At 60.2% G+C, this 115343-nt stretch carries 102 protein-coding genes, 1 tRNA gene and 3 pseudogenes (1 of these 106 running past the window's edge); 55 read left to right on the top strand and 51 right to left on the bottom strand.

What is annotated here, in order from left to right; all coding sequences use genetic code 11:
* Nucleotides 1–234 carry the 5' portion of a monovalent cation:proton antiporter family protein gene (locus BLQ92_RS13275; protein WP_090684959.1) on the bottom strand. Its footprint begins 1770 nt before the window's first position, so only the first 234 of its 2004 coding nucleotides appear in the window; the start codon lies at nt 232–234; its stop codon lies off the left edge, out of view.
* 150 nt (nt 235–384) lie between these two features.
* Here BLQ92_RS13275 and kdsD point away from each other — a divergent pair, with 150 nt between their 5' ends.
* From kdsD to BLQ92_RS13220, 11 genes are all read left to right on the top strand, one after another.
* Complete coding sequence (kdsD, locus tag BLQ92_RS13270) at nt 385–1368, top strand: arabinose 5-phosphate isomerase KdsD (protein ID WP_090684958.1); 984 nt, start codon at nt 385–387, stop codon at nt 1366–1368.
* Complete coding sequence (locus BLQ92_RS13265) at nt 1368–1931, top strand: KdsC family phosphatase (RefSeq protein ID WP_090684957.1); 564 nt, start codon at nt 1368–1370, stop codon at nt 1929–1931. The genes kdsD and BLQ92_RS13265 overlap by 1 nt, the downstream gene beginning before the upstream one ends.
* Nucleotides 1928–2536: an LPS export ABC transporter periplasmic protein LptC gene (gene lptC / locus BLQ92_RS13260; RefSeq protein ID WP_090684956.1), complete on the top strand. Its 609-nt coding sequence runs from the start codon at nt 1928–1930 to the stop codon at nt 2534–2536. Before BLQ92_RS13265 ends, lptC begins: the two co-directional genes overlap by 4 nt.
* A gap of 19 nt (nt 2537–2555) precedes the next feature.
* Complete coding sequence (gene lptA, locus BLQ92_RS13255; protein ID WP_090684955.1) at nt 2556–3227, top strand: lipopolysaccharide transport periplasmic protein LptA; 672 nt, start codon at nt 2556–2558, stop codon at nt 3225–3227.
* A gap of 5 nt (nt 3228–3232) precedes the next feature.
* Nucleotides 3233–4015: an LPS export ABC transporter ATP-binding protein gene (lptB, locus tag BLQ92_RS13250; protein ID WP_090685266.1), complete on the top strand. Its 783-nt coding sequence runs from the start codon at nt 3233–3235 to the stop codon at nt 4013–4015.
* Between the two features lie 183 nt (nt 4016–4198).
* On the top strand, nt 4199–5719 hold the full coding sequence (locus BLQ92_RS13245) for an RNA polymerase factor sigma-54 (RefSeq protein WP_090684954.1): 1521 nt from the start codon (nt 4199–4201) through the stop codon (nt 5717–5719).
* 171 nt (nt 5720–5890) lie between these two features.
* Complete coding sequence (gene hpf / locus BLQ92_RS13240; protein ID WP_090684953.1) at nt 5891–6250, top strand: ribosome hibernation-promoting factor, HPF/YfiA family; 360 nt, start codon at nt 5891–5893, stop codon at nt 6248–6250.
* Nucleotides 6251–6466: 216 nt separating this feature from the next.
* Entirely contained in the window at nt 6467–6982 is a 516-nt protein-coding gene (locus BLQ92_RS13235; RefSeq protein WP_090684952.1) for a PTS sugar transporter subunit IIA, read from the top strand.
* A 143-nt stretch (nt 6983–7125) separates the two neighbouring features.
* Nucleotides 7126–8094, top strand: a complete 969-nt coding sequence (gene hprK, locus BLQ92_RS13230) for an HPr(Ser) kinase/phosphatase (RefSeq protein ID WP_074263299.1) — start codon at nt 7126–7128, stop codon at nt 8092–8094.
* An 82-nt stretch (nt 8095–8176) separates the two neighbouring features.
* On the top strand, nt 8177–9070 hold the full coding sequence (gene rapZ / locus BLQ92_RS13225) for an RNase adapter RapZ (protein WP_090684951.1): 894 nt from the start codon (nt 8177–8179) through the stop codon (nt 9068–9070).
* Nucleotides 9071–9109: 39 nt separating this feature from the next.
* Nucleotides 9110–9742, top strand: coding sequence for an LON peptidase substrate-binding domain-containing protein (locus BLQ92_RS13220; protein WP_090684950.1), 633 nt, complete (start codon nt 9110–9112; stop codon nt 9740–9742).
* 48 nt (nt 9743–9790) lie between these two features.
* On the opposite strand, the gene mutY is transcribed toward BLQ92_RS13220, so the two are convergent.
* Nucleotides 9791–10921, bottom strand: a complete 1131-nt coding sequence (gene mutY, locus BLQ92_RS13215) for an A/G-specific adenine glycosylase (RefSeq protein ID WP_090684949.1) — start codon at nt 10919–10921, stop codon at nt 9791–9793.
* Nucleotides 10922–10927: 6 nt separating this feature from the next.
* A complete protein-coding gene (mutM, locus tag BLQ92_RS13210; protein WP_090684948.1) occupies nt 10928–11758 on the bottom strand; it encodes a bifunctional DNA-formamidopyrimidine glycosylase/DNA-(apurinic or apyrimidinic site) lyase in 831 nt (276 codons plus the stop codon).
* An 87-nt stretch (nt 11759–11845) separates the two neighbouring features.
* Between mutM and BLQ92_RS13205 the strand changes: the two genes are divergently transcribed.
* The 8 genes from BLQ92_RS13205 to hisC all read left to right on the top strand — a co-directional run bounded on the left by BLQ92_RS13205 (nt 11846) and on the right by hisC (nt 19119).
* A complete protein-coding gene (locus tag BLQ92_RS13205; protein WP_090684947.1) occupies nt 11846–13687 on the top strand; it encodes a tetratricopeptide repeat protein in 1842 nt (613 codons plus the stop codon).
* A complete protein-coding gene (gene lolB, locus BLQ92_RS13200) occupies nt 13687–14349 on the top strand; it encodes a lipoprotein insertase outer membrane protein LolB (RefSeq protein WP_425194887.1) in 663 nt (220 codons plus the stop codon). Before BLQ92_RS13205 ends, lolB begins: the two co-directional genes overlap by 1 nt.
* Nucleotides 14350–14422: 73 nt before the next feature.
* Nucleotides 14423–15304 (top strand): 4-(cytidine 5'-diphospho)-2-C-methyl-D-erythritol kinase, encoded by an 882-nt coding sequence (gene ispE, locus BLQ92_RS13195; protein ID WP_090684946.1) that lies wholly within the window; start codon nt 14423–14425, stop codon nt 15302–15304.
* Between the two features lie 52 nt (nt 15305–15356).
* Nucleotides 15357–15433 (top strand) — tRNA-Gln (locus tag BLQ92_RS13190).
* Between the two features lie 45 nt (nt 15434–15478).
* Nucleotides 15479–16435, top strand: a complete 957-nt coding sequence (locus BLQ92_RS13185) for a ribose-phosphate pyrophosphokinase (protein ID WP_090684945.1) — start codon at nt 15479–15481, stop codon at nt 16433–16435.
* Nucleotides 16436–16590: 155 nt separating this feature from the next.
* Nucleotides 16591–17208, top strand: coding sequence for a 50S ribosomal protein L25/general stress protein Ctc (locus tag BLQ92_RS13180; protein WP_090684944.1), 618 nt, complete (start codon nt 16591–16593; stop codon nt 17206–17208).
* A gap of 142 nt (nt 17209–17350) precedes the next feature.
* Entirely contained in the window at nt 17351–17953 is a 603-nt protein-coding gene (gene pth, locus BLQ92_RS13175; RefSeq protein ID WP_090684943.1) for an aminoacyl-tRNA hydrolase, read from the top strand.
* An 86-nt stretch (nt 17954–18039) separates the two neighbouring features.
* Nucleotides 18040–19119, top strand: a complete 1080-nt coding sequence (hisC, locus tag BLQ92_RS13170; RefSeq protein WP_090684942.1) for a histidinol-phosphate transaminase — start codon at nt 18040–18042, stop codon at nt 19117–19119.
* 60 nt (nt 19120–19179) lie between these two features.
* Here hisC and BLQ92_RS13165 read toward each other — a convergent pair whose 3' ends face one another.
* The 3 genes from BLQ92_RS13165 to rsmD all read right to left on the bottom strand — a co-directional run bounded on the left by BLQ92_RS13165 (nt 19180) and on the right by rsmD (nt 20741).
* A complete protein-coding gene (locus tag BLQ92_RS13165) occupies nt 19180–19434 on the bottom strand; it encodes a YfhL family 4Fe-4S dicluster ferredoxin (RefSeq protein WP_090684941.1) in 255 nt (84 codons plus the stop codon).
* A 65-nt stretch (nt 19435–19499) separates the two neighbouring features.
* Complete coding sequence (gene coaD, locus BLQ92_RS13160; RefSeq protein WP_090684940.1) at nt 19500–20012, bottom strand: pantetheine-phosphate adenylyltransferase; 513 nt, start codon at nt 20010–20012, stop codon at nt 19500–19502.
* Between the two features lie 114 nt (nt 20013–20126).
* Nucleotides 20127–20741, bottom strand: a complete 615-nt coding sequence (rsmD, locus tag BLQ92_RS13155) for a 16S rRNA (guanine(966)-N(2))-methyltransferase RsmD (RefSeq protein WP_090684939.1) — start codon at nt 20739–20741, stop codon at nt 20127–20129.
* Nucleotides 20742–21099: 358 nt separating this feature from the next.
* Between rsmD and ftsY the strand changes: the two genes are divergently transcribed.
* A complete protein-coding gene (ftsY, locus tag BLQ92_RS13150) occupies nt 21100–22302 on the top strand; it encodes a signal recognition particle-docking protein FtsY (RefSeq protein ID WP_090684938.1) in 1203 nt (400 codons plus the stop codon).
* Between the two features lie 107 nt (nt 22303–22409).
* Here ftsY and maiA read toward each other — a convergent pair whose 3' ends face one another.
* Nucleotides 22410–23054 (bottom strand): maleylacetoacetate isomerase, encoded by a 645-nt coding sequence (maiA, locus tag BLQ92_RS13145; RefSeq protein WP_090684937.1) that lies wholly within the window; start codon nt 23052–23054, stop codon nt 22410–22412.
* Between the two features lie 27 nt (nt 23055–23081).
* The gene (locus BLQ92_RS13140; RefSeq protein WP_090684936.1) at nt 23082–23780 is read right to left on the bottom strand and encodes a fumarylacetoacetate hydrolase family protein; all 699 of its coding nucleotides are present in this window, start codon (nt 23778–23780) and stop codon (nt 23082–23084) included.
* Nucleotides 23781–24125: 345 nt separating this feature from the next.
* Here BLQ92_RS13140 and ybiB point away from each other — a divergent pair, with 345 nt between their 5' ends.
* Together ybiB and leuA are read left to right on the top strand one after the other, a co-directional pair.
* Nucleotides 24126–25100 carry a DNA-binding protein YbiB gene (gene ybiB, locus BLQ92_RS13135; protein ID WP_090684935.1) on the top strand — a complete coding sequence of 325 codons (975 nt, stop codon included), beginning with the start codon at nt 24126–24128 and terminating at the stop codon, nt 25098–25100.
* Nucleotides 25101–25610: 510 nt separating this feature from the next.
* The gene (leuA, locus tag BLQ92_RS13130; protein ID WP_090684934.1) at nt 25611–27287 is read left to right on the top strand and encodes a 2-isopropylmalate synthase; all 1677 of its coding nucleotides are present in this window, start codon (nt 25611–25613) and stop codon (nt 27285–27287) included.
* 141 nt (nt 27288–27428) lie between these two features.
* On the opposite strand, the gene BLQ92_RS13125 is transcribed toward leuA, so the two are convergent.
* Both BLQ92_RS13125 and BLQ92_RS13120 read right to left on the bottom strand, forming a co-directional pair.
* On the bottom strand, nt 27429–27812 hold the full coding sequence (locus tag BLQ92_RS13125) for a nuclear transport factor 2 family protein (RefSeq protein ID WP_090684933.1): 384 nt from the start codon (nt 27810–27812) through the stop codon (nt 27429–27431).
* Nucleotides 27813–27856: 44 nt separating this feature from the next.
* Nucleotides 27857–27925, bottom strand: a pseudogene (locus BLQ92_RS13120) (acyloxyacyl hydrolase); the annotation flags it as partial.
* Between the two features lie 329 nt (nt 27926–28254).
* On the opposite strand from BLQ92_RS13120, the gene rpoH reads away from it, so the two are divergent.
* The 5 genes from rpoH to cydX all read left to right on the top strand — a co-directional run bounded on the left by rpoH (nt 28255) and on the right by cydX (nt 32686).
* Complete coding sequence (rpoH, locus tag BLQ92_RS13115) at nt 28255–29190, top strand: RNA polymerase sigma factor RpoH (RefSeq protein WP_090684932.1); 936 nt, start codon at nt 28255–28257, stop codon at nt 29188–29190.
* Between the two features lie 290 nt (nt 29191–29480).
* Entirely contained in the window at nt 29481–29741 is a 261-nt protein-coding gene (gene cydP, locus BLQ92_RS40660) for a cytochrome oxidase putative small subunit CydP (RefSeq protein ID WP_090684931.1), read from the top strand.
* Nucleotides 29731–31329 (top strand): cytochrome ubiquinol oxidase subunit I, encoded by a 1599-nt coding sequence (locus BLQ92_RS13105; RefSeq protein ID WP_090684930.1) that lies wholly within the window; start codon nt 29731–29733, stop codon nt 31327–31329. Before cydP ends, BLQ92_RS13105 begins: the two co-directional genes overlap by 11 nt.
* Nucleotides 31330–31372: 43 nt before the next feature.
* Nucleotides 31373–32509 carry a cytochrome d ubiquinol oxidase subunit II gene (cydB, locus tag BLQ92_RS13100; RefSeq protein ID WP_090684929.1) on the top strand — a complete coding sequence of 379 codons (1137 nt, stop codon included), beginning with the start codon at nt 31373–31375 and terminating at the stop codon, nt 32507–32509.
* A 57-nt stretch (nt 32510–32566) separates the two neighbouring features.
* Nucleotides 32567–32686, top strand: coding sequence for a cytochrome bd-I oxidase subunit CydX (gene cydX / locus BLQ92_RS13095; protein ID WP_090684928.1), 120 nt, complete (start codon nt 32567–32569; stop codon nt 32684–32686).
* Between the two features lie 141 nt (nt 32687–32827).
* Here the strand turns inward: cydX and nagE are convergent, their stop codons facing one another.
* The 5 genes from nagE to BLQ92_RS13070 all read right to left on the bottom strand — a co-directional run bounded on the left by nagE (nt 32828) and on the right by BLQ92_RS13070 (nt 40227).
* Complete coding sequence (nagE, locus tag BLQ92_RS13090; RefSeq protein ID WP_090684927.1) at nt 32828–34597, bottom strand: N-acetylglucosamine-specific PTS transporter subunit IIBC; 1770 nt, start codon at nt 34595–34597, stop codon at nt 32828–32830.
* 84 nt (nt 34598–34681) lie between these two features.
* The gene (ptsP, locus tag BLQ92_RS13085) at nt 34682–37267 is read right to left on the bottom strand and encodes a phosphoenolpyruvate--protein phosphotransferase (protein ID WP_090684926.1); all 2586 of its coding nucleotides are present in this window, start codon (nt 37265–37267) and stop codon (nt 34682–34684) included.
* A 12-nt stretch (nt 37268–37279) separates the two neighbouring features.
* Nucleotides 37280–38287, bottom strand: coding sequence for an SIS domain-containing protein (locus BLQ92_RS13080; protein WP_090684925.1), 1008 nt, complete (start codon nt 38285–38287; stop codon nt 37280–37282).
* Nucleotides 38280–39383, bottom strand: coding sequence for an N-acetylglucosamine-6-phosphate deacetylase (nagA, locus tag BLQ92_RS13075; RefSeq protein WP_090684924.1), 1104 nt, complete (start codon nt 39381–39383; stop codon nt 38280–38282). The genes BLQ92_RS13080 and nagA overlap by 8 nt, the downstream gene beginning before the upstream one ends.
* 109 nt (nt 39384–39492) lie before the next feature.
* Nucleotides 39493–40227, bottom strand: a complete 735-nt coding sequence (locus BLQ92_RS13070; protein ID WP_090684923.1) for a GntR family transcriptional regulator — start codon at nt 40225–40227, stop codon at nt 39493–39495.
* A gap of 378 nt (nt 40228–40605) precedes the next feature.
* Here BLQ92_RS13070 and BLQ92_RS13065 point away from each other — a divergent pair, with 378 nt between their 5' ends.
* Complete coding sequence (locus BLQ92_RS13065; RefSeq protein ID WP_090684922.1) at nt 40606–41532, top strand: bifunctional helix-turn-helix transcriptional regulator/GNAT family N-acetyltransferase; 927 nt, start codon at nt 40606–40608, stop codon at nt 41530–41532.
* A gap of 134 nt (nt 41533–41666) precedes the next feature.
* Here BLQ92_RS13065 and BLQ92_RS13060 read toward each other — a convergent pair whose 3' ends face one another.
* A complete protein-coding gene (locus BLQ92_RS13060; RefSeq protein ID WP_090684921.1) occupies nt 41667–42479 on the bottom strand; it encodes a MetQ/NlpA family ABC transporter substrate-binding protein in 813 nt (270 codons plus the stop codon).
* Between the two features lie 170 nt (nt 42480–42649).
* Nucleotides 42650–44275, bottom strand: coding sequence for a methyl-accepting chemotaxis protein (locus BLQ92_RS13055; protein ID WP_244106037.1), 1626 nt, complete (start codon nt 44273–44275; stop codon nt 42650–42652).
* A gap of 250 nt (nt 44276–44525) precedes the next feature.
* Between BLQ92_RS13055 and BLQ92_RS13050 the strand changes: the two genes are divergently transcribed.
* Nucleotides 44526–44816 (top strand): YciI family protein, encoded by a 291-nt coding sequence (locus BLQ92_RS13050; protein WP_090684920.1) that lies wholly within the window; start codon nt 44526–44528, stop codon nt 44814–44816.
* A gap of 111 nt (nt 44817–44927) precedes the next feature.
* On the opposite strand, the gene BLQ92_RS13045 is transcribed toward BLQ92_RS13050, so the two are convergent.
* The 5 genes from BLQ92_RS13045 to BLQ92_RS13025 all read right to left on the bottom strand — a co-directional run bounded on the left by BLQ92_RS13045 (nt 44928) and on the right by BLQ92_RS13025 (nt 49074).
* Complete coding sequence (locus tag BLQ92_RS13045; RefSeq protein WP_090684919.1) at nt 44928–45545, bottom strand: SCO family protein; 618 nt, start codon at nt 45543–45545, stop codon at nt 44928–44930.
* 4 nt (nt 45546–45549) lie between these two features.
* On the bottom strand, nt 45550–46455 hold the full coding sequence (gene cyoE, locus BLQ92_RS13040; protein ID WP_090684918.1) for a heme o synthase: 906 nt from the start codon (nt 46453–46455) through the stop codon (nt 45550–45552).
* 6 nt (nt 46456–46461) lie between these two features.
* On the bottom strand, nt 46462–47571 hold the full coding sequence (locus tag BLQ92_RS13035; protein WP_090684917.1) for a COX15/CtaA family protein: 1110 nt from the start codon (nt 47569–47571) through the stop codon (nt 46462–46464).
* Between the two features lie 89 nt (nt 47572–47660).
* On the bottom strand, nt 47661–48323 hold the full coding sequence (locus BLQ92_RS13030; RefSeq protein ID WP_090684916.1) for an SCO family protein: 663 nt from the start codon (nt 48321–48323) through the stop codon (nt 47661–47663).
* Between the two features lie 34 nt (nt 48324–48357).
* On the bottom strand, nt 48358–49074 hold the full coding sequence (locus tag BLQ92_RS13025) for an SURF1 family protein (RefSeq protein ID WP_090684915.1): 717 nt from the start codon (nt 49072–49074) through the stop codon (nt 48358–48360).
* Nucleotides 49075–49161: 87 nt separating this feature from the next.
* On the opposite strand from BLQ92_RS13025, the gene BLQ92_RS13020 reads away from it, so the two are divergent.
* Nucleotides 49162–49371 (top strand): twin transmembrane helix small protein, encoded by a 210-nt coding sequence (locus BLQ92_RS13020; RefSeq protein WP_090684914.1) that lies wholly within the window; start codon nt 49162–49164, stop codon nt 49369–49371.
* A 230-nt stretch (nt 49372–49601) separates the two neighbouring features.
* On the opposite strand, the gene BLQ92_RS13015 is transcribed toward BLQ92_RS13020, so the two are convergent.
* The 8 genes from BLQ92_RS13015 to BLQ92_RS12980 form a co-directional block, all read right to left on the bottom strand.
* The gene (locus BLQ92_RS13015; RefSeq protein ID WP_090684913.1) at nt 49602–50459 is read right to left on the bottom strand and encodes a cytochrome c oxidase subunit 3; all 858 of its coding nucleotides are present in this window, start codon (nt 50457–50459) and stop codon (nt 49602–49604) included.
* Nucleotides 50460–50623: 164 nt separating this feature from the next.
* Complete coding sequence (locus tag BLQ92_RS13010) at nt 50624–50848, bottom strand: DUF2970 domain-containing protein (RefSeq protein ID WP_090684912.1); 225 nt, start codon at nt 50846–50848, stop codon at nt 50624–50626.
* A 36-nt stretch (nt 50849–50884) separates the two neighbouring features.
* The gene (locus BLQ92_RS13005) at nt 50885–51496 is read right to left on the bottom strand and encodes a cytochrome c oxidase assembly protein (RefSeq protein ID WP_090684911.1); all 612 of its coding nucleotides are present in this window, start codon (nt 51494–51496) and stop codon (nt 50885–50887) included.
* A 72-nt stretch (nt 51497–51568) separates the two neighbouring features.
* Nucleotides 51569–51703, bottom strand: coding sequence for a cytochrome oxidase small assembly protein (locus tag BLQ92_RS40420; protein ID WP_090684910.1), 135 nt, complete (start codon nt 51701–51703; stop codon nt 51569–51571).
* A gap of 160 nt (nt 51704–51863) precedes the next feature.
* A complete protein-coding gene (gene ctaD, locus BLQ92_RS12995) occupies nt 51864–53480 on the bottom strand; it encodes a cytochrome c oxidase subunit I (RefSeq protein ID WP_090684909.1) in 1617 nt (538 codons plus the stop codon).
* 44 nt (nt 53481–53524) lie between these two features.
* Nucleotides 53525–55141, bottom strand: a complete 1617-nt coding sequence (coxB, locus tag BLQ92_RS12990) for a cytochrome c oxidase subunit II (RefSeq protein WP_090684908.1) — start codon at nt 55139–55141, stop codon at nt 53525–53527.
* 65 nt (nt 55142–55206) lie between these two features.
* The gene (locus tag BLQ92_RS12985; RefSeq protein ID WP_090684907.1) at nt 55207–55680 is read right to left on the bottom strand and encodes a DUF2244 domain-containing protein; all 474 of its coding nucleotides are present in this window, start codon (nt 55678–55680) and stop codon (nt 55207–55209) included.
* A 280-nt stretch (nt 55681–55960) separates the two neighbouring features.
* Entirely contained in the window at nt 55961–56944 is a 984-nt protein-coding gene (locus tag BLQ92_RS12980) for a methyltransferase domain-containing protein (RefSeq protein ID WP_090684906.1), read from the bottom strand.
* An 85-nt stretch (nt 56945–57029) separates the two neighbouring features.
* On the opposite strand from BLQ92_RS12980, the gene BLQ92_RS12975 reads away from it, so the two are divergent.
* On the top strand, nt 57030–57812 hold the full coding sequence (locus BLQ92_RS12975; protein WP_090684905.1) for a ComF family protein: 783 nt from the start codon (nt 57030–57032) through the stop codon (nt 57810–57812).
* 18 nt (nt 57813–57830) lie between these two features.
* Complete coding sequence (gene trmL / locus BLQ92_RS12970; RefSeq protein WP_090684904.1) at nt 57831–58301, top strand: tRNA (uridine(34)/cytosine(34)/5-carboxymethylaminomethyluridine(34)-2'-O)-methyltransferase TrmL; 471 nt, start codon at nt 57831–57833, stop codon at nt 58299–58301.
* Between the two features lie 24 nt (nt 58302–58325).
* Here trmL and BLQ92_RS12965 read toward each other — a convergent pair whose 3' ends face one another.
* The 5 genes from BLQ92_RS12965 to BLQ92_RS12945 form a co-directional block, all read right to left on the bottom strand.
* Nucleotides 58326–58853 (bottom strand): O-acetyl-ADP-ribose deacetylase, encoded by a 528-nt coding sequence (locus BLQ92_RS12965; RefSeq protein ID WP_090684903.1) that lies wholly within the window; start codon nt 58851–58853, stop codon nt 58326–58328.
* A gap of 83 nt (nt 58854–58936) precedes the next feature.
* Nucleotides 58937–59935: an NAD(P)H-dependent glycerol-3-phosphate dehydrogenase gene (locus tag BLQ92_RS12960; protein WP_090684902.1), complete on the bottom strand. Its 999-nt coding sequence runs from the start codon at nt 59933–59935 to the stop codon at nt 58937–58939.
* A gap of 21 nt (nt 59936–59956) precedes the next feature.
* Nucleotides 59957–60427, bottom strand: a complete 471-nt coding sequence (gene secB, locus BLQ92_RS12955) for a protein-export chaperone SecB (protein WP_074300905.1) — start codon at nt 60425–60427, stop codon at nt 59957–59959.
* A 156-nt stretch (nt 60428–60583) separates the two neighbouring features.
* Entirely contained in the window at nt 60584–60844 is a 261-nt protein-coding gene (gene grxC / locus BLQ92_RS12950; RefSeq protein ID WP_090684901.1) for a glutaredoxin 3, read from the bottom strand.
* The gene (locus BLQ92_RS12945) at nt 60841–61266 is read right to left on the bottom strand and encodes a rhodanese-like domain-containing protein (protein ID WP_090684900.1); all 426 of its coding nucleotides are present in this window, start codon (nt 61264–61266) and stop codon (nt 60841–60843) included. Before BLQ92_RS12945 ends, grxC begins: the two co-directional genes overlap by 4 nt.
* Nucleotides 61267–61404: 138 nt before the next feature.
* Here BLQ92_RS12945 and gpmA point away from each other — a divergent pair, with 138 nt between their 5' ends.
* The 3 genes from gpmA to BLQ92_RS12930 all read left to right on the top strand — a co-directional run bounded on the left by gpmA (nt 61405) and on the right by BLQ92_RS12930 (nt 65033).
* Entirely contained in the window at nt 61405–62151 is a 747-nt protein-coding gene (gpmA, locus tag BLQ92_RS12940; protein WP_090684899.1) for a 2,3-diphosphoglycerate-dependent phosphoglycerate mutase, read from the top strand.
* A 377-nt stretch (nt 62152–62528) separates the two neighbouring features.
* Nucleotides 62529–64112, top strand: a complete 1584-nt coding sequence (locus BLQ92_RS12935) for a S41 family peptidase (RefSeq protein ID WP_090684898.1) — start codon at nt 62529–62531, stop codon at nt 64110–64112.
* A gap of 162 nt (nt 64113–64274) precedes the next feature.
* Nucleotides 64275–65033: a HesA/MoeB/ThiF family protein gene (locus BLQ92_RS12930; RefSeq protein ID WP_090684897.1), complete on the top strand. Its 759-nt coding sequence runs from the start codon at nt 64275–64277 to the stop codon at nt 65031–65033.
* A 65-nt stretch (nt 65034–65098) separates the two neighbouring features.
* Here BLQ92_RS12930 and ptsP (BLQ92_RS12925) read toward each other — a convergent pair whose 3' ends face one another.
* The 7 genes from ptsP (BLQ92_RS12925) to BLQ92_RS12895 all read right to left on the bottom strand — a co-directional run bounded on the left by ptsP (BLQ92_RS12925) (nt 65099) and on the right by BLQ92_RS12895 (nt 72785).
* On the bottom strand, nt 65099–66850 hold the full coding sequence (gene ptsP / locus BLQ92_RS12925; protein ID WP_090684896.1) for a phosphoenolpyruvate--protein phosphotransferase: 1752 nt from the start codon (nt 66848–66850) through the stop codon (nt 65099–65101).
* A 268-nt stretch (nt 66851–67118) separates the two neighbouring features.
* Entirely contained in the window at nt 67119–67388 is a 270-nt protein-coding gene (locus tag BLQ92_RS12920) for an HPr family phosphocarrier protein (RefSeq protein ID WP_074263248.1), read from the bottom strand.
* Between the two features lie 52 nt (nt 67389–67440).
* Nucleotides 67441–67932 (bottom strand): PTS sugar transporter subunit IIA, encoded by a 492-nt coding sequence (locus BLQ92_RS12915; RefSeq protein WP_090684895.1) that lies wholly within the window; start codon nt 67930–67932, stop codon nt 67441–67443.
* Between the two features lie 337 nt (nt 67933–68269).
* A complete protein-coding gene (gshB, locus tag BLQ92_RS12910; protein ID WP_090684894.1) occupies nt 68270–69226 on the bottom strand; it encodes a glutathione synthase in 957 nt (318 codons plus the stop codon).
* Between the two features lie 131 nt (nt 69227–69357).
* Nucleotides 69358–70647, bottom strand: a complete 1290-nt coding sequence (gene gshA / locus BLQ92_RS12905) for a glutamate--cysteine ligase (protein WP_090684893.1) — start codon at nt 70645–70647, stop codon at nt 69358–69360.
* 279 nt (nt 70648–70926) lie between these two features.
* Nucleotides 70927–72408, bottom strand: a complete 1482-nt coding sequence (locus BLQ92_RS12900; protein ID WP_090684892.1) for an ammonium transporter — start codon at nt 72406–72408, stop codon at nt 70927–70929.
* A gap of 38 nt (nt 72409–72446) precedes the next feature.
* Complete coding sequence (locus BLQ92_RS12895) at nt 72447–72785, bottom strand: P-II family nitrogen regulator (protein ID WP_074285567.1); 339 nt, start codon at nt 72783–72785, stop codon at nt 72447–72449.
* A gap of 418 nt (nt 72786–73203) precedes the next feature.
* Here BLQ92_RS12895 and BLQ92_RS12890 point away from each other — a divergent pair, with 418 nt between their 5' ends.
* The 7 genes and pseudogenes from BLQ92_RS12890 (at nt 73204) to BLQ92_RS12870 (ending at nt 81922) form a co-directional block, all read left to right on the top strand.
* Entirely contained in the window at nt 73204–73458 is a 255-nt protein-coding gene (locus BLQ92_RS12890; RefSeq protein ID WP_074300916.1) for an accessory factor UbiK family protein, read from the top strand.
* Nucleotides 73459–73560: 102 nt separating this feature from the next.
* Nucleotides 73561–74517: pseudogene (locus BLQ92_RS12885) on the top strand (YifB family Mg chelatase-like AAA ATPase); the annotation flags it as partial.
* A 383-nt stretch (nt 74518–74900) separates the two neighbouring features.
* Complete coding sequence (locus BLQ92_RS39360) at nt 74901–77210, top strand: hypothetical protein (protein WP_143016575.1); 2310 nt, start codon at nt 74901–74903, stop codon at nt 77208–77210.
* Nucleotides 77211–77313: 103 nt separating this feature from the next.
* Entirely contained in the window at nt 77314–79314 is a 2001-nt protein-coding gene (locus tag BLQ92_RS12880; RefSeq protein ID WP_090684890.1) for a site-specific integrase, read from the top strand.
* The gene (locus BLQ92_RS39355) at nt 79304–79864 is read left to right on the top strand and encodes a hypothetical protein (protein ID WP_143016574.1); all 561 of its coding nucleotides are present in this window, start codon (nt 79304–79306) and stop codon (nt 79862–79864) included. Before BLQ92_RS12880 ends, BLQ92_RS39355 begins: the two co-directional genes overlap by 11 nt.
* The gene (locus tag BLQ92_RS12875) at nt 79815–81266 is read left to right on the top strand and encodes a tyrosine-type recombinase/integrase (protein WP_090684889.1); all 1452 of its coding nucleotides are present in this window, start codon (nt 79815–79817) and stop codon (nt 81264–81266) included. The genes BLQ92_RS39355 and BLQ92_RS12875 overlap by 50 nt, the downstream gene beginning before the upstream one ends.
* Before the next feature lie 143 nt (nt 81267–81409).
* Nucleotides 81410–81922, top strand: a complete 513-nt coding sequence (locus tag BLQ92_RS12870) for a hypothetical protein (RefSeq protein ID WP_176860738.1) — start codon at nt 81410–81412, stop codon at nt 81920–81922.
* 184 nt (nt 81923–82106) lie between these two features.
* On the opposite strand, the gene BLQ92_RS12865 is transcribed toward BLQ92_RS12870, so the two are convergent.
* The 5 genes from BLQ92_RS12865 to avs1a all read right to left on the bottom strand — a co-directional run bounded on the left by BLQ92_RS12865 (nt 82107) and on the right by avs1a (nt 98713).
* Nucleotides 82107–85934, bottom strand: a complete 3828-nt coding sequence (locus BLQ92_RS12865) for an RNA-directed DNA polymerase (protein WP_090684888.1) — start codon at nt 85932–85934, stop codon at nt 82107–82109.
* 107 nt (nt 85935–86041) lie between these two features.
* On the bottom strand, nt 86042–91084 hold the full coding sequence (locus tag BLQ92_RS12860; protein ID WP_090684887.1) for an nSTAND1 domain-containing NTPase: 5043 nt from the start codon (nt 91082–91084) through the stop codon (nt 86042–86044).
* Between the two features lie 313 nt (nt 91085–91397).
* Nucleotides 91398–91649 (bottom strand): AVAST type 1 anti-phage system protein Avs1c, encoded by a 252-nt coding sequence (gene avs1c, locus BLQ92_RS12855; RefSeq protein WP_342342402.1) that lies wholly within the window; start codon nt 91647–91649, stop codon nt 91398–91400.
* A gap of 25 nt (nt 91650–91674) precedes the next feature.
* Nucleotides 91675–97506 (bottom strand): AVAST type 1 anti-phage system protease Avs1b, encoded by a 5832-nt coding sequence (gene avs1b, locus BLQ92_RS12850; protein ID WP_090684885.1) that lies wholly within the window; start codon nt 97504–97506, stop codon nt 91675–91677.
* Nucleotides 97499–98713: an AVAST type 1 anti-phage system MBL fold metallo-hydrolase Avs1a gene (avs1a, locus tag BLQ92_RS12845; protein WP_176860737.1), complete on the bottom strand. Its 1215-nt coding sequence runs from the start codon at nt 98711–98713 to the stop codon at nt 97499–97501. The genes avs1b and avs1a overlap by 8 nt, the downstream gene beginning before the upstream one ends.
* Nucleotides 98714–99185: 472 nt before the next feature.
* Here avs1a and arsN2 point away from each other — a divergent pair, with 472 nt between their 5' ends.
* Nucleotides 99186–99620: an arsenic resistance N-acetyltransferase ArsN2 gene (gene arsN2, locus BLQ92_RS12835; RefSeq protein ID WP_090684882.1), complete on the top strand. Its 435-nt coding sequence runs from the start codon at nt 99186–99188 to the stop codon at nt 99618–99620.
* A gap of 294 nt (nt 99621–99914) precedes the next feature.
* On the opposite strand, the gene BLQ92_RS12830 is transcribed toward arsN2, so the two are convergent.
* The 4 genes from BLQ92_RS12830 to BLQ92_RS12810 all read right to left on the bottom strand — a co-directional run bounded on the left by BLQ92_RS12830 (nt 99915) and on the right by BLQ92_RS12810 (nt 102725).
* Nucleotides 99915–100760: a hypothetical protein gene (locus BLQ92_RS12830; RefSeq protein ID WP_090684881.1), complete on the bottom strand. Its 846-nt coding sequence runs from the start codon at nt 100758–100760 to the stop codon at nt 99915–99917.
* Nucleotides 100761–100762: 2 nt separating this feature from the next.
* Nucleotides 100763–100963, bottom strand: a complete 201-nt coding sequence (locus BLQ92_RS12825; protein ID WP_090684880.1) for a BPSL0761 family protein — start codon at nt 100961–100963, stop codon at nt 100763–100765.
* 610 nt (nt 100964–101573) lie between these two features.
* Nucleotides 101574–101939 (bottom strand): SANTA domain-containing protein, encoded by a 366-nt coding sequence (locus BLQ92_RS12815; protein WP_090684878.1) that lies wholly within the window; start codon nt 101937–101939, stop codon nt 101574–101576.
* A gap of 186 nt (nt 101940–102125) precedes the next feature.
* The gene (locus BLQ92_RS12810) at nt 102126–102725 is read right to left on the bottom strand and encodes a hypothetical protein (RefSeq protein ID WP_090684877.1); all 600 of its coding nucleotides are present in this window, start codon (nt 102723–102725) and stop codon (nt 102126–102128) included.
* A gap of 204 nt (nt 102726–102929) precedes the next feature.
* On the opposite strand from BLQ92_RS12810, the gene BLQ92_RS12805 reads away from it, so the two are divergent.
* The 12 genes and pseudogenes from BLQ92_RS12805 (at nt 102930) to tnpC (ending at nt 115308) form a co-directional block, all read left to right on the top strand.
* A complete protein-coding gene (locus BLQ92_RS12805; protein ID WP_090684876.1) occupies nt 102930–103208 on the top strand; it encodes a helix-turn-helix domain-containing protein in 279 nt (92 codons plus the stop codon).
* 79 nt (nt 103209–103287) lie between these two features.
* On the top strand, nt 103288–103794 hold the full coding sequence (locus BLQ92_RS12800) for a hypothetical protein (RefSeq protein WP_143016573.1): 507 nt from the start codon (nt 103288–103290) through the stop codon (nt 103792–103794).
* Nucleotides 103795–104517: 723 nt separating this feature from the next.
* Nucleotides 104518–104640 (top strand): annotated as a pseudogene (locus BLQ92_RS12795) (ATP-binding protein); the annotation flags it as partial.
* A 149-nt stretch (nt 104641–104789) separates the two neighbouring features.
* Nucleotides 104790–106616, top strand: a complete 1827-nt coding sequence (locus BLQ92_RS12790) for a hypothetical protein (RefSeq protein ID WP_143016572.1) — start codon at nt 104790–104792, stop codon at nt 106614–106616.
* Nucleotides 106603–108849 carry a hypothetical protein gene (locus BLQ92_RS12785; RefSeq protein WP_090684873.1) on the top strand — a complete coding sequence of 749 codons (2247 nt, stop codon included), beginning with the start codon at nt 106603–106605 and terminating at the stop codon, nt 108847–108849. The genes BLQ92_RS12790 and BLQ92_RS12785 overlap by 14 nt, the downstream gene beginning before the upstream one ends.
* Nucleotides 108850–108865: 16 nt before the next feature.
* Nucleotides 108866–109495: a hypothetical protein gene (locus tag BLQ92_RS12780; protein ID WP_090684872.1), complete on the top strand. Its 630-nt coding sequence runs from the start codon at nt 108866–108868 to the stop codon at nt 109493–109495.
* Nucleotides 109496–109846, top strand: coding sequence for a hypothetical protein (locus BLQ92_RS12775; protein ID WP_090684871.1), 351 nt, complete (start codon nt 109496–109498; stop codon nt 109844–109846).
* Nucleotides 109837–111924, top strand: coding sequence for a helix-hairpin-helix domain-containing protein (locus BLQ92_RS12770; RefSeq protein ID WP_090684870.1), 2088 nt, complete (start codon nt 109837–109839; stop codon nt 111922–111924). Before BLQ92_RS12775 ends, BLQ92_RS12770 begins: the two co-directional genes overlap by 10 nt.
* Nucleotides 111908–112870: a site-specific integrase gene (locus tag BLQ92_RS39350; protein WP_143016571.1), complete on the top strand. Its 963-nt coding sequence runs from the start codon at nt 111908–111910 to the stop codon at nt 112868–112870. Before BLQ92_RS12770 ends, BLQ92_RS39350 begins: the two co-directional genes overlap by 17 nt.
* 72 nt (nt 112871–112942) lie before the next feature.
* Nucleotides 112943–113329, top strand: a complete 387-nt coding sequence (gene tnpA / locus BLQ92_RS12765) for an IS66-like element accessory protein TnpA (protein ID WP_244106250.1) — start codon at nt 112943–112945, stop codon at nt 113327–113329.
* The gene (tnpB, locus tag BLQ92_RS12760) at nt 113326–113664 is read left to right on the top strand and encodes an IS66 family insertion sequence element accessory protein TnpB (RefSeq protein ID WP_175772483.1); all 339 of its coding nucleotides are present in this window, start codon (nt 113326–113328) and stop codon (nt 113662–113664) included. Before tnpA ends, tnpB begins: the two co-directional genes overlap by 4 nt.
* A 63-nt stretch (nt 113665–113727) precedes the next feature.
* A complete protein-coding gene (tnpC, locus tag BLQ92_RS12755) occupies nt 113728–115308 on the top strand; it encodes an IS66 family transposase (protein ID WP_090680246.1) in 1581 nt (526 codons plus the stop codon).
* Nucleotides 115309–115343: the final 35 nt, after the last annotated feature.

Raw genomic sequence — 115343 nt, 5'->3', positions numbered from 1 at the left:
CAGCTTCGACAGCGAAAACTCCAGCCCGATGGAAAACATCAGGAACACCACGCCGAACTCGGCCAGGTTCTGCGCGCCCTTCGAATCCGGAACGATACCGAACGCATGCGGCCCGACGATGATGCCCACCGTCAGGTAGCCGAGCATGGGCGGCAGGTTCAGGAAACGGAAAACGACGACGCCCGCCACCGATGCCAGCAGCAGGAACAGCGTCATTTCGAGCGGGGAAATCATACGAAAAAGCGCATCGGAAAGCGTCCTGGTTCGTCGACATAACCATCGCACGCGAACCGCCATGCGACAAGGTTGAGGGGCCGGTGAGGGCAGCGGCTGGGCACGGCAGGCCCGGCGCGGCGAACAAACGCCTTTTGCTATACTCCGCGAATGATAGCGAAAATCAATGGCGACCGGGCACTCGCGCTCGCTCGCAACGTGCTCGACATCGAAGCGGACGCCGTGAGCGCGCTTCGCGATCAACTCGACGATGGCTTCGTCGAGGCGATCGACTTCATCCTTAGCTGCCGTGGGCGCGTCGTCGTCTCGGGCATCGGCAAATCCGGCCACGTGGCCCGCAAGCTGGCGGCAACCTTCGCCAGTACCGGCACGCCCGCCTTCTTCGTGCACCCAGCCGAAGCCAGTCATGGCGACCTCGGCATGGTCACGGCGGACGACGTGTTCGTAGCCATGTCCAATTCCGGCGAATCCGAAGAGCTGATTGCGATTCTGCCGCTCATCAAGCGGCTGGGCGCCAAGCTGATCGCGATCACCGGCAAGCCGGCCTCGAGCCTGGCGCAACTGGCCGACGTGCATCTGAACGCCGGGGTTGCCAAAGAGGCCTGCCCGATGAATCTCGCCCCCACCGCCAGCACCACCGCCGCGCTTGCGCTCGGCGACGCGCTCGCGGTAGCGGTGCTGGACGCACGCGGCTTCGGCCCGGACGACTTCGCCCGCTCGCACCCGGGCGGCGCACTCGGCCGGCGTCTGCTCACCTACGTGCGCGACGTAATGCGCACCGGCGACCAGGTGCCGAAGGTGATGCCCGAGTCCACTGTGCGCGATGCGCTGTTCCAGTTGACCGCCAAGCGCATGGGCATGACGGCGATCGTCGACGAAAACCAGCGCGTCAAAGGCATCTTCACCGACGGCGACCTGCGCCGCGTGCTCGAACGCAGCGGCGACTTCCGAGAGTTGCCCATCGCCTCGGTGATGACACCGGGCCCGCGTACCATCGGCCCGGATCAACTCGCGGTCGAAGCAGTGGAACTGATGGAGCGCCACCGGATCAATCAGATGCTGGTCGTCGACGACGCGGGCAAGCTCATCGGCGCGCTCAACATGCACGACCTGTTCTCCAAGAAGGTGATCTGATGGCCGCCGCGCCCCTTACCGCCACTGAACGCGCGCGCCGCGTCAAGCTGATGATTTTCGACGTCGACGGCGTGCTAACCGACGGCGGCCTGCTGTTTACCGCCGAGGGCGACACGATGAAGTCGTTCAACTCGATGGACGGCCACGGCGCGAAGCTATTGCGCGAAGCCGGCATCGAGACGGCGATCATCACCGGGCGCAAGTCGGGCATCGTCGCTGTGCGGGCCAAGGAACTGAAGATCACGCACCTGTATCAGGGCATCGAAAACAAGCCCGAGGCGTTTGCCGACCTGCTCAAGCAGACCGGCCTCACCGCTGAGGAATGCGGCTATATGGGCGACGACTGGGTCGATCTCGGCGTGATGCTGAAGGTCGGCTTTGCGGCGGCGCCGGCCAATTCGCATCCGGAAGTGATCGCGCGCGCCCACTGGGTCAGCGAAGCGCGCGGCGGCCACGGCGCGGTGCGTGAAGTGTGCGATACCTTGCTGCGCGCGCAGAACAAGTACGACTCCCTGCTCGCGGCCGCGTGCCGTGGCGGTCAGCAGCAGGGCCTTGTCGGATGAACCAGTTCCGCTTTACTTCGCTGATCCCGCTGGTCGCCATGGCGGCGCTCGCCGGCATCACGTGGTGGCTGCTGCAGGCCACCGCGCCGCCGCCGCACGAAGGCGAGATCAAGCCGAAGGAACACACCCCGGATTATTTCGCCGACAATTTCTCGGTGTCCGAACTGGATCAGTCCGGCGCCACGCAGTACCGGCTGACCGCCAATAGCCTGATCCATTACGAAGACAATGAACTGAGCGATCTGGTCAAACCAGCGATCCGCGCCTTCCAGCCGGGCAAGCCGATTGTCACGGCGACCGGCGACACCGGCACCGTCAATGGCGACGCCTCGATCGTCGATCTGTACGACCACGCCCGCATCCTGCGCGCCGCCGGCGACGGCGACCCGGCGATGCAGGCTGATTCCCAGCATTTTCGGGTGCTGGTCAACGACGATGTGATCGAGACCGAAAAGCCGGTTAAACTTCAGCGCGGCCTGTCAGTCATGACGGCCAGCGGCATGAACTACAACAACGTCACCCGGGTAATGCAGCTGTTCGGCAACGTCCGTGGCGCGATCGCCGCGTCCGACGCCTCCGGCGGCTCCCTGAAGCAACCCGGGTAATCCAATCCAGCGTGACTGCATGAACGAATCGTTCCCCCGTTTTAAAACCGGCCGCTCGCGCGCCTTGTCCGCGTGCCGCGCTGGACTTGTTGCGCTGCTGGTCGCGTTGCCGCTCGTCGGCATTGCGCCGCTGGCGCACGCCGAACGCGCCGACAAGGACAAGCCGCTCAATATTGAAGCGGACAACATGACCTATGATGACCTGAAGCAGGTCAACATCTTCACCGGCCACGTGGTGGCCACCAAAGGCACGATCGTCATCAAGGCCGACCGCGTCGAAGTGACGCAGGATCCGCAGGGTTACCAGTACGCCACCGGCACCTCGAGCGGCGGCAGCCTGTCGTATTTCCGCCAGAAACGCGAAGGCCTCGACGAATATGTCGAAGGCACCGCCATCCGCATCGACTACGACGGCAAGCAGGACCTCACCACGCTCACCACCAACGCCACGGTGAACCGCCTGCAAGGCCTCTCGACCGTAATGGATACGGTCCACGGCAGCGTCATCACCTATGACGGCCAGAACGACTTCTATACCGCCAAGGCGGGTAAGGACGTCGCCGGCCCCGGCAACCCGACTGGCCGCGTGCGCGCCATGCTGTCGCCGCGTAACGGCGGCGCGGCGCCCCTGTCCGGCGCTTCCGCTACGCTCGTTCCGTCCACCACGATCCAGGGAGCCCCGGCCCAGTGAACTCAGTGAATTCGCCCTCCCTCCCCCATCGCAAGCCGGCTGGGACCAGCAGTTCGCTGGTAGTTCGCAATCTGAAGAAGCGCTATGGTTCGCGCACGGTCGTCAAGGACGTGTCGCTCGACGTCAAGAGCGGTGAAGTGGTTGGCCTGCTCGGCCCGAACGGCGCCGGCAAGACCACCTCGTTCTACATGATCGTGGGCCTCGTGCCGCTCGATGCAGGCGAGATCGACCTGGACGGCAAGTCGATCAGCCTGTTGCCGATCCACAAGCGCGCCTCGCTCGGCCTGTCGTATCTGCCGCAGGAAGCTTCGGTGTTCCGCAAGCTCAGCGTCGAAGAAAACATTCGCGCCGTGCTGGAGCTGCAGCTCGACGAAAGCGGCAAGCGCCTCAGCAAAGACACCATCACCACCCGCACGGAAGCGCTGCTCGACGAACTGCAGATCGCCCACCTGCGTGGCAATCCGGCGCTGTCGCTGTCGGGCGGCGAACGCCGGCGCGTGGAAATCGCCCGTGCGCTCGCCACCAACCCGAGCTTCATCCTGCTCGACGAGCCATTCGCCGGCGTCGATCCGATCGCCGTTCTGGAAATCCAGAAGATTGTTAAATTCCTGAAGCAGCGCAATATCGGCGTGCTGATTACGGACCACAACGTGCGCGAAACGCTCGGCATCTGCGATCATGCGTACATCATCAGCGACGGTAGCGTACTGGCCGCCGGCGCACCTGGCGATATCATCGAAAACGAAAACGTGCGGCGCGTCTACCTGGGCGAGCACTTCCGCATGTAACCGCGCGAGGGGCTAGCACGGCGGCATCCCCTGCCGCCCGCCCCTTGCTGCACCGCCTTCCTGTATTTTTGACGTGGCAGGCCACCCTCTCCCCTGCAGAGCCAATCCCGGCGCACGCGTTATTGCGAATGTCGCGAGGTATCGCGGTCGTGGCAAACTCTTTACAATGAATCTCAACTTGCCATGAAAGCCAGCCTCCAACTCCGCCTGTCGCAGCATCTTGCGCTGACCCCGCAACTACAGCAGTCCATCCGGCTGCTGCAGCTGTCTACGCTCGAACTGCAGCAGGAGGTCGCAATGGCGATCTCGCAGAACCCGCTGCTCGAAAACGAGGACGACTGGATCGCCAGCCCGTTGCGGGTCGCGGCGGACGGCTCGCTGATCGCCCAGGCGCCAAGCAACGCGGCGCCGGACCAGATGGGCAGCAACAACAGTTCATCCTCCTCGTCCACCAGCACCAGCGAGCGCGCCGAAAACGGCGAGCCGCAAGGCGTGGACGAGTACAACGGCCTCGCGGCCGACGGCAACGGCGACTCCACCCAGTGGAATCTGGACGACTACGGCCGCTCCGGCACCGCCTCCGACGACGACGACCTGCCGCCGCTGCAGATCCACGAATCGAGCACCTCGCTGCGCGACCACCTGATGGCGCAATTGCGCGTCACCCAGGCGAGCCAGCGCGACCGGGCGCTGATCACCTTCCTGATCGAATCGCTCGACGACGACGGCTATCTGACCGCGACGCTCGAGGAAGTGCAGGCCGACCTGCCTGAAGAACTCGAAGTCGATCTCGACGAACTGAACGCGGCGCTTGCACTGCTGCACAGCTTCGATCCGGCCGGCGTCGGCGCACGCTCCGCTTCCGAGTGCCTGAAGCTGCAATTGCTGCGCCTCGAAACCTCGGCGACGCGAACGCTCGCGCTCGAGATTGTGGCCCACCATCTGGAGCTGCTCGCCGCACGCGACTTCACACGCCTGCGCAAGCACCTGAAGGCAAGCGATGACGACCTGCGCGATGCACATGTACTGATCCGTTCGCTCGAACCGTTCCCAGGCGCGGCCTACGGCAAGGCCGAGGCCGACTACGTGGTGCCGGACATTATGGTGCGCAAGACGGGCCAGGGCTGGCAGGCCGAGCTAAACCCCGAGGTTGTACCGAAACTTCGTATCAATCACCTGTACGCGAACATTTTGCGTAACAACCGGGGCGATCCGGGCAGCGGTTCGTTGCGTCAGCAACTCCAGGAAGCCCGCTGGCTGATCAAAAACATTCAGCAGCGCTTCGAAACCATCCTGCGCGTGGCGCAAGCCATTGTGGAGCGTCAAAAGAGCTTTTTTGTACATGGCGAAATTGCCATGCGGCCCTTGGTTTTGCGGGAAATTGCTGATACGCTGGGCCTACACGAATCAACTGTCTCGCGTGTGACAACCGGTAAATACATGCTGACCCCATTCGGGACGCTTGAATTTAAGTACTTCTTCGGATCACACGTTTCGACTGACACGGGCGGCGCGGCCTCTTCCACGGCCATTCGCGCGCTCATCAAGCAACTGATAGGAGCGGAAAACACCAAATCTCCCCTTTCAGACAGCCGCATAGCCGAACTGCTGGCGGAGCAAGGATTCGTGGTCGCACGGCGCACCGTCGCGAAGTACCGCGAAGCCCTGAAGATTCCGGCAGTCAACCTGCGCAAGTCTCTTTAGCCCGCCGCGTAGTGTGGCGGGCATTTTCCGGCCGCTCCGCCCGTTGGCGGACAGGCCGGCCGATGCGACCTGCCAGTAGTCAGTCAACGGGGAATGACACAGGCGAGCCGTCAGATCGACCGGTACTGCCCCATCGTGCGGACCAAGCGGCCACTAGCTTGGAGAAGCACTATGAATCTGCAGATCAGTGGACACCATCTCGAAGTTACGCCAGCGTTGCGAGAATACGTGATCACCAAACTGGATAGGGTGCTAAGACATTTCGATCAGGTGATCGATGGCAGTGTGGTCCTCTCGGTCGACAACCACAAGGAAAAGGAAAAGAGGCAGAAGGTTGAAATCAACCTGCATCTGAAGGGCAAGGACATCTTTGTCGAGAGCTGTGACGGCGACCTGTACGCCGCGATCGATCTGATGATCGACAAGCTCGACCGGCAAGTCATCCGTCACAAAGATCGCCTACAGGGTCATCAGCATGAAGCGATCAAGTATCAACCGCTGGCGCCGCAAGTGGAAGTGCCGCCGCAATAAGCAGGATTAGAAGGGTTTTTCCTGACCTAGCTAAACCGCCCGGCAACGGGCGGTTTTTCGTTGGGTTTTTCGTAGAATCTAGGGATGGCGCGCCGCACCATCCATGGTCGCGCTGTTCTATAATGGGCCGGTTACCATCGGGGTCAATCGGGGTTATTCAGCGGGAGTCCTGCGTTTTTGGCCTCCCAAGCACATCGCCGTGAGCATCAGTCGAGAATGGAACGCCACTCAAACGCCACAGCGAGGAGTATCCAGGCCACGTTTCCGCCTGCCAACATGAATCGTTTAGCCAAATTTCTTCCCCTCGAAAACGTCGTCGTCGGACTATCGGTCACCAGCAAGAAACGCGTCTTCGAGCAAGCGGGCCTGATTTTCGAAAACCAGAACGGCATCGCCCGCAGCACGGTCACTGACAATCTGTTTGCGCGCGAGCGCCTCGGGTCGACGGGTCTTGGCGAAGGCGTCGCGATTCCGCATGGCCGGATCAAAGGCTTGAAGCAGCCGCTCGCCGCTTTCGTGCGGCTGGCCGATCCCATCCCCTTCGAGTCGCCCGACGGTCAGCCGGTCTCGCTGCTGATCTTCCTGCTGGTGCCCGAGCAGGCTACCCAGCAGCACCTCGAAATCCTCTCGGAAATCGCCCAGTTGCTGTCCGATCGCGAAACCCGCGAACGGCTGCATACGGAAGAAGACCGCGAAGCATTGCATCGACTGCTCACTCAGTGGCAACCTTGATGCATCGGCGCTCATCCGCACGTCGGTCCCCCGCCTGCGAGCGCGTGGGGCTCCGTGTCGAATCCGGCTCGCGCCGGCCAATCCGGCTGCGCTGACGCAGCCGGCGCACGCGGGGCAGCGGCCCACACTGGAGTCACGGACTCATGGATACGTCCAGCATCAACGCCCAAAGCATTTTCGACGACAACGCCGCCATGCTGAAACTCAGCTGGCTGACGGGGCATGAAGGCTGGGAGCGCGGCTTCTCGGCAGAAACAGTCGCCAATGCCACTTCGAGCGCCGACCTCGTCGGCCACTTGAACCTGATCCACCCGAACCGGATCCAGGTGCTCGGCGACGCCGAAGTCGACTATTACCAGCGCCAATCCGAAGAAGACCGCTCGCGCCACATGGCCGAGCTGATCGCCCTCGAGCCGCCGTTCCTGGTGGTGGCAGGCGGGGTGGCGGCGCCCCCGGAACTGGTGCTGCGCTGTACCCGTTCGTCCACGCCGCTCTTCACCACGCCGATGTCGGCCGCCGCCGTGATCGACAGCCTGCGTCTGTACATGTCACGCATTCTGGCGCCGCGCGCTACGCTGCACGGCGTGTTTCTCGACATTCTCGGCATGGGCGTGCTGCTCACCGGCGATTCCGGTCTCGGCAAAAGCGAACTCGGGCTTGAGCTGATCAGCCGCGGTCACGGCCTCGTAGCCGACGACGCGGTGGACTTCGTGCGCCTCGGGCCGGATTTTGTCGAAGGCCGCTGCCCGCCGCTGCTGCAAAACCTGCTGGAAGTGCGCGGCCTGGGCCTGCTCGACATCAAGACCATCTTCGGTGAAACCGCCGTACGGCGCAAAATGAAACTCAAGCTGATCGTTCAGCTCGTGCGCCGCCCGGACGGCGAATTCCAGCGCCTGCCGCTGGAAAGCCAGACCGTCGACGTGCTGGGCCTGCCTATCAGCAAGGTCACCATCCAGGTGGCGGCCGGCCGCAACCTGGCCGTGCTGGTGGAAGCCGCCGTGCGTAACACGATCCTGCAACTGCGCGGCATCGACACATTGCGCGACTTCATGGATCGCCAGCGCCTCGCCATGCAAGATCCCGACAGCCAGTTTCCCGGCAAGCTGATCTGAAACCGCACGACGTACCCGGCTGCAGCGGGGTACGCGCGCGGGGACCAGATGCTATGATGAAACGTACCGATTCGACGACTCCATGCGCATTATTCTGATCACCGGTATTTCCGGCTCCGGCAAATCCGTTGCACTGAACGCGCTTGAAGACGCTGGCTACTATTGCGTTGACAATCTGCCGCCGCGCTTTCTGCCGCAACTCGCCACCTATCTCGCGGAAGACGGGCAAGACCGCCTCGCGGTGGCAATCGACGCGCGTTCGAGCGCCTCGCTCGACGACATGCCGTCGATGATCCGCGACCTGTCGCGCGAGCACGATGTGCGCGTACTGTTTCTGAACGCCAGCACGCAGGCGCTGATTCAACGCTTCTCCGAAACGCGGCGCCGCCATCCACTGTCCGGCTCGGCCTCGCACAATGCCGACGTTGGCCTGCTCACTTCGCTGGAAGAAGCGATCGAGCGCGAGCGTGAACTGGTGGCGAATCTGGCCGAGTTCGGCCATCAGATCGATACCAGCAACCTGCGCGCCAACGTGTTGCGCGCATGGGTCAAACGTTTTATCGAGCAGGAGCACAGTGGTCTCGTGCTGATGTTCGAGTCGTTCGGTTTCAAGCGAGGCGTGCCGCTCGACGCCGATTTCGTGTTCGACGTGCGCACGCTGCCGAACCCGTACTACGATCACGAACTGCGTCCACTCACCGGCCTCGACAAGCCGGTGATCGATTTCCTCGGCGCCCTGCCCGTGGTGCACGACATGATGGGCGACATCGAAATGTTCCTCGTGAAGTGGCTGCCCCACTTTCGCGACGACAACCGCAGCTACCTGACCGTGGCGATCGGCTGCACAGGTGGCCAGCATCGTTCCGTATTCATTGCCGAGACGCTCGCCGCGCGTCTTGCCAAGCAGGCCAATGTGATCGTGCGGCACCGCGATGCGCCGGTTGACGTCGGCGAATCATCGAAGCTAGTGGCTTAACCGGCCGCAGTGCGCGGCCTTAACCCGAAGCGTTGCGCCATGTCATCTACTTCTGTGCTTGCCGATGTGCCGCTGTTTCCGCTGCACACGGTCCTGTTCCCCGACGGGCTGCTCCCCCTGAAGATCTTCGAAGCGCGCTATCTGGATATGGCACGCGACTGCCTGCGCGAAAAGACGCCCTTTGGCGTCTGCCTGCTGAAAAGCGGCGGGGAAGTCGCGCTGCCGGACGAGCCGTCCGTGCCTGAAAGCGTCGGCTGCCTCGCTGAAATCGAGGAGTGCGACGTCGAAACCTTCGGCATGCTGCTGATCCGCGCGCGCGGCACGCGGCGCTTCAAGTTGCTGTCGCATCGCGTAGAGCCGAGCGGCCTGCTGGTCGGCATGGCCGAGCCGATACCCGACGATCTGCCGCTCGAAGGCAATGAGCATCTGGCCAAATTCGGCGCCTGCGCGGAAGTGCTAGAGCGGATCATCGCGACGATTCGCGAGCGCGATCCGGATAGTCTGCCGTTCGCGCAGCCGTTCAAGCTCGAAGATCCGACCTGGGTCTCCAACCGGCTTTCGGAAGTGCTGCCGGTTGCGCTAAAGGCGCGGCAAAAATTGATGGAATTGCCGGATGCCGGCGCACGTATCGACGTGGTTCATCACTACATGCAGCAGCATCAGTTGCTGTGAGGGCGTTGGCGTGGCCGCAATCACGCCAACGCTGAACCCGCCAGCTCGCTACAGCAAAGATCCGTGCAGACCGTCCAACAGCTTGCGCACCGGCGCCGGCACGCCGTAAGCGTCGATATCGCGCAGCGCGACCCACACGGTTTCAGCATCACCCAGCGCCAGCCCGGCCCGGCCAGCACCGGCGCGATCCAGTTCCGCAAGGCGCGGCTCGATATCCAGCCGGAAATGCGTGAACGTGTGTGTGAGCGGCGCCAGCGGCGAAACCGCACCGTCGCCGCCAAATTCGCGGGCACGTTCGGCTAAAGCAGCTTCATCAGCCGCTTCCGGCAGACTCCACAGCCCACCCCATATACCGGAAGGCGGCCGTTTTTCGAGCATCACCGCATCGCCATCGCACAGCACGAGCATCCACGTGCGACGCGTCGGCACCGCCTTCTTGGGCCGCGCGGCGGGCAATTGGCGCTGCCGGCCGGTCACGTTCGCCACACAGTCGGGCGCGAACGGGCAGCGCTCGCAGTCCGGCTTGCCGCGCATGCACAGCGTCGCGCCGAGATCCATCAAGCCCTGTGTATAAGCGCTCACGTCGGCATTGCTGGCATTAGACGGCAGCAGCGATTCCGCCAGCGTCCACATGGCGTTTTCGACACGCTTTTCGCCGGGGAAACCTTCGACACCGAAGACGCGGGCCAGCACGCGCTTCACGTTGCCGTCGAGAATCGTGGCGCGCGCGCCGAACGCAAACGACGCGATCGCCGCCGCCGTCGAGCGGCCGATGCCCGGCAGGTCGGCCAGCGCCTCAACCGAAGCTGGGAACGCCCCGCCATGCAGTTCCACCACCGCCTGCGCGCAACGGTGCAGATTACGCGCACGCGAGTAGTAACCGAGACCGGCCCACAAGGCCATCACATCGTCGATCGGCGCCGCGGCGAGCGCGGCAACATCCGGAAAACGCGCCAGAAAACGTGCGTAATAAGGAATCACCGTCGACACCTGGGTCTGCTGCAACATGATTTCCGACAGCCAGATGCGATACGGGTCGCGCGTGTTTTGCCACGGCAGATCGTGGCGGCCATGCTGGCGCTGCCAGGCAATCAGGCGCGCGGAGAAATCGGCCAAGGCCGGTTTGACGGACAAAACGGGCACGGTGGCCGTCGAAGAAGGCGTTAAACGAGAGGGCATTAAAAATTAGCGCTGGCAGGTCGGACAGAAGTAAGTCGAGCGCTGCCCCTGCACGATCTGTTTGATCGGCGTTCCACACACCCGGCATGGCAGCCCCGCGCGATCATAGACGAAATAGTCGAGCTGGAAGTAACCGCTTTCGCCATTGCTGCCGACAAAATCGCGCAGCGTGCTGCCACCTTTTTCGATTGCGGCGGCCAGCGTCACGCGCACCGCATCGGCCAGCAGGTCATAGCGGACCAGCGAAACGCGGCCGGCTGGCGTCGTGGGCCGGATGCCGGCGCGAAACAGGCTTTCGGACGCGTAAATATTGCCCACGCCCACCACGATCTCGCCCGCGAGCAGCGCCTGTTTGACCGAGACCTTGCGGCCGCGCGTCTGCCGGTGCATCAAGGCGCCCGAAAAAGCTGAGGAAAACGGCTCGACGCCCAGACCGGCAAGCAGCGGATGCGCGAGCACGTCGCCGTCTTCCCGTGCATGCCAAAGTACAGCCCCAAAGCGCCGCGGATCTCGATAGCGGAGAATGAATTCGTCGAAAATCCAGTCGACATGGTCGTGCTTCGCGGCTTCCGGCAGATGCGGCAAATTGCGCAGCACCCGCAGCGTACCGGTCATGCCGAGGTGCACAATGAACCAGCCCGCGTCGATTTCGAACAGCAGGTACTTGCCGCGCCGCTCGACCTTGCGCACCACATGGCCCCGCAAGGTTCTCGCAAGGTCGGCCGGAATCGGCCAGCGCAGCGCGGGGGTACGGACGTCGACGCGCTCGACCCGGCGTCCGGAGACGTACGGTTCAATTCCTCGTCGCGTAACCTCAACTTCTGGCAACTCTGGCATGTCTAACTGGTCTGCAACTTGCGTGAGTGGTTGTGCGCTTATTGTAGCGAGCGCGTTACAATCGACCGAAACATTGAACGGATTTCCATGAACTTGTCCTTCGTGAAGCTGTTTTCGAAGCGCCCGGCGCGCACTTCCCGCGTGCCGCACGGCGTGTCCGCTCGTCGCTTGCTCGGCGCGGCGGCGCTTGCCGTGTGGGCGCTCGCCGCCATGCCGGCGCATGCGCAAGACCCTTCTCCGGATTCGGACGACAACTCCGTCTCCATGCCGGACGCGCTCGGGGCGCAAACGGCAGACGACCAGAAGGACCTGCCCAGCGTCCCGCTGACGAGCCAGATCGTGTTCCAGGTGCTCGCGGCGGAAGTCGCCCTGCAGCGCGATCAACCGGCGCCGGCGTATCAGACCTACCTCGCGCTGGCGCGCGACACCCACGATCCGCGGATGGCGCAACGCGCTACCGAAATCGCGCTGGCCGCGCAGAGTCCTTCGGACGCACTAGCGGCTGCGCAACTGTGGCAGCAGTATGCACCTGCGTCGGAACGCGCGGCGCAACTCGATGCATCGCTGCTCGTGCTGTCAGGCAAGCCTGACGATGCAGAACCGCTGCTCGCGCGCGAACTCGCGAAGGTGCCGGAAGAGAATCGCGGCAGCGCAATCCTCGCGCTGCAACTGCTGATCTCGCGCGGCCCGAATCGCATCGGCGGCCTGCATGTGCTGCAGGACCTGCTGAAGAACGACCAGAATCGCCCCGAAGCGCAACTGGCTATCGCCCGTCAGCAGCTCGTGGCGAACGACGCGCCGGGCGCACGCAAGTCGCTCGAGCAGGCGCTCACGCTGAAGCCCGATTACCTGCCAGCTGCGTTGACGCTGTCGCAGATGGGCCCGGAAGAGCGCAAGGAAGGCATCGCCTCGCTCGAAGGTTACGTCCAGAAGAATCCGAAGTCGCATGATGCGCGACTCGCTCTGGCGCAGATGTATCTCGCCAGCGACCGTCTCGACGACGCGCAAAAGCAGTTCGAGGAGATGCACAAGGACAACGCGAACGACCTGACGCCGATGATGGCGCTCGCGCTGATCAGCATCCAGAAGAAGGATTTCCCGAGCGCGCAAAACTATCTGCAGCAGTACGCGCAGAAGGCAGAGAAGACACCGGGCGCCGATGCGGGCCAGGCCTATATCTACCTCGCGCAACTTTCGCTCGAACAGAAGAACGACGCGGCAGCGAGCGACTGGCTCAACAAGATTTCGCCGTCGAGCCAGCAATACATTCCGGCGCAGATCACGCGCGCCCAGTTGCTCGAAAAGCAGAACAAGCCTGACGACGCCCGCAAGCTGCTCGCCGGCCTGCAGGCGCCGGACCCGCGCGATCAGGCCTTGATCGCCCGTACCGACGCCGCCATCCTGTTCGACTCGAAGCGCTATGCGCAAGCCGAAGACCGGCTCGCGCAAGCCACCGCCGACTTCCCTGACGACCCCGATCTGACCTACGACTACGCGATGGCGGCCGAGAAGAACGGCCACTACGACACGATGGAAGCGCAGTTGCGCAAGCTGATCGAAACGCAGCCGGACAATCCGCAAGCCTATAACGCGCTCGGCTATTCGCTGGCGGACCGCGGCGTGCGTCTGCAGGAAGCTGACCGGCTGATCCAGAAGGCCTCGTCGCTCGCGCCGGACGACGCGTTCATCATGGACAGCGTGGGCTGGGTCAAGTATCGCCTTGGCGATACGTCGGACGCGGTCAAACTGCTGCGCAAGGCCTACGATCTGCAGCCGAATGCGGAAATCGGCGCTCATCTGGGCGAAGTGCTGTGGAAGACCGGTGCGCAGGATCAGGCGCGCGACGCCTGGCGTGAAGCGCGCAAGCTGGAACCTGATAACGATACGCTCCTCAAAACGCTTAAACGTTTTCAGGTGAACGATCTCTGATGCTGATTTCGAACCGCTCGATCCGTCCTCTCCGTTTGTGCGCTTATCCCCAGGCGCCGCGCCGCGCGGCGCTTGGGCTCGCAGCGGCGGCTGCCGTCTCGTTGGCCGGGTTGACTGGCTGCGCCTCGGTCAAGCCGCAACAGCCGTCGCTGTCGAACGCCACCACCTCCGTCACCGCACAGACAAGCCGTGCCTATCACGGCCGCTTCGCGGTTCAGTACGTCGACCAGAACGGCCAGCAACGCAACGCCTACGGCAACTTCGACTGGCAGGAAGCTGGCGATACGGTCACGCTGCAGTTGCGCAACCCGCTCGGCCAGACGCTCGCGATCGTCACGTCGTCGCCGGCTTCGGCCTCGCTCGAATTGCCGAACCGCCAACCGCTCACCGCCGACAACGTGTCCACGCTGATGCAGAACGCGCTCGGCTTTGCGCTGCCGGTCGAAGGCCTGCGCTACTGGCTGCAGCCGTCGGCCGCACCCAGCTCGCGGGCGAAGACCGAAAAGGATCCGCAAGATCCGTCGCATCTAAAGGAAATTGTCCAGGATGGCTGGACGATCAACTATGTCGCGTATGCTGACGCACCGGCCACCGGCCTCAAGCGCGTCAACCTCAGCCGCGAAGAGCCGCCGCTCGACATCAAGCTCGTGCTCGACCAATAGACCGGTCAGCCCGCGTTGGCTCCGGCCTGTTTCCGCGCCGGCTCCGTATTAGCTCCGCCCTTTGTCCTGAGTCATGATTGAAACGAACGATTCGCTGCGCGACTGCCTCGCACCAGCGAAGCTGAATCTCTTCCTGCACATCACCGGCCGCCGGCCGGACGGCTATCACGCGCTGCAGACCGTGTTCCAGTTGCTCGACTGGGGCGACACGCTGCACTTCACGCGCCGCGACGATGGCCGCGTCATGCGCAGCAGCGACGTGTCCGGCGTGCCGGCCGAGCAAGACCTGACCGTACGCGCCGCACTGCTGCTGAAAAGCCATACAGGTACGCAGCAAGGCGTCGACATCGAGATCGACAAGCGTCTGCCGATGGGCGCGGGCCTCGGCGGTGGCAGCTCGGACGCGGCCACCACACTGCTCGCATTGAACCGTCTGTGGGAGCTCGATTTGCCCCGCGAGGAACTGCAGGCGCTGGCCCTGAAGCTCGGTGCCGACGTGCCTTTTTTTATTTTTGGAAAAAATGCGTTCGCAGAGGGTGTCGGAGAAGCGTTAGAGGCTGTACAATTGCCCGCTCGTAATTTCCTTGTTGTGACGCCGCGGGTTCATGTTCCAACTGCAGCGATTTTTTCCGAAAAATCGTTGACAAGAGATTCAAAACCCCTCACAATTACGGACTTTCTTGCACAACATAGTTGCAGCGCAGGATGGCCAGACAGCTTCGGCCGAAATGACATGCAGCAAGTTGTCGTGGGAAAATACGCGGAAGTTGCGCAGGTGCTTGGATGGTTTGATAACATCGCGCCGGCGCGGATGACTGGATCAGGTGCTAGCGTTTTTGCAGCGTTCCATAGTCGTGATGAAGCAGAAGCGGCGCAAGCCAAACTGCCGAGCGGCTGGAGCAGCGCAGTAACAGCAAGCCTGGATACACATCCACTCTTCGCTTTCGCGTCATAGGTTTTGCATCGTCGAGCGGTCCTACACGCTCGGTGAAGCTCAAAGTTAGTGTAGGGGAGTCGCCAAGTTGGTTAAGGCACCGGATTTTGATTCCGGCATTCGAGGGTTCGAGTCCTTCCTCCCCTGCCAAAAATTCTCGCATTTCCTCGCCCCCCAGCCAGAAGCAGGTGCATGATGAGCAGCCATGACGGCCTGATGGTTTTTACTGGCAACGCGAATCCCGCGCTTGCACACGAAGTCGTAAAAATCCTCGGTATTCCCCTCGGCAAAGCGATGGTCAGCCGTTTTTCAGACGGTGAGATTCAGGTCGAGATTCAGGAAAACGTGCGTGGCAAGGATGTCTTCGTCCTGCAATCCACGTGCGCACCGGCGAACGACAACCTGATGGAACTGATGATCATGGTCGATGCGCTCAAGCGCGCATCTGCTGGCCGGATCACCGCAGCTATCCCCTACTTCGGCTATGCCCGCCAAGATCGTCGCCCGCGTTCGGCGCGCGTGGCAATCTCGGCCAAGGTCGTGGCGAACATGCTGGAAATCGCTGGCGTCGAGCGGATCATCACGATGGATCTGCACGCTGACCAGATTCAAGGTTTCTTCGACATCCCCGTCGACAACATCTATGCAACGCCCGTGCTGCTCGGCGATCTGCGCAAGCAGAATCACGAGAACCTGCTGGTCGTGTCGCCGGACGTCGGCGGCGTGGTCCGCGCCCGTGCACTGGCCAAGCAACTGAACTGCGATCTCGCGATCATCGACAAGCGCCGCCCCAAGGCGAACGTCGCTGAAGTGATGAACATCATCGGTGAAGTCGAAGGCCGTACCTGCGTGATCATGGACGACATGGTCGACACCGCCGGCACGCTCTGCAAGGCGGCTCAGGTGCTGAAGGAACGCGGCGCGATCAAGGTGTTCGCGTATGCAACCCACCCGGTTCTGTCGGGCGGCGCCGGCGAGCGTATCGCTGCTTCCGCGCTCGACGAACTGGTTGTGACGGATACGATCCCGCTCGGCGACGAAGCCCGCTCGTGCGCGAAGATCCGCTCGCTGACCAGCGCAGGCCTGCTGGCCGAAACGTTCTCGCGGATCCGCCGCGGCGATTCGGTGATGTCGCTGTTTGCAGAAAGTTAAGTATTTGCGAAGGCGCAACGTGATTCACGTTGCGCTTTTGCACAATCGGCATGAGCGAACGAAGGTTCGTGCCGTCGAGTCTGGGGCCTCAGCCGAATTGGCGTGAAGGCCCCGTTTTTACTGCCTGGTCGCGGGCAGTGCATTGGAGATTCAATATGAAAGTAGTCGCTTTCGAGCGTTCCCTGCAAGGTACGGGTGCGAGCCGCCGCCTGCGTATTTCCGGCAAGACGCCGGCAATCGTTTATGGCGCTGGTGCTGAACCGCAAATGATCGAACTCGATCACAACGCGTTGTGGCACGCCCTGAAGAAAGAAGTTTTCCACTCGTCGATTCTCGATCTGGAAATCGGCGGTAAGGCGCAACAAGTTCTGCTGCGCGACGTGCAATATCACCCGTTCCGTCAGCTTGTGCTGCACGTGGACTTCCAACGCGTCGATGCAACGAAGAAGCTGCACACCAAGGTGCCGCTGCACTTCATGAACCAGGAAACCAACCCGGCAGTCAAGCAGTCGGGCGCGGTGATCTCGCACGTTCTGAACGAAATCGAAATCGAGTGCCTGCCGTCGGCACTGCCGGAATTCCTCGAAGTCGACCTGGCGAAGATCGAAGCGGGTCAAACGATGCACGCCAAGGACATCGTCCTGCCGGCTGGCGTCGCGCTGGTTGCACACATTGAAGCTGAAAACCCGGTGGTCGCATCCGCGACGATCCCGGCTGGTGCGGTCGCTGAAGGCAGCGCTGCTGCAGGCGAAGGCGAAACGCCGGCTGCTTAAGCTTCATACAGCAAGCAATCCTCTCGATCCGTTTCATTGGAACGGACGATGTGACCCGCCGAGGTTCTCCCCGGCGGGTTTTTTTTCGGTTTTTTCAGGTCGTGTGGCACGCCGCCGGCCCTTAACCAGTCATGAATCAATCATGATCAAACTGATCGTGGGGCTCGGCAATCCGGGCGCCGAATACACTGCGACGCGTCACAACGCCGGGTTCTGGCTGGTCGATCAACTGGCGCGCGAAGCCGGCACCACCCTGCGCGACGAGCGGCGCTTTCACGGCTTCTACGCCAAGGCACGTCTGTACGGCGAAGAGGTGCACCTGCTCGAGCCACAGACGTACATGAACCGCTCGGGACAATCCGTCGTCGCACTCGCACATTTCTTCAAGATCCTGCCCGATGAGATTCTCGTCGCGCACGACGAACTCGATCTGCCGCCCGGCACCGTCAAGCTCAAGCTCGGTGGCGGCAGCGGCGGCCACAACGGTCTGAAGGACATTTCCTCGCATCTGACGACGCAGCAGTATTGGCGGCTGCGCATCGGCATTGGCCATCCGCGCGATCTGATTCCCGAAAGCGCCCGCGCCGGCGCGAAGCCGGACGTCGCCAACTTTGTGCTGAAGCCGCCGCGCCGCGAAGAGCAGGACGTGATCGATGCATCGATCGAGCGTGCGCTGGTGCAAATGCCGCTGGTTGTGAAAGGCGAGATGGAGCGTGCGGTGATGCAATTGCATCGCAGCGCGTAGGCGCTTATTGCGCGGTCACCGCGGATTTTGCGGCCCCGGCCGGGCTATTATCAAGGTCGACCCACAGCCATCAATTGGAGCCCGGCTTGAGCCGCTATTGGAGTGACATCGTCCATCGTCTGACGCCGTATGTGCCGGGCGAACAGCCCGCGCTCGCCCATCCGGTCAAGATGAACGCCAACGAGAACCCGTATCCGCCGTCGCCGCGCGTGCTGGAGGCAATCCGCCAGGAACTCGGCGAAACCGCGGAGTCGCTGCGCCGCTATCCCGATTCGACCGCGCGCAAGCTGCGCGAGACAGTGGCTGCGCACCACGGCATCCGGGCCGACCAGGTGTTCGCCGGCAACGGTTCCGACGAAGTCCTCGCGCTGACGTTCCAGGCGCTGCTCAAGCACGACAAGCCGATCCTGTTCCCGGACATCACGTACAGCTTCTATCCGACGTATGCCCGGCTCTTCGAGGTCGAATACCGGACCATTCCGGTGGACGACGCCTTCGCGATTCGCGTCGACGACTACGCCTCGCCCAACGGCGGCGTGCTGTTACCGAACCCGAACGCGCCGACCGGCCACCCTCTGCCGTTGAGCGAAATCGAGCGACTGGTGGCGCAGCATCGCGACTCCGTCGTGGTGATCGACGAAGCGTATGTGGATTTCGGCGCACAGTCGGCGATTGCGCTGATTGACCGCTATCCGAACCTGCTGGTCGTGCACACCGTCTCGAAGTCACGCTCGCTGGCGGGCATGCGGGTGGGCTTCGCGTTCGGGCATCCCGATCTGATCGACGCGCTGAACCGCGTGAAGGACAGCTTCAACTCGTACCCACTCGATCGGCTCGCACAGGTCGCGGCGATCGCCGCCTATCAGGACGACAAGTGGTTCCACGACAGTTGCGCGAAAGTCATCGCGAGCCGCGAGCGACTCTCTGCCGGTCTGACTGCGCTTGGCTTCAAGGTCGTGCCCTCGGGAGCGAACTTCGTGTTCGCCCGCCACGAAGGCTACGACGCGGCCACGCTCACCGCACGGCTAAAGGATAAGCAGATTTTTGTGCGCCACTTCAAGGCGCCGCGCATCGATCAGCATTTGCGCATCTCGATCGGCACCGACGCGGAATGCGACGCCTTGCTGGCAGCGTTGGAGGATGTGTTCCACGCGTACGTGGGATAGGTGGCAATGAGGTTGCTTTGGCGAAGCGCACGCGCCTCGCCAAAGCAACCTCAGGCACTCTCAGGCCTTGGCGGCCTGCAGCGCGTGATACTTCGCCATCAAACCCTCGGGCGTCTCCAGGTGCTGCGGGTCGCGCGGAATGCACTCCACCGGGCACACCTGGATACACTGCGGCTCGTCGAAATGACCAACGCATTCGGTGCATTTCTTCGGGTCGATCACGTAGATTTCCGGGCCCATCGAAATTGCGTCGTTCGGGCACTCAGGCTCGCAGACGTCGCAATTGATGCACTCGTCGGTAATCATCAAGGCCATACTTCTCTCACTTCACGCCGGCGCGAGGCCGGCTGTCATTCCGTCAAACCGGTAGTTTACGCCGGTTAGGGTTGCCCCGCCTGACCCTCTTCCTGCCCCAGCAAGGCGACCTTGTCCTTCAGCCACTTTTCGACGGATGGGAACACGAACTTGCTGACGTCGCCGCCCAACTGGGCGATCTCGCGCACGATGGTGCCGGAGATGAACTGATACTGATCCGACGGCGTCATAAACATGGTTTCGACGTCGGGCAGCAGATAGCGGTTCATGCCGGCCATCTGAAACTCGTATTCGAAGTCCGACACGGCACGCAGACCGCGCACGATCACTCGCGCATTGTTGGTGCGGACGAAGTCCTTCAATAGCCCCTTGAAGCTCATCACCTGCACATTGGGGTAATGACCGAGCACTTCGTGAGCGATATCGAGCCGCTCTTCGAGGGTGAAGAACGGCTTCTTGTTGCGGCTGTCGGCAACGCCTACCACCAGCGTGTCGAAAATGCTCGACGCGCGCCGAACGAGGTCTTCGTGACCGCGCGTCAGCGGGTCGAACGTACCCGGGTACACGGCGACTACCATGAGACTTCTCCTCTCTTCAGACAAATGGGCACGCCAAGCACGCCAGCAGGGCGCGTTTGCCGCCTGTCGCGCGCGTGACGGCCAGCCGTCCGGGCGCTTGTTTTAGAACGCGCATTATTCCTCATTTTCGCGCTGCAGCAAATGATAGTGCACCGCTCCGGCTTTGCCCTGCCGGACGATGGTCCAGCCCATCAGGGCGGGTGTCTGTGCGATGTCGAGCGCGTCGCCGGCTTCCACATAGAGGAATCCCTCGGCGCTGACGAGCGGCGCCGCCAGTTCCAGCGCCCGGCCAAGCAGGTCTGAGCCGAACGGCGGGTCGATGAACACCACGTCGAACGAGCCGGGCGCGAGGCTGGCCGCGAGGCGCAATGCATCGGCTTCGGCAATTTCAATCGTGTTGGGCGCGAGACGGGCCTGGTTGGCGCGCAGTTGCCCCGCCGCCTTTGCATGGCGTTCCACCATCAGGACCCGCGCGGCGCCGCGCGAAGCCGCCTCGAAGCCTAGCGCGCCACTGCCGGCAAACAGATCGAGGCAGCGCAGGCCGTCGAGACGCTGGCCGAGCCAGTTGAAGAGGGTTTCGCGCACGCGGTCCGGCGTGGGGCGCAGGCCGTCGAGGTCGAGCACCGGCAGCGGAGTGCGCTTCCAGTCACCGCCGATGATGCGGATAGCGTGCGGCTTGCCGCGGTGGGACGGAGCGCTTGGCGCACGGGAGGCAGAAGGACGGGGCATGCAGATTCGAACAGTTAAGCAGTTAGGCGGTTTGCCCGCAGGCGCTTGCTCGCGCCGGGGTTGGAGAGCCAACGTTACCACATGGTGACAAGCATCTCATCCTGGCCGGGTGGCTAATGCGGCGCGATTCCTGGAGAGACTGGGGGGCAGACGCAAGAAAGCGCCGGGCCGCCCCAAGCTTTCTTGCTCCCCCCTTGGGCGGCCTGGCGCGCAGCGACAGGTTAGGGGGCACTTACCCGCCCGCCTGATAAAATAAGCGGCTTCCAGCGCCTTGCATCCCGCATTGTCACGCTGCCTGCCGCTGCCACCGGGCCCTACCGGCTGCGCGCACCGGCGCTCGCTCTCACCACGCCAGATCATGTTCAGCTTTTTCAAACGATTCAAGGGCTCGAAAGAGCCCGATGCAACGCCCGAAGAATTGCAGACGGCGCCGGAATCCGTCGCGCCGCGTACGCCTGTCGAGGCGCCAGCCAGCACAGCGCCGCAGGCGCAAGCCTTCCCAACACGCCCGGCGGCACCGCAGCCGGTGAACACCAATGGCGCACAAGCCGCGCCCGCACGCGCCGCCGAGCCGGTTACGCCGCTACAAGCAGAGCCTGAAGAGGAAAGCGCGCTCGAAACGGTCGAAATCGTTCCGCCGCCGGTACCCGAAGCTGCAGCGAAGAAGTCGTGGCTCACGCGCCTGAAGAGCGGCCTGTCGAAAACCAGCTCGAACCTGACAGGCATCTTCATCGGCGCCAAGATCGACGAAGACCTGTACGAGGAGCTCGAAACCGCCCTGTTAATGTCCGACGCGGGCGTCGACGCCACCGAGTTTCTGCTCGAAGCGCTGCGCGAAAAAGTGCGCGCCGAACGGCTGACCGAGCCGCAGCAGGTCAAGACCGCACTGCGCACGCTGTTGATCGACCTGCTCAAGCCGCTCGAAAAATCGCTGATGCTCGGCCACGCCCAACCGCTCGTGATGATGATCGCGGGCGTGAACGGCGCGGGCAAGACCACCAGTATCGGCAAGCTCGCCAAGCATCTGCAGAGCTTCGATCAGTCCGTGCTGCTCGCCGCCGGCGACACGTTCCGCGCCGCCGCGCGCGAACAGCTCGCGATCTGGGGCGAACGCAACAACGTGACGGTCGTCTCGCAGGAAAGCGGCGATCCGGCCGCGGTGATCTTCGATGCGGTCGGCGCCGCGCGTGCACGCAAGATCGACGTGCTGATGGCCGATACGGCCGGACGTCTGCCGACCCAGTTGCATCTGATGGAAGAACTGCGCAAGGTCAAGCGCGTGATCGGCAAGGCCATGGACAGCGCCCCGCACGAAGTGCTGCTGGTGATCGACGCGAACACCGGGCAGAACGCCCTCACCCAGGTGAAGGCGTTCGACGATGCGCTCGGCCTCACCGGCCTGATCGTCACCAAGCTCGACGGCACGGCCAAGGGTGGGATTCTCGCGGCCATTGCACGGCAACGGCCGATCCCGGTGTACTTCATTGGCGTCGGCGAAAAGGCCGAAGATTTGCAGCCGTTCAGCGCCGAGGAGTTTTCCGACGCATTGCTCGGCAGCTAAACCGGGGCGGCCCGGCATCTCGCAGCATCAACAAAGAGGGCGCCCCGCGGAGCGCCCTCTTTGCTTTCAGCCATGCCAAACCAACGGCTCATTCAGTCGAACCCACCTCACTCCGCGTCCGGCTGCACGCCTGGCGCCGCCCGCGCAAAGGCGTCGAGCTGCGAGGCGTGATCGTAAATCCGCTGAATGGTCGGAAAGCGCGTCACGTCGATCTTGAAGCGCTGCGCATTGAAGACCTGCGGCACCAGACACGCATCGGCCAGCGTCGGCGTATCGCCGAAACACAGCTTGCCGGTGCGCGGATCGCCCGCGAGATGCTCTTCGAGCGTCGCAAAGCCCGCCTCGACCCAGTGCCGGTACCACGCGTTCTTGGTCTCTTCGTCGGCGCCGACCGTGTGCTTCAGATACTTCAGCACGCGCAGGTTGTTCAGCGGATGGATCTCGCACGCAATCTGCAGCGCCACCGAACGTACATAGGCCCGATCGGCCGGCGTCTTCGGCAATAGCGGCGGCTCCGGATGCGTCTCCTCCAGATACTCGATGATCGCCAGCGACTGCTGCAGCACGTTATCGCCGTCGATGAAGGTGGGCACCACCGCATCCGGATTCAGCTTGCGATATTCCGGCTTGAGCTGCTCGCCCCCGTCGCGCAGCATATGAACGGGCGCGTAGTCATACGGCAAGTTCTTCAGGTTCAGGGCAATGCGCACGCGATACGACGCCGAGCTACGAAAATAGCTGTAAAGCTTCATTCTTGATGTCTCCTCCCTACGTCAGCTTCAGACCACGCGCACGCTGAAATCGCCCAGTCCGTCCACGCCACCCTTCATCGTGTCGCCCTTCACGACCGCACCGACGCCTTCGGGCGTGCCTGTGAAGATCAGATCGCCGGGCTGCAGTTCGTACAGCGTCGACAGGTACGCCACGGTCTCCGCCACCGACCAGATCAGTTGCGACACGTCCGAGCGCTGCTTTTCTGCGCCGTTCACGGTCAGCCAGATCGCGCCCTTGTCGACCTGCCCCACCTTCGACACCGGATGGATCGGACCGAGCGGCGCCGAGTGATCGAAGCCCTTCGCGGTGTCCCACGGGCGGCCGAGCTTCTTGGCTTCCGCCTGCAGGTCGCGCCGCGTCATGTCGAGGCCGAGCGCGTAGCCGTACACGTGTTCCAGTGCCGTCTCGACCGGGATGTCCTTGCCGGCCTTGCCGATTGCCGCGACCAGTTCCATTTCGAAGTGGACATTCTTCGACTGCGCGGGATACGGGAATTCGCCGGTCTCGCCAGGCGCGACGTACACAACCGCGTCCGCGGGCTTGCTGAAGAAAAACGGCGGTTCGCGGTCGGGGTCGTGCCCCATCTCGCGGGCGTGCGCCTCGTAATTACGGCCCACACAGTAGATGCGGCGCACCGCGAATTGATCGCTGGACCCAACGACCGGCACCGCGACCACCGGTGCGGGAGCAAACACGTAACTCATCCCGTTCTCCAATCTTTAGTAAGCGCCGCGCGCGCGGCAATAAAACATTGAGTGTAACGCGGGGGTGCCTCAGCTGGGCGCCAGAACGGCAAGGCCGGCGGCGGTCGGCCGTCTCCCTTGCTGCCGGTGGGCCGGCCCTTGCCAGCGCTACGGTGGACGACAACCGCTCTCCGCTAACGACCGCGCGCTATCTTGCAGAAACCCCGCAGATGCGATACTGAGTAAAGGCACCATCGCCGGTGTCGCTGCAGGTCACGCTGCCGACACCGCCGCAGGTAAGCAACCCACTTTTGAATACCGTGGCTGCACGCATTCGATGCGTCGCCACCCAGCCCACCGAGCCCGATGACCGAATCAACCGATATCGCCACCCCCGTCTTCCCCTGCGCCCGCTTTATCAAGGAGATCGGGCGCGGCCCGAACGGCGCCCGTGCGCTGACGCCGGAAGACACCCACGCGCTCTACAGCGCGATGCTGGACGGTCGCGTCGACGATCTGGAACTGGGCGCGGTGCTGCTGGCATACCGGGTGAAGGGCGAAACGGCTGACGAACTCGCTGCGATGCTGGCTGCCGCTCACGCGTCGTTCGAACCGGTCCAGATTGCGCACGGCGCCTACCGGCCGGTTTCGATTCCCAGCTACAACGGCGCCCGCAAGCAGCCGAATCTGGTGCCGCTGCTCGCGCTATTGCTGGCGCGCGAAGGCGTGCCGGTGCTGGTGCACGGCGTTACCGAAGATCCTGGCCGCGTGACCAGCGCGGAAATCTTCACCCATCTGCAGATTGCTCACGCTCAGAATCACGCGGAGATCGAGGACAGCCTCGCGTCGCGGCGTCTCGCCTTTGCACCGATCGCTGCGCTCGCGCCGAAGCTCGCGCGCCTGCTCGCGTTGCGCCGGCGCATGGGCGTGCGCAATTCCACCCATACGCTCGTCAAGATCCTGCAGCCGTTCGCCCCGCCGGGCCTGCGGCTGGTGAACTACACTCATCCGCCCTACCGGGACAGCCTCACCCAGTTGTTCAACACGCATCCGGATGCGGCGGCGGGCGGCGCGCTGCTCGCGCGCGGCACGGAGGGGGAAGCCGTGGCCGATACGCGCCGCCAGGTGCAGATCGACTGGCTGCATGACGGCATCTGCGAAACGCGTGTGGCAGCCGAGCGTTCTTCGGCCGACGCGCCCGAGGTCGAACTACCGGAAGCGCGCGACGCCGCCACCACGGCCGCATGGATCGATGCCGTGCTGCGCGGCGAGGCGCCGGTGCCGAGCGCCATCGAGCGACAGATCGAGGTGATCGTGGAGATCGCCCGAACCCCGGTGTGACGGGCTTCACAAGGCGCTGCGCAACCATGCGCGGGGTCGCGCAACAGCGCATTGTGCAGCGCGGCGGTTGACACAGCGCCGTCCGCTCGCATACATTGGACGCTATGCGTTCCCTTCCGAACACCCTCCGAATTACCTCCGGCCGCCTAGCGCGGCCCCTATCGCTACGTCTAGCGTAAGCCAGGCGTAGCGCCGCGCGTTGGCCGCCTCAGCGGTTCAAGCCGGTCCTCAAAGTAGTTCCGGTTTCACCCCAAACCAGTCGTTCCTCTTACAACCTGTCAGTCGTCTGCATTCGTCCGTTTGCCGTTCGGACGAAGCGCGAGGGTCACATGCACGCATCACGGGCATCACTCAAGGTCGCGACCGGCGTCATCATCGCCATGGCGCACTTTGTGCGCGCCCGTTCGTTACTCCCGCTAGCGCCCGGCTGGCGGGCCGTGCATCTGTGGCAGCCCGCCAGCCGCTCGACGCCACACCCCAATGCACACGACGAAACGAACGAGGCTCACCATGTTGCGCAACCCTGCTGAAAAATACCGCCCCTTCCCCGCTGTCCGCTTGACCGGCCGAAAATGGCCCAGCCGCACGATCCAGCAAGCTCCGATCTGGATGAGCACCGATCTGCGCGACGGCAACCAGTCGCTGATCGAGCCCATGAGCATCTCGCAGAAGCTCGAGTTCTTCGACACGCTGGTCGCGATCGGCTTCAAGGAAATCGAAGTCGGCTTTCCGTCGGCCTCGCAGACCGACTTCGATTTCGTGCGCAAGCTGATCGACGAAAAGCGCATTCCCGACGACGTGACGATTGAAGTGCTCGTGCAGTCGCGTGAAGAACTGATCGCGCGCACGTTCGAGGCGCTCGACGGCGTGCCGCGCGCAATCGTTCATCTCTACAACGCGATTGCGCCGTCGTTCCGCAAGATCGTCTTCAACCAGTCGAAAGACGAAGTGAAGGCGCTGGCGGTCGAAGGCACGCGGCTCATCAAGCAGTACGCGCAAACGCGGCCGCAGACGCACTGGATCTACCAGTACTCGCCGGAAACCTTCAGCATGACCGAGTTGCCCTTCGCTCGCGAGGTGTGCGACGCCGTGGCCCAGACGTGGCGGCCGACGCGCGATCACAAGATGATCGTCAACCTGCCCGCTACCGTCGAGGCGGCCTCGCCGAATGTGTACGCCGATCAGATCGAATGGATGGACCGCAATCTCGGCTACAGGGACAGCATCGTGTTGTCGGTGCATCCGCATAACGACCGCGGCACGGCGGTCGCCGCCGCCGAACTCGCCTTGCTGGCGGGGGCGGATCGCATCGAAGGGTGCCTGTTTGGCAATGGCGAGCGCACCGGCAATGTCGACCTCGTCACGCTCGCGATGAACCTCTATACGCAGGGCATCGATCCGGGCCTCGATTTCTCGGATATCGACGCGGTCCGCCGTGTGGTGGAACGCTGCAACCAGCTTCCGGTGCATCCGCGCCATCCGTATGCGGGCGACCTGGTCTACACCGCGTTCTCCGGCTCGCATCAGGACGCGATCCGCAAGGGCTTCGCGCAGCAGCAGCCGGATGCGGTGTGGGAAGTGCCGTATTTGCCGCTCGACCCGGCCGATGTGGGCCGCAGCTACGACGCCGTGATCCGCGTGAACAGCCAGTCCGGCAAAGGCGGCTCGACCTACCTGCTCGAGCGCGGCATGGGCTTTACGCCGCCGCGCCGCTTGCAGATCGAGTTCAGCCACGCGGTGCAGGCCGCCACGGACAGCAGCGGCGCCGAGATGAGCGGCGAAGCGATCTGCGCCTTGTTCGCCCGTGAATACTTCGAACGCGTGGGACCAGCGCGGCGCGTCAATGCGTCGACGGTGCGGTGGGTTAACCGCGACATCAGCGTGGCGGCGCCGAAGCGTGTGCGGGGCCAGTCTCAAGCGCAAGAGGAAACGCACGAGCAACACGCCCAGCGTGTCGCCGCCGCGCTGGGCGCCGCCGCAGGGCAGCCAGTTGAAGTCACCTCGGTGGAAAGCGCGCGCACTTCAGATGGCCGCACGGCGGTATTCGTGGGCTGCCGGGTCGGCGAGCAGGCGGTACGGTACGGCGTCGGGGTGAAGGAGGAAAACGCTGCGGCAGTCGTGGACGCGGTCGTCAGCGCGGTCAACCGCTGCGCGTGGAAGCACGCTGACCAACGAGCAGCGGCCTGACAGGCCGCCATTGGCGAATGGGCATGGAACACAGCGGCGGCGGCCGCGGCATGAGATAGCGTAAGCGGGCGCGGCACGATCTGCCGCTCCCGCGCCCGGGCCACACTTACACAGCGGCCCGGCGAGCGAGGCCCACCGGCCTCACTCGATCGCGCAACGCGTCGCCTGCCACGCCACCAGCCGCCACTGCCCATCCTGCTGGGTATGAATCGCCGTGTAGGCAATCGGGAACAACAACGCGCCGTTGTTCGCCTCCATCTCGATCAGCGCGCGGCCGGTTACGACGCAGGTCTCGCGTCCCACCGGCAACACCTCCTGCGACTGGATCTCGATCTGCCGGTAGCGGCGGCGTCCCGCGGTGATCCCGTCGATGAACTGCTGCTTCGTTTCGCGCTTGCCATTCGTATGGACATAGCTCACGTTCTCGGAGAGCAGCGAGTCGAGCAACGGCCCGTTGCCGTCGACCATCGCGCGAAAGCGCTCGCGCTCCAGTCCACGAATCGCTTCGATCACTTTTGCGGCCATTGCTCAGCCCCTTTGGCTCGACGGGCCGACAGCGGCCACGGTCGTCAGAAGTTATATTGCAAATATAGCTGGCTGAAATTTATACCAGGATTCGGCTCTTTGATACCGCCGTTCAAGCCGGAGTCCCGTCAGACCGGGGTTGCCTCCTAGCGCAATGAATCATAAGAAGAAAGCCGGAATTCGTCAGATTATTATGCTGAACCGCATAAAGCTGGTGATTCCTCACAAACAATCGCTCATCTAGCGCAGATCCTACGCTCATCCCATGGGTACTGCATATGGGCGTATGATGCTATTGAAATGCAAATTTCGATAGCCAGGCGGGAACCAGGATACCCCCACGCGCTCTAAGTATTAGCACTCGGTAATTCAGAGTGCTAACATCCACGCTGGAGTCGAAGCTTGACTTGAGCTTTTAGCTCATCCCAAAGGAGTTTTATACGTGAGCAACGCAATGACCCTTCCGAGTACTCTGAGCCAGCCGTCGGCTAAGGCCGCTTCGGCAGGTGCACTGGCGCTCTCGCATTCTTCGCTGCTGCCCGGTCAACTGGGCAATATCGACGCCTACATCCAGGCCGTGAACCGGATTCCGATGCTGACGCCGGGGGAAGAACGCCAGTTCGCCACCGAATTTCGCGAACATGCCAATCTGGAGTCGGCGCGCCGCCTTGTCCTGTCGCACCTGCGGCTGGTGGTGTCGATCGCGCGTAACTATCTAGGCTATGGCCTGCCCCATGCCGACCTGATCCAGGAAGGCAATATCGGCCTGATGAAGGCCGTGAAGCGCTTCGATCCGGAGCAAAACGTGCGTCTGGTGTCATACGCCATGCACTGGATCAAGGCCGAAATTCACGAGTACATCCTGCGCAACTGGCGCATGGTGAAGGTCGCCACCACCAAGGCGCAGCGCAAGCTGTTCTTCAACCTGCGCAGCCACAAGCAAGGCTTTCAGGCGTTCACGCCAGAAGAGATCGACGGTCTCGCCAAGGAGCTGAACGTCAAGCGCGAGGAAGTCTCCGAGATGGAAACCCGCCTGTCCGGCGGCGATATCGCGCTGGAGGGCCAGGTGGAAGACGGCGAGGAATCGTACGCGCCGATCGCCTATCTGGCCGATTCGCATAGCGAACCGACCGCCGTGCTGGCCGCGCGCCAGCGCGACAAGCTGCAAAGCGACGGCATCGCCAGTGCCCTCGAAGCGCTGGACGCACGCAGCCGCCGGATTATCGAAGCCCGCTGGCTGCAGGTGGAAGATGACGGCTCGGGCGGTTCCACGCTGCACGACCTGGCAGACGAATTCGGCGTGTCGGCCGAGCGGATTCGCCAGATCGAAGCGAGCGCCATGAAGAAAATGCGCAGCGCATTGAACGAGTACGCGTAACACAAGGGTCCTCCAGGACCCCTTACATCCCTGTCAGACATCAGCCCTGCCCTCGTAAGACGGCAGGGCTTTTTCATTCCCGTTCCCGCAAACCCCACCCCATTTCCTTGACGTAACGCAAGCTTGCTTGTATTAGTTAGGTGGACGGCATGCTTACGCGACCCAATGCCACAGTCGCGAACTTCCGCGCTGCCAGCCCCCTATCTTAATATCGTTATGCACTCGTCATGCCGCCCGCGCGGCTTGACTCCGACCGGGTAAACCGGTGTGAAGTCGTCTATCGACCGATCATGACCATAACGCTACACGACAGGAATCCGCCCCGCCCCGCACTGCGCGCGCGATTCGCCGGCTGGCTACGCGGCCCCACTTTCGCGCGAGATATCGCCATCGTGCTTATTGCAAAATTCGCACTACTGATGGTCATTAAGTACGCTTTCTTCAATCATCCAGCGGCGGAGAACATGAACATGCCGCCTGCACTCGTCGCACAAGCACTGCTCTCGGTGCCTGCCTCACATCCGTCTCAAGGTGATCAACATGCCCGTTAGCGAAGTCGTCGACCTCTCGCGCCTCCAGTTTGCCGTGACGGCGCTTTATCACTTTCTGTTCGTCCCCCTTACGCTCGGCCTGTCCTGGCTGCTCGTCATCATGGAAGCCGTCTATGTGATGACCGGCAAGCAGATCTATAAGGACATGACGCAGTTCTGGGGCAAGCTGTTCGGTATCAACTTCGCCATGGGCGTGACAACCGGCCTCACGCTGGAGTTTCAGTTCGGCACCAACTGGTCGTACTACTCGCATTACGTCGGCGACATCTTCGGCGTGCCGCTCGCCGTCGAAGGGCTGATGGCGTTCTTCCTCGAATCGACCTTCGTCGGCCTGTTCTTCTTCGGCTGGAACCGCCTGTCGCGGGTACAGCATCTGATCGTCACCTTCCTCGTTGCGCTGGGCTCGAACCTGTCCGCCTTGTGGATTCTGGTGGCCAACGGCTGGATGAACAATCCGGTCGGCGCCGAGTTCAACTACGAAACCATGCGGATGGAACTGTCGAGCATCTTCGCGGTGCTGTTCAACCCGGTTGCCCAGGTGAAGTTCGTGCATACGGTGTCGGCCGGTTATGTGACGGCGTCGATGTTCGTACTCGGCATCTCGTCGTGGTATCTGCTCAAGCGCCGCGACACCGAGTTCGCACTGCGTTCGTTTGCGATTGCCGCGGGCTTCGGCCTTGCGTCGACGATCTGCGTGATCGTGCTCGGCGACGAGTCCGGCTACCGCACCGGCGAAGTCCAGCAGGTCAAGCTCGCCGCGATTGAGTCGGAATGGGAAACGGCCCCGGCGCCCGCACCGTTCACGATCTTCGGCATCCCGAACCAGAAGGAAGAACGCACCGACTACGCGATCCGGATTCCCTACGCGCTCGGTATCATCGCAACGCGTTCGATCGATGAGCCGGTGCTGGGCCTGAAGGACCTGATCGCGCAGAACGAACTGCGCATCAAGGACGGCATGCTCGCGTACAGCGCGCTGCAGCAACTCAAGCAGGGCAATGCCAGCGACGACGCCAAAACGACCTTCGCACTGCACCGTGAGAATCTCGGCTATGCCCTGATGCTCAAGCAGTTCACGGCCAACGTCACCGATGCCACGCCGGATCAGATCGCCCAGGCGGCCAAGAAAACCATTCCTCCGGTGTTGCCGGTGTTCTTCTCGTTCCGCTTGATGGTGGGCCTCGGGATCCTGTTCCTCGCGACCTTTGTGCTGGCGTTCTGGTTCTGCGCGCAACGCTCGCTGCTGCTCGACAAGCGCCGCTGGTTCCTGCGCTGGGCGGTGTGGGCCATACCGTTGCCGTGGCTCGCGGCCGAATTCGGCTGGGTGGTGGCTGAACTGGGCCGTCAACCGTGGACCATTGCCGGCATCCTGCCCACGGCGCTCTCGGCTTCGAGCCTGACCGCCACCGACCTGTATCTGAGTATCGGCGGCTTCGTGGTGTTCTACACGGCGCTCTTCGTGATCGAAATCACACTGATGTTCAAGTACGCGCGGCTCGGCCCGTCGTCACTGCATACGGGACGGTACCACCACGAATCGCCGCCGCCCGGCCAGCCTTCCAAGCCGCTGAGCACCACGACCGCATGATTCGCCACCGGACTGCACAAGCTGTATTAAGGGAAAAATCATCATGGATTACGCAACCCTCAAAGTGATCTGGTGGGTCCTGATCGGCGTGCTGCTGATCGGCTTCGCCCTCACCGACGGCTTCGACATGGGCACGGCCATTCTGCTGCCGTTCATTGCCAGAACCGATTCCGAACGGCGCATTGTCGTGAACACGGTCGGCGCGACGTGGGAAGGCAACCAGGTCTGGTTCATCACCGCCGGCGGCGCGATGTTCGCGGCCTGGCCGCTGGTCTACGCGGCGTCGTTTTCGGGCTTCTACTTCGCGATGCTGCTGGTGCTGTTCTCGCTGTTCTTCCGGCCAGTGGGCTTCGACTACCGCAGCAAGCGCGAGGATCCGCGCTGGCGCAGCGCGTGGGACTGGGCGCTGTTCATCGGCGGCTTCGTGCCGGCGCTGGTGATCGGCGTCGCCTTCGGCAACCTGCTGCAAGGCGTGCCGTTCTCGTTCGATACCGACCTGCGCGTCACCTATCACGGCAGTTTCTTCGCGCTGCTCAATCCGTTTGCCGTGTTGTGCGGGCTCGTCAGCGTATCGATGCTGGCCGCGCATGGTGCCGCTTTCGTGAAGATGAAGACCGATGGCGTGATCGCGCGGCGTGCGTCGGTGGCGCTGCGCATCGCATCCCTGGCCGGCGTGGCGCTGTTCCTGATCGCCGGGGTGTTTATCGCCACCATGATCGGTGGCTACCAGATTGTCGATGCGGCGCCGCTCGATTCGGTCGCCAACCCGCTCTTGAAGAGTGTGATCGGCGCACCCGGCTTGTGGCTTACCAACTACTCCACGTATCCGTGGATGGTCGCGGCGCCGGTGATCGGCGTGGTGGGCGGCGTGCTGACCTTGCTGATTGCGAACTCGCGCTTCGAGAAGAGCGCCTTCATCTGTAGCGGGCTGATGATCGTCGGCGTGATTCTGACGGCGGGCTTTTCCATGTTCCCGTTCATCATGCCGTCCTCGCTCGACGGACGCAGCAGCCTCACGGTGTGGGATGCGACCTCGAGCCAGATGACGCTGCAGATCATGCTGATCGCCGTGATCATCTTCCTGCCGATCGTTCTGCTCTATACGAGCTGGGTGTACCGCGTGATGCGCGGCAAGGTCACGGCTGCCGCGCTCGAAGAGAACCGGCACACGATGTATTGAGGCGTCTCGCGCGTCGCGGCGCGGACGTATCTGGAACTGGACTCATAGGAGCACTTGATGTGGTATTTCACCTGGATTCTCGGAATTGGCGTGGCACTGTCGTTCGGCATCGTCAACGCGTTGTGGCTTGAATCACGGCAGCCTGTACAAGTACCGGTGACGCGCAAGACGGATTGACCGGGCGTGAGAGCGGCCGGGTAAGCCGCACGCGCATCGCGCTGTAAACGAAAAGCGGCGCCCCAAAGGCGCCGCTCTTCTTTCTCCATCTTCACTCACTGCGACACGGAGACGGTCGAAACCGCTTCCGTGCCATCAGCGTCACGCCGGTTGAGGCGTGGTTCCACCCGTTGCGCCCGCCGCCGGCAGACGCGCCGCCAGCACCTGAGCGTAACGCGCAGCCGCATCGCCGACGACGATATGGAACGTATCGGGCGAGATCCACGCAACGTCGAGTGCAGCGAGGCGTTGACGATCCACAGCAGTCGGATCGCTCACCACGACACGCAGACGCGTCGATGCAATCGCATCCAGCGCGACGATGTTGGTCGCACCGCCGAACACGGCCAGCCAGCGTGCCGGATCGGGATCGAGCGGACCACCCTGCGCTGCAGCCGGAGCAGCCGCCGCCGGCGCTGCCGCCGCTGCCGGCTTCGCTGCGGCACCACCGCCTTGTGCAATCACCGTACGGATTTCATCGGCGATGATGTCCGCTTCCGGTCCGATGATCACCTGCACGCTGGTCGCGCCGCGCTTCAACACGCCACGCGCGCCGATCGTTTTGAGATCCGTTTCCGAGACCTTGTTCGGATCCACCACCGACAGACGCAGACGCGTCGTACAGGCATCCACGATCGACAGATTGGCTGCGCCACCCAGTGCTGCGATGTAGCGCTCTGCACGCGGCACGGCTGCTGCTGCAGCCGGCGCTACGAAGCCACCCTTCTCGAACGACTCCACTTGTTCTTCAGCGGCAGCGGGTTCGCGGCCCGGCGTCGCCATGTTGAACTTGCGGATGAAGAAGCGGAACAGGCCGTAGTACACCACCGCGTAGATCGCGCCGAGCGGCAATGCCCACCAGCCCTTGGTCGACAAGCCATAGTTCAGCACATAGTCGATCGCGCCTGCGGAGAACGTGAAGCCGAGGTGAATCCCCAGCGCCGAACAGATCGCAAGCGACAGCCCGGTCAGTACCGCGTGGATCGCATACAGCACCGGTGCGAGGAACATGAAGCTAAACTCGATCGGCTCGGTCACGCCCGTCAGGAACGAGGTGAGCGCCATCGAGAACAGCAGGCCGCCGACCATCGCACGGCGCTCCTTCGGTGCCTCATGGAACATCGCCAGACACGCGGCCGGCAGACCGAACATCATGACCGGGAAGAAACCCGTCATGAAGGTGCCCGCAGTCGGGTCGCCCGCGAAGAAGCGATGCAGGTCGCCCGTTACCGCAGCACCGCCGCCCGGCGGCGTGAAGCTGCCGAACACGAACCACGTCAGCGAGTTCAGGATGTGATGCAAACCCGTCACCAGCAGCAAGCGGTTCAGCACACCGAACACGAATGCACCGATCGCGCCCGCGGTGGTCAGCCAGTGGCCGGCGAAGTCGATCGCGGACTGCACAGGCTGCCAGACATAGCCGAGCACAATGCCTATCACCAGACAGGTGACCCCCGTGACAATCGGCACGAAGCGTTTCCCTCCGAAGAACGCGAGGTACTCGGGCAGCTTGATGTCCTTGTACTTGTTGTACAGCGCCCCGGCCACCAGACCGGCCACGATCCCCGACAACACGCCCATGTTGAGCTTGTCGTTGATGTCCTTCATCACCGCGATTTCGACCAGATAACCGATCGCGCCCGCGAGCGCCGCCACGCCGTTGTTGTCCTTCGCGAAGCCGACCGCAATGCCGATTGCGAACAGGAGCGGCAGGTTGTCGAAAATCGCGCCGCCGGCATCGGCGATCATCTTGATGTTGAACACATCGGGCTGGCCGAGTCGCAGCAAAAGCCCTGCGACCGGTAGCACCGCAATGGGCAGCATCAGCGCGCGGCCGAGTCGCTGCACCTTCAGAAACGGATTCCCATCCATTTACACCTCCAATCCTTTGTCTCTTCGTCGAGTCGTTGCTTTACGTGGTTGTTGAGCGAAATTCCGTCGTGGACTGTTTGAGGTTCAGTCCAGCGGCCAGGTTTCGCGGCTCACTGCTCTTACCGCCTGTGCAGATTCGAGCGCCAGGACATCCTGGGCACGTTGCTGGCACAGCTGATAATTGAGGTTGCGTACACGCGCCTTGATGCCCGGCACCGACACCGGATCCACCGACAGCTCGGTCACACCCAGGCCGACGAGCAGCGGCACGGCCAGCGGATCGCCCGCCAGTGCGCCGCACACGCCGACCCATTTGCCATGCTTGTTGGCGCCCTGCACGGTCGCTGCGATCAACCGCAGCACTGCCGGATGGAGACCGTCGGCCTGTGCGGCGAGGTCCGCCTGGCAGCGGTCCATCGCCAGCGTGTATTGGGTCAGATCGTTGGTGCCGATCGACAGAAAGTCCGCGTGCTGCGACAGTTGATCGGCCAGCAGCGCGGCCGACGGCACTTCGATCATCACGCCCACTTCGATCGGGTCGGTGCGGCCTTGCTCGCGAGCGAATTCGTCGATGCGCTTGCGCAGGCGGATCAGTTCGCCGGCGTCGGTCACCATCGGCAACAGGATGCGCACGGCGCCAAGCGGCTGCACCGCCAGCAAGCCGCGCAACTGGTCGTCGAGCAGGTCCGGGCGCACCTGTGCGAGGCGGATGCCACGCAGGCCTAGCGCCGGGTTCGGTTCGGGCGGTAGCGTCAGATAGTCGACTTCCTTGTCCGCGCCGACATCGAGCGTGCGGATAATCGCGGTGCGGCCGCTCAATGCGTCCACGATCGACTGATAGCTTTGCCGATGCTCGTCGATGGTCGGCGCCGACGCACGGTGGATAAACAGCAGTTCGGTGCGCAGCAGGCCGACTGCATCGGCGCCGTTCTCGACGGCTGTCTTTGCGTCGTCAAGCGTGGCGATATTGGCAGCCACTTCGATGGCGCGGCCGTCTGCGGTCGACGCGGCCTGTTGCGAGGTGCGGCGGTTCGCTTCGCGCACGCCGGCGAGGCGGCTGCGTTCGGTGCGGGCACGTTCGACGTCGAGCGCGGTCGGGGCGAATTCGATCCGTCCCGCCGTTGCATCGACCACGACCTGGGTGCCTTCGGGAATCGCATGCAGCGCATCCCCCACGGCCACCAGCGCCGGAATGCCACCTTGACGTGCCAGAATCGCAGCGTGCGAAGTAGCGCCGCCACGTGCCATCAAGAGTGCAGTGACGCGTGTGCGGTCGAGCGTCGACAGATCGGACGGCGTGAATTCGTCCGCAACCAGCACCGCTTCATCCGGCAGCGTACGCGCCGCATTGTTCGAATAGCCGAGCGCGCGCAGCACGCGCTTTTCGAGATCGCGCAGATCCGCGGCCCTTTCGGCGAGCAGCGCGTCGTCGATTTTCGTCAGGACTGCGATCTGTGCGCGGATCGCCTCGCGCCACGCGAAACCGGCGCTCTTGCCGAGGCTGATCAGGTCACGTGCCGCGTCGAGCAGCGTCGGATCTTCGAGCAATACGCGGTGCACCGCGAAAATCCCCGCCTCGCCATGGGCGCCGCGTTGCGAAGCGTCGCGTACCGTCGTGTTCAGTTCGGCGTCGACTGTAGCGAGCGCCTTGTCGAGCAGGCGGCTTTCCGCCGCCGAGGTGCCGCTCGCGGTTTCGGGCGGATCGAGATCCGCGTCGTCCCAGCGCACCAGCTTGCCGACCGCGACGCCAGGCGCCGCGCACACGCCAGCAAGCGTGTTCGGCGCCAGCGGCGCACCGCTCGCCAGCGTCACCGTTTGCGGCGCCGGCGAGCTTTGGCGGGCCGGCTTTTCTTCGACTTCGCCATGCGCTTCGCGCAGCAGTTCATGCGCGACCGCTTCCACAGCAGCCGCAGCTTGCGGACCGACGCCCAGAATTTCGACCGTCGCGCCCTCACCCGCACCGAGGCCGAGCAAACCGACAACGCTTTCGATCGGCGCCTTGCGTCCTTCGTAACGCACTTCGACACGTGCATCGAGACCGCGCGCCGCTTCGCGGGCGCGTGCCGCCGGCCGCGCATGCAAGCCGCCCGCATGAGCCAGCGTCACAGTCTGGCGCGCTTCTTCCGTCACGTTGGTGGCGTGGCGCGACGCTTCCGCCGCCGCCCCGGCGCGCGGCCGCAGCAACAGCAGCGGGGTCTCGCCAGCCTTCAGCATGCCGCCCTCGGCGCGCTCGACAATCTCGAAGGCATCCGAGTTGGCAATCGCTATCACCGAAACGAGGCTCGGCGCATTGCAAGCCACCAGGTCCTGATCGAACTCGATCAGCAGATCGCCCGTATGCACCTGGGCGCCCTGCACGACCTTCGGCGTAAAGCCACGACCGTTCAACTCGACCGTGTCGATACCGATATGCAGCAGAATCTCCGCACCGTCGGCCGTGGCAAGGGTCAACGCATGACCGGTGCGCGCGAGATGGGTGACCACCCCGTCGCACGGCGCGACGAGCTGGCCCACCAGCGGATCCACGCCAATCCCGTCGCCGAACATGCCGCCCGAAAACACAGGGTCGGGCACGTTCGCGAGCAGCACGACCGGACCGGTCATGGGCGCGAGCAAAACAATATGGCCTTGGGATGGGCTCATCAAGCGGGACTCCTCGACACGTCGCATCTGATTTCTCGATCAGTGAGTTTCGGTGACTTTATTCAGATGGCGCGGCGCATCGGGATTGCGTCCGCGTGCGGCAGCAAGACCCGCAGCCATCACGTAAAAGGAAAGAATCGCGGCAATCGGATCGAGCGCCGCATGGGCCGTCGTAACGAGCGGCAAGCTGGCTTCAGGCACGTCTTGCGGCGCAGCGAGCAGCACGCGGGCGCCGCGCGCCTGCATGTCGCGGGCAAGCTGGATCAGACCGGCTTGCTCCGGGCCGCGCGGGGCGAACACGAGCAGCGGGTAGTCGCGATCGATCAACTCCATCGGACCATGGCGCACTTCCGCGCTCGAAAACGCCTCGGCCTGGATGCCCGAGGTTTCCTTGAGCTTGAGCGCCGCTTCCTGGGCAATTGCGAGACCGAGACCCCGGCCAATCACGATCATGCGCTCGACACCGCGCAGTTCTTCGACGGCCTGGCTCCAGTCGAGCCTGCCGGCGCTACGCAGGGCATCGGGCAAACTGTTCAGCGCGCCGAGCAACTCGTTGTCCTGCTGCCAGTGGGCGACCAGTTGCGCGGAAATCGACAGCATCGCGATATAGCTTTTGGTCGCCGCCACGCTCAGCTCAGGACCGGCGACGAGCGGCAGATGCCATTCGCAGGCATCGGCCAGCGGCGATTGCGGCGCGTTCACCGCCGCCACCGTCAGCGCACCGGCTTCGCGCAGCGCAACCATCGTGCCGACCAGATCCGGACTCTTGCCGGACTGCGAGAAAGCGAGCGCCAGTTGATCGCGCACCTTCAGCGGCGCCTGCTGCAGCGTCGCCACCGACATCGGCAACGATGCGACCGGCACGCCGATGCGGCTCATGGTGAGGCTTGCGAAATAACTCGCGGCGTGGTCCGAACTACCGCGCGCCACCGTCAAGGCGACGTGCCGCGGCTGCTCCGCGAGTTTGGCCGCCAGCGCCTGGACGCGCGAGGTATCGGCAAGTTGCGCGGCGACCGTTTCGGCGGACGCCAGCGCTTCGTTAAGCATATTCGACAATTGATTCTCCTTCGACGTAAGTCGCGCTCAGCGCCAGTTCACGATCGAACACGACGATATCGGCCCACGCACCGCGCGCGATGCGGCCGCGGTCTTCGATGCCGAGATAGTCGGCGGCGTAGCGCGACAGACGATTTGAAACGTCGGCCATCGGCAGGCCGAGCGAAACCAGATTGCGCAGCGCCTGATCCATCGTCAGGGTGCTGCCGGCGAGCGTGCCGTCGGCAAGACGCACGCCGCCCAGGCACTTGGTGACATGCTGGCTGCCGAGGCGGTATTCGCCGTCGGGCATGCCGGTGGCCGAGGTGCTGTCGGTCACCACGTAGACACGCGGAATCGCCCGCATCGCTGCGCGAATCGCGCCCGGGTGAACGTGCAGCAGGTCGGGGATGATCTCGGCGAATTCAGCGTGCGCGAGCGCCGCGCCAACCATGCCGGGATTGCGGTGATGCAGCGGCGACATGGCGTTAAACAGATGGGTGAAGCCGCACGCGCCATGCTTGAGCGCCGCGACTGCGTCGTCGTAGGTGCCGAGCGAATGGCCGAGCTGCACACGCACGCCACGCGCCGCGATTTCGGAAATGATGTCCATATGGCCGGAGATTTCCGGCGCGATCGTCACGACGCGAATCGGCGCGATGGACAGATACTTCAGCACTTCGTCGAGCACCGCAGATACGGCGGCGTCCGGCTGCGCACCGAGTTTGCCCGGGTTGATATACGGGCCTTCGAGGTGAACACCCAGCACGCGCGAGCCGCCTGGTGTGCGCACCCGGGCCACGTCGCCGAGATTCGCCACCACGTTCATCAGCTCTTCGCGCGGCGCCGTCATGGTGGTGGCAAGCAGGCTGGTGGTGCCGAAGCGGGCATGCGTGCGCGTGATCGTCTCGATCGCGTCGCCCGCTTCCATCACGTCGGCGCCGCCGCCGCCGTGCACGTGCAGATCGATAAAGCCCGGCAGGATGTAGGGCGCGTCGTTGGTGGACGGGTCGACGCGCTCACCTGTGAGCGACGTGATGCGGCCGTTTTCGTATTCGAGCGTGCCGTAAATCCACCCATCGGTGGTGAGTATGTTCCCGGTCAGCATGAGTCTCTCTGATAATACGTAGTGCGATACGTCACTGATTCGCGCCGTGCCGCGTTGCGCGAGGGTTGCACCGTTGTTGCGGCGCGCCTGTTAGGTTACGTTTGTCGCGTTACTGGCGCAGTTCGGCGACAAAGTCGTAGTAATCGTCCCGGCAGTAGGTGTCCGTCAATTCAATCGCCCGCTGGTCGGCGCTATAGCCGATACGCGTGATCACCAGCAGCGCCGAGCGCGGCTCGATGTCCATCAGCGAGGCAATCTCGCTCGTCGCGTTGACGGCCCGAAAGTGCTGCAGCGCACGCACCACCGCCATGCCACGCTGCTCCAGATAGCTGTAGAGCGACACGCCAATCGCGTGCGGGTCCGGCACGATCGCAGCCGGCAGCGCCGAGTGTTCCACCGCCATCACGATGCCGTCCGCGCGGCGCAAGCGCCGCAGGCTCGTCACCGCCGCACCCGGCGACAAGCCCAGATGCACCAGTTCGTCGCGATTGGCGGCGCGGATGCCGCGCTCGAGCCAGACCGAGTCGGGACGAAAGCCCCGCTGCTGCATCTTCTTGGTAAAGCCGGTGAGCCGCGACAGCGGATCTTCGACGCGCGGCGTAATGAAGCTGCCCGCGCCCCGAGCCCGCCGGATCAGACCTTGCTCCACCAGCAACTCGATCGCCTTGCGCGCGGTGATACGCGACACGCCGATCGCATCCGACAACGTGCGCTCCGACGGCAGCGCTTCGCCCGCCGACCATACACCACAGTGAATCGCAGTGGCCAGGTTGCGCGCGAGTTGCAGATAGAGCGGCGTGACGTTACGAGCGTCAGGCATCAATGCGGACCAGCGTGTTTCCATGGGCTCGGGTGGGTCGAAAGGAAGAGCATGGGCTGCGAAATGAGAGCCCATTATATAACCACAATAATACCAGTCAATGAAGTTGTTCCATGCCTTGTTGACTGGCCACAAAGCCTTGATGGAAAAGGGAGTCCAGCGATTCCGAGAGGATTTTTCGAGGGTTTTCGGTGATCGGTATTTACCCGTATTTGAGAGAGTTTCGGGCCCGGTAGAGAACCACTGGTTCGCTACCGCACGGAGCCAGCTACCCTGCCACGCTACTTTTGTAATATCAATATCGGTGAGGGCGGCTCCAGCGCAGGTTTTACCGTTTTTATATAGGATGGCATCCAATAGAATGCTGTGTCATACCCACAAGAACCTCAGGGGAGCCGTACGTTGACTGATTCCGCAGCGCTGCGGCGCGCTGAGGCCGTTCGCCACTTCAATCGCTTCTACACGAAACACATCGGCGCACTGCACGAGCGTCTGCAAAAGAGCCCGTTCTCGCTGACCGAAGTGCGCGTGCTGCACGAACTGGCTCGCGGGCGCGCGCAGACCGCCACCGTCCTCGCTCGCAATCTGGGGCTCGACAGCGGCTATCTGAGCCGCCTGCTCACGAGCTTCGAGCGCCGCAACCTGATCACCCGCCGGCCGTCGGAGAGCGACGCGCGGCAATCGCTGATCGCCCTCACCGATCAGGGACACGCCGCCTACGAACCGCTCGACACCGCCGCCATCGACGAAGTGCTGTCGGTGCTGGAGCGGCTCGCCGTGAATGCGCAGGAGACCTTGATCGGCGCCATGAAGCTCGTCGAACGGCTGCTCGACGATCAGCCGCGCCGCGGCATCATTACGCTGCGCGCACCGCGCGCGGGCGAGTATGGCTGGCTGGTGCACCGGCAGGCGCTGCTGTTGGCGAGCGAACACGGCTGGGATCACACCTTCGAAGGACTGCTCGCGAAGACCGTCGCCGATTTCACCCAGCATCACGATCCGGTGCGCGAGACCTGCTGGATTGCCGAACAGGACAATGCCATCGTCGGTTCGGCGCTGGTGGCCGGCATCTCGGCTACGGTCGCGCGAATCAGGCTGCTGTATATCGAGCCCGACATGCGCCGGCTCGGCATCGGCACGCAACTGGTCGACGAGTGCGTGCGCTTTGCCAGGCGTGCGGGCTACACCAGGATCACGCTGTCGACGGTAGCGACGCTCGGCGAGTCGCGGCGGCTCTGCGAGCGCGCGGGCTTTGTCTGCGCGAGTGCGACACCGGAGATGCGTTTCGGTCACGCGTTGACGGTGGAGCGATGGGAGCGCGATCTGTAGCGGCCGCCAGGCGGCACGTTGTTACGTGCGCAGTGGTTAGCGAAACGCACCACGCGGGCAACAAAAAAGCGCCATGGGATGGGCTCCCATGGCGCTTCGCATTTCGGCCCGTCATCCGGGCAAGGGCGGTTCGCTTAGAACGACGGCACCACCGCACCCTTAAACTGGGTCTTGATGAACTGGCGCACATCTTCCGACTCGTATGCAGCAACCAGCTTCTTCACCCACGGTTTGTCCTTGTCCTGGATACGCACGGCGATCAGGTTCGCGTACGGGCTGTGGATGTCCTCGAGCGCGATCGCGTCCTTGGTCGGCTGCAGACCGCCAGCAAGCGCGTAGTTGGTGTTGATCGCAGCCGCGTCGACGTCCGACAGCGAGCGCGGCAGTTGTGCGGCGTCCAGTTCGATCAGCTTCAGCTTCTTCGGATTGTCCGCGATGTCGAGCGGCGTCGCGTTGTTTCCGTTCGTGCCAGCGCCGGCCTTCAGCTTGAGGAGGCCTTGCGCCTGCAGCAACAGCAGCGCGCGGTTCTCATTGGACGGGTCGTTCGGCACCGCGACCTTCGCGCTCTGCGGCAGATCCTTCACCGACTTGAACTTCTTCGAGTAGATGCCGAGCGGCGAAATGTAGGTCAGGCCGGCGCTGACGATCTTGTAGCCGCGCTGCTTGATCTGGCTGTCGAGGTACGGCTGGTGCTGGAAGCTGTTGGCGTCCAGATCGCCGGCGTCGAGTGCGGCGTTCGGTTGCACGTAGTCGTTGAATTCGATGACCTTCACGTTCAGGCCTTCGCGCTGCGCCACTTTCTGGGCTACGGCCCAGATTTGCGCGTCGGGACCGCTGATCGTGCCGACCTTGATGACCTTGTCGTCGGCTTGGGCGCCGAAGCTGGTGGCGAACGCGGCGGTAGCAACCACGGCGGAGAGGGCTTTCAGGATGTTTCTGCGCTGCATGTAGTTCTCGCTATTTCTGATCGGTGTCAGATTCGGGTGTAGAGCTGGCAGCGCGTTGTGCGCGTCGCCAACTGGACTGCAAATGGTCTCATACGCCCGGTGCAATGTGAAATATCGGGTTCTCATATGGGTATGCCCCAGCGCGGTGCGTGGGGCAGCCCGGCAAGCGCTTATCCAGCCGAAGCAGCCGCCGCCGGCCGCGCCGGCTTGAGCCGGCGCATGGCCGCAGCAGCAGACGGCTCATCCGCCGCATCATGTCCGTTCACCCGGAACGCGCTCACCGTCTCGCGCAGGCGCGCCGCCTGGTCCTGCAGCGAAGCCGCGGCCGCCGCGGCCTGCTCCACCAGCGCCGCGTTTTGCTGCGTTACCTCGTCCATCTGCGTCACCGCGAGGCCCACCTGCGAGATGCCGCTGCTCTGCTCTTCGGATGCCGCCGCGATCTCACCCATGATGTCGGTCACCCGGCGCACGGCCTGGAGGATCTCGCCCATCGTGGCGCCAGCCTGCTCGACCAGCGTCGAGCCGTTGTTGACCCGCTCCACCGAGGCGCCGATCAGCAGCTTGATCTCTTTAGCCGCCGTCGCCGAGCGTTGCGCGAGGCTGCGCACCTCACCGGCCACGACCGCGAAACCGCGCCCTTGTTCGCCGGCGCGTGCGGCTTCGACCGCTGCGTTCAGCGCGAGGATATTGGTCTGGAACGCAATGCCTTCGATCACGCCGATGATATCTGCAATCTGCCGCGAGCTATCGTTGATCTCGCCCATCGTGCCGATCACGCGACTCACCACTTCATTGCCCTTGGTCGCGATGTCCGACGCGTTATGCGCAAGGCCGCTCGCCTGGCGCGCGTTGTCGGCGTTCTGCTTTACCGTGGCGGTGAGCTGCTCCATGCTGGCGGCCGTCTCCTGCAACGACGCGGCCTGCTGCTCGGTGCGCTGCGACAGATCGTTGTTGCCCGCCGCAATTTGCTGCGTGGCCGAGGCGATCTGCTCCGAGGAACGGCGAATCTCACCGATCGTCCTCTGCAAGCGGTCTTGCATCTCGCGCATCGCCGCCATCATGCTGCTGGAATCGTTGACACGCACCTCGACCGCCTGGGTCAGATCGCCCTTCGCAATATGGGTCGCGAGTTGCGCGGCCTGCTCGGGTTCACCGCCGAGGCTCGCGCGCACGTTGCGGATGATCAGGATCATCGCCAGCGAAATCACCGCGCCGATCACGAGGACAACGAACAGGTGACCCAGCAGTGTTTCGTAGTACGTCGTATCGATATCCTTGATGAACACGCCGCTGGTGATATTCCAGTCCCACGGGGCAAAGCGCACCACATAGCTGATCTTCGGCACCGCGGTTTCGCTATGCGGCAGGCGCCCGCGGTACTCCGCGAAGCCGTGACCGTCTGCCTTCGCTGCGTCCACAATGGTGACGTACAGCAGCTTGCCGTCCGGATCCTTGAAGTCGCCCACCGGCTTGCCGACCATCTGCGGCAGCGTTGGATGCATCAGCACGACCGGCTTCGAGTCCATCACGAACAGGTAACCGGACTCGCCGTAGCGCATGCTGGCAAGACGAGCCAGCGCTTCGCGTTGTGCGTCGGCCTCACTCAGTTTGCCGGCCTGCGATAAAGCGTAATAGCCGTTCACCACGCCCTGCGCTGCTTCAACCAGATTCACCATGCCGGCCTTGCGTTCGGCCAGCATGGTGCTGCGCGTTTCGATCGCGCTCCATAGCCCGACGCCGAGCAGTCCCAGCCAAACCAGCGCGAGCGACAGCCACAGCTTGCGATTCAAACTCATCCTGCTCATTGTGTTGGTCTCTTCTGTGTGGTTTTCGCTTGCACCGCTCCCGGCGGCATTCATCGCAAACGATTGCCTTACGGATAACGGCACCGAAATGGGGCAACTTGAGGCGGGAACGGGTGGGAATAGCAGGAGACCAGCGACGGCCCAGACAGGTCGCACACGTGCAAGGGTTTGAGCACCGAACGATAATGGCCAACCTGTGGCCGCTCACGAGGCGCACCACGCTTTCTAAACGAGGCTATCCATGTACGTCATCAATCTCACCTATATCGTGCCGCTTGAACAGGTCGACGACGCGCTCGAAGCGCATCGTGCTTTCCTCAATGAGCAATTCGAAGCCGGCGTGTTCGTGGCCGCGGGCCCGAAAGTGCCGCGCGACGGCGGCGTCATTCTCGCGGTCAACCTCGAGCGCGAGGAGCTCGACGCGCTGCTCGCCACCGATCCGTTCGCACAGCAGAAAGTGGCGCGTTACGACGTGACGGAATTCAAGGCAACGCGGCTCGCGCCGGGGCTGAACCTGCCGGTTCCGGCGTGAATCTTCGCTGACGTCACGAGCGGGAAAATGACCTAACGAGCGGAGAAAAGGGGGCGCAGCAGAAGAACAGCGGGACATCACGCGCCTGCCCAGCAAGCGCGTGACTGAGACTTAACCGAGGAGCAGCTTGATATCGTGCACCCACGGCGCGGCGCCCTGCCCGTCGCGGGCAAAGAGTCGCAGCTTGCCATCGGGGTCGAAGACAAAGCTGGCCGCTGTGTGGTCCATCGTGTAGCTATCGGGCGTCTTACCCGGCACCTTGGCGTAGTAGACGCGGAAGTCCTTCGTCACCTTGGTGAGCTGCTCCTGATCGGCCGGGCGCAAGCCGACAAACGAAGGATTGAAGGCCGGCACGTACTGCGCCATCAACGCTGCCGTGTCGCGCTCGGGATCGACCGTGACGAACAGCACCTGAACCCGCTTGGCATCCGTCTGGCCCAGTTGCTCGAGTGCTTGCGACAGTTCGGCCATCGTGGTCGGACAGACATCGGGGCAATGCGTGTAGCCGAAGAACAGCACCACCACCTTGCCCTTGTAGTCCGCGAGCGTGCGAATCTTGCCGCTGGTGTCGGGCAACGAAAAGTCCGAACCGAACTGCGTATTGCCGGTGATGTCGACGTTCTGGAACGAGGGAGCAGGTTTGCCGCAGCCTGAGGCCAATACCGCGCCGCCGAGCGCACAGGCCATCAAGGCGGTGCGCGCCACGCGCGCTAGCCGGTGTGTAAGCATGGTATTACGCGCCGATCAAGACACGTGCATAGTGATCGATCAACAGCGCGGCGAACAGCAGCGACAGATAAATGATCGAGTAACGGAACAACTGACGCGCGAGCGTATCGGAGTACTCCCGATAGATCTTCCACGCGTAGGCGAGGAACACGGCGCCGAGCAGCACCGCCGCCACCAGATAAACGACGCCGCTCATGCCCGAGATGAACGGCATCAGCGCGACCGCGAACAGGATCACGGAGTACAGGAAAATATGCAGCCGGGTGTACTGTTCGCCGTGGGTGTTCGGCAGCATCGGCAGACCGGCGTTTTCGTAGTCTTTGCGGCGATACAGAGCGAGCGCCCAGAAATGCGGCGGCGTCCACACGAAAATGATCAGCACCAGAATCCAGGCGTCGCCCGGCACGTGGCCCGTGACTGCGGCCCAGCCAAGCGCCGGCGGCATGGCGCCCGAGGCGCCGCCGATCACGATGTTCTGCGGCGTGGCCGGCTTGAGCAACAGCGTGTAGATGACCGCGTAGCCGACGAAGGTGGCAAGCGTGAGCCACATGGTCAGCGGATTGGCGAACGTGTAGAGCGTCCACATGCCGAGACCGCCGAGCACGGCGGAAAACAGCAGGATCTGCGTGGTCGTGATCTCGCCGCGTGCGGACGGCCGCCACGAGGTGCGGCGCATTTTCGCGTCGATTTTCTGCTCGACCAGGCAGTTGATGGCGAACGCCGCACCGGCGAGCAGCCAGATGCCGACGGTGCCGCCGATCAACGGGGTCCACGGCACCATGCCGGGCGTGGAGAGGAACATACCGATCACTGCGCAGAACACGGCAAGCTGCGTCACGCGCGGCTTGGTCAGCGCGATGTACTGGGAGATCCGACTACCGGGGGTCTGGGAAAGAGTTGTGCTGTCCATGTGGGGTCACGCTGGCGCGGCGTCGCGCGCAGACAAGGCGGCGCGGCCGGGACGGCTATAAGCGATTCGAAAGTTTAGCATAACGAGCAGCAGCAGCAGGATTGCGGCGCCGCCGTTATGGGCGACTGCAATGGGCAACGGCCATTGCAGGACAATGTTGGAGAGGCCGGTGATGAACTGGATCAGCACCACCAGCAACACACCGTTGGCGGGACGGCGCAGCGATTCGAAGCGGCGCACCTTCAGCGCAAACCAGAGCAGATAAGCGATCACGACGATCGCAAAGGTCCGATGGGTCCAGTGGATCGCCACCAGCGCATCCTGGGTAATCATCTCGCCGTCGCCGGTCATGCCGAGCGCACGCCACAGGTGGAAGCCGTGCGCGAAATCCATCGGCGGAATCCATTGACCGTTGCAGGTCGGGAAGTCCGTGCAGGCGAGCACCGCGTAGTTGGTGCTGACCCAGCCGCCCAGCGCGATCTGCGCGACCAGCAACGCGAGACCAGCGAGCGCCGCCGTGCGCCACTGTGCCGCTTCGGGTTCATAGGCGGGCAGCGGCGTCTGGCGCGCCGCCAGCCAGCCGAGCGTGCCAAGCAGCGCGAGGCCCAGCAGCAGGTGCGTCGTGACGATCACCGGCTGCAGTTTGAGCGTAACGGTCCATGCACCGAACGCGCCTTGCACCAGAATCAACAGCAGCAGCGAAGTCGGCCACCACGGCGAGACGTGCAACGGACGCCGCTTGATGCGCGCGACCCACGCAATCACCGTCTGCGCGACGATCAGCACGCCGATCGCCATGGCGAAGTAACGGTGGATCATTTCGATCCACGCCTTGGTCATGCTGACGGGGCCGGTGGGCAGCGCCTGGTGAGCCGCGGCAATCGCCGCGTGGGCGACAAACGGCGAGGCCGTGCCGTAGCAACCGGGCCAGTCAGGACAGCCGAGCCCGGAGTCGGTCAGGCGGGTGAAGCCGCCGAACATCACGAGGTCCAGCGTCATGAAGGTGGTGACCCAGACAAGCTTGCGGAATTTATTGTCGTCGGCCCTGACCCATACGTAGGACAGCGGCAGCAACGCAATGCACAAGCCAATCAGGCCCAGTTGCAATACGAACATCTCTCTACCTTCTCGCAATAAACGCAGCGGCCAATAGTGCTACAGGGGTCCGATCCGCGGTACACCCTGGCGTGCGATAAAACGCCGCATCAGCCGATGCTCGACCACTTCAGCAGCTTGGTTATGTCGCCCTTGATCTTGCTCGGGTTCGGATCTTTCGGGAAACGCATCATCAGGTTGCCGTTCGGATCGACCACGAAGATGTGATCGGTGAGCGCCGTGCCGGCATCGACGGGCAGCCATGCCGCGAGGGCTGCCGGATCGGCAATCAGCTTGCGCGTGTCCGGATAGGCAGTCTGGATCACGTCGGCCACGTTCCCCGCGTCGGTGCGCAGCCAGACCTCGACGACCCGGTCGCGCTCCGGGCCTTGGGTGGCGCGCACCTGGCGCATGAAATACAGCTTGGTTACGCAGGCCTTGTCGCAGGCGCTGCTGTCGACCGAAACCATCAGCCACTTGCCGCGCAGCGATGCGAGTTTCAGCGGCTTGCCATCTTGCCCCGTCACCACCAGCGCATCGGGAATCGGCCGCTGCGGCTCGATGAGCGTGCCGTAGCTGGTGGTGCCGCCGCTCGGCTTGATCACGTAGTAGGTGAAATACGAGCCGACCACGGGGGCCGCACACACCAGCGCGATCAACAGCATCATCCAGCGGCCGCGTTGCCACGACCCTTTGCTGCGGGGCTGGCCGGGCATGACCGCAGGGCCGGCGGGTTTGCCGGCTTGCGGCGAACGGGGAGATTGCGTCGACACTACAGAACCTCTTTCAATAATTGCGCGGCGCGCATCAAGCGCTGGGCACGTGCTCTTTCTTTGCCGCGCGCCGCGCGGCATACAAGCCAAAAGCGAGCGCCGCGATGGCCATGCCCCACCATTGGAGCATGTAGCCGTAATTGCGTTCGACGTCGGTATCCGGGGCCGGCCAGTCGCGCACCAGCTTGTCGCCGTCGTCGCTCAACTGCTGGATCACGAACGGCTGCAGCGGCAGACCCGTCTCGGCGGCGTAGGCCCCCACGTCCAGATTCTGCCGGATCGACTGGTGCGGAGCCGAACCGCCCTGCCCCAGCTCGAACGCTCGGGTGGCATCGGCCCGCGCAATCCCTTCGATCTCGATCTGACCCGGCGGCGTGACGTACGGCGCGATCACGGTGCGGTCGTTGATGTTGCGCGGCAACCAGCCGCGATTGACCAGAACATAGCCGCCGTCGGCGAGTTTAAAGGGCATCACGACGTAAAAGCCCGGCTGATCGTTATACGGGCGATTGTCGAGATAGATCGCTTTGTCAGCGACGAAACTGCCGCGGGCGCGCACCCGGTGAAACTCGATGTCTTTCAACGCAATCGGGGCGCTGCCGATCGGCTCGGCCGGCGCGTTCTCGAACTGCGTAATGTGGGCCTGCAGCGCCTCTTTCTGATGCGCGCGATCGCGCTGCCAGAAGCCCAGCCGCACGGTTACCGCGACGACGATCAGGATCAACAGTGCGGGCAACCAGCGGATCTTCATTGCGCCTGCCCCACCGGTACACGGGGCGCCACGCACGGTGCGATAATAACCATATTGCCTTCGCGCTCCTGAATTTCAGCTGATTTCATGCACATTCTCGTTCCCATCGCCTTTGCCCTGATCATCGCCAGCATGGCCTCGGCGCTGTACTTCATGATGCACGACAAGGGTAAGACGAAACGCATGGTCTGGTCGCTGGCCACCCGGGTGGGCCTGTCGATCTCGCTGTTCCTCTTCATCCTGTTTGCGCACTGGATGGGCTGGATCCAGTCGACCGGCATCCCTTACGGCCGCTAGGCGACGGCGCGGGATTTCCGCGGCAGTTCCGCTTCAGTCCCGCTCCGTAAGCGCCCCATTAGCGCCCCAGAAGCAAAACGCCGCCCTGACAGGGTCGAGGGCGGCGCTGCGTCAGGCCTGCATACTACTCGTTGATTTCGCGGCCTGCAGCGAAACCGGCAATTCAAACGTCTGCACGTGACCCGCAGCAAAGACCGCGGTAATAAGTACTGCGCGCAGACCCGAAAGCTTTACAGCCAGTACACCACCACGTACAGCCCGAGCCACACCACGTCCACAAAGTGCCAGTACCAGGCCGCGCCTTCAAAGGCGAAGTGATGGTCAGCGGTGAAGTGGCCGCGAATCACGCGCACCAGCACCACCGTCAGCATCGTGCCACCGAGGAACACGTGGAAACCGTGGAACCCGGTCAGCAGGAAGAACGTCGAGCCGTAGACGCCCGAGGCCAGCGTCAGGTTCAGTTCGTTATATGCGTGGTAGTACTCGAAGCCCTGCAGGAACAGGAAGCACAGGCCCAGCACGACGGTAGCGGCCAGCCACGCGATCGTCTTGTTGCGATGGTTCTCACGCAGTGCGTGGTGAGCCACCGTCAGCGTCGCTCCCGAGGACAGCAGCAGCGCCGTGTTGATGGTCGGCACCGGCCACGGCTGCATCGACTTAAAGTGCGACACCAGCGTTGCCGGGCCGGTGTTCGGCCACACCGCAGAGAAATCCGGCCAGATCAGCTTGTAGTCGAGACTGCCCAGTTGATGCATGGCGATTTCACGGGCATAGAACAGCGCGCCGAAAAATGCGCCGAAGAACATGACTTCGGAAAAGATGAACCAGCTCATGCTCCAGCGGTACGACTTGTCGACGTTCTTGCCGTACATGCCGCCTTCCGACTCGGAGATCGCGTCGCCGAACCAGTGCCACAACGTGAAGAGCAGCCACAGCAAGCCGGCGAGCACCGTGATAGGCGCCCAGCTTTCGCCGTTGATCCACGCCGCAAGCGATGACAGCATGACCAGCAGCCCGATGGCCGCGCTGATCGGATGCCGCGACGGATGCGGTACGAAATAGTACGGGCTCTCGTTTTGACCGCTCATTCTTGATTCTCCACTTCAGTCCAGTTGTTCCGCTTGACCCGGTTAATCCGGCTGTCTCTTCGGCGGTGCGTCGATACCGCACCGCTTCACTCTAATCTTTGGGGCCGCGCTTTTGGCCCAAGGCCGCCCACTGTTGCCGCTTTTGTTGCTGCGCGCCGGGCCGCTTAGCCCACCACCGCGCGTACGACCAGAATCAGGATACCGATAAAGATGGCCGCACCGATCAGCGCCGCGAGCAGCACATGCAGCGGGTTGAGCTGACTGGCATCCGATTCCAGGTCGCGCCGCTTGCGCACGCCGAAAAACGCCCAGAACACGGCCTTCATCGACTGGCCGAAGCTGCTCTTTCGACCGCTACGACCCTCATCGCTCCCATCGTTGTGGCTCATTACCTTCTTCTTCCTTCGCCCGTCACGTGTGCCGCATCAGGCTGGCTCGGGTACCGTCACCGCAGCCTTGGCCGGCCCCGCCGTCCCGCTCGTCACCGGCGCGGGTGTATTGAGTTCGAAGAACGTGTACGACAAGGTGATCGTCTTCACATCCTTCGGCAATTTCGGGTCGACGACGAACACCACCGGCAACCGCTTGACCTCGTTTGCAGCCAACGTCTGCTGCGTAAAACAAAAGCATTCGATCTTCTTGAAGTACTCGGTGGCCTGCTTCGGTGCGTAGCTCGGAATGGCTTGCGCGTGGATCGTGCGCGCCTGTTCGTTGCTCACCGTGTACATCACCGTCGTAACTTCGCCGGGATGCACGTCGAGGCTGTGCTGCTCCGGCTTGAAACCGAGCGGGCCGCGCGCGTTCGCATCGAATTCGATCGAAATCGTGCGGCTCATGTCGACCTGCGTATTCTTCGCTTCCCGTGCCGTCGCGTCGCGCTGCACGAGATTGTTGATACCGGTAATCTGGCAGATCGCGCGGTACATCGGCACCAGCGCAAACCCGAAACCGAACATCAGGAACGCGACCACGACCAGCTTGATCAGCATCGACCGGTTAAACGAGCGGTCGGTCTCGAGCGGCGGTTGCGTCGACATCGAACTTCCTCAACAAGCCATCAAAACAGCTCAGACATCCAGCTCAGACAAACCCCTACACCGCACCAAGGCTCAGGAGAAAAAGCTCTGCCTGATGAAAATACCCACGAAAAACGCGGCGGCGATGGCAAGCATGATCAGACCGAGCCGCCGGTTGCCCGCGCGGATTTCCTCGGGCGTACGTCGCTGTTGTGGATTCCGGGTCATGCTGGAGTTTCTCGAACCTTTACTGCACTGATAAGGATCACCGCGCTGCCACCGTCCGACTCTGCGGCTTTGCTGCACCCGGCCTGGCGCTTATGCCAGGACCGGGTCAGAACCGGGAATGCCGCATCGAACAATTGCCTGGTTGACCGTTAGTCGACCGTTACTCGACCGTCGGCGGGTGTTCGAACGTATGGAACGGAGCCGGGCTCGGCACGGTCCATTCGAGACCCGTCGCGCCGTCCCACGGCTTGTCGCCGGCCTTTTCGAGCTCGCCGCCGCCGCGGTAAGCCGGCAGCGCCACAGCAAACAGGAAGTACACCTGGGCGAGGCCGAAGCCGAACGCGCCGATCGTGATGACCTGGTTCCAGTCGGTGAACTGCGCCGGGTAATCGGCGTAACGACGCGGCATGCCTGCGAGACCCACGAAGTGCATCGGCAGGAAGGCGAGGTTAAAGAAGATCATCGAGGCCCAGAAGTGGATCTTGCCGCGCGTCTCGTTGTACATCCAGCCGGTCCATTTCGGCGACCAGTAGTACCAGCCGGAGAAGAGACCGAACAGAGAACCCGCCACCAGCACGTAGTGGAAGTGCGCCACCACGAAGTAGGTACCGTGATACTGGATGTCGAGCGGCGCCATGGCGAGCATCAGGCCCGTCAGACCGCCGAACGTGAACACGAACAGGAAGCCCACCGCAAACAGCATCGGGGTTTCGAACGTCAGCGAACCGCGCCACATCGTGGCCACCCAGTTGAACACCTTCACGCCCGTCGGCACGGCGATCAGCATCGTGGCGTACATGAAGAACAACTGGCCGGTCACCGGCATGCCGGTGGCGAACATGTGGTGCGCCCAGACCATGAACGACAGGATGGCGATCGACGACGTGGCGTACACCATCGAGCTATAACCGAACAGCGGCTTGCGCGAGAACGCCGGAATCACCTGCGACACGATCCCGAACGCCGGCAAGATCATGATGTACACCTCGGGGTGCCCGAAGAACCAGAAGATATGCTGGTACATCACCGGGTCGCCGCCACCGGCCGCATTGAAGAACGACGTGCCGAAGTGGCGGTCGAACAGCAGCATGGTGATCGCACCGGCCAGAACCGGCATCACGGCGATCAGCAGGTAAGCGGTGATGAGCCACGTCCAGACGAACATCGGCATCTTCATCAGCGTCAGGCCCGGCGCGCGCATGTTCAGGATCGTCACGACGATGTTGATGCCGCCCATGATCGACGAGGCACCCATCAAGTGGACCGCGAAAATCGCGAAGTCCATGCCCGGGCCCATCTGCGTGGAGAGTGGTGCGTACAGCGTCCAGCCGGCAGCCGTGGCGCCACCCGGCGCAAAGAACGAACCCACCAGCAGGACCGCCGCCACCGGCAGCAGCCAGAAGCTGAAGTTGTTCATCCGCGCAAAAGCCATGTCCGATGCGCCGATCTGCAGCGGCACCATCCAGTTCGCGAAACCGACGAAGGCCGGCATGATCGCGCCGAACACCATGATCAGGCCGTGCATGGTGGTCAACTGGTTGAAGAACTCGGGACGCATGATCTGCAGGCCCGGTTCGAACAGTTCGGCACGGATCATCAGCGCCATCACGCCCCCGGAGAGGAACATGGTGAACGAGAAGATCAGGTACAGCGTACCGATATCCTTGTGGTTGGTGGCGTACAGCCACCGGCGCCAGCCATGCGGCGTCCCATGAGCATGGGGGTCGCCGTGGACGTGCTCGTGGCCCGCAACTACATCGTGTCCAACGCTAGACATGACAATCTCCTAATGCGAATACTGCGGTGCTGACCATGAACACGTCAGGCTGCCGAACTGATCTGAACACGGCGCGCCTCTTTGGGATCGCTGCCGCCAGTGACCGTTTCCGGCTTCTTTAAAATAATATGGTCTTCGGCAATGCCGGCGGCCTTCAGCGCGTCGCGCACGGCTTCGGCGCGGCTCTTGGCGAGCTTGGCGTTGAGGTCGGCCGAACCGGCTGCGTCGGTAAAGCCCGACACCGCAAACTTTGCGTCCGGGTGCGCCTTGGCGTAATCGGCAGCCGCAGCGACCGCTGCTTTCGCGTCGTCCGGCAGCGTGCTCTTGCCGGTTTCGAAGTAGACGTTAGCCGGCAGGGCTGCTGCGCTGTCCGAGGAAGCGGCAGCGGCCGGGGCGGCCGCGCTGGCAGCGCCCGCGTCACTCGCGGCTGCGCCGCTTGCACCTGCCGCAGCATCCGCGAGGTGGTTGCCACCTTCCGGCAGCTTGCCGTTGCGCGCGTCCGCAACCTGCTTCGGCTGGAGAATGTCGCCGGTGTGATTACCCCACGAGTTGCGCTCGAACGTGATGACCGAGGCGATCTCGACGTCGTTCAGCGTAGGCGCCCACGACGGCATCGCATTCTTGCCCTTCAGCACGAGGCTCACGTGTTGAGCGATCGGACCGTTAGCGATCTTGCTGCCGTCGAGCGCCGGGAACGCGCCGGCGCCCTTGCCGGTCGGCTGGTGGCAGACCGCGCAGTTCGATGCATAGACCTTGCCGCCGCGTTCCATCAACTCGGCCATGGTGTAGGTCTTGTTGGGATCGTCAGCGCCGGCGGCCATTTTCTTCTTCTGGTCGTCGACCCACTTGGCGTAGTCGTCAGCCGAGAGCACTTCGACCACCACCGGCATGAACGCATGTTCCTTGCCGCACAGCTCGGTGCAGAAGCCGCGGAACGTGCCGGTCTTGTCAGCCTTGAACCACGTGTCGCGCACGAAGCCCGGAATCGCATCCTGCTTCACACCGAAAGCCGGAACGTACCAGGAGTGGACCACGTCGTTGGCGGTGGTGATGATGCGGATCTTCTTGTCGACCGGCACCACCAGCGGGTTGTCGACTTCCTGCAGATAGGTGTCGCTCTTCGGCATCAGGCCGGCAACCTCGTCCCGCGGGGTGCTGAGCGTGGACAGGAAGCTGATGCCCTCACCCGGACCCTTCACGTAGTCGTAGCCCCACTTCCACTGGTATCCGGTCACCTTGATGGTCAGGTCGGAGTTAGTGGTGTCTTTCATCGCCACGACGGTCTTGGTGGCGGGCAGCGCCATCAGCACGACGATGACGAACGGGACAATCGTCCAGATGATTTCGACGGTGGTGCTTTCGTGGAAATGGGCGGCCTTGTGGCCTTTCGACTTGCGGTGAGCAAAGACCGAATAGAACATCACACCGAACACGCCCACGAAGATCACCGTACAGAGGATCAACATGAAGGTGTGGAGGTGATAGAGCTCCTCAGCGATAGCGGTTGCAGGCGGCTGGAGGTTGATCTCGTTGACGGCGGGGCCGCCCGGACTGTCACCCACTGCCAGCGCGGCACCGGCAAAGAGCAATCCGGTAAGCGCCAGCCCGCCCATGAGGGCTCGCTTGATTGTTTTCATAGCTTCCTTACCCAAAATTTCCATTCAAACCCTCGACCCCGCTGGAAGGCTGCCTCGCGCTCCCCTGGACGGCGCGAGCCCCGAGGCGACTAACAACGCCTGAGCCACATGCGCAATTCGCCTGCAAATTGCGCGCGCCGATACTGCGCGAGGTGTTGCCCAATCATGATCGTCTGGCCACGCGAGACCAGTTTGATGTGGTCACGCGGCGTTGCGCCCGGCTCGATCCGCACCCAGCGCGGATTGAATTCGAACTGCGTGACTTGCTCCGCGCTTACCTGCTCGATGACGAGCCGGTTCGGAAACAGCCTGATGCGTTCGTAATCCACAGCATGACGCGCGTATATTGCAAAAGCGATACCGACCGCTACCAACTCGATGCCGGTGAACGGCAGCACCAGCCAGGCGCCGATCAGATCCAGCATGAAAGCAATGAGCAGCGAAACCACCGCAAGCGACACATAGAACCATACGAACTGCTTCGGCGACACCGAACAGTTGCGCTTCATCGTCCAGTCCTTGAGGACCGGCTCCGACTCCGCCAGCAGATCAGATGACTCCATCGCTGTCTCCTGCGAGTGCCTCTTAACCTTGCCTGTTACCGCTGCCTGGTACCGCTTCTTGCCGACTTTTACTGCTGCCCAGCGCCTCGGGCCTGCCGCTGCGGGTGTGGGAGCTCCGAGCGGCAAACTGACGCATTATAGGCGCGTTCAATGGCATCCACAAGCAACGCCCTATCGGGCTGAAAGCCAGTCCCGACAAGCCTTTGCGCCATTTTGACGCATCCTGTGAAGCACTTTTGTCCCGGTAATTTCAGACATAACAGATGCCCTCTTTACCGCTTCAACGATTCCTTGACGGACCTCGTCCAATGTCCTCCAGACGCACGATTCCATGACCCTCGGCGGTCATGCGCGGCACTGCTTTCCACGCATGTCCGTAGATCACCTCGAAGGTCAGCGCGAGCGTGCCGTCGGGCCGCCGGCGCGCCTCGAGCGCGGCCAGCAGCGCCTTGTAGAGGCGCTGCGAGGCCGGGCCCGCGGCGCCCGCCACGGGCGAGCCGGTCTCGCGCTCGAACGGGTAAGCACCCCAGCGGCGCACATCCGCGAGCAGCGATTGCGGCGACTGATAGGTGATGGTCAGCGTCTCCTGGTCCATCACCGGAATCTCGAAGCCGCTCTCAACCAGCATATCGCCCAGGTCGTGCATATCCACGAAATCGATCACGTGCTTGCGCGACGGCACGCCGTGCGCCGCCTCCACTTCGGCATACGCGCCGCGCAGTTCCTTGAGTGTATCGGGACCAAGCGTGCTGAACATCAGCAGACCCCCTACCTTCAGCACGCGTTGCCATTCGGGAAATACGAGATCGGGCCGCGAGTGCCAGTGCAAGGCGAGGTTCGACCAGATGAATTCGAACGCGCTTGCTGCAAAAGGCAGTGCCGAGAAGTCCGCCTGGGCGAAGCGCGGGCCGCGCGCGCCGAGCGCCTTGCCGATCGAGGCCGGCAGGAAGCGCCGCCAGCTCGTGTCGCCGGCGTCGTGGTGCAGCGCCCGGGTGAGCATGGCATGCGAGAGGTCGGTGCCGAACACCGGGGCTTCGGGAAAGCGCTCGCGCAGTCCTGGCAGGTCGTCGCCTGCGCCGCAGCCCGCATCGAGCACGGCAGCCGGGCTGACCTTGATGTAGTCAAGACGCTCGCGCATGCGCTGCGCAATCTCGCGCGGCAGGAACGCCACATCGTCGAAAGTCGCCGCGCGGCGGTCGAAAATCCGCTGCAGGCGCCGGGAATCATAGGCCGGACGGCCAGATTTTGCGGGAGATGGGGGCATGGGAGTCACACGGACGAAGAGCACGAAGTATACTCGCTCGCTCCCCTCCATTCAGCGCAGGAGGCCTTTCGCGGGCGGCCCATCGATGCGATTTCAGGCGTCAGTTTCTTCACCTTGCGGCCGGCTTGCAGAGTTTGCGACCCGGTTGGGTTCGTCATGGCCGCGCCTTGCGCAGGCCGCCCTGCCGAATCTTTGCACACTATGCGGCAATTTGTCGCAGAGCGCGCTCTGCCGGGGTTGTGACGAGGCTTATGCGAATGAAACGCGCTTGCGTTGCACGGTCTGCGCGGTCCCGTTGTCCAGTTCGCGGCCGGGCAAGCGTGCCGGTTACCGGTGCGCGGACTGTGTCGCCACGCCGCCGCCGTTCGATGCCACCCTTGCACTGGCCGACTACCGGGCGCCGCTCGATACGCTGGCAGTCGGTCTGAAGTTTCGCGCCCGCCTGAGGCTGGCCGACGAATTCGCGCAACGGCTCGCGCGGCTTGCGGACGATATGCTGGACACATCCGAATGGCCCGATGTGATGGCGCCGGTGCCGCTCGCGGCGAAACGCCTCGTCGAACGCGGCTACAACCAGGCGTGGCAGATTGCCAGACCGCTGGCCCGCGCGCTCCGCGTGAAGAGCGACGCCACGCTGCTCGCGCGCGTCATCGAGACCGCGCCGCAGTCGCGCCTCGATCTCGACGCGCGCCGGCAAAACGTCGGCCAGGCGTTCAGCGTCACTGGCCCGGTGCACGGTTTGCACGTGGCCGTGGTCGACGATGTCATGACCACCGGCGCCACGCTCGAAGCCCTCGCGCACACGCTGAAGGCCGCCGGCGCGCGGCGCGTCACCAACTTCGTCGCGCTACGCACGCCGAAAAACTAGTCTCCACTGGCTCACATCATGTTTAACGTCGTACTCGTCGAACCCGAAATCCCGCCGAACACCGGCAATGTCATCCGCCTGTGCGCCAATACCGGCGCCCGTTTGCATCTGATCGAACCGCTCGGCTTCCCGCTCGACGACGCCAAGATGAAGCGCGCGGGCCTCGACTATCACGAGTATGCGCAGATGCATGTGCATGCCAATTGGGCCGCGTTTCTGGCCAGGGAAGCACCGGATCCGGCGCGCATGTTTGCCTTCACGACGCGCGGCTCGGGCGCTTTTCACGCCCATGCGTTCCTGCCCGGCGACTGGTTCGTGTTCGGTGCGGAGACGCGCGGCTTGCCGGATGACGTGCTGGGGCAGTTCGCTGCCGAACAGCGGGTGCGCTTGCCGATGCGGCCCGGCAACCGCAGCCTGAATCTGTCGAATACCGTTGCGGTGGTGGTGTTCGAAGCCTGGCGTCAGGCCGGTTTCGAAGGCGGCGCCTGAGGGCGGGAAGCCTGTCGGGTGTGGTCAGCCAAGGCGGCCCAATGCGGCTTGGTAATGCGCGAACATGGCGTCGTCGAAACAGGCGAACACTACCTGCTCAATGGCCGGTATGCGCGGCAGCGTGTCCACGACTGTGCCCACCGCGATGCCGACCGCCTCTTCCGCGGGAAAACGGTAGATGCCGCAGCTGATAGCAGGAAACGCGATGCTCTCGCAGCGCGCCTGCCCGGCTAGCTCGAGCGAGCGCCGGTAGCACGACGCCAGCAGCTCGGCCTCGCCTCGACCGCCGCCCTGCCAGACGGGGCCCACCGCATGTATCACGTGCTTCGCCGGCAACTGGTAGCCAGCGGTGATTTTCGCGTCGCCGGTTGCGCAGCCGCCAAGCGTTTCGCATTCGCGTAACAGCGCGCGCCCTGCTGCACGATGAATCGCGCCGTCTACGCCGCCTCCGCCCAGCAGCGAACTATTGGCAGCGTTGACGATCGCGTCGAGCGCCAGCGTCGTGATGTCGACGACGCGCGCCTCGAGCGAGCAATGACCTGATGTGAACATGGAGAACCTCGCCATCCGAAACGTCTATAAGACGTGGACAGCGAGGATAGGACAACGGTTCAGCACAAAGCGGAGCGCCCCGATTACTCGGCTTTGGCGTCCCGGCGCAGCAGCGCGTTGACGGCATCGCGCGGGGCGACCCCATCGAACAACACGGCGCAGACCGCCTCGGTGATCGGCATGTCGATCGAATGAGCGCGAGCGATCGCCAGCACGGCTTGCGCACAACGCACCCCTTCGGCCACGTGACCGAGACCGCCCAGGATATCGTCGAGCGTGCGCCCAGCGGCCAGTTGCAGGCCCACCGTGCGGTTGCGCGACAGATCGCCGGTGGCAGTCAGGATCAGGTCGCCAAGACCGGTGAGACCAGTGAAGGTCTCCGCCCGGCCACCGAGCGTCACGCCGAGGCGCGACATTTCGGCAAGGCCCCGTGTGATCAGCGCGGCCCGCGCATTGAGGCCGAGACCCAAGCCATCAGCGATACCCGTCGCGATAGCCAGCACATTCTTCACCGCGCCGCCCACCTCCACGCCGACGACATCGTCGCCGGTATAGATGCGCATGGCGCCATGATGGAATGCCGCCACGGTGCGCTCGCGGCAAGCCGCCGAGCCACTCGCGATGGTCAATGCGACCGGCAAGCCCTGCCCCACTTCACGTGCAAAACTGGGACCCGACAGCACGCCGTTGCTGGCGTGACTGGACAGCTCGGCGGCCACGACCTGATGCGGCAACAACTGCGTATCCGCTTCGAAGCCCTTGCAGAGCCAGACCACATGAGCCGGCACCTTGCCCGCAGCACGCATGGCCTGGAACAGCCCGCGCAAACCAGCAACGGGCGTTGCGACGACGCACAGCGCATCGTCGGCGAGCGCGTGGCTCAACGCCGCCTCGAGATCGGCTTCATAGCGAAGCCCAGCCGGCAAAGCAACGCCCGCCAGATAGCGGGCGTTTTCATGCGCGGCGGCGAGCTCGGCGACCAGCGCCGGCTCACGCGCCCACAGCACCGTATCGTGCCGCACAGCCAGATGGCCCGCGAGAGCGGTGCCCCATGCACCAGCGCCGAGAACGGCGACTTTCATACCCGGCACTGCGCGCGACGCTTAGTGCGTGACGCCGTTCTGCGCCGCGCCGTCTTGCGAGCCGAGCTGCGCGAGACGTTGCTCGTACAGGGCCTGGAAGTTGATTTCGGCGAGGTGGATCGGCGGGAAACCGGCGCGGGTGATCGCGTCGGCGATGTTCGAGCGCAGGTACGGGAACAGGATCGTCGGGCAGGCGATGCCGACCAGCGGGTCGATCTGCTCAGCCGGAATGTTGCGGATATCGAAAATACCGGCTTGCTTGGCTTCGATCAGGAACGCGACCTTGTCCGACACCTTGGCGGTCACGGTGCCCGTAACGAGGATTTCGAACACGGTGTCGGCGAGGCGCTCGGCCTTCACGTCGACTTCGACTTCGACCGACGGCATTTCCTGTTCGAGGAAGATGGCCGGCGAATTCGGCTGCTCGAGCGACATGTCCTTCAGGTAGATGCGCTGGATGTTGAAGAACGGCTGGTTATTCTCGTCGGACATGATTGGATGTTCCCTGATATGGTCATTGCAGCGCGCCATGCTCCCATGGCACGCCGGATCGATGCGATGCGCCCCGCCCACCAAGGGGCTCGGCACACCGGCTTGTTTCGGTACTGTCTTGCTCGCGCGCTGCCGCTTAAGCTAGCTGCGGCGCGCTTATGCGGCTTCGAGCAGCGGCATCAGGCCGCCCGCGCGATCAAGCGCGGAAAGGTCATCATAGCCGCCCACATGCGTCTCGCCGATGAACACCTGAGGAACCGTACGGCGACCCGTGCGGCTCATCATTTCTTCACGCCGGGCCGGGTCTTTGTCGATCAGGACCTTTTCGACGTTCTCGACGCCGCGCGACTTTAAAAGACGTTCGGCCATCTGGCAATACGGGCACACCTGGGTGCTGTACATGAATACCTTGTTCACTTCGCTGCTCCTTGTTTCACAACCGGCATGCCGGCTTGCTGCCAGGCGTTCAGGCCGCCTTCCAGCACATGGACTTCGGCGTAGCCCGCGTCCTGCACGACGCGCACCGCCTTGTTCGACTGCTGGCCGGTCTGGCATACCAGCAGCACCGGGTTGCTCTTGTTCTTCACGAGCTGGCCGACCTTCGCCTGCAACTCGGCAAATTCAAGATGCCGTGCCGAGGGCAGATGACCGTTGGCGAACTCCGCCGACGGCCGCAAATCGATAACCACGGCGTTGCGGCGGTTGATCAGCTGGGTGGCAGCGGCAGCGGACAGCCCGCCGCGGCCCCGGCGGCTGATCGACGGCCACAGGAGCAACCCACCGGAGATGAGGACGATCGCGATGAGTACAAGGTTTGTGTAATCGGTGAAGAACTTCACGGAAAATCCGCCGAAAAAGAGAGAAATCGGAATGAGGCAATCCGACCATTATAAAATAACCGCCTGACGCGATGGCGACGGCCCGTTTGGCCGAGTACGCCACGCTTTACCGCTTCCTTACTACCGACCGGCCATCTTATGTACAAACTCGTTCTCATCCGCCACGGCGAATCGACGTGGAACAAGGAAAACCGCTTCACCGGCTGGGTCGATGTCGACCTGACCGAGCAAGGCAATCGTGAAGCGCAGCAGGCGGGCGTGCTGCTGAAGGAATCGGGCTATACGTTCGACATCGCCTACACGTCGGTCCTCAAGCGCGCGATCCGCACCCTTTGGCACGTGCAGGACCAGATGGACCTGATGTACCTGCCGGTGGTCCACTCGTGGCGCCTGAACGAGCGCCATTACGGTGCGCTGTCGGGTCTGAACAAGGCGGAAACCGCCGCGAAGTTCGGCGACGAGCAGGTGCTGGTCTGGCGCCGCAGCTATGACACGCCGCCGCCCGCGCTCGAGCCGTCCGACGAACGCACCGCCTACAACGACCCGCGCTACGCCAAGGTGCCGCGCGAACAGTTGCCGCTCACCGAGTGCCTGAAGGACACGGTGGCGCGCGTTCTGCCGATGTGGAACGAATCGATCGCGCCGGCCATCAAATCGGGCCGCAAGGTGCTGATCGCCGCCCACGGCAACTCGATCCGGGCTCTCGTGAAGTACCTCGACAACATCTCGGACGACGACATCGTCGGCCTGAACATCCCGAACGGCGTGCCGCTCGTGTATGAACTGGACGAGAACCTGAAGCCCATCACGCACTACTATCTGGGCGACCAGGAGGCGATCGCCAAGGCCCAGGCCGCGGTCGCGAAGCAAGGCAAGGCAGGCTGAGTCCAGCGGTGAGGCCGCAGCAAGGCCCCACAATGAGACGCACCGGCGGCGCATCTGCGCCGCTCATTTGGGCTCCTCACTGCCATGCTGATTCGCTGCATAACACGCAATACAAAACTGCAGGAAACACGCTGTGCGCCCTGGTAGAAACCCGCCAGGCGCTCGGCGCAACAACACCAGCGCGTCCGCCGCGGCGTGCGTCTTTCCGGTTACGGCACATTTCTTCCATACCGCAGCGCAAATCCTCAGAACCTGGCACGCCACACGCTGTCGAACTGCGATTACTATGCTGTGCACTGCCTGAGCGGGTGTGCAGTTATACTTGTCCGTCCCCATCTCTTTGACGCTGCCACGCGCTTCCGACCGCAACAGACTCTATGCGAAAGAACCTGAAAAATATCGGCCTGATTGCCGCGGGCCTTGCTACCGGCGTTTTTGCAACACTGCAACTTTCCGCCTCGGCCCAGCAACCTGCCAGCAGCGCGGTCGCCCCGCTGCCGCTCGACCAGTTGCGGCTGTTCGCCGAAGTTTTCGGACAGATCAAGCACGAATATGTCGAACCGGTCGACGACAAGAAGCTCCTCACGGCCGCCATCAAGGGCATGGTCTCGAGCCTCGACCCGCACTCGTCGTATCTCGACAAGACCGATTACGAAGAACTGCAGGAACAAACCAAGGGCCGCTTCGCCGGCCTCGGTATTGAAATCTCGTCGGAAGACGGCCTGATCAAGGTGATCTCGCCGATCGAAGACACGCCGGCATTCCGCGCCGGCATTCGTCCGGGCGACCTGATCACACGCATCAACGACAAGCCGGTGCGCGGCATGACGCTCGACCAGGCCGTCAAGCAGATGCGCGGCGACCCGGGCACCAAGGTCACGCTGACCATCTTCCGCAAGACCGACGACCGCACCTTCCCGCTCACCGTCACGCGCGCCATCATCAAGGTGCAGAGCGTGAAGATGAAGATTCTGGCGCCGGGTTATGCGTATATCCGCATCACGAGCTTCCAGGAACGCACCACGCCTGATCTGGCTGAAAAGCTCCAGGAAATCGCGCGTCAGCAGCCGAACCTGAAGGGTCTGGTCCTCGACCTGCGCAATAACGGCGGCGGTCTGCTGCAAAGCGCGGTGGGTGTGGCCGGCGCATTCCTGCCGCCGGATTCGGTGGTGGTCTCGACCAACGGCCAGATTCCGGATTCGAAGCAGGTCTACCGCGACACCTACGACAACTACCGCCTGCCGTCGTTTGACAACGATCCGCTGAAGGACGAAGCGCCGATCTTCAAGACCGTGCCGATGATCGTGCTGACCAACGCCTACTCGGCGTCGGCCTCGGAAATCGTCGCCGGTGCGCTGCAGGATCAGCATCGCGCGCTGATTGTCGGCAAGACGACCTTCGGCAAGGGTTCGGTGCAAACGGTGCGTCCGATGACAGCCGACACCGCGCTGCGCCTGACCACGGCGTACTACTACACGCCGAGCGGCCGTTCGATCCAGAACAAGGGTATCCGCCCGGATATCGCGGTGGATCAATACGCGGACGGCGATCCGGACGACGCACTCGTGACGCGCGAAGTGGACTATTCGAACCACCTTGCGAACACGCAGGATCCGAACGAGAAGAAGGAACAGGAACAGCGCGAGCAGGATCGCATGGACCAGTTGCGGGTGCTTGAAGAGCAGAACGACAAGAAGACGCCGGAACAACGTCAGAAGGACCGCGACCGTAAGCCGGTCGAGTTCGGCTCGGCTGACGACTTCATGCTGCAGCAAGGCCTGAACAAGCTGGAAGGCAAGCCGGTGCAGGAATCGAAGTCGCTCTCCGAACGGCGTCTGGCGCAGAACAAGCCGGAGCAATCCGCTTCGGCGCCGGTTGCGGTCAAGCCGACCACTCCGGTGCCGGGCGCATCGGCCACCACGCCGGCTTCCGCGCCGGCCCCGGCCTCGCAAAGCAACTAAGTAGCAAGCCTCATCCACGGGTCTTCGCGGCACACGCTGCGAAGACCCGTTTCCTTAAGCGCGCTTAAAATAACCAGAACGAACACTCGCGCAGCAGCGTCGTGCCTGATCCTGTAGAAGGCCTGCCTGCCGTCAGCGCGCGATTCACCCCTGCGCCCCGCCATGAACGACGATCAACTGCTCCGCTATTCCCGCCATATCCTTGTCGACGAACTCGGTATCGAGGCTCAGCAGCGTTTTCTCGATGCGCACGCAATCGTCGTCGGTGCCGGTGGGCTGGGCTCGCCGGCGGCGATGTATCTGGCCGCATCCGGCGTGGGCAAGCTGACCCTCGTGGATGCAGACACGGTCGACCTCACCAACCTGCAACGCCAGATCCTGCACGTGACGGCCTCGGTGGGCCGTAGCAAGGTCGAATCCGGGCGCGATGCGATCGCCCAGCTCAATCCAGAGGTGGTGGTGGATGCGGTGGCCCAACGCGTCGACGATGCGTGGCTCGACGCGGCTGTGCCGCACGCCACGGTCGTGCTCGATTGCACCGATAACTTCGCGACCCGCCACGCCATCAACCGCGCCTGCTGCGCGCATGGGGTGCCGCTCGTGTCAGGGGCCGCGCTGCGCTTCGATGGACAGATCAGCACGTTCGACTTCCGCGACGCGGCGTCGCCCTGCTACGCCTGCGTGTTTCCGGAAGATCAGCCGTTCGAGGAAGTAGCCTGCTCGACGATGGGAGTGTTTGCGCCGACTGTGGGGATCATCGGCGCGATGCAGGCAGCCGAGGCACTGCGTGTGATTGCAGGCATCGGCACGCCGCTGGTGGGCCGCCTGATGATGCTCGATTCGCTGCGGATGGAATGGAACACGATGCGCATCGCCCGCCAGCCGGATTGCCCGGTGTGCGGCGACGCGCATCGTAGTTAGGTCACGCGCGGGCTTCGCGCCCGCCTGCGCCGCCCGAAGCGCCACCATAAGCGGCGCCAGCCAACTTACACCAGTGCAACCCGCTTCAACGCGGCCTGCACCTCTTCCGGCTCGAACGAAGCCAGCACATCCGCCACCGGCTTCTCCAGCGTTTTCACGTGCGAACGCAGGATCTCCTGCTTGACGACCAGCAACTGGCTCGGGTGCATCGAAAACTCGGTGAGGCCCATGCCGAGCAACAGACGCGTCAGGGCCGGGTCACCCGCCATCTCACCGCACACCGACACCGGCACACCCGCGCGCTTCGCCTCGCGCAGTGTGAAGGCGATCAGATGCAGCACCGCCGGATGAAGCGGGTCGTACAGATGCGCAACCGCGTTGTCCGCGCGGTCGATCGCCAGCGTGTACTGGATCAGATCGTTAGTGCCGATCGACAGGAAATCGAGCCGCTTCAGGAACAACGGCAAGGCAATCGCCGCCGCCGGAATCTCGATCATGGCGCCGACCCGCACGTTCGGATCGTAGGCAAGCCCCGCGTCGTCGAGCTGACGTTTGGCCTCGCGAATCAGATCGAGCGTCTGGTCGATCTCCTGCGCATGCGCGAGCATCGGAATCAGGATCTTCACCGTGCCGAACGCCGATGCACGCAGGATGGCGCGCAACTGCGTGAGGAACATCTGCGGCTCGGACAGGCTCCAGCGGATCGCCCGCAGCCCCAGCGCCGGATTCGCGGTGGTCTCGTAGCCGTCGCCACTGCTCATCGAATCGAGCGGCTTGTCGGCGCCCACGTCAATGGTGCGGATCGTTACCGGCAGCCCGTTCATCAGTTCCACGGCCCGCTTGTACGCCTCGAACTGCTCCTCTTCCGCCGGCAGCTTGTCCTTGTGATTCATGAACAGGAATTCGGTGCGGAACAGGCCGATGCCGGTTGCCCCCGCATCCACCGCCGCCTTCGCGTCGTCCGGCAGTTCGATGTTCGCACACAGCTCGATGCGCGTGCCGCACAGCGTCTGCGTGGGCGAAAACTTCAGGCGCTGCAGCTTGCGCTGTTCGAGCGCCTTTTCGCTTTGCCGGTACGAATACTCTTCCAGCACGATCGGCGCCGGATCGACGATCACGATGCCGTGGTCGCCGTCGACGATGATCAGGTCGTCCTGGCGGATCAGCGCGCTCGCGTGCTGCACGCCGACGGCAGCCGGAATGCCGAGGCTGCGCGCCACGATCGCTGTATGCGAGGTTCGGCCGCCCAGATCCGTAACAAAACCCTGAAACGTTTGCGTCTTGAACTGCATCATGTCGGCCGGCGCAATGTCGTGCGCAACCACGATCATTTCGTCGCACGCGCCGTGCACGTTGTCCACGAGGCTCGCGGCCGTGGCCCCCGCCAGCGCCTTCAGCACGCGTTCGACCACCTGGTGGATATCGGCTTTGCGCTCGCGCAGATACTCGTCTTCGATGTCGTCGAAATGGCGCGAAATGCGCTCGAGTTGCTCGGTCAGCGCCCACTCGACGTTGTAGCGGCGCGTACGGATCAGATCGATGGTTTCCTGGACGAGCATCGCGTCGTTCAGGATCATTGAATGAACGTCGATGAACGCACCCATCTCGCTCGGCGCGTCCGCCGCGAGATCGTTGCGCAATGTATCGAGCTCCTGATGAACGAGTTCCTGAGCCGAGCGGAAACGCTCGACCTCGCCCTCGATCTGGGCAGGTTCGACCAAATAGTGGTCAACGTCGAGTGCAGCCGGGGCGATCAGATAGGCCCGCCCGATGGCAATACCGCGTGACACGGGAATTCCATGCAGCGTGAAGGACACGCGCACCTCCTCTAGTTGTGTGATGCCGCGGCAGACCGCTGCAATGCTCTCAGACCATGCAGGTCATTATAAATTCCGCAGCGCCCCAGCGCCCGCTTTGACGCTGTGCAACGCAGCACGCGCGTTGCGCCAGATTACGATGCCGATTGTGACGCGCAGCGCTGCATGGGGCCGGAGTAAATGCTAAAGCACTCACTCCGGCCGACAAAAAAAAACGCCGCGGGAAGCCGCGGCGTGATGACACAAACGAATCTGTGCGCGCGGCGCGTTACTGACCTTCGCCGAATTTATCAGCGATCAGTTTCAGTAGTGCGTCCATGGCTTCTTTTTCGTCGGAGCCTTCAGTTTCGATCAGCACCGTGCTGCCGATACCTGCGGCCAGCATCATCACACCCATGATGCTTTTCGCGTTGATGCGCCGCCCGTTGCGGCTCATCCAGATTTCAGCCTGGAAGTTACCCGCGAGTTGCGTCAGTTTGGCCGACGCACGCGCGTGCAGCCCCAGCTTGTTCACGATAGTCGTTTCCTGTTGCAGCATGTGATGGTCCGAAGCGCGGGTAATGATGTTATGAAAGATGAAACTGAAACCGTTACAGGCTCGTCGAGCCCTGCTTTTGCTTGAGATCGGTCTCCGGCGGCATGACCGGGGGTGAGCAGTCCGTCGCAACGGAAGGTGTGCTTACCGCCGCGGGCGTGCCCGGAACGATTGCCTGCACGCCTTTGGTGGCCCCGGACAGCGCCTTGTCGACCAGCGTGTCGAGCGGCGTCGCGCGATAGCAGACCGCACGCAGCAGCATCGGCAGATTCACGCCGGCCAGCACGCGCACCTCCGGCAGCGACGCCAGCCGCGCAGCAATGTTGGAAGGCGTCGCGCCGAACATATCGGTCAGCACCAGCGCGCCGTTCTCTTCCCTGAGCCGCTCGATCTCGGAGTATGCGAAAGCGACCACCTGCGCGGGGTCGCAATCCGGCGACACGTCGATGACGCCGATGCGGGCCGGTAAGCCCCCGTAAACGTGCGCGATACAGTCCCTGAGCGCCGTTGCGAGGGGGGCGTGTGCAATGATCAGAATGCCTGCCATGTCAGCCTTGCTGCAAAAAACGGCCCTGAACCGTGGCCCGGGTGTTAGCCCGGTCGTCACACCCTCGACCGGCCGATGGTCAGGAGGGTCGGATCGGCGTCTCCGGACGCCCGCTCGTCAAGCCTGTTCGGCCCGGCGGCGAGCATCTGTTAGCGGCCCACTGATGCCTGCTTCATGAGCACGGCCCGCGCTCTATGCCTGTTGGCGATGCTAACCGATGCGGGCCGCCGCAGAAGAGCGGGCATTGTAACAGGCTCATTTTCTCGCTTCCGCCACTTGTTCGCTCGGCGGCGCCCTTGCGCCCCCAAGGCGCCCCGGAGTGGCCCGGGGTGGCTCTTTATCCGACCGCACGCTCCAGCGCATCGATGAACATCGCGGCGACGTCGAAACCGGTCTGATCCATGATTTCGCGGAAGCACGTCGGGCTCGTCACGTTCACTTCGGTCAGCCAGTCGCCGATCGCGTCGAGCCCCACCAGCAGCAGGCCGCGCGCGGCCAGCACCGGCGCCAGCGTTTCGGCGATCTTGCGGTCGTGCTCCGTTAGCGGCTGCGCCACGCCAAGGCCGCCCGCAGCGAGGTTGCCGCGCACCTCGTTGCCCTGCGGGATACGCGCCAGCGAAAACGGCACTGGCTGGCCGCCGATCAGCAAGATGCGCTTGTCGCCTGCCTTGATCTCGGGGATGAACTTCTGCGCCATCACCGAACGCGCGCCGTCGTGGCTCAGCATCTCGATGATCGAACCGAGGTTCATGCCGTCCGCTTTCACACGAAACACACCCATGCCGCCCATGCCGTCGAGCGGTTTCAGGATCACGTCGCCATGCTCGGCGTGAAACGCGCGCAGCCGCGCGGCGTCGCGCGTCACCAGCGTCGGCGCCACGAACTGTGGAAATTCGCCGATCGCGAGCTTTTCCGAGTGATCCCGAATCGCCTGCGGCTTATTGAAGATGCGGGCGCCGCCTCGTTCCGCAAGCTCCAGCAGCCACGTCGACGTCACGTACTCCATGTCGAACGGCGGGTCCTTGCGCATCAGCACTGCGCCGAAGCTCTTCAGCGTGCGCGGCGCGGCGGCATCGGCCGCATACCATGTGTCGCGATGGCCGTCGGCCTCGTCGCCCACAATCGCAAAACGCTGCACGTTCGCCTCGACGTCCGCCCCGGTCCACGCCAGGTGCTGCGGCTCGCAGGTGTAGAGCGTGTGCCCGCGCCGGGCCGCCTCGGCCATCATCGCGTAGGTCGAATCCTTGTAGATCTTGAAGTGATCCAGCGGGTCGGCGATAAAGAGAATGTCCATGGAGATCCTGGTGCGCCCTGATGGGCTTGGCATTATGCGTTAAACAAGGGGCGGTGGCCGCAGCCGTGCCGCCCATCGATCCAGCGTAGCGTGTCCGCCATGCCGGGTCATCCGGCGTCAAGCAGCGGCCGTCAAACCTGGATCGCTTCCGGATCGGTCTTTTCCAGCTCCACCGAGGCGGCCAGCAAGCCGAGGCGCGCCACCACGCCGTACATATAGAAGCGGTTCGGCGGTGCGACACCCGGCTTCGCATGCGCGTCGGGCAGCGCCGTGTGCTCGAAGCCGAGCGGCACGAAATGCATGCCCGGGGCGTTCAGGTTCTGGTCGCGCTCGCGGCTGCCGTGCACGCGGTAGAAGCCGCCCACCACGTACCGGTCGATCATGTACACGACCGGCTCGGCGACTTCCTCGCCAATGCGCTCGAACGTATAGACGCCCTCCTGGACGATCACGTCATGCACCTCGAGGCCGTCCTTGGTGGCCGCCATCTTCGCGCGTTCGCGCTTGGTGAGCGCGGCGACTTCCGAGGCGTCGTGCACGGTCATCACACCCATGCCGTAGGTACCGGCATCCGACTTGATGACCACATACGGCTTCTCGGAGATACCGTATTCGCGATACTTCTTGGCAATCTTCTTCAACACGCCGTCGATCGCGTCCGCGAGCGCCTCTTCACCGGTTCGCTGCTGGAAATCGACGCCTTCCACGTGCGCGAAGTACGGATTGATCATCCATGGGTCGATCTCGACCATCTTCGCGAACTTCTTGGCGACGTCGTCATAGCAGGAGAAGTGCGTCGACTTGCGGCGCACCGCCCACGCTGCGTGCAACGGCGGCAGCAGATACTGCTCGTGCAGATTTTCGAGGATGGGCGGAATGCCGCCCGAGAGATCGTTGTTCAGAAGAATCGAACAGGGATCGAAATTCTTCAGACCAAGCCGGCGCGTCGACCGTTCGAGCGGCTCGAGGACGATCTTCTGACCGTCCGACAGCGCGATGGTGACCGGACCGACAATGCTTTCGTCGAGCGTGCCGAAGCGTACGTTCAGGCCAGCCTGACGCATGATTGTGGCGAGCCGCGCGACATTCTCCAGATAAAACGCGTTGCGCGTATGGCGCTCCGGAATGACCAGCAGGTTCTTCGCGTCCGGACAGATCTTTTCGATCGAGGCCATCGCCGCCTGTACGGCGAGCGGCAGCACTTCCTGCGGCAGGTTGTTGAACGCGCCGGGGAACAGGTTGGTGTCGACCGGCGCGAGCTTGAAGCCCGCGTTACGCAGGTCGACCGAGCAGTAGAACGGCGGCGTGTGTTCCTGCCATTCCAGACGGAACCAGCGTTCGATGGCGGGTGTAGCGTCGAGGATCTTCCGCTCGAGATCGAGCAGCGGGCCGTTTAACGCCGTAACTAGGTGCGGAACCATTGATCACTCGCAGACTGGAGAAAAAAGATTGTAGAGCAATTGCTTCGTCCATTTGGGGACGGTTTCTCCATTCGCAAGCAGGGATGGATGCAATCTCGCTATGGGCGCGATAGCCGGTGGAGACTGCTCCTAAAGGCAGTCTACCGCGATTCCCCCGGAAATAGCAGCGCGGCAAGCACCAAGAAAAAGGCCCGCCAGAAGGCGGGCCAAAGTCGCTGCGCTTGATTCGTGATTCGTAAAGCCTGAAACCCTTGAAGCTTGACCAGCCTTTCTGAAACGTTATTCGACGTGTTCGCCGTGCAGGCTCACGTCCAGACCTTCGCGCTCCTCTTCTTCCGTCACGCGCAGGCCCATTACCATGTCGATCACCTTCAGCAGGACAAAGCTCACCACACCGCTGTAGACCAGCGTGGTCAGCACACCCTTGGCCTGCAGGATCACGCTGCCGTCCGCGCCGCCGATGTCCTTGACTGCAAACACGCCCGTCAGCAACGCACCCACGATGCCGCCGATGCCGTGCACGCCAAACGCATCGAGCGAATCGTCGTAACCGAGCTTGCCCTTGAGCCACGTTGCCGACCAGAAGCAGATCACGCCTGCGGCAATACCAATCACCAGTGCACCACCCACACCGACGAAGCCAGAAGCCGGCGTAACGGCTACCAGACCAGCGACTGCGCCCGATGCGATACCGAGTGCCGACGGTTTGCCCTTGGCGATCCATTCAGCAAACATCCAGCCGAGTGCTGCCGCGGCGGTTGCGACCTGAGTCGTCAGCATGGCGAAACCGGCACGACCGTCGGCGGCCACAGCGGAACCTGCGTTGAAACCGAACCAGCCCACCCACAGCATCGCCGCACCGATCAGCGTCAGCACGAGATTGTGCGGAGCCATCACTTCCTTGCCGTAGCCGACACGCTTGCCAAGTACGAGGCAGCAGACCAGACCCGCGATACCGGCGTTGATGTGCACCACCGTGCCGCCTGCGAAGTCGAGGATGCCTGCGGCAGCCAGCCAGCCGGTCGGTTCCCAGACCATGTGCGCGATCGGCGAGTAGACGATGATCGACCACAGCGTCATGAACACCAGCATGGCCGAGAACTTCATGCGGTCAGCAAACGCACCGGTGATCAGCGCCGGCGTGATGATCGCGAAGGTCATCTGGTAGACGAAGTAGACCGTTTCCGGGATCGTCGGAGCCAGGTGGCTCACCGTCAGCGTGGTCGCCTTGTCGCCGTGGATATAGTTCATGCCGGCGAGCAGGACGCGCGAGAAGCCGCCGATAAACGAGCCGCCCGGCGTGAACGCGAGGCTATAGCCGATCACCGTCCAGACGATCGTCACGACGCAGGTGATCGCATAGCTTTGCATCAGCGTGGCGAGCACGTTCTTCTTGCGGACCATGCCGCCGTAGAACAGCGCGAGGCCCGGGATCGTCATGAACAGCACGAGGGCGGTGGAGGTCAGCATCCAGGCGGTGTCGCCGGAGTTGATCTTCGACGAGTCGACCGAGAACGGCGCGGTCGGTGCAGCCGGAGCGGCGGCGGCAGCCGCGGCGGATGCATCAGGCGCGGCGGCGGCAGTTGCCGGCGCCGAAGCAGCGGCAGCCGGGGCGGAAGCGTCCGGTGCCGGCGCGCTGGCCGTCGTATCGGCAGGCGCCGAGGCGGCTGCAGGTGCGGAAGCGTCGTCCGCGAGGGCGGCGCCGACACCGCCCGCGAGCAGCGATCCGGCCATCAGCAAGGACATCAATAATTTGCGCATCTTCGTTTCCTCTTGTCGCTTAGTCGCTATCGTTCTAATTACAGGGCGTCCGCCCCGGTCTCCCCGGTGCGAATCCGAATCACTTGCTCGATCGGCGTGACGAAAATCTTGCCGTCGCCGATCTTGCCGGTGCGTGCCGCACGCTCGAGCGCTTCGATCGCCTGTTCGACGATGTCGTCCGAGACCGCGGCCTCGATCTTCACCTTCGGCAGGAAATCGACGACGTACTCTGCGCCCCGGTACAGCTCGGTGTGGCCTTTCTGACGCCCAAAGCCCTTCACTTCTGTCACCGTGATTCCGGAGACGCCGATTGCCGACAAGGCTTCGCGCGCCTCATCGAGCTTGAACGGCTTGATGATTGCGGTAATCAGTTTCATGAAATCCTCGCTGTAGTTGCGTAACCCGTTTGCGTAACCTTGTTTCCCCTGAACTGTTGCGTCGACACGCGGTTGCTGCTCACACCGTATCGATGCAGTGCCGGCAAAAGGCTCCCGGCAGTGCGCGCCGGGCAGTAACAGCAACTCGCATGCCATGTGAGGGTCAGGACGGCTGGAACCGGTGCCGTCAGACGCCTCGGGCGCCCCCTGGCCGGATGGCTAACGTGGGCGGGCGACGGTGGCGCGCCGCCTGGATCGTTGCTAGAGTGTTCGCAGGCTCCGGATTCGAAGACGCGCACCAAACGCGCTCATGCCGCGGGACGGGTTGCGAAGGCATGCACCAGAAACGCTCATCCGCAGATCCGGAGCACAGACGTAATGACATATGCACACTTTTTGTGCACCCAAGGGGAACACCATGAAACAACCGAACGACGTCTTCAACGATTTACAGGCGCGTATGAGCGATCTGCTCAAGAATTCGCCGGCCAAGGATGTCGAACGCAACGTCAAGGCCATGCTGTCGCAGGGCTTCTCGAAGCTCGATCTGGTTACGCGCGAGGAATTCGATACCCAGACCCAGGTGCTGGTGCGCACGCGCGCACGCCTCGAGGAACTGGAGCGGCGCGTCGCCGAGCTCGAACAGAAGCTGCCGGTGACGCACACGTCCTGATGCTGCTCTGAGCTGCACACATCACTGGCAAGCGAGCCGTGACGTCATCAGCGCTTTAGGGGATCGTGCGCGCCGCCGGCGCGCCGTCTGACGGGAGAAAACATGTCGCTTGCCGTGGTGCGCAGTCGCGCGCCGGCCGCTGGCCGCGCGCCCGAAGTAACGGTCGAGGTTCACCTCGCCAACGGATTACCCTCTTTTTCGATCGTGGGCCTCCCCGATCTCGAAGTGCGCGAGAGCCGCGAACGCGTGCGCGCCGCACTGCAGAACTGCGGCTTCGACTTTCCCGTGCGCCGCATCACCGTCAATCTCGCTCCCGCCGACCTGCCCAAGGAATCCGGCCGCTTCGACCTGCCGATTGCGTTGGGCATTCTCGCCGCGAGCGGGCAGATTCCGGCCGAATCTTTAGCGCACCGGGAATTTGCAGGCGAGCTATCGCTGACCGGGGCGTTGCGGCCCATGCGCGGAGCGTTTGCGATGGCGTGCGGCACGGCGCGCAGCCACGCTGCGCAGGCGGAAGCCGAACGCTCGCAGCACGCTCCCGAACTTTATCTGCCGGCGGCCAGCGCCGCAGAGGCGGCGCTCGTGCCCGGCGTGGATGTCTACGGCGCGTCCGACCTGCCCTCGCTGTGCGCCCATCTGTCAGGCGTGCCGGATGGCCGGCTGACGCCGGTCGCCGCCCCCGAGCTGCCCGCCGCGCCGGCGGCCCCGCCCGCCGACATGGCCGACGTGATCGGTCAGCGCGGTGCACGGCGGGCGCTGGAAGTCGCGGCCGCAGGCGGCCACCACGTGCTGATGGTCGGGCCGCCCGGCGCCGGCAAGTCGATGCTGGCCGCGCGCCTGCCCAGCCTGCTGCCGCCCATGACCGACGACGAAGCGCTCACCTCGGCAGCGCTACTGTCGGCCAGCATGTCGGGTTTCTCGCCGGCGCAATGGCGGCAGCGGCCGTTCCGCGCGCCGCATCACTCCTCGAGCGCAGCGGCGCTGGTGGGCGGGCGCAATCCGCCGCAGCCGGGCGAGATCACCCTGGCGCACCTGGGGGTTCTGTTTCTGGATGAAATAGGCGGTTAGCTTTTTGGTCAATGGTTGTCAATGAGACCGGGGGCAGTACTGGCGGGGCATCGGCTCCATTTCCTTGGCCGCGACCACCTTGACAACTGTCACCGCTCACCCGACAAGCCGGTCGGCCAACCTCGGGCCGCTTTGCAACAGCCTGCACGCCGTGGCTAATCCCAACAGGAAAGCACTTGCCTTGCCTCTCCGGGCTCTTGGGTTGTCTTGCTTTCATCACTCACCTTGGAACCATACGCAGGACGCCATTTTACATCTGCTACAGTATTTGATAGAAATGTTTAATCTACATCTACATCTCGATAGTTTTATACTATCATAGACGTTGGCGGCTAGAAAATACGTATTGGACCCAATAGATTGAGCCCGGCAACATGAAAACGGTCCAATCAATTCCGCGTCCCATGAATACCCCCCTTATCCGCGACGTGTCCGCCTACCAGAACTTTCGGCTCACGAAGGTGACTCCTGAGGCACAGGCACTTATCGGGGATGTAGTAAAAAAGGCCGCGTCACACATCGCTCGCCGGATGCCAAGAGTTATCCGATGCTTCGAGTGTTATCTTCAGATTACCGACGGCCCGGTACTGGGAGCCCGGGAAACTTGGGTTGCCAACATTCGCGTCCTTGAAAGCTTTATCGGCGCTCTTAATTCGCCGGCATTCATACAAGCAAAAGGTTCGACAAGAGCCGCATACGTGCAAGTTGGCATGTATTTGCTTACGACGCTCGGAGGTCAAACCGTCGACAAAAACGTTTCGACGGGCCCTCGCAGCAGTCTAGTGATGCAATTCACGGAACGCTTTCAAACGCTCCAACTGAATGAAAGTGCGGTCATCCTTTGGCGAGCGTGGCCAGTGACCCCCTTGAGCGGAAAAGTGATTTCCCTACCACTCTATGGCGTCTACGAAGCACACGGAGCAGCCATTGCACAGAGCCTGCACGATGCCTGTGCAACCTACGTTGCGACACGTCGAATTGACCGCATCCCTGGTTTCAAAGAGCTAGCAGACTATTTATCGGGGTTACCATCCTTCAACTTTTCGACATATCAATCTCCGGACTCGTCGTCTCTCCTCTGGGAAAACTTTTATCAATTTTATAAAGATTCAAGAGCCGGAAAATGTAAGCCCCAAACAATTCTTAACGACTGGTGTACTTTTTGCTCATTCGCACAAAGCGCACTCATCGGCCCCGGCCTAATCTCTCCTCCCGCCGGCGGAATGCCGGGCCCGTTGGCAGAAGATATTTTTAGCACGGAGGATAACAAGGCACTAGCAAAATTGCTTTTACCGGTCCCTCCCGAGTTGGGTACGTATCAAGCTCTCGCATTCTTGCGCGAGGAGATGCCGAAAACACTACATATAATCAAAAAATGGGCGACCGACGAAGCCGAAAGCTTATACAACCGGGCGAAAGCGAGGCGTCATGCCGCAAGACTCGGGACAGCGCGAGTGCGGCCTGAAGACGCGGAAGGAAAGTCAAACCCCAGGTCGCTGATGAATAGAGAAAACCCCACGTTTTATGAAAATGCGTGTGCGACCTACGAGCGATACGGCCATATTTCTCGCCAAGATTACGAAAATCCAGCTGGCATTTTTCCGGATAATCTCGAACTCGTCTCTCACGAGCTTGGCCTTCCGTCCGCCGGCACTCTCTTGGCTCATGCTACTTTACTCGTCCACGAGCATCCCGAAATAATACCGTCTTTTCTTGAGAATCTTCGGCTGTGGAACTCGAGCGGAAAGCTTACAGGCTTGGTCCGTCTAGGTAAGGTAACGTATCTGATTGGCAAAAAATACCGAGCCCACGGCAAACATGTTATTAAGCAAATTCAACTAACAAAAACCTCCCGCAGGTTAATAGTCGAAATCCTGCGAATAACATCGAATTTGCGCAAATATCTCAAGGATAGGGGCGACCCAAACTGGCGGTATCTTTTTCTTTCATGTGACAAAGGATTTGACTATCCCACACGCCTAACGAGATTTTCGCCGCTCACCTCCGGACCTGGTCCGAGAGAAAGACTGGCAAATGCTTTTTATCAGGCTGGTGCACCAAGCATTGCGTACGTCCATACGTTGGCCAAACAGTTTTCCTTGAGAAGTGTCCGGCACACTCGCGCAATCACGATATTCCTGGAGACGCACAGCGAAGTTGAGATGGCGAAAGCACTTGGACACGCGAGACGCTCGAGGGCGCTCAATAGCTATTTGCCAAAGGCGCTTGCCGCGTTTCTCAGGGTACGCTGGATACGTGCATTTCAGACTCGGATTATCGTACATACCACTAGAAATTCTCCACATCAGCTGATTGCAAGCGGCCTTTGCGACACACATGCTTTAAACATGTTTATGGAACAGCATCCATTTCCGGATATAGACCAGCTTTCGCACTCGTATGACGAAGGGAGTGTCGCAGCAACCGATTCAGATATAAAAAATGGGACATTCGTCATAAACGGGAGCGTCGGCAATCTCACTGTTCTAACCAATATCATTCGAGCGGTTGATGAGGCCAATCAGCCGATGAACGCAAATGCAAAATACTGGGCATCACTGTCTAAACATGTAATCGAGTACATAAAATCCCAATCCGGTCGCCAACCATCGTTAGCAAAAGCGATTTACGAGGCAGAATCGAACAGCCGGATTCTCGACCTATCGTTGGTGATTTATGCCTAGTCAAAGTGTGAATGCAGTCGCTCTCCAAACTCCCACCGAGGCCTTTTTACGAGAAACCCGAAATCGCGTTGCGTGGATGCTCAGTCCCCGTGGAGCAGACGTGATGACTGTGCAGTTCTCGGATGATGACGTTTATTCATTCGATTTTTCGATAAGTGCATTCCCCCAGATTCTCAATAATCGAAAGGCGCACAGCCGTATGATTGGAGATATCTATGATTTCATTTGCATTCAAGAACATGGTACTAATCGCTCTAAACGACCCCGCTCCGTAAAAGTTCAAAAGAGTCGTTTCATACTCTCGCTGTATGTCGTGGACTATCTGCTGCTGAACGGCGGCGAGTTGGGCGTCTACCAATTTGGTTTTAGTACAGTGGTAGGAATGCATCTGAAGCAAATGCTGGCTGCGCGCGCTAGTTCGGCTGACCTTTTGACCGGTCTAATGCAATGGCCAGAACGGTTGAACACTTTCCTTCAATCGAAGTCGGCGCACCTCACTGAGGCGCAGGTATCGGCCTGCATCTCCGAGTGCCCCTTCCTATCTGTCGTCAACGCATCAACCGACGGCCGCTCGCTCGATATGACAGAGGAGCAACTCATTCGAGCTAGATGCTGGATGTGGTCAAATGGATACTATACTAAGACAGAAAACCAGGGATATCGGTTTGTGCCAAATAACAAATTACTAAGCGAGAAAATATATCATGGCACTATCTGGGTCCACCGAAATGAAGTCAAAAAGCCCCTTTTCGATGAGCTTTGCATCGAAAAAACAGACGGATTCTGCAGAGAATATCCAGGTGCGCAGGTCCGCGCAACTGCGCTAGATGACGCATGCAGTGAACGTTCGTTTAGGAAATTTCTGTCTGCATTATTAAACGCAAAACCTCTGTCCACGGTCGGATGCGCATTTCCTTTAAAATCCATCGAGGAAATTGAGTCCTTTTCGCTTCCAGACGCCATTCGACTAAAGCTAGACGGACGATACCTCTCCGTTCCGGCCCCGTATGCACTTGACGCAGTCGGCAAAGCCATTTCTTTCTTTCTCGAACACAGCCGCCATTTGCTCACCTCATATGCGCACGTTTTATTTGCTGCGCGTGCGGCCTCAAAATCCGTCAATCGATATAGCTTTCGCAACGGCATCGAGCACGTCCTTCATCCTCTAAGCAGAGATATGGGAATAAAGAAATGGTCTGTTTCACAAGAAATTAGAGTTGCGCATCTCCTTAAAAAGGATACACCAAAAGCACCTGCGTCCGAATTTTTTCGCCGATTTAGGGAAAATGAAGGACTGCTTGAGCTTGTGCACGCTCTGTACGGTGCCATGCAACTTATTATCGGCATGCTTATGGCGGCACGACAAGGTGAGCTTATAGACCTTCCTGTCGATTGCCTCGATGAGTCCGGGGAGTGGATAAAGCTACTAAGTCGAAAAAGTGGCTATGGGGGCCTTAGAAACGAGGACGAGCGCCCGATTCCCTACATCGGTATGCGGATAGTTCGCAGAATCAAAGCATTTCACGCCTTACTTCGTCGACATGGAATTGAAGCGCCTGCTTTGGTATTTGCGATGCCTAATACCCACGGTACATTTTCTGTCGACCACAAGAAATATAACAAGGCCATCGACCGCTTCCTTGACTATATTCAGACGCCTTTGAACTCAAGCGGTGAGCGCTATTACATTAGGCAGCATCAACTGCGAAGGCTATTCGCCTTATTGTTCTATCTCATGCCTTTTTACGGCGGACTTGATGACCTCCGGTGGATGCTGCGTCACATTGACCCCAGACATCTCGAACACTACATCACAAATGCGTTCCCTGGTTCACAGCTCGTGTCAATTCGCTCGGAGGTTCTCGCCATCATTCTACGTGAGAATGAAAACGTTTTGGTCGACCTCCGCACTTTCGTGAAAGCACAGTTCGACACAACGCAAATCGATTTGATGACGAATGAAGGATTTGAACAATACATTCACTTCCTCAAAAGGAAACAATCCGACGGCAGTCTGCAAGTACGCCCTGTCTACTTCGACACGCCAGACGGAACGCGGCACACCTTCGCAGTCACTGTTTTTGAGGTGGAAGATGAAGTTTGATTGGGTCATTTCAAAAATCAAGCAAGATGACCTCGACCCCATTTCAGGCCGCTTTGCACTGCTTCGTGCATTACTTTGCACGCCAATCCCTTCTGATGTGGACCGCCAGGAATTCATTACCCTTTTCGTCACACAACGAGGATTAGCCAAACTAGATTGCGAAGCATTTTCAATCCGTCCTATGGCACTAAATACACTAAAAAGGACTGCACGCGAGGCGGAAGGGCAATGGAACGAACTCGACGAGTTGCGACTTGCGGTTTTGGCCCACGCACGCGCCTCTCCGCACCATGAAGAATCAACGCCTCCCCGCCGCACCCTTGCATGGTACCGAACTCGCGTAGCCGAGCTTGAAGTCAAACTCAAACGGGCAGGAGACGACCTCGTTGTTGTGACGCGTGCGTTCGATAGAGCGTTTATGAACGCACGAGCTATGGCGCTTGGCTCAGGCAAACCAGAATTAATCGCAAGATGCGCTAGTGAAGAGGTCGCCATCCGACATGAACTTTCTTTCCGAACCCGAAAAGATGACCCTGAAGACGCGAAATAAGCAATTGTATTCCCACACTAGCGAAAGCTTTCGAATATTTTCGGCACTAAACGGGGATGGAAGCCGCGAAAGTCGTTCGGCCAGCTACGTTCCAATTATGAGGTGGCCGCACGGGTTCACCTGCGTCGAGGTAAACATTTTCACCAATCGGCTGCTGGACGCTGGCTATTCAATAAAAAGCCGAGGGGGCACACTTGCCACGTACTGCTCATATCTGACGCCGCTCGTACGATATTGTTTCAACAATCAAAAGCTGCCGAGCGAATTGACTGATTCAGATTTCAGGTTCGCGTTCGTGCAACTGTCAGCAGTCGACAAGTCGACTGGCGAGCCACGCAACAACCGCAAAACTACGACGAAAATAGGTGCCGTCTGGTTGGAATTTCTTCAATTTGTTGGTGAATACTATAGCATCTCCAACTATGTCTCGAAATCCGGGGCTATAAAGGGATACAAAAAGAGATACGAAAGAAAAATTGGAAAAGGGAAAATTCGTTACGAAGAACGATGGTTCCACGACGTTTTCCCGCCAGAGGTAGACCCTACTGAAGGGCGCATGCCTCTAAACGAAGCTGACGTAACCAAACTTCGCGCGGCCGCTGACGATGGGACAACTGCGTATTTTATCAAGCAAAGGCGGCTGGTCTCCATCGAGCTCTTTGACATCCTCGGATTCCGTCGGCTTGAGGCGGTGTTACTACGCGTTTGCGACGTCGAGGCGGCAATAAAGGCGGAAATAAAAGCCGACAAAAGCGGCGATACAGAGTTTACCCCGAGCATAACGTTTCGCTCAGTTAAGAAGCGAGGAAACATTATGTATGAGCGAACTGTACCTATCAATCGCATATCTCTCGAATATCTTAAGAGCTACAATAGATTACGAAAACGGCATCTGGACGCACTGGGGGTTAAAGAAACGCCCGACTCCGCATTTCTAGTCAGCTACAAGTCGGGGAAGCGTCTCCGCGCAAACACATTGACACAGGAATTTCGCATCCTCGCTAAACAGGCAAAAATTGTGGGACCATGTAGTCCTCATATGATGCGACATCGGTTTATCACGCAAGCCTTTGTGCGACTAGTTCGAAGTCACCAGATAAACAGCGTCGACGAGTTTCACCGGATGCTACTGGACTCATATCGCTTCAAACAAGAGGTAAGAGAATATGCCGGACATGTATCTGATGAAACCCTCGATGTATATATCCACCTAGCGCTTGACCAAGTAGCGTCGTTCAAGAAAGTGCTAAACAGAGCAGAGCTTGAGGGCGCACTCGATGCCCTTAGTCGAAGTAAAGAGCGGCTAAGGACCGCTCAGTCACGCGGCGATACGATAGGCAATCATGTCGAGGAGTTTTTGCGCGCAGTGGAGCATATCGAGAAGCTGCGCGCTCGAATTTAGCGCCACGGCTTGACCGCAGAGTGTCTGCCAATACAAAGAAGTCTCACGAACACTCCAGCGCAATACTCCTTGGGACTGAAGTCGTTGACTGCCTCGTGACGTAACTCCGAGTCTCGGTTGCGTATACGCTTGCAGAGCGCATCATGACAGGCGCCGCATATGACTGGGCCGAGTGCATTGAGACATTGCAGCGGCAGAGAGCATCATTCGACGCCGTGATTCCAGACAAAATCGAACCGGCTGACCGAACGCTCGCTGAAATCGTCGCGCTGAATCTTTCGACTAGGCTCAGGACGATGAGCCACCAGCAGAACCACCCTGTCGTTTTGCGACCAGCCATCCCGGGATTGGAGTGGATTGCAAGTGGGCAAGGCGACTTTGCAATTGGCCGCTCCCTCATTGAAGTCAAGTGCATCGCCAAACGCTTTTCAGCGTCCGACTACCGTCAAATTGCCATCTACTGGCTTTTGAGTTTCGCGGCTGCTGTCGAAGGTAAAGGCGAAGAATGGCAGGACTTTGTTTTGCTCAATCCTCGTAGTGGCGAAGAAGTATCGATACGCTTCGCCCCCTTTTTGACATCCATCAGTAGCGGAAGAACGAAGGTGGACATTCTCCAGGTATTTCAAACGCTCGTCGGGTCCCGACTAACCCGGTAGTGAGACGCCCCATGCAAAATTCGCGCGCGGGATTTGATGCGACTTCGCTTCATCTTGGTTGAGGCGAAGCCGAGGGAAGGCGGTTACGGACTACCATGACGAAGTTACTATCAAAAGCTGGCGTCCAGGTAGTTTCGTAGTTTCCGCCTCTAGATATAGACCACCAGAGAGTTCTGTATCTCTCTCATTTTTTTCGATTCAACCCTGCGGGCGGTGTCTTTCCGATGCGCTGCTTCTTCGCTCCAATCGTCACCAGCTTGGTCTCAGCCGCTTGTAGACCAGGTCCAAAATGGTCGATGTTTATATCAAATATGTTAACGGACATCTGCTTCGAGCCATGACTGTGCGCAATTAAACGTTCGTATTCCTTTTCGTAGGGAGCCTGCGCCGTCGACCCGCCAAATTCTCCAGAGTTGGCGATGAGTACGTGTTGATACATGTGATATCGCAACATGCCAACCATGCTATCGAACGTTTTTACGTCGCGATTCATGGCTGTAACGACAAACATATGCGACTCATCGCGCAGGTCCGCTGCAAGCCTCAAATCGGTGGCGTCGTAACACACTGCGCCGGACATCCGGAACAACACGGTGTTATGAGACCGCAGTTCGATAATCACTTGGTGCGGACGCCACGGCTTGACTCCCAAGACCGTTTCTTCGGGTGTAGGGAACATTTTCCCCTGGTCCACCTCCACCCACGACCGGCGGCCTCCGCGTCGTTGAGGTACGAGCCACCGGGCTGCATTTACCGGCTCTTTTGTAGTTGGGTCCATGGCGCCGCAAAGCCCATAGAACAGCATCGCACCCGTAGCATCCGAAAAGGACCTCATCAAGTCCTGGTCATCTACATGCACGCTGTATTCCGGCAGGACTACCAGGTCAACATGCGGCTTTTCCGTCATGCCAAGTACCGCATCTCGCGCTTGAATCTGTTGCGTTGCAAGGTACAGCAGCGATGCCGTGTGATTGCGGTGGCGCAAGCGGTAAGCAGGGCTTTCGAGCGATGCGAGAGACGGAACGAAATGCTCGGTGAGCGGCATTAACCCTTGTACAAGGCAAACCCGAAGTGTTTTTTTGCCATGCATCGGCCAGATAACCGGGTACTCATAGACAGGCAAATTGGAGCCTTTGCCGAAAATGACTGCTTGATGTTGAAGACGCGCGGTTATCAGCCGCTTAAAGTCTTTGACATCCGCAAGCGCGGAAAACAGCCGGTCGGGTTCATCTTGGACGAGGGTACCTGGCCACCGCAGGAGCCACATCAACAACTCTGAAAACCACGGCGTTATAGCACCGGTCGTCCCGCCCAGAGCACTGGCGGCGTTCATTAATCCCATTCGCCGCTTTTGCCAGGTGCTTCGGAAGCCCGCGTACCAGCTAGCGTCCGCCTCGCGCAGAAGCCAATGTCCTGCGGTGAAGTCAAGTTCACCGGTCGCAGCGGCTCGAAGGAGCCGTCCCAATGCATACAACGGCGCTGACTCTGTCGCGCACCATTCGGGCGTGGCATATCGCGCGTCCGTGCGTATGTGACTGGCGTCGATTTTCGCGGTGAGCCTCGCGTCACGCGGGTCGTTGAGTAGGGACCAATCTGCGCACTTTATCCGTACTGTTTGCGGCGTCATGTGTTCGGACTTGACCACGTCACTCCCTTCTGCTTCAGATAGGGCAAGCGCGAGTTGTAGCAAACCGTTTTCTTGATGAAACGGCTTCGAAGGATGGGTGATTGCATCGTTAAGAGAAATCCACTTCTCGGGCGTCAGCTCCGAGGTATCCGAAACTGTACGTTTCCGGGAATATCGGCGCGAATAGATTTTCCGTAGCGTGTGGTTGACATCTAGTTCGATGACCTTTTGCTTTATGACGTATTCAAGCAGCGGAGTATCGACTTGAGCAATGAGCTCCATTACCACCTCTTGCTCAGCTGGGCTCAGCGTTTCGGCGAACCGACTCAGCCACCTGGCGTACCAAAGTGGCTTGCGAAGTAGCTGATGACCAATTAGAGAAGTGGAAACCGCATCGCCAAGTGGCAGACGTGGCGGCGAGATGCTGCGGTCGAGGTAACTCTGCAGGAATCTGTGATAGCGAAGCGTCGGGTGGTCGGGTAGCTCTGGGTGCTCTGTACCCAGGGTTGCAAGTAACAGTGAGCCCTGCTGGAGCACATACCACGGTATGCGGCTCTCGTTCATAACAGCAAGCGCAAACATTCCCAGCTTGGCGCGGTAAGCGGCAATGTCACCAACCTTGAAGTTCGAATCCTCCTCAGCACGATGGCCGGTGTAAGTTGCTCCCGCGCGAAACAGTTCCGATATGACATATAGTGCAACGCGCCGCTCGTATTGATTCTGTCGGGCTCTTTTGTTATTACGAAGCTTGGTCATCAACGCATCTGTCACTATGCCAAGCAATTCTGGCGCGGGGAAAAGGTCGAGCGCATAGAGCAGTACTTGAACCAACGACGGATTCGACGCCCACGATGCCACCAGACGACGAGCCGCAACCTCAAAGTCGTGACGCAGGACGTCCTCGGCTAGACTATCGTCAGTGCGCTGACTCAGGTCCGTCATGCTCCGTCGCATCCGCAGTGCCTTGGTTAAACGATATGCGGAGAATCGGGTTAGCGTGTCGTCGCGAACCTCGAGTTTGGGTCTAGCGACCGAGGCAAGGGTCGGAGCGTTCTCGCCGTCGTCGAGCACACCAACTCTGCCGGCCCCAAGCTCGGCGAGCGCCAACAGACCGTTCAACCCGCCCTCGACCTGCTGCAATGCTGCGACATCGAAAGGGCCGCTGAGCTGTTGCTGCAACGATTTCATTCGGGCTGCAGTTCCCGCTTCGCCACCCACGGACGAATACGGTTCCACTTCGGTTTTTCGAGGATTGATTGATAGGGTGAGCTCGGCCCCGCTGGACGCATGTCGATTCAACAATTTCTGGACCCAGTCGGACATGGCAGCGCCGACCTGCATGTCCGTCATATCCTCGTCGCACGACACAACGAGTCGAAGGTCATCCACGTATCGGCAATAGTCGTGAAGTTGAAACAGGTGCCGCTCAATTTTGACGAATCCCTGTTCGACCACATCGCCGATAGCACGGTCAAACTGCAGGAGGTAAGCGTTAGCGAAGAAGCCGCTCGAAACCAGCCCTTGCGGTAGACCGCCAGGCAAGGCACCTGTTTTAAAAAGGGATGCCAGCGATTCGGAACCTTTCTCCCAAGGTATGCTCAGCGATTCCCGCAAGAGGGCCCAAAAGGTTTCGTCTGAAGCACCGATAGAGTCGTCACCTTGTCGGAAAGCTTCATACTCGCGTTTGAGGGACAGAACTAGTTTTTTTACATCGATGCTGTCGTAAAAAGCGCTTATGTCCAGCTTCACCACAAACAACGACCCATCGAGGTCTCCACTCTCTGCTACCTTCTGCGCCGAGACTAATGGTCGCTTGACGAACGCTTGATAGTCTTGAAAATATCTGCTGTAGACGTTCGAATTTCCCCAAGCAAATCTCGCACGTGTCGAGTCTTCGCTCCAGTTGCAATGAAGGCGATTTCCATAGCTGAAAACACCTCGCGTGAGCGCTTGGCCACCCTCGATTGATGTGTTTCCTTGCGCCGTCTCGATGCAGTCAGCGAGACATAACATTGCTGCCGTTGCGATTGTCTGCTCTCGAATACCTATGTGAGCAAGTGGTCTCAAGTGGAGTTCGTCGTCCTTCGCGACTGGGCTCCACCCGTCCTGACTAGCTGCACTGAACGACCAAGGTAGGTTTTTGGGTGCTGGTACCACCTGCGCTGGCTTGGGTTTGAAAGTTCCTTGTTGAAGCTCTGCCGCCCAAAGCCCAAGCTTCTCCTGAAGATTGATTGCCGAGGCGTCCAACTCGAGAGTGTCCGCGTACCAGTTGTGGCGACGAATGTACGTATGGCTTTTCTTCCAGGCTTGGGCTAGCACTACTATGTCCTGTAGATACTCAGCTCTTGGTGCAAGCGCCGCATACTTGCCGGTAAATGATGTCATGTCTTTCCGATAGACACGCGTCCGAAATGCAACGCAGATACCTATTTTTTGTAGTATTTAGTGGCGAAATGTCGCCTGGTTATCGTGAAGGTCACCCGGGTGACCACTCATACGGTCGTTGGAGCAGCCAGATAGTCCCTTAATTGAAATGCTATGGACGAACCGGCGTTCACGAGCTCGTCCAACAATCTCAGAATCGCTGACTTCAGGAGAGCATCCGCCCTCACCTGCGTGGTTGAACTCACCACCACTTCCCTCAGGACGATTTCCATATAAAGCGCAACGTCGTTCGACGCCAACGGATTGAAACGCGGTGAGGCCTGCTCCCAAGCCTTGGCGAGAATAATCAGGCCACGGGGCAATAGAGCTTCTCGGCCTATTCCTGCAAGCAGGGCACAGAACGCTTCGAACCCTGGCGGCGTCAGCAGGAACTCGATAGGCAAATCCGCGAAGAAATCGGTATGGTTGACAAAAGCTGGCCAAGACTTGGCGTTTTCGCGCCAGTAGGTTTTATGGAATAAGAGCGTTTTGATGAGGTCGTCGTAGTTCCCCCGATAGTGACGCGTCTTCGGACTACTTATCTCGGGCTGGAGGAGGCAGAGCCGAGCGACCTCGTTCCAAATTCGCCAGAACTGCTCAGCATTGCTTTGCCGGTCCTCTGCCGAGATGAGTTCGCGAAACCATTCCGAGCAGACATCGGGATGTTCTACCGTCAGCTTCCCAATCAGCTCGATGTCGTTATCGTCCAGCCGTTGTCGCAAATGCAGCCGGCCTGCGTATTCGGAAACAATGGTGTGCCGCAGGTCGTAGTTGATTTCGCCGTTTCGCTTCTTTCGACGGTTCGATTCCTTGGAATTTGCAAGCGCATCGAGCAAAAGTCTCACGAAATTCCGACACATCCGCTCCCCGAGGTCGGGTGCGACCTCATGAGATAACGCTGCGAACGCAGCAATTGGCTCTTGCCAAGAATGGGGTAGCTGGGAAAGTGTAGGGATTTCAATTTTTTTTAATGAGAGCAGCGCAAGCCGAAGAGCTTCACGGCTCTTCTTCACCGCTATTCCGGCTTGTTCCTGCCACGTATCGAAGGGCCCTTTCAGTGCTGTGTCCACGGCCAAGCCTAGATTCAATAGCGAGGCAACACACGTTTGCGCGGCATCAGTCGAAATTTTCCATAGATGCTGCCGTACGCCGATAGCGGCGAACTCCCGTATTTCGAAAACCGCGTGTGTCAAGGCGGTTGCCAAAGCGTTCACTGCAGCTTCCCTATGAGCGCTGTTATTCATCAGCAGCGGGAGAACGTACGCGGCTAGCCTCGAACCATCAGAGCGATTTTTTGACATCATATGCTCGTGGCTCTGGGTATCCGAATTCTGATTTACCGCATCTAATATTGTCTCTAGCACCCATTGCTGCTCGCCGGCAAGTTCGCTTGGATATGACTGAAGTACCGCCGAGGCCAGCAGCGCATCAAGATTAATGAGACGAAGAAAATGGTCCGGTTCGCTACGCTCATTGAAGTTGCGAAGGACGCTCAATGCCTCGCGCCAGTCGGCGAAATACCGGCGATGTTCTGGCTTGCCGAACGCGAAATGCGACATCGCCCAAAGCTGCACGCGAGCGGCACTGTCCATCAAGATAGCCTGCTGAGCTCCTTCGTCGACCATCGACCGCAAATCATCGGGGACGGGGAGAGATTTGATGACGACGCCTTGAGCAGTTCGCTCGCCGAGCGTGGTCTGTCGGCTATCCATGCGATGAAGGGCCAAACGCCAGAGCCGGTCTTCCGACGTTTGATGTTCGACATTCGGCAACTCCTGACTAAACTTGTCCAGTATGGCGAGGACTTCGTCACGACTCGAGGTGAATTGAAGCTGGAATGCGACGTCTTCGAGATGCCTGCCTCTGTGATTTTCACTATTGCTGGCCTGCCGCTCGTCACGGTGGAATTTATCTTGGCCGCCAATGCCGGGGAAGATATTCAGGCCTGCGTCTACCGTAGATTCCCCCGCACTGCGCGACATATCCGCCACATAAAAATCGCGTACCCGCAAAATGCCGATGAGCTTCGCTGTTACGAGCTTTGGAAACGCGGTAATTACACTCGCCACCACCGATGCTGTCATGGCCGAGCTCCCTTGCTCCAGAATCCGCTCCAGTAGCCAATCAAGATGGACCATATCCGAACGGGCACTTTCCAACAGCATTTTCTCCAACGCCATGAGGGCAGAACAAAGGATGTTCGGGCCGACACCCATCCCGCGATACAACCCCCACAGACGCCACGAAAAAATCAGCGACCGGTCATCGCGGAACGGAACGGAAATTCGCCATACTTCATGTCCTAACTCCGAGTTGGCATAGTGCTCCGCCGTACGGTTGCAGAGTGCGATGACAAGGTCGACGCCGATGACCGGGTGCTGCCTTAGTAGGTACCAAAACGGTCCTTGGTATGCGCTTGCCGGGAAATAGTTGTGGTCATTTAAAGTGGAAGATATTCCGAATAACTCAGGAATGTCTAAGCGGTGAGGCCAATCTTCGGCGCTTTCGTTATGTTTGAAAACGATGGCGTTGAAGATTTCGACAACCAAGAGTGGAAGGTGCTTGCAGAGCACGAGCGAGTGATAGCTGTCAATGCTGCGCTCAAGCACCTCAAGTGCTTCTCTCTCGTTCTCCTCTTCATAGAGCGCGGACAAGACATGGCGAAAATACACATCAACTTCTTTGGGACCGCCGCCAGTCAAATTCAAGACCAAATGCAGAAGGCGCTGGCCGATATCAGTCCGGTGGTAAGACCATCCCGTCGTCCCTTGCTGGCGGAGCAGTGCGAGAGCAAGCAGAAGCGCGGCGGTGGCGCCTTCCGTGGATGCATTATTTCCCACCAACAGGCTTTGACCATCCTCCAAAAGCTGAGCGACCCATTCGGCGTCGGACTGTTTCAGGTTTTGGACGTTGCGGTGAACCACTAAAATAAGCGGTAACCAGCCGCTGCCTGCGGGCGCTGTGAATATGTGGCGAAGCGCGATTACCTGCTTGACAGCGGAATCTCCGGGCACGTTCACTATGTCAAGCTTCGGACCTTTGCAGGCAACCCTCAATAAATGAATCACACGCTTCAGCCCCTCGTGGTTCTGCGCTATGAGAACCCGCTCATAACGCGAGACCAAGTCTGAAGCCGCCGTCGACTGAAGCATTCCGACAACAGCGTCGTCGCGCCATTGCTGTGGCAGGCTGATGTCGGTCAGCGACGCCTCCAACAGGGCGGCCGCATTTCCGTCTTCGTCGACCACATCCTCAGCAATCCACCGTCTGAAGGCTCGCCTAATACCTGGATGTAGCCCAAGTTCATCAAACATAATCGCCCAATTCCGCTCCGCATCTTGGGCGCATGTCTCAATGATTTCGGCTAGCGCCCAATCGTCGAAGATGTCGTGTGCAGGCGCCACCATGCCAAGTCGGTCTTCGACAAGAATATGGTCTTTTACGAGGGCAGAAATGGCTTCGGAGTCGTCCGGTGGGCGGACGAACTGCATTACGCGCTTTGCCCTTTCGAAACAGACGGACTTGAATGCTCGGCGACGTCGCTGTGGGAGTCCAACTCGGGCGTCCAGAGGGTTAGTTACTGCCTGTGCCCAAAGTATGCGTTTCAATTGGGACACTGAAGTGATATGCGTCGTAGCGTTCACCCCCGCTGCACCTATCGCCAGCCTTAGATAGAACGGTATCCGGAGCACGCTGCGGAGTGCGGGGTTGGATATAGCCGGCAAGGTTGAGACTTGCTCCAGCGCTCGGTCTAGTTCCGCGTCTGTGAGATGCGGAACATTGACGAACCTGTAGGGTAAGTCCATAAAGAGGCCATCGCACAACGGCTGAACCGCATGGCTGCGAACGGTGGCGCACAGCTTCCACGCTGCATTCTGTTTGGCGAAGGAAAGCAGTTGCACAAACGCTTCCCGGGATGAGAACTCGACGACTTTTTCGATGCCGTCTACAAATATCAGGTTCTGTTGCCCGAGAAAAAGATTGCGGCGCAAGAAGTCAGCAGGATTTCCTGCTCCAAGAGAGGCAAGAGCCGTATGCAGGCTCGTATGGTCAAGGTCCTCTGCCTTGAGAAACAGGACGAAGCCGTCTGCTCCGAAAATCTCTGATACCCGTTTGGCAAGGGCTGACTTTCCGCTTCCGGCATCACCGACCACCAACGTGAGTGGCGCGGTGCGCAGCGAGTCAAGTATTTGCTCGACGATTTCTGCTCGCTCGATTGTTGTGCCATTCGGTAGCGCGCTCTGAATGGCCCCCTCCATGAGCTCGCGACGTCCTCTAAGTGCGAGTAGCGTCGGGTTGTTGCCAGGTAATGATTCGGATAACGATGCGGAGAGCCAGGGCGGTGCAATGTCCCTCCACGTGGTTAAAGATACGGAGCCGGCCTTCTGATTGAGCTCGGCACAGAGCTGGACCAGCCCTGCCCAGACTGCGTGTGACGACGTCTGGGCGGGGACCCGCAGTTCAATGAGGCCGAGCAGCGCAACCAGGAGCTCACCGGATTCCGATGCTAGCTCGTAATTCTGGAAGTGAACGTGCTGAAGGAAGCGGAATGCCTGCTCGTCGTCAGTCGGACCGTTGCCTGCCGTTTCGCGTTCAATTGCAGTCTTAATGTCTGTGTATGTAGCTCTGGCGGATTCAGACGAGAAGCGACGTGTTTCAACTTTCCGGAGGAACTCGTCGACAGTGAGAGAAGAGCGTGCGAAGTCGGTCAAAGACTTGGCGTCTCGGGTTGCAACGCCAGCTTGGTAGTCGCAGATGATTGCGATTGAGTCGACGGACCGTATGAAGAGGTCCGGATTCGCATAATCCAACCAAGCCTTGGAAACTGCTTGGCGAAATGGCGCATGGCCGGGGGTGGCCTCCAGGCTACGTTTAATTTGAATGAGTCTTTTTCGTGGACCACCGTAAGTACTTTCGAGCTGACACAATAAGTCGTCTGTCTCAAACCCCTCTATTCGAGCTTGAAACGTTAGACTCATTACGCGGTAGTCCGGAAGGCCGGCAAGTGGCATACCGAGCAACATGGCGAGTAGATGTGCGGCCTGAACGCGTGATTCGTACGTGCCCCCGGCATTGCCTGTGGATACCGGATTGGATATTTGGTTCGCCATCTGTAAGAAGTCCCCGCCGCGACAATTCGATGCCTAGTGACATCCCCAAGCGATAATTATCGTAGTTTCGTTGCATGTGGGGTTGGATTTTTAGCACTGGTAGCATCATTACTTCAAAGGTGTTATGGACGCTGGCGATGGCTTATTCGAGTAAGGATACGCCTCTTGGCAATGTCGGCCGTCACTCCGTTTGCGGCCGGCCGCTGCGCCAGCCTCAACAGTGCAGGTGGAACGCGGAAGGGGCAGCGTGCGGGCATCCTTGCGACCGGCGGCTATACGCTGCTCGACTTGATTCCGGAAACCCGTTGGCCCGTCACCGCCCCTTGTCGTCCAAGAGCATTTCGCCGAAGTCCATGTTGCGCATCTGATAGGTCATGTTAGCGTTCACCCGGGCCAACTCGTCGATACTGAGAAGGTCAATTCGACCGTTTGGAAGGTAGCGCACATTGAGCAGACTATCTGGACCTCGAAGGCCCTTGGCGAAATGCATCTTCCCGTTTATCAGTTGTTCTCGCGCATAATTCATGCGCTCTTCAAACTCGGCCCTAGTGTAGGGCGTGTGCATAGGCGTAAGCATACGTAGTTGTTCTCTAGAATTTGTGAAGTACCGCTCGGGCTTTACCATTGACTCGCAGAATCCATAGCATTTGCCAGCCTTCAGGCAATGCAAGTGCGTCCCGCTCAACAGCAAGTAAAGTGGTCTCATGTCGACGACTTGAAGCCAAGCTCGTCACGGTACGTCCATCTCTCCAATGGTACCGAACGGTGTTCGACGCTTGGGCCCCCACGAGCTGCAGAAATCGAGGCGTTGGGATAGCCGGACTAACGGAACCGAAGTAGGCGATGGTCGGCAGTGCTCTGCCGCAGATAGCGATGGGTTCATCGGGGCCTGGCCGGGGCAGTTCGGTTGCCTTGAAGGTAGGTGCAGTAGGCGGTACTGGCTGTGGCTGGCCAGGAGGCACGAGATGCGACGTAAGCTCCACGTAAACGGTACGCCGTTCCATCTCCAGGATGCATTGAAAATCGAGGAAGACCATGTCTCCATACGATGGCATGTAGTTTCGTTCTCTGCCGCTTTCCACGCACGCGACGAGGCTTTTCAGGAGGTCCCCTCCGTTCCCGGGTTCTAGAAGCGTCTCTGGGTTGTAAGCCCTGAGCAAGACCTCAGCCCTTCTGAGCTTGCTGACAGGCATGGGCTGAAAGAGCGCAGTGTTCAGCACAAAGCGCACGGTTGAAGCCCAACGGCCGGTTGGGAAACTCGGGTCCTCTCGCCCCCCCTCCGCGACGAGCGATTCCAACGCACAAGCCATTTCGACTGTCAGCGGCAAACAGCAGTCGACCATCTGGGCGGAGAACGCTCGTAGGTCGTCTTCGGTAAGGAATCCCAATTGCGATAAATCGCGCCAAAGCTCATGCAGCGTCGGCGGCACAAAACTTGGCGGCCCTTTGTCTTGGGCAGGAGTAAAGATGGGATTTTCCTCGGGGAATCGCTCCCGCAGCGTCTTGAGCGCGGTCGTGGCCGAGTCGACACCACGCTTGCTCGCGCGCTCAGCAATTCGCATGAACGTTGCGAACCGGCCCACGTGCCGACACTGCTCAAGAGCCCGTGCAAGCTCAATGTGCGGCTCAATGCGTTGCCATAATCCAACCGAGTCTTCACGGGAGAGGATGTCCAGCGTTGCAGACGCGATATCTGCCCGGTTTCGTCTGTCCATCGAGACAGCAAGCTGGGCGAGTTTTGAGAGCCAATCTCCGTTTGTACGGGCAAGCCATAGCACCATGGCCGCGCCGCTGTCACGGCGTTCCCAAGCCGGATGGTCTAATGTCCAAAGCAGTAGCTCAAGGAGGGCCTCAGACGCAGCGCCAGCCGCAGAGCTACCGATGTATTCGAACGGCGCCGGCGAGGCGTCGCCCACGATTTGCCTTACGTGGTCAATGGCCACCGCTAGCAATGCCGCCTGCTGGGCTGCGCTAACCTTGTTTCCAACCAGAGATATGAGGTGGGATGCAATCGCCCAGCGTTGCGTGTGGCGCTCTTCGCGGGCCAATGGTCCATACAGTCTGGCGAGTTCATCGGCGTTCTGGACTTGAGCGTTGATGAGTCGGTCGGCGTCGCTGCCGGAATGGTTGTTCGACCAGACCGACCATCCTCCTGCCTGCAGCGTCTGCAGTGCCCCGATGCACTCTTGAGTCGCCGCAGAGAAGTTGCGTCGGTTCAGATGTGTGCGTGCGCTTTCAATTTGCGTACGAGCATCCCTTATTGCTGAACGTTTGCCAAATGTCCCGGGCATGAACAAGCGGTCATGCTCGGCATCCTCCTCGGCTACGTCATCGGTCGGCTTCGTGGTGCCAGCTTCAAGTTCCGCTGTCTCGTCTCCGTCATCTTGCTCATATCGAAGACCGAAACTCGATGTCAGCTGTTCAATTTGGCGCTCGTCAAGGTTGGATTTCACCTCATCTAAGAGGCCCGCGAAATCGAGGCGAAGGTCGGACGGCAGGTTTGGGACGAGGGCTCTTAACAGCAGCCAGGCTCGCTCAGCGTTCAATGAGTTTGCAATCGAGAGGACCCGGGCCTTCACCCGCGCCAGGTCGTCAGGTCTATTCACCAGTTCCGAGATGATGGCCGCGTACTCTTTCCCCCACTCGGACAGGTGCCGTTCATCCCCATGTTGGTACACCTCGAGGAGTGCCCAACGCAACTGCCAGTTCGCCTGTTCACGGGTGTGGTGCAACAGAGCGAGCAAGGCAGCCTGCTCCTCCAGTGCTGCCCCTGGGAACCGCATACCAACAAGGGTTGAAACGCGGTCGAGGTTGCCACTCGTCGCCTGCGCGAACAACTCGTCGAGGGTTCCACAGCTCTGATGTTGGAAGTATCGGACTGCGTCTGAGAAAAGCGACCTGCGGCAGAGCTGCCCGATGAAATTGCCCTTGTCGGCACGGACAAAACGTTGAAACGTCATCTCGCCCGTGGCACGCTCCAAGAGGCCTGCGATTTGGGCGAGCGACGAAGCCTGAACGGGCGACGTAGCGGGTAGCGTCTCCAAAGTGCCGGTCATCATGGACAGCTGGTCTTCCTTGTACCAGCTCGGCCCCATCGAGAACGACAGGACCGATTTATAGGTTCTAAGCGCCTCCTCGGGCGCTTTCAGCCTGGCCAGCAGCGGGACAATTTGCAGAAGCTCTGGGACGAGCTCAAATCTGTTCTCCACGTTCGCTGCGACGTAGTCCCTCCAGAGCAATACGAGCGAGAAGACCTTGTCCGCGTTCGGTCCTTCAGGGTCGCGCTCTATGAAGAGGCGCAGCACCTCTTGGAGCGCCCGCCGAAACCCTTCGTTGTAGAGGCCAAGTTGCACGTCGAACCTGCGCTCTATTGCGTCGAGCAAGACCACTGCTTTCGTCGGGAAACAGTCAAGCACCAGCTTTGCGACACGCCGGTACAGCTGCGGAACCACGGTCTCCGGAATGAAGTAGCTTGACTCCCAGTGGATGCGCGATTCAAGCTCGAACGCGAAGCAAGGAAGAAGAGCATCGGCCACGAACGACCACACTGCGTCAAGGCCAGCTTGGTCTTTTTCCGCCATGGCCCTCCGGCCCTTGCCGTCGCACCATGCAACGGCTCGTGCGATGACCTCGAGGGCCCCTTCCCAATCCTCGGCGCGCGGCATTTGCACAGAAGGCTCGGCATATCCATCCTCAAGGAACGAGGATGCTCTAAGACGCAGCATTGCACTCTCGAAGATGGCCTCGTCAGAGTCCGCTCGATTCTTCTCGTACAAGGGAAGCGTCCCGTCACCCATATCTACGGACGCGGAGTATGTATCGACGAGGCCGGGAGCTGCGCCCGCTTCAATCAAAGTATCTGTGAATACGAAGCGCCGGTCCTCGGGGCGCAGAGGTGCGCCGATAGCTCTCTCGACGTCCGAGAGCACGAGGTCAACCATCTCGCGCTTGAGTGGAACTCCGTAGTGCTCAGAGTGCATTTCGCCATGCGCCAGGGTCTGCAGAAAGACAAGCAGTTGGTGGCGCAAATCCACGTCGGCCGGCACGCCTAGCTTCAGGAAAGGTTGATACTTGCCTACGAGGCAAAGCCGCGCCCCCATCATCTCGCCGGTCAACTGCCGAAGAACTTCGTCCCCCTCATCTGGCGAGAAGTTGCCACCGGGGCGGCGCAGGATGCCTTCAACGATGGCGCGAAGGAATCTGGTGAACGGTGGGTCTTCACCTGCGGCTTGCGCAAGGGAAAAAGCATGTAGCCGAAGGTCCACTGCACTGAGGAGTTCTTGAGCGCTGACACCGTCCTCGGAGTGCAGTTTTTCAAAGACTGCATTTATCTCACGCTGAACAAGCTCCAAAACTTCTATTGCCTGTTCAGGGCTGCCCTGCTGCGTAAAGGCGTTTGCCACGGAAAAAGCTTCATCCGCCGAGAAGACGAGGCGACCGTTTCGGACGACGTGCCGAAGCGCGCTCTCAGTTTTGCCGAGTGAGATGAGCGCCAGAGCCACGAGCTCGGCTGACTGCACGAAGAGGGTGTTGTACCGAAAGGTCAGACGCTGGGAAAGAAGCAGCAAGCGAATGATGTCAGTTGCTGTCCCGACACTGGTAGCCGCAGCGAGGGTCTCATCAATATCCGCGAGCAGCACGTCTGGCTCTGCGCCGAGTAGCACAGAGTCGTCAACCCACGCCTGCTCGCAGCCTTGGATGGCCAGCAGCAGAGGCTCTCGTCCCCCCCGGAGCCCGTGGTAGACCTTGTTTAGAACTCCGTAGTCGCCGCTCTCCGGCGCGCTGCAAAAGCCTGCGAGACGCGCCTCCACCAATTCGCCGATGGGTGCTGTCTTGTGAACGACGAACTCTGAGAACGACGGGTGATAAATCGCAGTGTTCTCCGGATTGGCCAGCAGATGCCGAACGCGTAGGAGTGTAGAAGGGAACACTCCCGATTCGGCAGAGGTCAGCATGCTTGTCAAATCTCTGGCCGGGATACCCCAACGCAGGCGGGCAATGATTCCAAGCAAGTTGACGACGTCAGCGTTGGGCACAAGCTTGACCCAGATGGTCTCGTAGTAATCCTGAATGGAGCCGCTGAACACTGGGAGCTCAGCAATGTCACCCTGGGTGGCTCCGCTGTTCACCAAGTCGGCGAGGTATCGAAGGTAGAGCGGGTGTCCCATTGCTCGGTCGCAAAGGGTCCCCACGATTTCCGTGGTGGCCTTGTCCCCGTCGAGAAATTCGACACAAACCCCGTATTGGATGTCGCGGTCGAGGCTGGGAAGGGTCAAACGCTCCGCACCCTGAAGGATTGTCCCGAGGCTGCTGGCAATTGAATCTAGTCCGACGCCGGTGATGACCACCACCAAGCCGTGAGGCACCTTTTGCGGCAGCAGATTGACGAATCGTTTTAGGGTTTCTTCGCCTGCAGCGGCAGCCTCACTTATGCCGTCGATGAAGAGCACGCCCACCTTCCCTGCCTTCGCGCAACGCTTCGCCAAAGATTGAAGTACCTCGTCTGTCTTCTCAATGAGTTGGCTGTACGAAAGCTCCATCAACCTGGCTGGCTTGCCGGTCGCCCTTATGGAGAGCAGGGAGTTTGCCCAGTCGAAGAACACCTCTGGTTGGGCTTGGTGCGCTGGCGTTGAGCCACGGACGCGCTCAGTAAACTGATACACGCCGAGCTTCTCCAGCTCTGGTGACTCTGGCCTAAATTCTTGGCAATACGTAGACTTGCCGACGCCGTGCGAGCCATCGACAAAGACGTATCCACCGCGCTTGTTGACGATGGCAGCCTCGAAGAGTTCGTCAAAGGCAGGCCGCGCTCCGATTGGTCCGGGGTCTTCGCCGTCCGTCGGCTCGTCAGGTAGCAGGCCGTTCGCCCCCAGGAAGGGCTTCAGCATCGAGAGACTCAAGGCTCCGATGGCACTGTCTATGTTGAGTCGCAGCAGACCTTTGCAGACGTTGCCGACCATGAACGCCGAGCCGGATAGCCCCTGGTAGTCCGACAGATGCGTTCCGGGTTCTATAGACAGGTCTAGGTCTACGCCATGCACGCGCTCGGGCAACACTTGCTGAATTTCGCCTTTGACGACATGACCCAGTTGTAGCTTTGCCGCCGGGTATCCAAATGCGAACCACTTCTCGCCGGGACGCAGACCATCCGAGTCAATGGGTATGGGTTCGACGCCGAGGGGGGTAGATAGCTGCAGCAGGCAAATATCGAGGTCTTCGTCATGTGGACCCACGACTACCGTGTGCTCAGATGCAGATGAACCAACCCCAAAGCGAACAATGACGGGTTCGCCACCACGTACTGCGGTTTCAACGCAGTGATATGCCGTGAGGACGAGGTCCGCCGTGATAAGCCACCCGGTCCCGGACTCGTCGTTGCCAATGACTTGGCAGGTGGCCTGCTTGAGTTCGTCCTCAGTCATAGTTGTTCTCCCCCACTTGAATCCAGTCGTTCTCAGCTACATGGACGCTGAAGGCTGTGCCGGACTTCGATGTATGTGATTCAAGCTGCTTGGACGCAGCGGTTTCGTAATTGAAAAATAGATGCCTCTTGAATGGCGCCGGTCGGTCCACGATTTCGGCTAGTACCTCAAAGTCCGGATGGCCATGGCGTGTCCCGTCGGATGAGATGAGGAAGCAGGGCGAGTCTGCAAACGATAGAAGGTCTACGCTTGTGTTGTGGAGGCTCCCGTGGTGTGAGACCTTGATGGCATCAAAGATGATGGGCGTAGTCGGCGCGTGAAGCGACCGCAGCTTCGCTACGACATCTTCAGCCCAGGCATCTCCAAGGAAGAGTATTCGTTTGTTTCCGCTGGAGACGATGAGCGTGATGGAGCTGCCATTCGAGATTGAGGTGTCTGGCGTGTAAACTTCTGCGAGTCGCAAACCTCCGTTGGCTGCTATGGGCGTGGCCTGAGGAATGGAAGGGTCCGGCGCTCTGGCGCACCACATCTCATAGGCATCGTCCGTGAGGTCGCTTGGCTGAGACGAACCCTTGTAGCCAAGCTTACGGACCTCTCTCAGCCACAGGTTGCGCAGTTCTTCGAGACGGGTGGTCGTAGGCCCGATGACGTGGACGCTCACATCATGCGGCAAAGAAAGTGAGCCACCTTCACTGATGCAGGTCGAGCCGTCCCCCGAGTTCCAGGTGTAGCAATGCTGTCGAAGGAGCTTGGCGAGTGAACTTCCTTGTCGAGCGCTTATAGGGTTCGGCGACGATGTCGGGGCTCCCTGAAAGCCGCGCCGGCGAATGGCTTCCAGAACCATGCGGTCATGAAAACCGTCAGGCTCTGCAGTCGGGGAAGGCAACGACCGTAGGCTGTTGTGCCAGACGGCGTCGACCTCAATGCCTCGTTTGGCGGGAGTGCCGTTGCACGAGAAGAACTCTAGAAGGCCGCCGATGTGGTCGGCGTCGATGTGCGTGCAGACGACCAGGTCGAGCCGTCCTCCCTCCTTTGCAAGTTGCGCCAAGTCCGCCGCAACGAAGTCTTGGTAGGTACTAGCGAAGCCAGCATCAATGAGGAGGTACGTACCGCCGAAGTCGGCAAGGAAGGCATCGCCGTTTTTGGCGGGGTACATTTTCAGTCTAAACATGTAAGTGGGTGAGGCCGTTTTTTGTTTCGACGTCAAATGTACTTATCCGGGTGTGCACGGCCAGCTGTGCTCGCCCCCAAGGATTCTCGATTTTGCCTGAACCGTACGAACGCACGAAAGATATCTTTCTATCGCCCATAGCAAGGCAAAATCGATGGACCAGCAACAAATTCATCACACGTATTTTCTCACCGACTGACTGCTAGAGGGCGATTCGGTTCGAATCTTCCGCGTAGTCTCGCAGCAATTCGCGTCCGAGGCGCCGGACTTCCTAGGGGCGAGCGGCGGCAAAGACGACATGGACCATGGCGCCGCGTTGAGTTACTTCTGGTCGAGAGAGATAGCCGCTGCGAGCATCTGGAGTTTCACGCACGGCTACGTCGCTGTTGAATGGACGGTGTTTTTCGTCTCGATACTGTCCGCAATAGCCTTCTTTGTCGCTGTCCGAGCCGGTCGGCGTGCAATAGCGAGCGCCTGAGACCGCACTATTTCTGCGACTGCATAAACTATGCAAATTCGTGCCGCTTTTAGCGAAGACCTCGACGTCATTAGAACTTTGCTCACAAATAACCAATTGGCGGCTTCTGACGTCCACGCGTCCCTGCTCGACAACTTTCTGGTTGCTGAAAGTGAGGACGGCGCGCTCGTCGGGAGCATCGGGTTAGAGCGATTCGGCCAAGATGCGCTGCTGCGGTCGCTAGTGGTCGCGCGCAGCGCTTGCGACATGGGTCTTGCAGGCAGTTTGGTTTCACGGATGGAACTGCATGCACGCGCAAGCGGCGTTTCCAACCTATGGTTGCTAACCACAACAGCTGGAGAGTTCTTCCGGAAGAAAGGATACGAAGTTGTAGCCCGAGAAAGCGCTCCGATTATGCTCCAGACAAGCTCACAGTTCGCAGACCTCTGTCCGGCAACTGCCGTCTGCATGCTCAAATGGCTGTGAATCATACCGACAGCAAAAAATGACGCTAACCACAAGACCAGACCATTTCTTGTATTTCGCCTATGGCTCGAACATGTGCGTCGGGCGTCTTAATGCGCCCGAAAGAGCTCCTTCCGCAGCCGTTATCTGTTCGGCATACGTGGCAGGTCGGCGATTGACTTTCGACAAGGCGCGCGGCTTCGTCGCTGCTCAAGTGCGTGACGCCACGTCGTTTATGCTTGAGCGTGCGCACCTTCATTGAATTTCCCTCTAGCCGGTTTATCGCGGCACTCGAGAGTGCATCGGCTGGCCCGTTCAGCGGCCGTGTTCACCTGCCCATGCATCTCCCCTGAAACTATATCGCGACTTTGACTCGCTTTTTCTCGCAGCTACAGCAAAGCGAAGTACGACGTCGACTATGCTTTCTTCGTTCGCGACTTGGATTGAGTCCAGTTCGTAGGTCGGCCCTTTGTGGATGGCGATGACCGCACGCGCTATACCGTCAACGACGCTTACGTCGATACGCGCTTCAGACGAGGCCGGTGCCTGCCCGGCGGGATGGCGGGCGATGAATACCGTCGCCACAGGTGCACGCGGATACGGCCCGCACGGATAGATGTACCCGCCCGATTGTAGGGCACCTACCATACGTTTCCAGATATTTACTCGGGGGTCGACTTCGTCAATCGCAGTCAACGTGGGTTCGGTATCACTGGGCTCGTTCTGGTGACGGCCCACGTATATCGTGACGGAAGTTCGCGACCATTCCGCTGCGTACGCGGCCGCCATCCGGCGCAACAACCGGTATTGCCTCTCGTCGCGAAGCGCTTCGAGAGGCGAAATACCACCAATGTTGACCTGCCTCGACGAAAGATATCCGAGCCGACATGTAGGCGGCGCCGGCACTAGCAAGCGGCAGATTGAATGCAGACGCTTGAGGTCAAGCTCGCGCGCCGCAAGAAATGCCGGAAAGCACGTCATGCCATCGACTTCGATAGAGAATATGTCTCCCTTTGACATCATGCGAGCGAACTGACGGTCGCTGACATGCAAACGCTTGCGGAATTCGCCGTCAGATATCAACTCCCCAGTCCGCAGCATCTCGCGCCTAGCAGCCATTGCTTGTCGCTCAATTTTGTCCCGGAAGGATATTTCGGGCATTTCTATATCCGTCTGGGCCAGTCGAGCCAAATCGTGTCCCTGGCGATGGCCGCCAGCATGCCATCGTCCGGGTAATGGCGCAGCACGTCATTGGCCCTTTCTCTCACTGCCTGCACGACGACAGGTTCACGCGACTGAGCTAACTCTGTCAGCAGTTCACGCGCACGGATTAATGCGCGAGCTCTCTCATCCGGCATCGTCATTCGCTTCCCCTTGTTAGCCGCATTCCGTTCGACCACGCGCGAACAGGATTCACATCTTGCTTCGGAATTGCGCGTACGAAGTTATCAATCAGGGACCGGTGTGCGTCGAAAGAATCGCGCGAAGCACTTTGAGAACGATGTCCCAGACACCGTCCCAGCCGTCATATGCTACGGCGGGGACATCAATCCGGGGCTCTCTTTCCGCTGTGATGCTCGCGAAGGCGCAACATCCATCCAGCACAACATCGAGCCGCGCGACCAGAACTCTAACGTCCGTCGAGCGGTTCACAACGCGCTCAACAAATACGGTCATCAGGTGACAAGGGGTTGCCTTAGGCTCTAGCGGACAGTAATAGCGAGCCCTTTCGCTGAGGTTGATGAGCATCGCAGCAAAATGACGAGCGGCCGGCGAAGACAACAATCGTGGAACGTTTCGCAACTCGGCTTCCCCGCTCGTAGAGCTGAGCAAGGGAAGCGCCTCACACTCTCCTAGGTACTCCCCTGCATAAGCTCGGGCTGACCATAAAATCTGTCGCCCCCTGTCGGCGCGCTTCATTCCGGCCTCCTCGTGTGACAGGCCCTCTGCTCACAAATTTGAGGGGCAGCCAGCTTACTGCTCATCTTCGGGCCAGACTATGCGCTGTCTCGGTCGACGGCTACCAGGGATGAGTTGTTCGCTTATGTCTTTCCAGGGCTGCCCGTTTCCGATGATTTCCTTAACTCTGTTAAACACATACTCCGCGTCGCTGTTGTACCCACTTCCACCAACTAACTCATACCTGCGTCCGCTGGCAGTCCGTGCGGTTCTGGCTTCGACGTCCAGCTCTGTGATTGCGGTACTCACTCGCCCATCGTGCGTTTCGAGTGAGAATCCAACAAAATGTCTTCCACCACCGTCGAACTCTCTGATTGACCAAGACTCTAGGCGAACAACATCGTCATCCTCGTTCGGCGGCTCATGCAGGTAAAGTGCCATTAATAGTCTCCGGCTGAGGAGTTGAGCTCGGTGGCTTCCAGGTCGAGCTCTTCGTGAAGGACCCATACATCACGAAAGTTATCAGGACGTCCACATTACCGTCCGCAAGCGCGAGCGGCTGCGACATTTGCGAGCCTCGGACAGCTAGCTCATGATGCAAATCAGAGGCAATTTGAAACCTCACGGTTACCCCCGCGCGATGAGCAAGCGGAGCTCGCGTTGGAATGCTGCGTCATTGCTTGCACATAACGGTAAGAACAGTTTCTGCGCGCGTCGCAGGTCGCGCCCGCTGACCGAAGCCCTCAGCACGTCGTCTTCGGAAAGTGGCTTCTGCGCAGGCTCTCCCAGCGCGCGAAGGTGCTGCAGAAGACTTACTCGGGCAGCGTCATCGAACCCATTTTTATGGTCAATATCAATGCGTACGGAAGCTGTTTTCTCGGTGAACTCAAAGTCCTGCGACGCGATGACAATAAATGGCTCGGTGCGACCTGCCATGAAATCAAGGACTGCCTCCTGTTTGGTGCCGCCTAGCGTACGGACGACATTGACAATGAGCCGCTCAAATTCGCCGCCGGCTCCCCGCAGGCCCTCCAAGTCGTAGTAGAACGGCCAATCGTTGGCGATGACGACCGCCGCGCCTGGATAGGCGTCCAGCGCGTCCGCTATCAGCGTCGTGTCCACATCAAGCGGTCGAATCGCCTTAGGCTCGCCTTCGCGCGTGGTCAATGATGGGTGATGACGCATTGGACCAAGGACACCACTCACGCAGAAAAATATGAAAACCATGCTTGCTCCAACTCTTGATGAGCAACGGCCATAAGACTCGTCCACAGGAGCGAGTTATCAATTCGAAATGGAAGGCCTGAGGGGGCATTCCGAGCGCCTCTCGTTCGTTCGATGATTTCGATTGTAGATGTTTACACAGTATGTGTAAACACAGTAGATGTTTAGAAGGTAGACGAAGAGGCGACGTTCCGCCACCCTCCGGGAATGGAAGAAATTGATAAGAAAGATATCGACCCTTGGCTACGGCGCAGGCTCGCCGAGAATGTTCGTCGGTTGCGAATGGAGCAAAAGCTGTCACAGGAGCGCCTGAGTGAAACCTGTGGATTTCACCGCACTTACATAAGCCAAGTGGAGCGCTCAGTCACCAACATCACCCTGGACAATTTGCAACGAATTACGAACGCACTAGGCGTCGACCCGCAGACACTTCTCGCAAATCCGGACGGCTCCGAGGTTGCTGCGCAACTACGGCCTCGGGAATAAAAGTCGGGGCGTCGTAAGCGAGCCGAGTGAATCCGAATAATTGGGTAATATCTAAAGCTGTCTAAATGTTAGGACCGCAGTGAACGAATACGAAACACTATTGAATATGGAAACGCGTCATTTTGTCTCAGCGTGCATTGAGAACGCGCGAAAACAGATGGAGCGCGAAGGAAAGTTATCTGAATTTGTGCATGTCGGAAAATTCGGCACCGGGGAAAATTTCAATTTTGATTTACGGAACATGCCGCAAAACACCGCAGCAGAATTAACCAAAAAGGCAGCAAAAAAGGTCGACGCCGACTTTATTTTTTATATGAACGAGTGTTGGGCCATTTACCCTAAAAATCAAACTGAGGCTTCCGCACTGCGCCGCGAATTTGGAAGAGTCGAAAATATGCCGGGAGCGGTTAGAGTTGTTGGGTTTCAAGTAGAAACACACGCGGGGCAATTTGTCGCGCAAGTGCCGCGTGTGACGGTCGACGAGGTGGCTAAGCGATACACTTTTGGCGCGGTCGAATTCGAGCTAATGCGGTATGTGCAAGGGCCTTTTATGGGCCTATTGCCGACGAAAGGGACCACGCAATGATGTCGAGCGGAAGGGGTTCGGGGGGAAACCTAGGGACTTTTGGCCAAAGAGCTACCCCTTCAGCAGCAGCTACTTAGCCGCGAAAACCGGATTCACTATTTGTTAGCTTCGCCATTCAAGGTCTGCGCGATTCACTACGTCGGCTCACGCTTTCAAACAGCCTTAAAAAGCACCCCCAAAACGAAATGGTCGCCGCCTGCAAACGTTCACTCTGAAAAAAGATTACCGATACAGACTGGTATGAGCCATCTCGCCTACAGTCTCGCGCCTACAATGCGATGGTTTGCCAGTCCCGCCTGCGAAGAGCCCGAAAACCGTGGCAGGCAGATTCGCCCCCGGCATCCGACTCTTATAGGTTCGAACGGCGTTTCATGAGGAGATAGCATCCGAATTCGGGCTTGTCATGGTCAATGGGTGTCGGGATAGTCAGGTCGCTTACCTTTTGCCTGTGGGGAGCCCCGTGTGCACAACTTGGCTGCCCACATCACAAGGATGTGGACAGCCGCCTTCGGCGGTTCCCAAGTTGCACACACTTGAACCTGACGCGCCGTCTTACAGACGGCTTGCCCAAAATATAAATATTCTTCTCCATTCAAAAGCAAATTCTTTGGAGTCAAGTGGCCCTGATTGCATCGTGGCCGACACCGCAAAGTGACCATCCGACGAGCCCACGGGCGGCTCAAGCGTTGACAAGATTTATCTCAAAGCATGCCAAACAGCTAACTTCCTGAATTCGATCGTCACGTGCTGGAGACGCTGCGTGAACCGCTGGAAGCTGGGCGCATCACGATTTCCCGCGCTGCCTTGCAGGCGGATTTCCCGGCGGCCTGCCAGTTGATCGCCGCGACGAAGTGCTAGCTTCAAAACGTTCCTACCGAACGAACGCAAAAAAAACTCAAGCAATTCAATGCACTGTGGCCTATAACTGACGTACTGTGCTCGGAACGCGGGAAGGTATGGCTACCTTTCGGATCCATACAACGAAACGTGCGATCGTGAAGACACTGTCGCCGGTAGTAACCTTGGGCTCGCCGTGGGTGGAAAGTCGATCATGGCTAGGGACAGCTCTTGGTTATATAAGCGACTACTCCATCTCTCAACCGATTGATTACGGTACGGCACATTGGATCAGGGCAGTCATTCCGCTACTGTCGCGTGCAAAGTTGGCGTTGTGTCAGGCACCAATGAACGACCTGTCTGACCAACTGGTTATATCGATCCTAATCGCGATCGAAGGCGACATACAAGAATGTTCCCGATGGGCGAATAATTCAAAGGCCATAGCCTGTTCAGCTATTCGCCACCTTCTCAAACTACCCGGCGGTCGAACGAAAGAAGGTACAGCGATATCCGACCTGATGGATCGCTGTCCACAGCGATTGAAACGACAGATCAGGAAGATTCCCCAACATAAGCCATCGCTACCATGGCCGCCCGAAACACCCACCCGCGACCTAGAAGTTCTCGCCGTCGACGAATTGCGAACAACTCTGACGGGGTATTCCAGAGCGTGCGAGAAAGAGTTCGAGGACTATCATGATCTTTGTAGGCTTCAAGATCAATTGGAGATTAACCTTGAGCACTCCTCAGCTATCCCATACCCCGAGTCGCGGGAAAAATTCCGCTACTACCTTTACAATAAGAAACAGCACAAACTTGACCTGAATGATGTCGCATCGCTCTTGGCCATTTATCGAATAACGCCGATAAGAACCGGCTTCAAGAACGGGTACGGCGTGCAGCTGGTAGTCCCAAGCGCTGATCGCCTCCCTAAGCTGCCTCTGCTGGATCAGTATTGTCTGTCATCCACGCTTGCGCCCTGGTTCTACGCGCGCCAACGATTGCCTAATGCGGTACTGACCGCGGCGTTCATTCTTTTGCTCACCCGGAGTGGATGGAATATTGCTTCCGTCGCCACGCTCGAAACTTCTGGACTTAAGCCCTCACCGACAAACATCAAAAGCATTCAGGCAGCCAAAACTCGTACCGATGACGATACTCCGGTTTTCGTGGTTGAACAATATGACATGGCACTGCGCGATGCCCTGTCTTTGCTTGTGTGGAACCTCGATCAACTAAAGGCAATCGGATTAGTGCCGGAGGATGAAACAAGGCTATGGTTTGGATGGCAAAGGGATAACTACAAGACACCGTTCAATCCGATCAGCGTCGGGCGTCAGAAGTCTTTTCGGCGCAGGTTCGATATCCAGCACACGCCACTCTCAGAGTTGCGCAATGCGAACGCCCAGTTCGAGTATCTGGAATCAGGCGACATTGAAGCCGTGCGGCAACTACTCGGACATAAAGATTTAAAGACCACCTGCGACTACCTCGACGGCTCGGTCACGTTCAAGATGCACGAAGTAATGATCCTACGCTTTCAGCTTGAGCTTGACCACACCCTGCAGTTCCTTGCAGACGAAAAAACGCCAAGCGCCAGGCCCAAAAATCTCAAATTTGTACGAACCGAACTTCTGGTACCTACTGGAGACGGAGGTCTGTGCGATGATCCGTGCGACAGCCCATCTCCAACAATCCCCAAGGGCCAGAGCTGCGATGGCCTCTGGTGTCATGCGTTCGGTCGCTGTAAACACTACCAGCTTGTCGTCACTAAAGAGTCTCTCTGCGATGCCGTCAGGACATTTCGCTTTTATTGTGATCGCTGGGCGCATCTCGTGGAAGAAAATCCAACTCGATTTGCATCAGTTCATATTCCGCGCCTCATTTTCTTACTTTTGGTTCTGAAGCTCGCCAGGGAAGCTGAACCCGATCTGTTAGAGCAAGCCATTTCTTGTACGGTGAAAGGCTGTGGGCCAGCTTAAAAAAGCGAAGCTAAACCTCGAACAACCTGACATCCAGGCGGGGTTTTCCGATGGCGTCAACGTCAGGTACGAGTCCGGAGCATTGACATTCAAACTGAAAGGGAAGCCTCGCCGACTTCCAATTGACGGCCTGTGGCTCCCCGCAACCCCTGCCAATCCCCAAGGTTGCCGATTGGTCGACGACGCTGACCGTGTGGGAGTCTGCGTAGCACTAGCCGAGCTAGCCTTCCAGCGCTCCAGGGACCTCGCGCCCGATATTAAATCAATTCAGAAGCGCATCGCGGTATATCGAAATACGCTGGACTTTCTCAGGTCGCGAGGCGTGTACCGCCTGTCGGATGCAACGCCAGATCACTTACAGGAACTCCTGAATGAACTCGCACATGGCGGTTGGTATATCGCGCTAGCGCTGCAAAGTCGGTGGGATATGGTCGCAAAAAATCTGACCGCAGATCAGCATAAACTCGCATTGCGCTTTTTGCGACTTCCTGTCGACACGTTACCAGTAGTGGATGCTCTCCGGATGCCGTTTTGGAGCCGATCCGTGGGAATCGGCACAAAAAGCGTGCTACCAGAATCCACGCGCTTGATTCTCGAGTCAACGCTTCCCTACAAGTTTGCAGCCAGATGGTCAGCACGCAAGGAGACGCCGCCAAGCGCACCGAGCGCAGACCTGCTTGCCATGATACTAGGATGGATAAACGATCTTACTTTGGTGCACGGGACAACTGACCGACTTGGTTTTCTTCCATATCAACACCCGCATGACATCGCGTCTCGAATGGCCGAGACCGGCGGCGGCAGAACCGAGACCATCACACTCGATGAAACTGTCAAACTAATGGAAGGCGCATTCTATTGGATATACGAATGTGCACCGCATGTCGTTTCGCTGCTGCAGGATGCTTCGCGCGAATTGCTCCTCATTCCAAGAAAGAAAAGGAAAAACTGGCTAAGTTCAAACGCTCACGCCATTGAACTTAGCCGATTGACCGGGAGCGCTATAAGGCAATGGTCAGCAAATCAGCGGGCTGCGCGAGCCGACTTGACAGTAGACGAACTAATCGCAGCTTGCCAGGGCGCATGCGCCGTGGTCATCGCATTCCTGAACGCGCGAAGGCATACCGAAATCTGCGACGCAGAGCTGGGGCTGAGAACGATGGCATTGAGGTCCACCGAAGTCGACGACGTCTGGGAAATAGACTTTTACGTAGCCAAAACATACAAGGCGCGACACCCGTTTTTCGTGACGCGCACGACAGCCCACGCGATCGAATGTTTGGAGTCTATTAGGAATGCCACCGTTCCTGCAACTGAGTGCCTATATTCAGAACGGACGGAGAGCATTTTTTGGGCCGGTCGCCCAACTCTGGACGGAATAAAAGAAGACATCCATTTTTTTGCCGGGCTTGATGACAAGCGCACCAGAACCCTGGCCACTTTTATATCATCGATCTTTCCACAGGAGGCCTGTCCAGACTTCCATCTTCACGTCGGCCGTCGAATGTTCGCGCTCATATATATGTACAGACACACTGATCCCCGAATTCGAGCACTGGGTCAGCATCTACGGCATTTCGCGCTAGTCACGACGCGGACCTATGTTACCGATCCTCCGCGTGGCGTTCTGTCTAACATCATCGACGGAAAGCTGGCCCTTGGATCTGGGGGTAAGGGAGCAGCCAATTCGAATTTGGAGAATTCACTTATTGAGGAGCTTCTTGATTTGGGCCGCCAGATCGAGCAGGCCGGCTCCGAAAAATTGCTCGACACAGTCAAGAGGATCACAAACGGTAGCGATATGGTGGGCGGATTTCCACGTCTCGTAAGGCATTTGCATCGAAGTCTATCGAAGAACATAGCGTTCACAAGACTTAGTGAGGCGGAGCAGCAAAAACAAGTCTGTGGCGCACTTACGCAGCGCGGTTACCGCATAAGACCGAAGCGCCACGGCGACTGTCACCTTAAGGACAACGTTCATACCGTGCGGCCCAAATGTGAAATGAACGGACAGCCTCATCCTGAACTGGCATCAGTTGTTGTTTGCAGCGGATGTATGTTCTTCGCATCCGATCCGACGTTTCAAGGTGAACTCGGTGCCGCAGAAACCCAGTGGAACCGAGATCGCAATGATTTGACGTTGCCTGTTCTCCAACAGAACAGCGCGGAAGACGCGTACCAGAATTTTCAGGCAATGAAGGTATCAAAAGAATCGCGAAACGATCCCCCATAGAAGCTCTGGAGGCGCCATGACGGGCACGCGAATTGTGAAGCAGGCAGAAAAGACGAAGCAGGATGCAACCGACAATATCGAGCGAAAGCTTAATATTCTTGAGGCATGGGTGAACAACGGGATTCCTGTCATCAAGACATCGACTGGACACCGACTAGTAGATGCCAAGGGAAGACCGATGCACGACTTTTTCCCGCGAAGCCTCAGGCAGTTCAAGGCATGGGACGCATCCCAAAACTGCGAAAGTACACGCAATGCGCTGCCCCAGATTCGCTCCACCGCCAACGATACGCTTGCTGATCGTCCTACGCTTGAAGAAAAGGCTCGCGCCTGCATGGCGGCCCTTCTAAAGCAAGCTGAAGCAGGTGCCCGTACTCACCCGGATGATCAGTTGAGCAACCTCCGCGCCGAACTGAGAAGCGTACGTGCCGTGTTGGCAGTGAAAATGTCCGAAGTCCGTGCAGAACGCCTGAAATTCATCCAGTTACGCCGCACGCATGATGGACTCGTGAAGAAGTGCGAAGGTGACGCTGACGAATACAAGCGCGTTTTATCTGGGCTGATACAGGTCAATGAAGATCTGCGTAGCGAGAACTCTAAGCTCTCCAGGAGAATTGCCAAGCTACTTTCGTCGAGGAGACGATAGATGACCACCAGCAACCAGGAAATTGCCCGCCAGGCGGCAACAAGGCTCTCAGCCTGGATCGATAAGCAGGAACCTGTGCCCCTCTGGCGAGGTAAGCCAAATCGTGCACGCATTTGCAAGATAGTCGGAATTACCCGCTCTACTGTGGGTTCAAACGGTGAAATCAAACGTCTTTTCTTAGAGCTTGAGCAACGTTTTCGAATCACCGCAAAAACGACGAAGCGCGGCAAGAATCACGTTGATACGCTACACCGCCGTATCGCTGAACTCGAGGATGATGTAATTCAGCTACGCGTTCTCCTCGCCTCCTACGAGTACCTCTTTGCCACGGGGACGTCCCTATGGGAATGAATTCAGCCTCCCCTCATGCCGGCAATACAACTGTGGCGACAGAGGCCCTCCTGGTTAGTATAACGTCCGTAAAGGATGTCGCTTGGTACCAGTTCGAAACGGAGCAAGGTTCGATCTTCTCACGGGAGGACAAGTGGCCATTACGGCATGTTGAGCGGGACGATGTGTGGTTGCTTGAAGGTAACTTCTGCGAAGATGACATGGCCGGTGCCGAATTCCTTGTTCGCACAGGTAGACTGGCGACACCGACCGGCTCTTTGCTTGTGCCTTACCTAACTCGACACTGCTTTCCCATTGGACTTAATCTGGCCAATTGGCTGTGGCATCGCTACGGAAAGAACCTCGGTGTTATTCTTGAAGAAGGCTTACCCCGCTCAACGAATTCGGCAAAAGCCCCTTTTTTCCCCGACGACCTGCGTGCCCGAATCGCGCGGCAATGGATGCTTCGGCTACAACTGGTGCGCGAAATAAACCGCTTCGCCTCAGTTCAGGTATCCCGGCCTCTGGCGACTCGAATCTTCGACGCTTATGGACCGGTGAGCTTTGACAAGGTCGCCGCTGATCCCTATCGTCTCACCGGCTTGATGGGGTTCGAGTGTGCCGACTGCATAGCAAAGTCGTCATTTGGACTTCTCAGAAATGACCCGAGGAGACTGGGGGCACTTGTCCTAAAAACTGTTGAGCGCGCGCCTGGACAGGAAGGCATCAAGCGCGATTTAATCGCTCAGGACATCGGCAAGACATGCGACGCTGACGAACAAACTGCTAGTGTAGCAATCGACACAGCGCTTTCTCGCGGTTTAGTGCTCGTCGACGCCGACGGGCGGCTAGTAGTCAGAGAAATATCACTGGCACATCAATATCTCAAATCATTTCTATCCGGAAGTCTGTCGAATCGACTCAGTGAATCGACAAGGTCGGGAAGGCGAAAATGCCGAGTTCACTTCGCGGAAAGCGAGACGCATACTGGAATGGCGAAGATGCGACAATTGTTTCTCCGCCTGAAATCTCGAAATCTCCCTCTCGCCATAGCAACGTCAGAGTGCATCGAAGCGCGTCAGACCGCTTTGCGCTTGGAGCATGAAGTGATCAACATTAGTTCGTTGCACAAGGCAGTTCTTGCTTTCGATGGACCCGGCACTGTAGTCATCGACCGCGCGGAGGAGTTGTCTGTTGTCCAACTGGCGTCGGTCCTGGCTCGCCTCGGTCAAGTACGCACGCTCATCCTGCTTTGTTGTCCCTTCCAGCCGAATGAGCGGTCCCGATACAGTTACCTTTTAGATTTATCGAACCCATGCTCGGCGTCGAATCTTCAAGGTGATATGTTCGTCGACCAGCACGCGCTCTGCGAGCAACCGATCTGCGCAAAATCGGCCCAGCGTCGCATCGAGGCGTTGCCATTTAACGCGAGTTCGCCTGCTCGCGGACTGTCAACGATTAATATAAACGATAGCGATATGATCGCCGTAGCAACTGGCGCATTTGAACGACTTAGGGGACAAGGCACTTGTCTGATGCTGGCGCCCACGACAAGCCACGTCATCAAACTGAACGAAACGCTCCTGAAGCGGCGGAGCACGCGGAGCGATGAACGCGATCTCGATTTGCACGTTGGAGATCCGGTTCGATTCGATCGGACTTCTCCCGCCTCACCGGCACCATTGAAACAGATCGGCTTCGTGCACCAGATACTTTCCCCGCCGGTGCGCATGGATGGTGGATTCGAAGGCGCCAGTAAGCTGATCAGTTACCTGATCAAGATTCGCGACGATCTTTATGGTGTGAATCAGCATGAACTCTCTGATTTGTCGACCAACTTCGCTGCGACGATCGAGCAGTTACCTGGAGCCTATCCGGCGAGTCTGGTGGCAGTATTGACTCATCAGGTAGCCAATGACGCAAACTGGGTCTTTCGAGCATGCATGCATAGTAGCGTCAGGCTTATTGCGATTGGGTCGACAGAGGTTTTGGACACTTTCCTGTCCACCTTGCGACTCGTCCGCACGGTCGTAACTTTACCCATATTAGAAACCGATAAAGCGCTCGCTAAGGGAGCTGAGCATGGCCTTCTATCTTGAATCAGAGCGTCCCGCGGATGGGGTCGTCTATTGGCATCTTTGGGATGAAGGCGGTTGTACAGTCGATGCCGCCTTTGACCATCTTCTCGAGCTCGTCGATCATAAGGGAGATCGTCCATCAACGGTCGAAGGGAGCGCATATGCATTAAAAAAATGGTACTCGTTTCTGCAAACGGAGAAAACGACCGATATCGACGCAACAGACGACACGCTTCTCAATTTTCGCAAGAGCCTGATGTCCCGTTCAGCTCCCAACAGATCTGATGATGAGCAGGCGCATAAAAGATCGGTCAACAAAGACCTGCGTGCTATCTATAAGTTCTATGTCTGGCTACAAACTCAAGAGCACTACTCAAAAGGTAAGCGCATCATAGGGACGCACGGCTGCCAGATAACTAGCACCCTAGTGCAATCACAGCTGCCCGCTATCAAGCGAACACCTCGGTCCGATTACCCGAAGATCTTTCATGATGCAGGGGAACACAGCCGACATCGGTCTTCACATGTGTTAGATGAAGGCGATCGGTCTGCATTGCACGAATACTTCCATGCGCATTGCAGCGAAGAGATTGCGTTGCGTAACTGCCTGATCTTCGACCTGGCATGGGAAGTGGGTCTACGTCGCGCTTCGATCCTGTCATTGACCATCAGCGACTTTGATTCCGCTAGAAGCACGACGGCGGCTGATTTCATTAGTGTCTGCCCAAGGCGGCAAAAGTTCGGCTATTCAAATAGGTTTCCAGTCCCAATTCACCTGGCAGCCAGAATCGTAAGGTATATCGATGGAGAGCGCGCGGAATTGATTGCGGCGACAGGATCGGATGCTAAGGAAGTTTTTCTCAGCTCGGCAGACGGAGGCCCTCTCAGTGGAAAGGGCGTGACAGTGGATTTTTATCGAGCTGCGAGATCTGTCGGTCTACCACTGCGCTCTGGATTGCATTGGTAAGCGCCTAGCCATCCCGTCTTGAGTTGCATTGAAGGTCTTGGGAGCATCGTATCCACTTAAATAGGTGGACACGTGAACACTATCGAAGAAGAAGCGCCACCTGGCCGTCGTCGACGCCGGCGCTATAGCGTCGAGTTCAAAGCCCAGGTGGTGGCAGCTTGCCAGGGCCCCGGGGTGTCGCTCGCGGCGATCGCCCTGCACCACAAGCTGAACGCGAATCTGCTGCGACGTTGGGTAGAGCAGGCCGAAAGGAACGATTGCGTGCTGGTGGCGCGTAGCGACGTGGCGGCGCCGTCTCAAGCGGCACCGGCATTTGTGCCGTTGCCGCTTGAGACGAGAAGCGCGCGTACGGCTGAGATTCGCGTCGAAGTGCGTCGCGCAGACCAGTCGATTACGGTTAGCTGGCCGACATCAGAGGCAGCGCAATGCGCCGCCTGGCTGCGAGAGTGGCTCGCGTGATCCGCATTGATGAAGTGTGGCTGGCAGTCGACCCGCTGGACATGCGTGCCGGCTTCGATACGGCACTGGCGCGCGTGATCACGGTGTTCGGCGCTGCACATCCGCACCATGCTTACCTCTTTGCCAACCGGCGGGCCAATCGCCTGAAGGTGCTGATTCACGACGGAATCGGGATCTGGCTGGCAGCGCGACGGCTGAACGAGGGACAGTTCGTCTGGCCGCACGCTGGCAGCGAACCAAAGCAACACATACTCACACAGGAGCAGCTCGCAGGTCTGGTGGTCGGTTTGCCGTGGCAGCGCATCGGCCCGAACGGTGTGATTCGCGTCGTATGAGGCCAACAGGGACGTTAACTGTTGCGCTTCCATGGTGCCAGGGGTTCTGGCAGACTGGTTTGCATGAACCTGCCCGCCGACCTCAACGCCCTCAGCCCGGAACAGTTGCGCACGCTCGCCGCGCAGCTGATTGCCCAGGTGCAGGACAGAGACCGGGAGATTGAGGAGAAGACGCGGGAGGTCGAAGAGAACGAACGCGAACTGCATTACCGGCAGACGCGTATCGAGCAGCTGAGCCACGAGATCTCCATTCTCAAGCGCCTGCAGTTTGGCCGGCGCAGCGAACAGTTCAGCAGCGAGCAGATGAGCCTGCTGGAAGAAGCGATCGACGCGGATCTGGCCGCCATTGAACTGGAACTCGAGCAGCTTCAGCCGCAAGCCACCGCCGACCAGTCATCCCAGCAACCGAAGCGCGCATCACTGCCAGCGCAACTGCCGCGCACAGAGATCCACCACGAGCCGGATAGCACCGTATGCCAGTGCGGCTGCGAGCGCGTGCGCATCGGTGAGGACATCAGCGAGAAGCTGGACTACACGCCGGGCGTGTTCACGGTTGAGCGGCATATCCGTGGCAAGTGGGTATGCAAGAGCTGCGAAACGCTGATTCAGGCGCCAGTGCCCGCACACGTCATCGACAAGGGCATCCCGACCACGGGGCTGCTGGCCTCGGTGCTGGTTGCCAAATACGCTGACCACCTTCCCCTGTATCGTCAGGAACAGATCTTTGCGCGGGCGGGTCTGGCAATACCGCGATCGACATTGGGTGCCTGGGTCGGCACGTGCGGCGCACAGTTGCAGCCACTGGTCGATGCCCTGCATCAGGAACTCTTGCAGCAGGGTGTGCTGCACGCGGATGAGACACCGGTACAGATGCTTAGTCCAGGTAAAGGGAAGACACACCGGGCGTACCTGTGGGCGTATACGCCCACGCACTTCAGTGATCTGCGCGCGGTGGTCTACGACTTCGCAGACAGCCGCGCAGGCGAGCATGCCCGCACCTTCCTCGCCAACTGGCAGGGCAAGCTGGTGTGCGACGACTATGGCGGATACAAGGCCGGATTCCAGCAGGGCATCACTGAAATCGGATGTGCTGCGCATGCACGGCGCAAGTTCTTCGACCTGCATGCCAATCACAGCAGCCACGTCGCTGGACAGGCCATGCCGTTCTTCGCTGCGCTTTACGATATCGAGCGCGACGCTGCAGTGCTGGATGCCGAAGAGCGGCGCAAACTCCGGCAGAGCCGGGCCAAACCGGTGTGTGACGCACTTTATGAATGGATGGTGGCGCAGCGTAAGCTGGTTTCGGAGGGTTCAGCGATTGCGAAAGCGCTGGACTACAGCCTCAAACGTTGGGAAGCGCTCACGCGCTATCTCGACGACGGGCATGTGCCCATAGACAACAATTGGGTCGAAAACCAGATCCGCCCATGGGCCATCGGAAGGGCCAACTGGTTGTTCGCCGGCTCGCTACGAGCAGGCCAACGTGCTGCCGCCATCATGAGCCTGATACGCTCGGCCCAACTCAACGCCCACGACCCGCACGCCTATCTGAAAGACATCCTCACGCGGCTGCCGACCCACAAGGCCAGCGACATCTCGGCATTGCTGCCGCATCGCTGGCGTCCGCCTGTGATAGTCAACTAGCGCAATCCGTCAAGGCGGGTTTGCTGCGCGCTTAC

The sequence above is a fragment of the Paraburkholderia phenazinium genome, from assembly GCF_900100735.1.
GTDB classification, from domain to species: Bacteria; Pseudomonadota; Gammaproteobacteria; order Burkholderiales; family Burkholderiaceae; genus Paraburkholderia; species Paraburkholderia phenazinia.
Note: the sequence above shows the minus strand (reverse complement) of the source record. Positions and strands in the feature narration are given on the sequence as shown.

Excerpts from the sequence above, each read along its gene's own strand:
- kdsD (WP_090684958.1), top strand. The coding sequence starts at position 385 with ATGATAGCGAAAATCAATGGCGACCGGGCACTCGCGCTCGCTCGCAAC.
- BLQ92_RS13265 (WP_090684957.1), top strand. The coding sequence starts at position 1,368 with ATGGCCGCCGCGCCCCTTACCGCCACTGAACGCGCGCGCCGCGTCAAG.
- lptC (WP_090684956.1), top strand. The coding sequence starts at position 1,928 with ATGAACCAGTTCCGCTTTACTTCGCTGATCCCGCTGGTCGCCATGGCG.
- lptA (WP_090684955.1), top strand. The coding sequence starts at position 2,556 with ATGAACGAATCGTTCCCCCGTTTTAAAACCGGCCGCTCGCGCGCCTTG.
- BLQ92_RS13245 (WP_090684954.1), top strand. The coding sequence starts at position 4,199 with ATGAAAGCCAGCCTCCAACTCCGCCTGTCGCAGCATCTTGCGCTGACC.
- hpf (WP_090684953.1), top strand. The coding sequence starts at position 5,891 with ATGAATCTGCAGATCAGTGGACACCATCTCGAAGTTACGCCAGCGTTG.
- BLQ92_RS13235 (WP_090684952.1), top strand. The coding sequence starts at position 6,467 with ATGGAACGCCACTCAAACGCCACAGCGAGGAGTATCCAGGCCACGTTT.
- hprK (WP_074263299.1), top strand. The coding sequence starts at position 7,126 with ATGGATACGTCCAGCATCAACGCCCAAAGCATTTTCGACGACAACGCC.
- rapZ (WP_090684951.1), top strand. The coding sequence starts at position 8,177 with ATGCGCATTATTCTGATCACCGGTATTTCCGGCTCCGGCAAATCCGTT.
- BLQ92_RS13220 (WP_090684950.1), top strand. The coding sequence starts at position 9,110 with ATGTCATCTACTTCTGTGCTTGCCGATGTGCCGCTGTTTCCGCTGCAC.
- mutY (WP_090684949.1), bottom strand. The coding sequence starts at position 10,921 with ATGCCCTCTCGTTTAACGCCTTCTTCGACGGCCACCGTGCCCGTTTTG.
- mutM (WP_090684948.1), bottom strand. The coding sequence starts at position 11,758 with ATGCCAGAGTTGCCAGAAGTTGAGGTTACGCGACGAGGAATTGAACCG.
- BLQ92_RS13205 (WP_090684947.1), top strand. The coding sequence starts at position 11,846 with ATGAACTTGTCCTTCGTGAAGCTGTTTTCGAAGCGCCCGGCGCGCACT.
- lolB (WP_425194887.1), top strand. The coding sequence starts at position 13,687 with ATGCTGATTTCGAACCGCTCGATCCGTCCTCTCCGTTTGTGCGCTTAT.
- ispE (WP_090684946.1), top strand. The coding sequence starts at position 14,423 with ATGATTGAAACGAACGATTCGCTGCGCGACTGCCTCGCACCAGCGAAG.
- BLQ92_RS13185 (WP_090684945.1), top strand. The coding sequence starts at position 15,479 with ATGAGCAGCCATGACGGCCTGATGGTTTTTACTGGCAACGCGAATCCC.
- BLQ92_RS13180 (WP_090684944.1), top strand. The coding sequence starts at position 16,591 with ATGAAAGTAGTCGCTTTCGAGCGTTCCCTGCAAGGTACGGGTGCGAGC.
- pth (WP_090684943.1), top strand. The coding sequence starts at position 17,351 with ATGATCAAACTGATCGTGGGGCTCGGCAATCCGGGCGCCGAATACACT.
- BLQ92_RS13165 (WP_090684941.1), bottom strand. The coding sequence starts at position 19,434 with ATGGCCTTGATGATTACCGACGAGTGCATCAATTGCGACGTCTGCGAG.
- coaD (WP_090684940.1), bottom strand. The coding sequence starts at position 20,012 with ATGGTAGTCGCCGTGTACCCGGGTACGTTCGACCCGCTGACGCGCGGT.
- rsmD (WP_090684939.1), bottom strand. The coding sequence starts at position 20,741 with ATGCCCCGTCCTTCTGCCTCCCGTGCGCCAAGCGCTCCGTCCCACCGC.
- ftsY (WP_090684938.1), top strand. The coding sequence starts at position 21,100 with ATGTTCAGCTTTTTCAAACGATTCAAGGGCTCGAAAGAGCCCGATGCA.
- maiA (WP_090684937.1), bottom strand. The coding sequence starts at position 23,054 with ATGAAGCTTTACAGCTATTTTCGTAGCTCGGCGTCGTATCGCGTGCGC.
- BLQ92_RS13140 (WP_090684936.1), bottom strand. The coding sequence starts at position 23,780 with ATGAGTTACGTGTTTGCTCCCGCACCGGTGGTCGCGGTGCCGGTCGTT.
- ybiB (WP_090684935.1), top strand. The coding sequence starts at position 24,126 with ATGACCGAATCAACCGATATCGCCACCCCCGTCTTCCCCTGCGCCCGC.
- leuA (WP_090684934.1), top strand. The coding sequence starts at position 25,611 with ATGTTGCGCAACCCTGCTGAAAAATACCGCCCCTTCCCCGCTGTCCGC.
- BLQ92_RS13125 (WP_090684933.1), bottom strand. The coding sequence starts at position 27,812 with ATGGCCGCAAAAGTGATCGAAGCGATTCGTGGACTGGAGCGCGAGCGC.
- cydP (WP_090684931.1), top strand. The coding sequence starts at position 29,481 with ATGACCATAACGCTACACGACAGGAATCCGCCCCGCCCCGCACTGCGC.
- BLQ92_RS13105 (WP_090684930.1), top strand. The coding sequence starts at position 29,731 with ATGCCCGTTAGCGAAGTCGTCGACCTCTCGCGCCTCCAGTTTGCCGTG.
- cydB (WP_090684929.1), top strand. The coding sequence starts at position 31,373 with ATGGATTACGCAACCCTCAAAGTGATCTGGTGGGTCCTGATCGGCGTG.
- cydX (WP_090684928.1), top strand. The coding sequence starts at position 32,567 with ATGTGGTATTTCACCTGGATTCTCGGAATTGGCGTGGCACTGTCGTTC.
- nagE (WP_090684927.1), bottom strand. The coding sequence starts at position 34,597 with ATGGATGGGAATCCGTTTCTGAAGGTGCAGCGACTCGGCCGCGCGCTG.
- ptsP (WP_090684926.1), bottom strand. The coding sequence starts at position 37,267 with ATGCGACGTGTCGAGGAGTCCCGCTTGATGAGCCCATCCCAAGGCCAT.
- BLQ92_RS13080 (WP_090684925.1), bottom strand. The coding sequence starts at position 38,287 with ATGCTTAACGAAGCGCTGGCGTCCGCCGAAACGGTCGCCGCGCAACTT.
- nagA (WP_090684924.1), bottom strand. The coding sequence starts at position 39,383 with ATGCTGACCGGGAACATACTCACCACCGATGGGTGGATTTACGGCACG.
- BLQ92_RS13070 (WP_090684923.1), bottom strand. The coding sequence starts at position 40,227 with ATGGAAACACGCTGGTCCGCATTGATGCCTGACGCTCGTAACGTCACG.
- BLQ92_RS13060 (WP_090684921.1), bottom strand. The coding sequence starts at position 42,479 with ATGCAGCGCAGAAACATCCTGAAAGCCCTCTCCGCCGTGGTTGCTACC.
- BLQ92_RS13055 (WP_244106037.1), bottom strand. The coding sequence starts at position 44,275 with ATGAGTTTGAATCGCAAGCTGTGGCTGTCGCTCGCGCTGGTTTGGCTG.
- BLQ92_RS13050 (WP_090684920.1), top strand. The coding sequence starts at position 44,526 with ATGTACGTCATCAATCTCACCTATATCGTGCCGCTTGAACAGGTCGAC.
- BLQ92_RS13045 (WP_090684919.1), bottom strand. The coding sequence starts at position 45,545 with ATGCTTACACACCGGCTAGCGCGCGTGGCGCGCACCGCCTTGATGGCC.
- cyoE (WP_090684918.1), bottom strand. The coding sequence starts at position 46,455 with ATGGACAGCACAACTCTTTCCCAGACCCCCGGTAGTCGGATCTCCCAG.
- BLQ92_RS13035 (WP_090684917.1), bottom strand. The coding sequence starts at position 47,571 with ATGTTCGTATTGCAACTGGGCCTGATTGGCTTGTGCATTGCGTTGCTG.
- BLQ92_RS13025 (WP_090684915.1), bottom strand. The coding sequence starts at position 49,074 with ATGAAGATCCGCTGGTTGCCCGCACTGTTGATCCTGATCGTCGTCGCG.
- BLQ92_RS13020 (WP_090684914.1), top strand. The coding sequence starts at position 49,162 with ATGCACATTCTCGTTCCCATCGCCTTTGCCCTGATCATCGCCAGCATG.
- BLQ92_RS13015 (WP_090684913.1), bottom strand. The coding sequence starts at position 50,459 with ATGAGCGGTCAAAACGAGAGCCCGTACTATTTCGTACCGCATCCGTCG.
- BLQ92_RS13010 (WP_090684912.1), bottom strand. The coding sequence starts at position 50,848 with ATGAGCCACAACGATGGGAGCGATGAGGGTCGTAGCGGTCGAAAGAGC.
- BLQ92_RS13005 (WP_090684911.1), bottom strand. The coding sequence starts at position 51,496 with ATGTCGACGCAACCGCCGCTCGAGACCGACCGCTCGTTTAACCGGTCG.
- BLQ92_RS40420 (WP_090684910.1), bottom strand. The coding sequence starts at position 51,703 with ATGACCCGGAATCCACAACAGCGACGTACGCCCGAGGAAATCCGCGCG.
- ctaD (WP_090684909.1), bottom strand. The coding sequence starts at position 53,480 with ATGTCTAGCGTTGGACACGATGTAGTTGCGGGCCACGAGCACGTCCAC.
- coxB (WP_090684908.1), bottom strand. The coding sequence starts at position 55,141 with ATGGAAATTTTGGGTAAGGAAGCTATGAAAACAATCAAGCGAGCCCTC.
- BLQ92_RS12985 (WP_090684907.1), bottom strand. The coding sequence starts at position 55,680 with ATGGAGTCATCTGATCTGCTGGCGGAGTCGGAGCCGGTCCTCAAGGAC.
- BLQ92_RS12980 (WP_090684906.1), bottom strand. The coding sequence starts at position 56,944 with ATGCCCCCATCTCCCGCAAAATCTGGCCGTCCGGCCTATGATTCCCGG.
- BLQ92_RS12975 (WP_090684905.1), top strand. The coding sequence starts at position 57,030 with ATGCGATTTCAGGCGTCAGTTTCTTCACCTTGCGGCCGGCTTGCAGAG.
- trmL (WP_090684904.1), top strand. The coding sequence starts at position 57,831 with ATGTTTAACGTCGTACTCGTCGAACCCGAAATCCCGCCGAACACCGGC.
- BLQ92_RS12965 (WP_090684903.1), bottom strand. The coding sequence starts at position 58,853 with ATGTTCACATCAGGTCATTGCTCGCTCGAGGCGCGCGTCGTCGACATC.
- BLQ92_RS12960 (WP_090684902.1), bottom strand. The coding sequence starts at position 59,935 with ATGAAAGTCGCCGTTCTCGGCGCTGGTGCATGGGGCACCGCTCTCGCG.
- secB (WP_074300905.1), bottom strand. The coding sequence starts at position 60,427 with ATGTCCGACGAGAATAACCAGCCGTTCTTCAACATCCAGCGCATCTAC.
- gpmA (WP_090684899.1), top strand. The coding sequence starts at position 61,405 with ATGTACAAACTCGTTCTCATCCGCCACGGCGAATCGACGTGGAACAAG.
- BLQ92_RS12935 (WP_090684898.1), top strand. The coding sequence starts at position 62,529 with ATGCGAAAGAACCTGAAAAATATCGGCCTGATTGCCGCGGGCCTTGCT.
- BLQ92_RS12930 (WP_090684897.1), top strand. The coding sequence starts at position 64,275 with ATGAACGACGATCAACTGCTCCGCTATTCCCGCCATATCCTTGTCGAC.
- BLQ92_RS12920 (WP_074263248.1), bottom strand. The coding sequence starts at position 67,388 with ATGCTGCAACAGGAAACGACTATCGTGAACAAGCTGGGGCTGCACGCG.
- BLQ92_RS12915 (WP_090684895.1), bottom strand. The coding sequence starts at position 67,932 with ATGGCAGGCATTCTGATCATTGCACACGCCCCCCTCGCAACGGCGCTC.
- gshB (WP_090684894.1), bottom strand. The coding sequence starts at position 69,226 with ATGGACATTCTCTTTATCGCCGACCCGCTGGATCACTTCAAGATCTAC.
- gshA (WP_090684893.1), bottom strand. The coding sequence starts at position 70,647 with ATGGTTCCGCACCTAGTTACGGCGTTAAACGGCCCGCTGCTCGATCTC.
- BLQ92_RS12900 (WP_090684892.1), bottom strand. The coding sequence starts at position 72,408 with ATGCGCAAATTATTGATGTCCTTGCTGATGGCCGGATCGCTGCTCGCG.
- BLQ92_RS12895 (WP_074285567.1), bottom strand. The coding sequence starts at position 72,785 with ATGAAACTGATTACCGCAATCATCAAGCCGTTCAAGCTCGATGAGGCG.
- BLQ92_RS12890 (WP_074300916.1), top strand. The coding sequence starts at position 73,204 with ATGAAACAACCGAACGACGTCTTCAACGATTTACAGGCGCGTATGAGC.
- BLQ92_RS39360 (WP_143016575.1), top strand. The coding sequence starts at position 74,901 with ATGAAAACGGTCCAATCAATTCCGCGTCCCATGAATACCCCCCTTATC.
- BLQ92_RS12880 (WP_090684890.1), top strand. The coding sequence starts at position 77,314 with ATGACTGTGCAGTTCTCGGATGATGACGTTTATTCATTCGATTTTTCG.
- BLQ92_RS39355 (WP_143016574.1), top strand. The coding sequence starts at position 79,304 with ATGAAGTTTGATTGGGTCATTTCAAAAATCAAGCAAGATGACCTCGAC.
- BLQ92_RS12875 (WP_090684889.1), top strand. The coding sequence starts at position 79,815 with ATGAACTTTCTTTCCGAACCCGAAAAGATGACCCTGAAGACGCGAAAT.
- BLQ92_RS12870 (WP_176860738.1), top strand. The coding sequence starts at position 81,410 with ATGACAGGCGCCGCATATGACTGGGCCGAGTGCATTGAGACATTGCAG.
- BLQ92_RS12865 (WP_090684888.1), bottom strand. The coding sequence starts at position 85,934 with ATGACATCATTTACCGGCAAGTATGCGGCGCTTGCACCAAGAGCTGAG.
- BLQ92_RS12860 (WP_090684887.1), bottom strand. The coding sequence starts at position 91,084 with ATGGCGAACCAAATATCCAATCCGGTATCCACAGGCAATGCCGGGGGC.
- avs1c (WP_342342402.1), bottom strand. The coding sequence starts at position 91,649 with ATGCACACGCCCTACACTAGGGCCGAGTTTGAAGAGCGCATGAATTAT.
- avs1b (WP_090684885.1), bottom strand. The coding sequence starts at position 97,506 with ATGACTGAGGACGAACTCAAGCAGGCCACCTGCCAAGTCATTGGCAAC.
- arsN2 (WP_090684882.1), top strand. The coding sequence starts at position 99,186 with ATGCAAATTCGTGCCGCTTTTAGCGAAGACCTCGACGTCATTAGAACT.
- BLQ92_RS12830 (WP_090684881.1), bottom strand. The coding sequence starts at position 100,760 with ATGCCCGAAATATCCTTCCGGGACAAAATTGAGCGACAAGCAATGGCT.
- BLQ92_RS12825 (WP_090684880.1), bottom strand. The coding sequence starts at position 100,963 with ATGACGATGCCGGATGAGAGAGCTCGCGCATTAATCCGTGCGCGTGAA.
- BLQ92_RS12815 (WP_090684878.1), bottom strand. The coding sequence starts at position 101,939 with ATGGCACTTTACCTGCATGAGCCGCCGAACGAGGATGACGATGTTGTT.
- BLQ92_RS12810 (WP_090684877.1), bottom strand. The coding sequence starts at position 102,725 with ATGGTTTTCATATTTTTCTGCGTGAGTGGTGTCCTTGGTCCAATGCGT.
- BLQ92_RS12805 (WP_090684876.1), top strand. The coding sequence starts at position 102,930 with ATGGAAGAAATTGATAAGAAAGATATCGACCCTTGGCTACGGCGCAGG.
- BLQ92_RS12780 (WP_090684872.1), top strand. The coding sequence starts at position 108,866 with ATGACGGGCACGCGAATTGTGAAGCAGGCAGAAAAGACGAAGCAGGAT.
- BLQ92_RS12775 (WP_090684871.1), top strand. The coding sequence starts at position 109,496 with ATGACCACCAGCAACCAGGAAATTGCCCGCCAGGCGGCAACAAGGCTC.
- BLQ92_RS12770 (WP_090684870.1), top strand. The coding sequence starts at position 109,837 with ATGGGAATGAATTCAGCCTCCCCTCATGCCGGCAATACAACTGTGGCG.
- BLQ92_RS39350 (WP_143016571.1), top strand. The coding sequence starts at position 111,908 with ATGGCCTTCTATCTTGAATCAGAGCGTCCCGCGGATGGGGTCGTCTAT.
- tnpC (WP_090680246.1), top strand. The coding sequence starts at position 113,728 with ATGAACCTGCCCGCCGACCTCAACGCCCTCAGCCCGGAACAGTTGCGC.